The organism is Haloarcula sp. S1AR25-4 (assembly GCF_031624555.1).
Lineage (GTDB): Archaea > Halobacteriota > Halobacteria > Halobacteriales > Haloarculaceae > Haloarcula > Haloarcula pellucida.
The window spans coordinates 223,949-335,156 of sequence record NZ_JAMQOR010000003.1 but is presented as its reverse complement, the minus strand read 5'-3'; the positions used below and the strand labels follow the sequence as shown (position 1 = coordinate 335,156).

Genomic DNA, 111,208 nt, shown 5'->3' with positions numbered 1-111,208 from the left:
AAAGACGGTCGTCAGTAAGCCGCCGAGCGAGACGACCAGTACGAACGCCAGCGCGACGTACAGTACCGAGGGACGCGCGGTACCGGGCAGGACGAACACGGCGACGATGGCGGCGGTCACGAGCACCGCCAGACCGAAGCCGAGTTTGGCGTTCCGCGGGACGTTCAGCGCCGCTATCATCGCGGCGGGGCCGCTCTGTTGCTCGGACTCTGACACGGACGCACGTACGGTCTGCCCGCAAAAATCCCCGTCGGTCCGCGCTCGCCGCCCGCGAAACACCCGCCGGATGCCGGGGACCGTCCGCCGTCGGGCCTCCAGCACGGGAAATCCGAACCAGTAAAGGCGGACAAGCCGAACGTGCCGGTAATGGTAACTCTCGGCACAGCGAGTGCCGCTCCCGGTGAGATGGATACGGGGCGGTTGGAGGTCGGCGAAACCCGCGACGGTAGCCCGGTTGGACTCCCGGTGGCCGTCGTCAACGGCGCCGCCGACGGGAAGACGCTCTACATGCAGGCGGCGAGCGACGGCGACGAACTGAACGGCGTCGGGGTCATCCAGCGGGTCCTCCCGCAACTGGACCCGGCCGAACTCTCGGGGACGATTCTGGTGTGTGGCATCGTCAACTACCACGCCTTCCAGGTCGCCGAACACCGCAACCCCGTCGACGACACGAAGATGAATCGGGCCTATCCCGGCGACGCGAACGGGACCTCTAGCGAGCGTATCGCCGCCGCAACGTACGACGCGGCGGTCGGCGCCGACCTCGTCTTGGACCTCCATCAGGGCTCGACCTCGCGGATGATAGACGAAGTCCGGGTGCGCTGTGGCACCCGCCACCGTCTCCACAGCGAGTGTCTCGAACTCGCGAAGGTCTTTGGCTGTGGCTACATCCTCGACCAGAAGGGGCCCGACGGCCAACTCGCCCGGGCCGCGCCCGACGAGGGCGTCCCGACCGTCGACCCCGAACTCGGCGGCTGTGTCGGCTGGGACGAGACGTCCATCGAGAAGGGCGTCGACGGCGTGTTCAACGTCCTCACCTACTACGGCTTCCTCGATGGCCGGTACAGCCCCCGCGCCCAGACCCGCGCCACCGGGTTCGAGCAGTACGGCTCGCCCGCCGGTGGCCTCGTCGACTTCCACGTCGACCTCGGCGACCGCGTCTCCCGCGGCGAGACGCTGTTCGAAATCACCGACGTGTTCGGCCAGTCCAAAGCCGAGATTACCGCCGACTCGAACGGCGTCTTCTGGCGCTCGCGCCGCCTCCCGCAGGTCGCCACCGGCGAGTACGTCTGCTCGGTCGGGACGAATCTGGACACCTACTAGACTCCCGTTGTTTCCTGCAGGGGGTGTCCTCGGACCGATGGCCCTTCGGGTACCCCCGTCAGTCACTGACGCTCGGACGTTTCGTCGGAACCCACATGTGTCCGAGGGCGTGACGTAGTCGCCGTCGCGCTCACTGGCCGGAACGCCTAGCGCCACACGCGCAGAGAAACCGGGATGTCGGCGTCGACCGAGATCCACTGCGTCTCGACGTCGGACGGGTCCACGTCGGCGGCATAGCAGATGTACCGCTCGGTCCCGTCGGAGCGACTCCGCACGACGGCGGGGAGGACCCCCTCGTCTGGAGCGGGCGAGGGGGTCCCGCCAGTCGGGGACCAGTGGTCCGTTCCCATGCCGAGAGGCGTCGCTGAGGGACGGTATTGTTACAAGTCGGTTATACGATGGAAGGGACTACCGAACGCTGTCGAGTTCGACGAGGGCGTCGGCGGGAGCCGCCAGCCAGCGGGTCGCCACCTCGTAGCCGGGCCTGTCTTTCGGGTAGAGAAGCACGCGCTGTCCGCCGTCGGCCGCAGGTTCCAGTTCGGCCACCAGTGTCGTCTCGGCGAAATCGTCCTGTGGTAGCGGTAGTCCGTCCTTCTCGGCCAGCCGCCGCTCGATACTCATACCCGTCACTAACGGGGGTGTAATCCTTGTTATAACACGCATAACCCGAGTTTCGACCGTCCCGACCGGCGATATGCCGAGCCAACCGCCGCCCAAACGGTCGCGCACGCCCTCGCGCTGGGTCGCCCGCCGACGCTCACCGCTCGGGGTGTGTCGGCCCGTCGAACCCGCCGCGAACCAGCGGCTTCGCGATGTGGCGACGCGCCACCGGCGGCACCTCGTACCACCCCGGTTCGAGGACTCGGTCGACCGGCCGTTCGACCTTGCCGTCCGCGCTGGTGTCACAGTCCCGACAGCGGTACCCCTGATTCCGACCGGCCGAGGACATCGACCCCCCGCAGTCGGGACACGTCGGCGTCACGCGTTCGGTGGTCACCAACTCGCGGGCGGCGAACTTCTCCAGTTTCAGCGTCCCGTCGGACACCTCGCCACAGGCCGTCACGCGGTCGCCCTCCCGGAGGGCGCGCACGCGGTCACGGAAACGCTTCGTCGGTTCGAAGGCCGCACACTGGAGGCGTGCGTCGCCGTCGGCGAGCGTCAGGAAGACGTGGCCACCCCGTCGCGTCTCGGGCGGGGCGACCACCGTCCCGGTGACGCGGAAGGCGCTGTCTTCCCTGACCTCGCCGAGGGGAGCGTCCTGTAGGTGGACGTCGGTGCCCTGATTCGTGAGGAACGTCGCGCTGTCGGCGACGGGTTCGCCGTCGATGGCGTCGGCGACGGCCCGGCAGGCGTCGGCGTCGTCACCGCGGATGCCATAGAGGATGGGACACGGCGTTCGGGGGACACACACCGGATAGCCAGACTCGTGGTCGACGGTGTCCCACACCGCCGGGTAGTGTGCGTCGGCGGCGGCCCGCACGCGCTCTGCGTCTACGTCCCGCTCGGTACCCCAGCGCGACTGCTCGCGGTAGGCGATGTGTTCGTACGTCCAATCGGAGAGGGCGGCCCACGCCCCGACGGCCGCCAGCGCACCGACGAGGCCCCGGCCGTTACCGCGTTCGACGCGGGCAAACCCCGCGAAGTCGGCGAGGGTCGTCGCCGTCACGTGGTCCTGTATCTCGCGGATGGCGTCGAGTGTGAACTCGGCCACCTGCGGCGGGACGGCGTCGGGGGCGCAGTCGGCGACGATTGCACCCGGGTTCGTCTTCGGGTCGTCGGTCCGTGCGAGGGAGAGCGTCTCGCGGACGAGCGCGGTCGCTCGGTCGGCGTCGAGGTCCGTGTGGACCGCCAGTGCGGCGTTGCCGCGGGTCTTGTGCTCGACGGCGGGGTTCAAGCGGACCAACAGCACACGGTCGACGGTGCCACCAGCGTCGCGTACGGCGTCGGCTAACTGGGCCGCTGCGTAGGTCGTACACATCCCCGTCTCGCGCGAGTCCGTATCGTCTATCCCGACGACAGTCACGACCGGACGTATCCGACTGTCAGGCAAGTCTGTTTCGCAGTGTCGTGTCGGCCGAGAGACACCGCGCTGGCGGCACAACGCATATATCCGGTGACTGGCTTACCATCAATAGAGGTACCGAGTACTATGTCACGGTCGGCACTGGTCGGCAACGTCACCGCCATGCTCGAGGACGCCGGGTTCCTCGTGAGCGACCGGTGTGCGATTCGACCCAAGAGTTTCGACGTCGCGGCCCGCCGCGGCGAGGACGTGTTGCTCGTGAAGATACTCGGCAACATCGACGCCTTCGACGCCCGCACCGGCGGCGAGATGCGCCGTCTGGGCACCTACCTGAACGCGACGCCCATCGTCGTCGGCCTCCGAACCCGGGACGAGGAACTGAAACCGGGCGTCGTCTACTTCCGCCACGGCGTCCCCGTCCTCTCGCCCGATACGGCGCTCGACCTGTTCGTCGAGGAAGTCCCGCCGCTCATCTACGCCGCGCCGGGCGGCCTGTACGTCAACATCGACTCCGAAGTACTGGCGGACGCCCGCGAGGAGAGAGAGTGGTCGCTGGGCCGTCTGGCGAAGGAACTGGGCGTCTCCCGCCGCACCGTCTCGAAGTACGAGGACGGCATGGACGCCTCCGTCGACGTCGCCGCGGAACTGGAGGACCTCTTCGACGCGCCGCTGACCTCGCCGGTCAGCGTCCTCGAGGGGACCGAAGACATCCGCGACGACGAACCCACGCCCGAGGACCCGGACGTGGCCCCCGAGGACGAACCCATCGCCACCGTCTTCACCCGCATCGGCTTCGAGGTCCACCCCACGGACCGCGCGCCGTTCAAGACGGTCAACGAGAACGCTCGCCGGCGCGAGCAGGTGCTGACTGGCCACTCGACCTTCACCGAGGCCGCCGAGAAGCGGGCGCGCATCATGTCCTCCGTCGGCGAGGTCACCCGCACCCGCTCGGTGTACGTCGTCGACGAACTCACCCGCGAGTCCGTCGAGGGGACGGCGCTCATCGAAGAAGAAGAGATGGAGGAGATAGAGGACGCCGACGACCTGCGGGACCTCATCATGGAACGCGGCGAGGACCCCGAAGAAGTGGCCTGACCCGCCGCCTGCGTTTTTCCGATAACACGCAGATAGCCGGTGGTACGACGCCCGGTCGCCGATGGCGGTCGCTCACCGACCGGCTACAATGAAAAGTTCGTCCGGACTTACGCCGCGCCGCCGCCGTACGTCTCTTCTAAGTACTCCACGATGTCGTCGGACTCGGGCATCCCCTCGATGCCGTTGTTGTTGTCGACGAGGACCGGGACGCCTGTCTGGCCGGAGACGTCCTTCACTTCCGTGCGTTCGCTGTGCGAGCGCGGAACCATGTGAGACTCGTAGTCGAGTCCGAGTTCGTCGAGTTTCGTAACGACCTTCGCACAGTAGGGACAGCCTTCCAGTTCGTAGAGTTCGAGGTTTGCCATCTCGGAGGTGCATAGACGGTCGACCGGAAAAAGGGCGTCGGTGGTGTGTGTCGGTCGAACAGCGCCGTCAGAGCGCGCTGGAGAGGACGCCGCCGGTTCGGACGACGAAGTAGAGGACGAACGCGGCGGCCAGTATCCACTGGCCGACGAGGACGTCGTCGAACTCACCCTGTGCGGTCTTGACGATAGGGTAAGAGATGATTCCGGCGGCGATACCGTACGCGATGGAGTAGGTAAAGGGCATCACCATGATGGTCAGGCCGGCCGGCACGGCGTGGGCGAAGTCGTCCCACTGGATGTCGACGACGTTGCGCAGCATGAGGACGGCGACGACGACGAGCGCGATGTGAGAGGCGTACAGCGGAATCGCGCTCGCCAGCGGCACGACGGCGAGCGACGCGAGGAACAGGACAGCGACGACGAGGGCCGTCAGCCCGGTCCGGCCGCCCTCCTCGACGCCGGTCGCGGACTCGATGAACGTCGTCACCGTCGAGGTGCCGAGCATCCCGCCGACGGTGGTGCCGACGGCGTCGGCCATCAGCGGCTTGTCGATGTCGGGGAAGTCGCCGTTCTCGTCGAGGAAGCCGCCGGCCTGCCCGACGCCGACGAGCGTCCCCGCGGTGTCGAAAAAGTCCACGAAGAAGAACGTGAACACGATGAGCGCGAAGGAGAACGCCTCGACGTTGCCGAACCCGGTGAGGAACGCGCCGGCCAGCGGCGTGATGTCGTACTGTGCGGAGGCGAGGCGGGAGGCGTCGAAGCCGCCGTTCCGGACGGCGTCGGTCGCAAGCACGCCGGGTTCGACGAGGCCGGCGAACGTCGCGAGTGCGCCGACGAGCGTCGTCAGGAGGATGCCGACGATGATAGAGCCGCGCAGGCCCGCCGCGTACAGGACGAACGTGAGAAAGAGGCCGACCACCGAGAGGATGGCCACGGGGTCGCTGGCGATTTGCCCGGTGCCGACGAGCGTCGCCGGGTCGTCGACGACGATGCCCATCGCCTGCAGGCCGATGATGGCGAGAAAGAGGCCGATACCCGCGCCGACGGCGAACTTCACGGGTTCGGGGAACAGTTTGATGATGTACTCACGGGCACCGACGGCCGTGAGGATGATGAAAATGACACCTTCGACGACGATGGCCGCGAGTGCCGTCTGCCACGGCACGCCGAGGACGCCGACGACGGTGATGGCGAAGAAGGCGTTGAGGCCGAGGCCGGGCGCGAGGCCGAACGGCCGGTTGGCGTAGAACGCCATCACGAACATCGCCACCGCCGACGAGAGGATGGTCACGACGGCGAGCATCTGGAATATCTCGCCGGGGCCGTAGCCGGAGATAGCGATGCCACCCGGCGTGTTGTCGTCGGGGAACGCCGTGAGAATCGCCGGGTTCAGGACGACGATGTAGCTCATCGTCAGGAACGTCGTTATCCCGGCCAGAATCTCGGTTCGTACGTCGGTGCCGTGTTCTTCGAGACCAAACAACTCTTCGAGTGTTCCCGCCATTTATCCCACTCTCTGTACAGACCGGCTTAAGCGTGGCGAGAGTGGCTAATAATGGTCGGCTGGACGACGAGTCGACGGACGCCGGGCGTGTCCTGTCGTTTGCTCGCGGTTAGACGTCGACGTCCTCGGGCGCGTCGGCCAGCAGGTCCGACGCCGTGACCAGCGCCTCCAGTTCGAGGCCGTGGTCGGCGAGGTTCTCGCGGGCGCCCTCCTCGCGGTCGACGACGACGAGGACGCGATTGACCACCGCACCCGCGTCTCGCAACGCCTCCGCGGCGTCGATGGCGCTCTGGCCCGTCGTCGCGATGTCCTCGACGACGACGACCTCCTCGCCGTCGTCGAGGTTCCCCTCGACGAGGTTCGCCGTGCCGTACTCCTTCTGTTGTTTGCGGGCGATGACGTAGGGCAGGCCCGTCTCGACGCTGGTGACCGCCACCAGCGGCACGCCGCCGAGCGCGACGCCGGCGAGTTTCGTGTCCGCGACGCGCTCTGCGAACGCCTCGGCGATGAGTTCCAGACACCGGGGGTTCGTCTCGAAGACGTACTTGTCGACGTAGTAGTTCGAGGTCCCGCCGTGGGAGAGTTCGAACTCCCCGTACTTGACCGCGTCAGCGTCACGGAGCGCCGCGATGAGTTCGTCGTTGGCCATACTCTCTGGTTCGGGGCCGGTGGCTAATGGCTGTTGGAATCGCTCTCGCCACGGCTGTGGTCTCGGCGCGAACGAAGACGAGGGTCAGAACAGGCAGAAAGCCCCGTGGAACACCCGACCGGGACTTTCTGGCTGTCGGAAGCGGGCCGATTGCCGACGACAAACGAACCATCGCCACGAGCTAGCGGCGACATTCATAAGCCGGTCGGCGACGCAGTCCCGCGTGAATGCACGTGTTCGGGTCGAGCGGTGTCAGGGGCGTCGCGGGCGAAGAGTTGACGCCGCGGTACGTCCTGCGGGTCGCACAGGCGGCCGGGAGCGTCTGGACCGAGGAGTACGACCGCATCGCCGTCGCGCGGGACACGCGGACGACCGGTCGGACGTACGTCAACGCCGCCACCGGCGGCCTCACCGGCATCGGGTTCGACGTCGACCGACTCGGCATCGTCCCGACGCCGGGGTTACAGGCCTACTGCGAACGCGAGGCGATTCCCGGCGTGATGATTACGGCCAGTCACAACCCGCCGGCGTACAACGGCGTGAAACTCGTCGGTTCCGACGGCGTCGAGTTGACCCGAGAGACGCTGGACCGCGTCGAATCGGCGCTGTCCGGCAACATCGAACAGGCCACGTGGGACCGCGTGGGCGAGGACCGCCCCATCGAGAACGCGCGGCGGTCCTACCGCGAGGCGGTTGTGTCGGCGGTCGACCGCGAGCGCATCGCCGACGCCGACCTCACCGTCGTCGTCGACCCCGGCCACGGCGCGGGGTCGCTGATCAGTCCCGACCTGTTCCGGGAACTGGGCTGTACGGTCCACACCGTCAACGCCCAACCGGACGGCCACTTCCCCGGACGGAACCCCGAACCGGTCGCAGCGAACCTCGGGGACCTGCGGGCCTACGTCGAGGCGACGGAGGCGGATCTCGGCATCGCCCACGACGGGGACGCCGACCGGGCGATGTTCGTCGCCGGGACCGGCGAACACATCGAGGGTGACGCCGCGCTGGCGGCGCTGGCGGCCGCGGAACTCGACCCCGGCGACGGCGTCGTCTCGGCGGTCAACGCCTCCCAGCGGCTCGTCGACGTGGTGAACGCCGCCGACGCCACCCTCTCGTTGACACCGATCGGGTCGACGCACATCGTCAGCCGCATCCGCGAACTGGAATCGACGGGCACGCGCGTCAGCATCGCCGGCGAGGGCAACGGCGGCATCCTCTTCCCGGAGTACCGCATCGCCCGCGACGGGGCCTACACCGCGGCGCGCTTTTGTGAACTCGTCGCGGAGACGCCCGCCAACGAACTGATCGCCCCCTACGACGAGTACTACAACGTCCGCCGGAACCTCACCGTCGACGACGAGGACCAGCGCGAGGCGATGCTCGACGGCATCGAGGCCCGCGCCGACGACTCGGGCGCCGACCTCGATACTACCGACGGCTGGCGACTCGACTACGGCGACGGCTGGGTGTTGGCTCGCCCGTCGGGGACGGAACCGGTCGTCCGCGTCTACGCCGAGGCCCGCTCGCCCGAACGGGCCGAAGAACTCGCCGCGCAGATGGTCGACGCCGCCACGAACCAGACGGCGACGAACGACGCCTGAGCCACGTTACAGCGGGCCGTACTCGTCTAGCGCCGACTCGATAGCGTCCCGCTCCGCTCGGAGCGAGTCGAGTTCCCGGTCGACGGCGCCGTCTTCGAGTCGCTCGCGCTCGTCTGTGGACAGTTCCTCGCGAGCGAGCGCGCTCTCTCGCAGGGTCTCGTAGTCCTCGCGGTCGGCGAGCGCTCGCACGTCACGCAGGCACGCGATCACCGAGTCGTCGGCGAAGCCAGCGAGTACGGAGCGGTACTCGCGGACGAGCCACGGCAAGTGGTCGCCGGGCGGCGGCGGCCACCCGACCGTCAGCGGTTCGGCGTCGAGATTCCGGAGGTAGGTCCGGCGCGTGGCGACGGTCCGCCGGAGGGCCGCCGTATCGTCGACGTAGTGGTCCAGTTTCGACGCCGAGTAGTCGGCGTACTCCAGCAGTTTCGGAATCGGTTCGGTGCCCGCCTCGTGGTCGCGGACGTAAGCCAGCAACTCCTCGGGCGGGGACTGAAAGTCGACCAGCGGGAACGCCTCCGCTCGCTCGACCGCGGACAGCACCTCGCGAGCGGGTGCTTCGTCCCGGAACTCGCTGAAGGCCTCGCGGGCCGACGCGTCGTAGGCGTCGATCGGCGCTCGGAGGTCGTCGACCGGGGCGTCTAAATCCGCGTCGCCGAGACGCTGGAGGCGGTCCAGCTCGTCGATTCGCGCGTCGATCTCATCCAGTCGCTTCCGGGCGGCCCGCCGGGCGTCGGCGTAGTCCTCGCGGGCCTGTGCCCACTCGTCGAGACGGCCGACGAGGTCGGCGACCGGGTCGAGTCGCGACCGCGCGGACTCGAAGTCGCTCTCGGTGAGCCGGCGCTTCTGCAGGGACTCGTCGATGGCCTCGAACGTCTCGCGCTCGGGCAGGTCCTCGTCCAGCCCGTCGGTCAGCGTCGCGACGGCGCCCTGAAACTCCGTGAACGCCTTGAAGTCGCCGCTGCCCGTCGCCGTGTCCTCGTAGCGGTCAAGTAAGTCCCGTAGCTCCCGGTAGGCGCGCTGACAGGCCCGCAAGCGCTCCTCGCCGACCGCCTCGACGCGCTCTCTGGCCCGGTCGCGTTCCTCGGCAGCCGTCCGGAGGGCCGCGGCAGCATCGGTCATCAGTACACGTCGTCGGGGTCGAACACCTGTTCACCGACTTCCTCGCCGTCGACGGTGCGGTAGAAACAGGACTCGTAGCCGGTGTGACAGGCTCCGCCCGATTGCTCGACCAGATAGAGGAGCGCGTCGCCGTCGCAGTCGACCCGGACCTCCTCGATTGCCTGCGTGTGGCCGCTGGTGGCGCCCTTCTTCCAAAGTTCGTCGCGGCTCCGGGAGTAGTAGTGGGCGTAGCCCGTCTCGCGGGTCCGTTCGAGCGCTTCCTCGGTGACGTAGGCGAGCATCAGCACCTCGCCGGAGTCGGCGTCCTGTGCGACCGCCGGGATGTACTCCTGCTCGTCGAACGCGAGGGCGACGTCGGTCATACCCGAGAGGTCGCCTGTCCCGAAGATAGGTCTTTTGTCGTGGCCAGCGCGTTCGGTCCGGAGACGCCGCCGTCGTGATGGTCCGGGTCGCGTCCCGAGCGGACTCACGCCACGCCGACGAGTCCGAGCAGGGCGTACAGCACGTCGCCGTACACCAGCGAGACGACCAGACCGGCGAACATCGGGACGAGGAACGGGATGCCCGGCGATATCCACACGTCGTCCTCGCTGACGAGCACCTCCAGCCCCTCGCGTAACTGCTCGGGCGAGGTGCCGTAGGCCGATCCTTCGATGTCGTCTAGGAAGCGCTCGGCCCCCCACGGGTCGGCGGTAGCGGCGGTCCCGAACTCGGTGGCGGTGTCGGGCGAGACGCCGCCGTCGGAACGGGATTCCGACGAGGGTCGCCTCGCGTCGCTCGGCTCCCCGCCGTCGGTGACGATAGCCCCGTCGCCGGGGTCGTTGGGAACCCGCGGGAGCGAGTCGGGGTCCCGGTGCCGGTCCGGGTCGGCCCGCACCTCGGCGAGTGTTGCCCCGCGCCACTGGAGGTACATCCGGAGGGCGTCGATATCGAGACCGCTCCGGGTGAACCCGTCGGTGGTCTCAAGCAGGCGGCCGTACTCCTCGGGGACGGCGTCGACGGCGACGGGTTTGCCGATGAACATCGCCAGCGAGAAGCGGCCGCGGGCGAGGTTGCTCACGGCGACGCCGAGCGGATAGACCACCCCCGCGAGGACGGTGTTCGAGAGGATGGTCAGCGAGAACACGCCCAGTGCCGACGGCTCCAGCGGGAGCGCCGCCGTCGGGAGGTAGTAGACGGGGTAGACGGGAAAGAGGACGGCGACGAGCATGAACGCCTTCGCGTCGGCGCCGCCGAACCCGCCGACGAGCCAGAACCCGTAGGCCAGCGGTGCGACGAAGCCCAGACTGATCGCCACCCGGAGCAGGAACGCCCGGCCGGCCGTCGGCCCGGTGAGGACCGTATAGCTGTCCCACAGGAGCAAGACGACCGCGAGCGCCGCCAGCGGCACCCACGCCCGGTTCGGGACCCGGCGGGTCTTCACGTCGCGGTACGCCGCCCACCCGAACACGGGGACCGCGAGCAGTCGCAACAGGTCCGGTATCGACCCCAGCACGCCTTGTGGTCTCACGGCGACGGCCCTAATGGTTCCGGGTCGGGGAAACGCGCCACGGTACAGCAGCGGCTCCCCGGGAAGAAAGCGGAAAGAACCGCAGAACAGCGTTATATGACGCGGTTCTGCAGGTAGTCGAGGTGCTTGGCGTTGTAGACGATCTTGACCTCGTCGGCGTCGGGGCTGCCGATGCAGGTCAGGCGAACGTTCTTGTCTTCGACTTCCTCGTCGCTGAGGATCTGCTGCATGTCCATGTCGATGTCGCCTTCGATGACGATGGCAGCGCAGTTCGCACAGGCGCCAGCGCGACACGAGAAGGGCCAGTCGTAGCCCTGAGCCTCGGCGGCTTCGAGGATGTATTCGCCTTCGTTGACTTCGAGGGAACCGTAGTCCTCGTCGTCGAGGTCCATGTCGGCAGCCTCGCCGAAGACGTCGTCGTCGTACATGTCCCAGCCGTTGTCGTCCACTACTTCGTAATTAAGGTACTCTACCGTGGGCATCACCTGCGTGGTTCGGAGGCCGACTTGTTAGACTTTGCCCTTCAGGACGATCGCATGAACGATTGTGAGGGACGGCGAGGGGGTCAGGCGACAGGTGAGAACCGAAACACGAGGTACGCCGCGACGGTGGCAATCGACGGGACGACGTTCTGGAGGAAGATGACCCGTGCGGTCGTCCCGGGTTCGAACAGGTCCGACGCCGTCGGGACGTCCTCTCGGGATTCCTCGCCGATGGGTGCGGGGTCGTCGGCCGGCGGGTCCTCCGTCTGGTCGCCGACGGTCGGTGCGGCGTCCGAAGTCAACGACCCGACGGAGGCCGCCGGCACCTCGCCTTTCATCGTCTCCGAGAGCGTCGTCGTCCGGGTCGCACGGCCCCACCCGAGGCCGACGATGCTCATGGTCGCGATGATGACGAAACTCGCGGGGATGCCAAGCGCCGAGAGGAACGTGACGATGGTCGATGCGACGGTGGCGACGACGATGGCCGCGACGAGGGGCAGTTCGGTGAGGTCGTTGCCGACGGTGTCCATCGTCCGGCGGGCGATGGTGAACGCGCCGAGGCCGATGGCGCCGCCGCCGAGCAGGATGGCCGGGTAGAGGTCGAGCGACCCGTTGCCGACGAGCGGTGCGACGGCGTTGGCGACGTTCGACGCCCCCGCAGAGAACCCCATGTAACAGCCGATGCCGATGACGACGACGGTCCCGACGAACTCCCGTGGCGTCGTGTTCTCACCGAGTTCCGGGCGCGGGAGACTCCCCGAGCGGTCTACCGTGAGCAACGATCCCTCGCTCTGGGAGACGGCGAACCACTCGACGAGCGTCGGGTAGAAGTACCGGCCGATGACGCCGCTGACCCAGAAGGCGATAATCGGCGAGACGAGCCACCACGAGACGATTTCGAGCATCAGCCCCTCGTTGAGCGTCTGCTCTGCCAGTCCGAGGCCGGCGATGGCGCCGACCGCCGTCATCGACGTCGAGGCGGGCACGCCCGCGACGTTCGAGAGGAACAGCGCCGTCCCGATGAAAAAGAGGACGACGATGCTGACGAGCGGCGAGAACTGCGACGTCACGAGGTCACTCCCGAGACTCTTGACCACCGCGGGGCCGACGAGCAGCCCCCCCGCGAGCGCGAAGACGGTCATCAACGCCGCCGCAGAGAGCTTGGTGATAGTGTTCGACCCGACAGCCGGGCCGAAGGCGACGCCCGTCGAGGAACCCCCGATGTTGAAACCGACGAAAACGGCGACCACGAGTCCGAGCGCGAAGAGAACCTCGACCATACGGGATGCAAGCCCGGCGGCCGGTAAAGCCTACCGTCTCGCTACCGCGTCCCGTTCGCGTGCGATACTCTTCCCGTCGGTCAGGCTCTCGCTACAACACGTACTGGAAGACGAGGTAGGACGCCAGCGCGGAGATAGACGGCGTCAGTATCCACAGCATCACGACCCGACCGGTGGCCGAGGGGTCGAACAGGTCGGCGGCGGTCGTCACCGACTCGGGGTCCTCTTCGCCGATTTTGGCGACCGGTCTCGCTTCACCGGACCCCGATGACGTGGGGTTCTCTTCGGTGTCGACGTTGAGCGCACTGACCGAGACACCTTTCCCGCCGCTCCCGCCGGCAGCGGCACCAGTGACTGCGGCCCCCGCCGCCTCGGCCAGTCGCGTCGTCCGCGTCGCCCGACCCCACCCGAGGCCGACGACGCACATCGTCGCCGAGACGGCGAGGCTCGCCGGGATACCGGCCAGCGACAGCAGGCTGATGATGGTCGCACTCACCGTCTCGACGATGAGCGCCGCGAGAATCGGCAGTTCGGTGAGGTCGTTGCCGACGGTGTCAAGCGTCCGGCGGGCGATGGTGAACGCGCCGACACCGATGGCCGCGCCAGCGAGTGCGACGCCCGGATACAGTGCGAGTTCTCCGCTCCCGACCAGCGGTGCGACGGCGTTGGCAACGTTCGACGCCCCCGCCGAGAAGGCCATGTAACAGCCGATGGCGACCACGAGGAACTGCCCCACGCGCTCCCGCCGGGACGTCCCCGGCGTGTCGCTCTCGAAGACGATGCGGGCCGCCAGATGCGGGTAGAGGTAGCGACCGACGACCGCCGACAGCCAGAAGGCGACGATCGGGGCGACCAGCCACCACGAGACGATGCGGCCCATGACGTTCCAGTCGATGGTTCCACTGGCCACGCCGAGACCGGCGATGGCGCCGACCGCCGTCATCGACGTCGAGGCGGGCACACCAAACAGGTTGGAGACGAGCAAGGCGAGGCCGACGAAAAACAGGACCGTGACGCTCGCAAGCAGCGTGAACTCGCTGCTCGGGACGATGCGGCCCCCCATCGTCTCGATGACCTCCGTACCGACGGTGGCGCCGCCGAGCAGTGCGAAAACCGTCATCAGGCCGGCCGCCATGGTCTTCGATATCGTGTCGCTCCCGACGGCGGGGCCGAAGGCGACCCCCGTCGAGGAACCTCCGATGTTGAAGCCGACGAAGACGGCAACAGCTAATCCGAGAACAAAGAGAGCCTCGACCATACAAGACGCCAGACCGGGCGGCGGTTAAAGACTACCGACCACAGTCGCGACCGCACGGCCGGTCCGTGCAGATCACTCCGTGTCGTCCTCGCTGTCGGCGTTCGCCAACCGTTCGCGCTTCTCCGCCGCCGTCTCCTCGACGTCGCTCGCGGTCTCTTTGGCGGCCTCGACCTCTTCGGTGACCGATTCGGCGGTCTCCTTGGCGTCGCTGGTCTTGTCTTTTGCTTCCGTCGTCTTGTCTTTGGCCTCGGTCGCCTTCTCCGCGGCGTCCTCGTCGCCGGTCGCTGTCGCGGTCTGTTCGACCTCGTCAGCAGTCTGTTCGACGTCCTCGGCCGCCTCGTCGACGGTCGTTGCGGCGTCCTCGACCGAACCAGCAGTCGTCTCCAGTTCCTCTGCGGTCTGTTCTAGTTGCTCTGCGGCCTGTTCGAGTTCGGCCGCTTTGGTGGCGACGTCCTCGTTGGTCCGTTCGAGGACGTTCGCCATGACGAGAAACTGGAGGAGGCCGACGACGACGAACGCCGAGATAGCGATGCTCGCGGCGGTCGCGAGCATCAACGTCGTACCGTCCGAAAGCGGCACGAGACCGAACGCGGCCAGCCCCCACGCGAGCGACAGACCGACGGCGACGACCAGTACCGCCTGTGCGAACACCCGATACTGATCCTCGTACTGCCCGAACATGATGGCTTCGAGACGACGCGCTATCGGAGAGAGGACCGGAATCGAAGTGGTCATAGTTATCTATTCACACGGCATCGTATAAAAGTAATCCGGCGACAGACCAGCACCGCCGCCGACCCGCCACGGGGCGGACCGACACGCTTTCGCCCGCCGACGCCCGAGCCTCGGCCATGTTTCCCGAGTTCGAGGTCGTTCCGGCCGTCGACATGCAGGACGGGCAGGTCGTACAACTGGTGGGCGGCGAGCGTGGCACCGAGAAGACGTACGGCGACCCCGTCGAGGCGGCCGAGCGCTGGGTCGAGGCCGGCGCCCGAACGCTCCACCTCGTGGACCTAGACGGCGCGTTCGAGGGCGAACGCGAGAACGCCGACGCCATCGACGCGGTCCTCTCGGCCGTCGGCGACGACGTCGACGTGCAACTGGGTGGGGGCATCCGCACGGCCGAAGACGCCGTCTCGTTGCTGGACCGCGGCGTCGATCGGGTCATCCTCGGCACCGCCGCCGTCGAGAACCCGGACATCGTCGCCGAAATCAGCGAGTCCCATCCCGAAAGCGTCCTCGTCAGCCTCGACGCGAAAGACGGCGAAGTCGTCGTCTCGGGGTGGACGGAGGGGACCGGACTGGACCCCGCCGAGGCCGCACAGCGGTACGAAGAACTGGGTGCCGGCGGCGTCCTCTTCACCGACGTCGACGTCGAGGGCCAACTGGAGGGCGTACGCACGGACCCCGTCCGCCGCATCGTCGAGGCCGTCGAGATGCCCGTCGTCGCGAGCGGCGGCGTCGCCACCGTCGAGGACGTACTGGCCCTCGAAGCGGCCGGGGCGGCCGCCGTCGTCGTCGGCAGCGCGCTCTACGAGGGCGCGTTCACCCTCGAAGCGGCGATGGACGCCGTCGCCGAGCGAGCCTAACGCCGCGCTTTTCCGAGGGCCGCTCCCGTCGGTCCCATCCGCACAGCCCACACCACCCCCGCCTGCTCGCGGTTCCTACCAGTCACCGCTGCGCTTCTCCGAGGGCCGCGACCGTCGGTCCCATCCGCACAGCCCACACCATCCGCGCCTGCTCGCGGTTCCTGCCAGTCACCGCTGCGCTTCTCCGAGGGCCGCGACCGTCGGTCCCATCCGCACAGCCCACACCACCCCGCCTGCTCGCGGTTCCTGCCAGTCACCGCTGCGCTTCTCCGAGGGCCGCGACCGTCGGGCGCGGCCCTCGCTAGCCCTCATACAGCGTCACCGACCGGGCGCCGTACCCCTCGTAGAACGGCCCGATACCGCCGTCGGTGTTGCCCGCGGCGATGCGACCGTCCGAGGTCTCGAAGACGATGCTGTTCTCCATCGGGAAGTCGTTCGTCGGGTCGCCGACGAGGTTCTGGCGCACCGCGACGACCGGGACCCGCTCGTAGCGGCGTTCGGTCCCGGCCTCGACGTCTTCGAGCGTGACGTCGGCCAGCAACTCCCGGCCTGCCGCCCGGTGGAGCGCAGCGTTGGTCGCCGCCGTCCGGAGGTGACCGTAGGTGGCCGGAAGCGGGTCGGGGTCGGTGACGTAGTGGTCCTCGCCCATCGGCCAGAAGTTGGCGACGGCGTTGCCGAAGAAGCCGCTCCAGACCTCTCGCTGGGCGAACGCAAGCGCGTACTCCTCGCCGTGTCGACCCGAGAGGATGCCGTGCGCCCCGAACAGCCCCGTCGTGTCGTCGACGAGGACGTGGACCGGCGGCGCGGCGTCCCACGTCCTGACGACGTCGGTACACGCGCTCCAGTCCACGTCTAGCGTCTCAGCCGAGAGGGGCGCGACGGCGAGCAGATAGACGAAGACGCCGCGGTCCCGGGCCTCGGCGAGGGCATCGTCGAGGTGGGAAACCTCCGGGGCTGGGAGGACGAGGAACGCCTCCCGGTCGGCGGCGGCGAGGTACTGCGTGGCCCGCTTTCGGACCGTCGACCGGGAGTGGACGACTTCGAGCGCCGGGCCGTCGTCGGCCGGCGCAGTGTACAGCGTCTCGACGCTCTCGCGCACCTCGTCGAGGCGGGAGGCGAGCGAGCCCAGCGCCTCTTCGGGCGGTCGGGCCCGGAGGACCGTCGGACTGGCCGTCTCGTCGATAGTGACCAGTCCGCGCTCGGTGAGCGATCCAGCGATTTCGTAGACGTAGCCCTGGGAGACGTCCGCGGCCGCCGACACCTCGCCAGTCGTCGCCTCGCCGACCCGCAGCACCGCCAGATACGCCGCTATCTCCTTCTCCGAGAGTCCGAACGTCGCGAGATGCTCGCGCAGCGCCTCCGCAGACATGGTAGAGCGTTATTCTACTACATACAAAATATTTTTCCCATAGGGCGCTCAGACCAGAGTATGGGCGAGACGGCCACCGCCACAGCGGCCGAGACGGACCACGAGAGCGACACCGAGCGGACGAGCCGACGGTGGTGGACAGTCGTCGCGTTCGCGTACATGGCGCTAGAGGGCGCTGGCCTGCAGATGCGCGGGGCGGTCATCCCGGCCTTACAACAGCAGTTCGGCGCGCCGGAGTGGCAACTCGGACTGGTCGCGCCGGCCGGCACCGTCGGCTTTCTCGTGGTGGTGATGCTCGTCGGCGCGGTCGGCGGCCGGTTCGACACCCGACGCCTGCTCTTGCTCGCGGTCGTCGGCACCGGCGCCGGCATCCTCGTGATGGGCGTCGCTCCCTCGTTCCTGTTCTTTCTCGCGGCGCTGTTCGGTCGGGGGATGTTCACCGGCGTCGGCCGCGGGAGCGCCCGCCCGCTCTTGAGCCACCTCTACCCCAGCCAGCGGGGGCGGCTGTTCGGCTACTACGACATGATGTGGGCCGTCGGCGCGACCATCGGCCCGCTGCTCGTAGCCGGGGCGCTCCTCGCGGGCGACTGGCGCTACGCCTACTTCGCGCTCGCCGTGGCGTTCGTTCCGCTCCTCCTGCTGGTCCACTCGCTGCCGACGCCCGCGGTCGGCGGCGGCGACGACCCGATGGACCTGGCCGCGGTCCGGCGTCTCGTCCGCCGGCCCGAAGTGCTGGCGATGGCCGCCGGCGTCTTCCTCGTCTCCGGGTTCGAGGGCGGTATCTTCACGTGGCTGACCACCTACGCACAGAGTCACCTCTCCGACACGCTGGCGACGGCGTCGCTGTCGGTGCTGCTCGCCGCGTACGTCCCCGGTCGGTTCGTCTCCGGACGCCTCTCGGAGCGGTTCGGTTACCTCCGCCTGAGCGCCGGTCTCGTCGCGCTCTCGGTTCCGACGTTCTGGTATACGTTCTTCGTCGCCGATGGGTACGGCCTCCTCGCGGGCGTCTTCACCTTCGGTCTGTTGCTCTCGGGCTTGTACCCGACGCTGGTCGCCTACGGCGTCGACGGCATGCCGGAACACAGCACCCCGGTCAACTCGACGGCCGCCGTCACGTCCTCGGCGGGATTCGCCGCCGTCCCCGCCATCATGGGCTTCGTCATCAGCGGCTCGGACGTCGTCCAGGCGATGCGCCTCCTGTTGCTGCCGCTGTGTGCGCTCCTCGCCCTCCTCCTCGTGGCGTGGTACACGACCGGGCGCGTACAGGAGCCCTGACGGCGACGAACCAGCCACTGTCTGCCGGTTGGAGAACTGTCGCGTGGGACCGAACGGGGCCGGTCGCTGGGCGTTCGAAACGACGCGAGCACCGGACCGAGGCGCGAAGGACACACAGCGAGTTGCGGTAGCCCAGCGGCCGGGGGCTTTCCGGGTGTGCGCGACAGCAGTGCCGACCCCGAGCGGAGCACCAGCGACACCGAGCGGACGCAATTCCCATATAGACGGCCCGTCAGAGGCAACGTATGAGCGACCGCACCGCGGCCGTCACCCGCGAGACAGCCGAGACGGACATCGAGGTGACGCTCGATATCGACGGCGACGGCGACTCGACCGTCGACACCGGTATCGGCTTCTTCGACCACATGCTCGATTCCTTCTCGACGCACGGCCTCTTTGACCTGACCGTCGACTGCGACGGCGACCTCGACGTCGACGACCACCACACCGTCGAGGACGTGGCCATCACGCTGGGGCAGGCCTTCGAGGAAGCGCTGGGCGAGAAGCGCGGTATCACCCGCTTTGCCGACCGGAAGGTGCCGCTGGACGAGGCCGTCGCCAGCGTCGTCGTGGACGTCTCGGGACGGCCGTACTACAGTTTCGACGGCGAGTTCTCCCAGAGCGAGGTCGGTGAGATGACCAGCCACATGGCGAAACACTTCGGGCGCTCGCTTTCGACCAACGCCGGTCTCACGCTGCACTGCGGCGTCGACGGCGAGAACGCCCACCACGAGATAGAGGCGCTGTTCAAGGGACTGGCGCGGGCGCTGGACGACGCCACCCGCATCGACGAGCGACGGAGCGACGTCGCGAGTACGAAGGGCGAACTGTAGCGCCGATGTTCGACGAGATAATGGCGAAGTTCGAGGACTCGCCGGGCCAGCAGGCGGTCATCCGCCTCCTGCTGGAGCGGGGGTTCTCGGTCAACGAGGAGGGCCGGGTCGTCTCGGGGGGCATCGAGATTCCGAACACCGGCATCGCCCGCGAGGCCGGCGTCGACCGCCGGGTCGTGAACGCGACGACGGACGCCATCTTAGAGGACGAGGAGTTGCGCCGCATCTTCCGCAACATCTCTTCGGTCCCGAGTCTGCTCGATTTGGCACCGGTGCTGGACCTCACCGCCATCACCGTCTCCGTGCGGTCGGCCGAGGAGTCGGGCATCGTCTCGACGGTCACGGGCGCCATCGCCGACCGGGACATCTCCATCCGGCAGGTCCTCTCCGAGGACCCGGAGTTCACGGACGAACCGCGCCTGTACGTCATCACCGACGAGGCGTTGCCGGGGGACCTCATCAACGAGATTCGGGCGATGCCGTTCGTCCGGACCATCGAACTGGCCTGAGTCCTTTTCACTTCGCGGCCCGACCGGGCCGTATGCGCTATCCCGTCACGGTCACCGTCGAGACGCCCGACGGCGAGGTCCGCGAGGTCAGCGCCGAGACCGGGACCGTCCTCCGGGACGCCCTCCTCGACGCCGGAATCAGCCCGCACGGTCGCTACGCCCGTCGTCTCAACTGCGGCGGTCGCGGCCTCTGTGCGACCTGTGGGGTCCGACTGGCCGAGACCGCCGACCCCGACCACTGGCACGACGACCTCGCCGACCGCTTTGGCTACCCGCGACTGTCCTGTCAGCTACGAGTCCGGGACGGGATGCGGGTGCAGGTACTCGACAAGCGCGTGTGGGGCGGGCGCGAGACCGGCGGCGGGTCCGGCGAAGGATAAGGGCTATTCGCCCGCCGGGAGTACCGACCGGCGTGGCAGAGAGCTATCTGACCGTCGCGGAACGGGCGGAGGCCCGCTTCGAGGTGCAGGGCTCGGAGTTCATCGGTCACGTCGCCCCCGTCGAGACCGTCGACGAGGCGGAAGCGTTCGTCGAGGAAATCTACGAGACGTACGCCGACGCCACCCACAACGTGCCGGCCTACCGCGTTCGGGCCTCCCCGTTTCGGGAGTACGCGAGCGACGACGGCGAACCGAGCGGCAGTGCGGGCAAACCGGCGCTGAACGTCCTCCAGCAACAGGAGTTAGAGAACGTCGTCGCCGTCGTCACTCGCTACTACGGCGGGACGAATCTGGGGGTCGGTGGGTTGGCCCGGGCGTACGGTCGGGCGGTCAAAGAGGGCGTCGACGCCGCGGGCGTCGTCGAGTCGGTCCCCCACGAGCGCTTTACCGTCACCGTCGAGTACGACGACTCCGGGAGCGTCCGGGGACTGCTCGAATCCGCCGACGTGGAGTTCGAGGCCGACTACGAGGCCGAGGTGCGCTTTGCCGTCCGCGTCCCGACGGCGGAGGGGGCGGCCCTCAGAGACCGCATCCGTAGTGCGACCAGCGGCCGAGCGAGTATCGACGCGAGCGACCCCGAATGACGGTTCGACAGCCGACGACACCAGCGAGCACCTGACCCGTCATGCGTGCGTCAGACACCGTTTCGTGTGGAAGTAAATTCAATAGCTGTCTGTCGTTTTCCAACTGAAGTGAAGGGGTTCGACAGCCGACGAAAACGTCGAAGGGGCTCGGGACGTCACGGCTGTTGTGGCATCCCGCTTATACCGGTTTCGGGTCGCGCTTAGTCCGTACGGAACGCGCGGTCGCCGGCGTCGCCGAGTCCGGGGACGATGAAGCCGTCGTCGTCGAGTTCGTCGTCGATTGCGACGGTCAGGAGGTCCACGTCGGGGAACGCCTCGGCGACGCGGACGACGCCCGGCGGGGCCGACACCGCCGAGAGGACGATGAGTCGCTCCGGGTCGGGCCCGTTGCTCGTGATGTGGTCGAGGACCGTACACATCGTCGACCCGGTGGCCAGCATCGGGTCGGCGACGATGACGGTGTCGTCCTCGCTGATGTCGGGCATCTTCTCGTACTCGACGGAGATGGGGAACTCGCCGTCCTCGTTCATCCCCGCTGACTCGTCGCGACTCGCGGAGATGACGCCCTGTCGGGCACGCGGGAACGCCTTGAGCAGGCCCTCGACGAACGGCGTCGCGGCCCGGAGGACGTTGACGATGACGACGTCGTCGAGTCCTTTCACGCGTTCGCCCATCGTCGTCGTCAGCGGCGTCTGGATCTCCGTGTACTCGGTCTCCATCCGACCGTCGATGATCTCGTAGCCGCAGATGCGGCCCAGTCGGACCAGTCCTTTGCGGAACTCGACCTGTTCGGTCTCGACGTCGCGCAGTCGCGACAGTTCGTCCTTCGCGAGGGCGTGCGTGACGAGCGAGGCGTCGCCGCGCTCTTCGATAGTCATACCGGCCCGTCGGTGCGCGCCGATTAAACTGTGACGACATTCGAGTGGCCGCGTCGCGGCGGCCCACCGTCAGTTCACGCCGGTTCCGCCCCGGCGGCCGACTCCGCGACGGCCTCCCCGCGCCGGCGGTTCTCCAGCATGAGCGCGACGAACAACACGAGACCGACCGCCCGGAGGCCGATGTCGACGGCCAGTGACACCTCGCCACCGCCGACACCGACGCCGATCAGCCCCAGCAGATCGTACAGCCCGGAGACTGCCAGTCCGGGCGCCATCAGGAGGAGGGAACTGACCGCGAAGGCCCCCCGCTGGCTGCGAGAGACCGGGGCCGAGACGTAGCCGATGACCGTCGCCGCCAGCGCGACGACGCCGATGAACACCCCGGCGACGGGGATGAACACCTCGAAGATGGCGAAGCCGGGATCCAAAAAGTCCGTCAGCTGGACCACGCGGTACTGCTCGCCGAGGGGGAGTTCGTCGGCGTTGGCCTTCCGTCGCAGGAGGACGATGCCGGGTGCGAGGACGAACGCGAACGGGACGATGGCCTTGTTCAGCGACAGCGAGAACGCCTCGATTCCCGTCTGGAAGGCGTCGGATTTCGCCACCCCCGAGGCCGCGTAGGCGGCGACGGCCACCGGTGGCGTGATGTCCGCGATGACGCCGAAATAGAGGATGAACAGGTGTGCGGCCAGTTCCGGAACGCCAAACCCCACCAGCGCCGGCGCGAGCAGCGAGACGAGGATGATGTACGTCACGGTGGTCGGCATCCCCATTCCGAGGATGATGGAGGCGACGGCAGTGACCAGAAGCAGGAGGACCAGCGACCCGCCGGCGACGGCGCGGATGAGCGCCACCAGATTCGGCCCGAGACCGGAGACGCTGATGACGCCGGGGATGATGCCCGCCGCGGCGACGGCGATGACGACAGGCACCGCCGTCCGAGCGCCGCTCTCCATCGACTTCCCGAGGAAGACGGTGAGTCGGTAGACCCCGTTACTCGCCAGTTCGGACCGGCCGAGAGCGTCGGCCGTCGTCTGGGCGGCGTCGTCGACGGCGTCGTCGAACGAGAGGATGGGCGAGTCGAGAGCGGGGCGCGTCGCCAGCGTCAGGACGCCCGCGACGATCGCCATTCCGCCGAGGCCGCCGACGGTGGCCGCAAACGCCGCCTGTGCCGACTGGCCGCCGGTACCGTCACCGAGCAGCGCACCGAGGAATCCGACGCCCGCGAGCAGTTGCGCGACGAAGTTGGCGACGAACAGGGCGCCGAAGATAGCGACGAGTCGTCCCCGCGTCTCGTCGCTGTACGCCGCCACGAGGGCGACGAGCGCCCCGATGGCGATGAGCGTGAACCACGCCGACCGGGCGACCGAGAGCCGTTCGATGATGAGGTAGTACAGCAGGAGGCCGATGGGGACGAGGTAGAACCACCCGGTCGTGAGGTGCTGGCGGATGTCAACCAGTTCGGAGGGGTCCAAACCGCCGATGTTGCGCTTTGTCGCCTCGAAGTGGACCATCACCCAGATGCCGAAGAAGAAGACGATGGCCGGGATGGTGGCGGCGATGATGACGTCGCGGAACGGGGTCACCGTGTACTGGACGATGAGGAACGCGGCAGCGCCCATCACCGGCGGGAGAATCTGCCCGCCGGACGACGCCGAGGCCTCGACGCCGCCGGCGAACTCGGGGCGGTAGCCAGACCGCTTCATCAGCGGAATCGTGAACGCGCCCGTCGTGACGGTGTTGGCGATAGAGGACCCGGAGATGGTCCCCATGAACCCGCTGGCCAGAATCGAGGCCTTCGCTGGGCCGCCCCGCCGGGTCCCCGTCGCGCCGTACGCGAGGTCGATGAACCACTGGCCGGCCCCGGACATCTCCAGAAACGCCCCAAAGAGGATGAAGATGTAGATGAACTGCACCGAGACGGTCACCGGGATGCCGAACACGCCGTTTTCCGTGTTGTACCAGAGGTTCTGAATGATGGAGTCCCACGCCAGCGGCGGGATAGAGAGGACGCCCACGTACGCCGTGTTCTGCGGGATGAGAAAGCCAAAGCGGGCGTAGACGACGAACGCCGCGACGATGACCATCAGGTAGAGGCTGATGGCCCGCCGGGTGGCTTCGAGCACAAGCAAGACGCCGACGACGCCCAACACGAACGCGTAGGAGGTGTCCGCGAGCGGCCCGAGCAGTCCCGCAATCGGTTCGAGGAACGTGAACACTCCCTGAATGGGTCGGCCGGACTCCAGTCCGAGCGCGCGCATCCGCTGTATCTCCTGGAAGTCGGTGATGAAGTACGCCGCCGCCAGCACCGAGATGCCCATCAGCACCACGTCGAGCGGCGTCACGCGGTCGAAGTCGGGGTCGACGAACACCCACGCGAGCGCCCCGCCGACGGCGCGAACCGCGCGGACCACGGGGTGGTCGGCCCCGAGTCGGTCGTCCAGCCACGCCGTCAGCGTCACGCACCGGCGCGTTACCGGCCCATCTCCGGTCGACGTGGGGTACAGCAGGAAGGTGAGTACGAGTCCGAACGCGACGTGGACGGCGTTTATCTGGAGCAACTGCAGGGCCGCGAACTGAACCGTGCCGAGACCCGGCAGGTCGACGGAGAGGACGAATCCCTTCGCTGCCAGCCACATCTGAAACACCGAAAAGGTGATGCCGACGATGGCGACGACAACCGCCGCAGCGCCCTGCAACGACCGCTTGCGCTCTATCTCCTGAAGGACTTCGTCGACCTCCTCGTCGGTGACGGCGGCGTCCTCGGGCGAGTCCACTGTGTCGTCTCCGGGTGGTGTCGTGGTCATGTATCGAGTGAATCCGTAGCGGCCGCGAGCGCCGACCGCCGGGTGAGGTGGAGGGTCACGGAGCGCTCGTCGCTCAGTGCGACCAGATCGTAGGTCCGGTCGCCGACGTGGAGGCGGTGACCTGCAACGGCACCGGGTGCGACGGTGAATCGCGTGTAGGCCCCCGGTGGGTCGTAGACGAGCGTCCCGTTCTCCCGGGTGACGTTCGCGCCGCTGGGCAGCCCCCAGCCGTACGATTCGAACTCCATCCGGGTCATGACGAGTCGGTCGCCTCTGACGGTGTAGCCGTCGTAGACGCGGGTCTTCTCGACGCTGTGGGTGTATTCGAGCGCCACCGTCGTCCCGTTCTCGACGGGGGCCGTCAGGTACGGCTCTCCGTTCTCGGCGTCCTCGACGACGAGGACCCGCTGGGTCGGTACCGCCACGGCCGTCCCGAGTGCGAGCAACGCGACGAACGCGAGTGCGACGGCGACGCGCCGAGTCATGTCGTGGGCGTCCGGCGAGCGTGGGTAGCAGGCGATGCTGGCACCACGGGTCGGGTCAGGCGTCGAAGTACGCCGCCGCCCCGGGGTGGAGTTCGATTGACATGCCGTCCTGGGCCGATTCCTTGCTGATGAAGTCCGTCTTGATGGTGAGTTGGTCGACGTTGTCGAAGATAGCCGCCGTCACGGTCTCCACCGTCGATTCGGACAGTTCCCTGCGGGTGGCAATCATCGCCTGCACGGCGACCGTCTGGACGTCGTTCCCGACACCGGTGTACGTGCCACCGGGAATGGTGTCGTCGGCGAACCACGACGCCGCCTCCTTGACGGCCTGTCGGTTCTGGCCCCGGATGGGGACGATGACGAGGTCGTTCGTGTTCGCTAAGTCCTCGATGGCGCCGACGGGCCACCCGCCGACGACGAACGCCGCGTCGATGTCGCCGTTCCGTAACTGGTCGGCCGCCTGCGAGAAGGAGGCGTTCTGCTCGGTGAAGTTCGAGATACCCACGGCCTCCAGAATCTGGAGGGCGTTGACCTGCGTGCCCGACCCGAGGTCACCGGTGTTGATCGTCTTCCCGGAGAGATCCGACAGTTGCGTGATGCCGGTGTTGGCCAGCGTGACGACGGTGATGGTCTCGGGGTACAGCGTCGCGACCCCCGTCAGGTTCTGGACGGCATTGCCCTTGAACGCGTCAATGCCGGTCCCGTTCTTCGCGAAGGAGGCGATGTCGTTCTGGATGAGCGCGAAGTCGGCGTCCCCGCTGGCGAGGTTGCCGACGTTCTCGACGCTTGCGCCCGTCGACTGGACGTTCAGCGTGAACTCGGTGTTTGCCTCGACGATGGTCTTGAACTCGTTCGAGAGCGGGAAGTACGTCCCACCGGTCCCGCCGGCGTGCCAGGAAAGGCGCGTCTCCGTCTGTCCACCGCCATCGCCGCCGTCCCCGGTGGTCTCGGTCTCGCCATCACCGCCGTCGCCCATGGCGGTAGTCTCGGTTTCGGCCCCGCCATCACCGCCATCGCCGCCGTCGCCGCCGTCGCCGCCACAGCCTGCGAGGGCGACGACACCTGTCAGTCCGGCCGCTCGAACGAAGCGCCGTCGGGTGGATTTCCGCGTAGGGTCTTCTGACATACGTCCATTGAAACTCCCCTGCTACGCACTAAGATATACACAGGTTACAGCGCCCCTTCCGGAGGAAAAAGCAGGTCTCCGCGGGCGCGACGGGACGGCCGAAAACCGAGCGAGGAAATGGGTAGCGTACTCGGGTTAGGCCGGGCTTTCGACGCCCAGTTCCTCGAGTAGCGTCCGAGCGGCCGCCGCCGAGGAGGGCGGGCCACGGGCGGTGATAAGGTCGCCGTCGACGGTGACGCTCGTGTCGGCGTCGAGTTCGGCGTCCCACTCGGCGCCGACGGCTTTGACCTCGTCCTCGACCCAGTAGGGGAGTTTGCGACCGTCGGGCATCAGGTCGTCCTCGTCGACGATGCCCTCCTCCCACGCGTTCGGGAACCCGGTGACCGACCGGCCCGCCGCGAGGAATCCACCGTCGCTGTCGCGGGTGAACGCGAGGATACCGACGGCGTGGCAGACGACCAGCGCTTTCTCACTGTCGCTCTCGACGGCGTCGCGCAGGAGTCGGCGCGCGTCGCTGTCCTGATTGACGTCCCACGCGGTCCCGTGGCCGCCGGGGAAGACGACGGCGTCGTAATCGGCGGCGTCGGTCCGAGCGATGGGCGTCGGGTCGTTGAGTCGCTCGTCGGTTTCGTGGACCTCCATGACGTGCGCTGCGGTCTCCTCGCCGACCTCCTCGGGATCGACCGAGCGCTCGTCGACGACCGGTTTCTCGCCCGACGGCGTGGCAACGGTGACGTCGACGCCGGCATCTGTCAGCGTCGTCAGCGGTTCGATACACTCCTCGCCCCAGTAGCCGTGCTCGCTGACTACGAATAGTGCGGATGGCATCACGACATGGTACACGGTCAATCCTGATAAGTGGCCGCCGGCCACCGGGGCGGAAACGCTTAACCGGCCGGAGCGACAAGACGTTTCAAGCACGGTACCAGACCGTCCGCACCACGAACTCGTTCTACAATGGCAGATATCGAAGAGAGCGTCTCCGGATTCAAGACACAGGGTGGTTGGGTCGACGTGGTCGAACACGGCGAGCGAATCACGCAAGCACTGAAAGACCTCGTCGACGACGAGACCGCAGAGGTAGACGACGGCGCCCTCTCGGAGTTCGACGAGTGGCGCCCGAAGAGCCACGAGCGACTCGACGAGGACGTCAACGAGAAGACCGCAGAGCAGGCGAGCGTCGACGAAGGGAAGGGAGAGCAGGCGGGCAAGAACCCCGACGAGGACCTCCAGACGGCCGGCGAGAAGTTGAGCGAGTCCTACGAGAACTTAGACGAACCCGACGAAGCCATCGACAAGTGGGGCGAGTCCGTCGACTACGTCGCGCGTGCGGCCGACTCCGCCGGCCGGAAAGCGCTCCGGAAGGTCGAGGACGCCGTCTACCGCAACGTGATGACACAGATAGCGCCGTACTACTTCGACAACGAACTCGTCAGCGCGAACCTCCGGCGCATCGGCGACGAGGACCGCCCCGAGTACGTCTTCGAAGTCAACGTCAACGACGACGACCTGAAGATGCGCGTCTCGAACCGACTGGCCGACTACGACCAATCGGTCGACCGCTGGCACGTCGACACCGAGAAGGTGACCGAGGCCGTCGAGGCCGCCGAGGGCGTCGAGGCGACGGAACCGGGTGAAGAGACCGATGCGAAGACGAACTGAGGCGACGTTCGTGTCGCCGACCGCGTCTTCCAGCATCGCCGACGCGAAGACGAACTGAGGCGACGTTCGTGTCGCCGACTCGGCGGCGGGTGTGACACGGCCAGCGGTTGTTTCAGCGTCTGAAACAGCACCACTCCATTTATTTTTATACGGCGCATAGCGAAACAGAAGGTTCCCATGTCGTACGCTAGCCCTCACAGCGGACCAAACAGCAGTCGTGCGGTGTCCCCCGTCGTCGGCGTCATCCTCATGGCGGCCATCGTCGTCGTCCTCGCGGCGGTGGTCGCGTCGCTCGCGGTCGGGTTCGAGGGCGAACTCCAAGAACCCGCCCCCAGCGGCGGGTTCGACCGCGAGTACGCGCCCTCGGGCGAGGGGAACACGGACAACCGACCGTACGTCGTCATCACGCACGAGGTCGGCCGGACCGTCGACGCCGACAACGTGCTGATCAAGGACGACGCGGGCAACAGCATCTACTGGGACGACGTGTGGACCGGCGGGCCGAAGGTCCACGCCGGGGAGTACGTCCACATCGACGGGTTCGCGAGCGACGCCGTCCTCGAACCCATCTGTGAGGGTCGGACGTACTGGATCATTCTGCAGAACGAGGACGGCGACTCGCTGGTCGTGAACAAGTGGACGGCGTCGACGCCACCGCGGATCCCCACCTCCTCACCGCTCGACAGTAACGACAACCACGTTCCGGACCACTGTCCGAACGACTAACGTCGGCGTGCGAGAAGCGCCGCGACCACCAGTGCGAGGAGCGTGACCACTGGACCGAAACCGATACCGTTCGCACCGGTCTGCCGGTCCCCGGTCGTCACAGCCCCCGTCGAGGAGTCGGTGGTCCGTACCGCCGCAGTCGGCGTGTTTGGCGTCCGTGTCACCGCTGTCGGTGACTCGGTCACCGTGGCCGTCGACGTCGACCGCCCGTCGACCGCGCTCTCTGGCCCCGCGAACGACACGTTCGGAACCGGCGTCGAGACGCTCTCGACCGTCGCCGTCCACGCTTGTACCGGGTGTCCGCTCAGGCGGTACGCCGGGTCGGTTACCGGCCCGTCGAATCGTCCGTCGTCGTCGCCGTCGCGATGGGCGACGACGAGGACGTGATCGTCGACAGTACGCGGCAACTCGAAGTCGTCCATCTCGGTAGCCGTCCCGACGGGGTGGAACGCGTCCCGCGTCTCGTCGTACTCGTAGGCGACGAGGAACCCGCCTTTCGGGAGTGATACGTCGTCGAGGTAGACGGTGGTCGTGGTCTCGCCTCGGTAGCCGGGGTGGGCGTCCCACCATATCGACGGCGGGTCCCCCGCCCCGCTCCGGTACTGGCGGTGGAACACGGTCAGGTCGTACAGGCCGGGCGACGAGAGGGACCGCGTGTCGAGCGTCGTCTGGAACGTGCCGTTCGCGTGGACAGTCGCAGTCGCCCGCCGCGAGACGGTCGGGTCCTGTCGTGAGACGAGCGAGATCCCGAACCGCGACCCCGGCATGATTGCCGTCCGTCCGGAGATCGTGGTCCAGTTACCGGCCTGCACGTCGACTGTCTCGGCACGGACGCCGTCGACACTGAGCGACGCGTCCGCCACCTCGAACGACTGTTCGGCCTCGACGTCCCGGTTCGCTATCACCGACGTCTCCTCGATTTCGAGGTCGAGAGTCTGCTCGGCGGCGAGCACCCCTTCGAGGCGAGCGGTGTCGAGGAGGAGATAGAGGGTCCCGTTGCCGGCGTCGACGAGGGCCCGAACAGACCCCCGTTCGGTCGCACTCTCGCGGAGCAAGATGCCGCCACAGGGACCGAATATCTCTAGCTCGATGTCGTCCGCGCGGAGCGAGAGTACTCGGTCGGTCGTCGTACCGTTGGCGGCGGCTACCGCGCCGACAATGCTCGGCGCGTCGATGCGGAGCACGGCCGTCTCGCCCTCGGTGACCGTCGGAATCGAATGCGACTCGGTCCCCGACCGGAGGAGGCCAGACCGGTTGGCCGCACGAACGTCGGCGACCGTGGCCGACTCGAACACCTGCGGCGCCGCGCGTTGGACGGTGATACCGCCGATCTCCGGCGTCGTCACCCGGAGCGAGCGCTCGGCGACCGCGGTCCCCGTCTGCGTCGCACGGACGGCGTAGTCACCGGGCTGGAGCGGCGCACGTGACCAGTTTGTGACCGTCACCGTATCATTACCACGGACACGATAGGTGTCGGCGTCCGTGCCTGCGTGCGCGGCGAGGTACGTGTTCACGACGAGGACGACCTGCCCGTCGCCGTCGTCCCGAATCGCCAGTGCTGTCGAGTCGGTCCGATCCGCCCCGACCGAAACCGAGACGTTCGCGCCGGCCGGCACCGACAGCGGGACCGCGGCGACGTCACCGAGGGGGACGCGACGGTCGTCGGTCTCGTTTACGACCGGGACCGACGCGGGCGGTGTGGCGCCACGGCGAGCGGTCGGCGTCTCCATCACAGATGGCTGTACACACCGCGTGCCGTAGCGTGACGTGTCGACCGACGGTGCCGACCGCTCGTCGCTCTGTGCGTATGCTGGCCCCGCGAAGAGCGTCGTCACGAGCAGGACCGACACGCCGAGTACGAGCAGTCGCTCGGCTGTGAGAGAGGATCGCGTGGAGGGCATCGACGGGTGTTCGACCGGGTGTCAATTAACCGTTCTCACCGACACGGCACCCCATAGTATGGCGACACCGGCCTGCTCGGGAACTATCCTCTGGGGCCGGCAGCGTCGTCGCGGACCACTGCTACCGTCCCGCGACGGGAGTCGTTCGAACGGTCGCATCGTCGAGACGAGAGGGTGCGTACGCACGGAAAGCGATGCACCCGGCCCCCATGTTGTTCGTTGTCATACCCCTTCACTTCGGGTGGAGATACGCGACGGCGCGAGCGGTAGCCTCATTGGGGGCAAAGGCAAACGCGGGTGTAGATGGTAGCGACGAATGTGCTGGTGACCCTCGTGGTCGCGTCGATGGCGAGTCTGTTCATGGCGTGGGCTATCGGTGCCGGGTCCTCTGGATCGACGCCGTTCGCGCCCGCCGTCGGGGCGAACGCGATTTCGGTGATGCGGGCCGGCTTCTTCGTCGGGATTCTCGGACTGGCCGGCGCGGTGTTACAGGGTGCAAACGTCACCGAGACGGTCGGGGGCGGCCTCGTCCTCTTCCCGGACGGCGGCGGTCTCTCCGCTATCGCCGCCATCGTCGCGTTGCTCACCGCCGCCGTCCTCGTGGCAATCGGCATCTTCACCGGCTACCCCATCGCGACGGCGTTTACCGTCACGGGCGCCGTCGTCGGCGTGGGGCTGGCGATGGGCGGCCAGCCGGCGACGGCGAAGTACGTCGAAATCGTCGCGCTGTGGGTCGCCACTCCGTTCGTCGGCGGCGGCATCGCCTTCGCCACGGCGTGGCTGCTTCGCCACGAGGCCGCGCCCGAGCGACTGCTCGTGCCCGTGCTGGGCGGTCTCGTGGCCGCGTTACTGGCAAACGTCCGGTTCGTGTTGCTGGCGCCCGGCGCCCAGCAGGCGTCGGTCGCTGGCGCCGCCGCCGAGACGCTGGGGACGCCGCCGCTCCCGACCGTCGTGGGCCTGACGCTGGTCGCGGCTGCCCTCGGCGGCGGCCTGCTCTACCGAGACGTGCGTGCCGACGCCGCAGCCGGGCAACGGCACTTCCTGCTGGTGCTGGGCGGCCTCGTGGCGTTCTCGGCAGGCGGGAGTCAGGTCGGTCTGGCGCTCGGCCCCTTGCTCCCGCTGCTGGGTGAGGGGCCGACGGCGGCCATCCCGATTACGGGGGTGCTCCTGTTCGGCGGCGTCGGCCTGCTAATCGGCTCCTGGACCGGCGCACCGCGGATGATAAAGGCGCTCTCACAGGACTACTCCTCGCTCGGGCCGCGTCGCTCCATCGCGGCGCTCATCCCGAGTTTCGTCATCGCGCAGGCCGCCGTCTTCTTCGGCATCCCCGTCTCGTTCAACGAGATTATCGTCTCGGCTATCGTCGGGTCGGGCGCGGCCGCCGGCGGCGGCGAGGTGAGTCGCGAGAAGATGGCCAAGACGGTGTTGGCGTGGGTCGGGTCGCTCGTGCTGGCGTTCGGTGTGAGCTACGGCGTGTTCGTCGGCGTCACCGCGCTGTTCTGAGTTACTCCGGCTGGGCTTCCTCGGTGTTGCCGTCGACGTCTGTGTCGGCCGCCCCCTCGTCGAGGCGGACGACGCGGGCCTTCATGATGCGCGTGTTCTCGACCTGTTCGACGCGAATCTCGACGCCGTCGTAGGTGATGGTCTCGCCCTCCTCGACGAGGCGGCCGGCACGGTTGAAGATGAAGCCGGCGATGGTCTCGAACTCCTCGCCCTCCGGGAGGTCCAGTTCCAGCGCCTCGTTGACCTCCTCGATGTTGACCTCGCCTTTGACCGTCACCGTGTCGTCGTCGACGTACTCGATGGGCTCTTCTTCCTCGCCTTCGAGGATCTCGCCGACGATCTCCTCGGTGAGGTCCTCCATCGTGACCAGGCCTTCGGTGGTCCCGAACTCGTCGATGACGATGACCATGTGCATCCGTTCGGCCCGCATCTCGGTCAGCAGGTCGTCGACGTTCTTCGATTCGGGGACGTGCAGCGTCGGTTCGATGAGGTCCTCCAGGACGATGTCCTCGGGGATGGCCTCGCTGTAGTTGAGGTCACGAACGAGGTCGCGGATGTGGACGACGCCGATGACGTTGTCCAGACTCCCCTCGTAGACCGGCAGGCGTGCGTGGCCGCTCTGGATACAGGTCTCTAGCGCCTCGCGCACCGAGTCGTCTTTCGCGACGGCGGTCATGTCGAGTCGTGGCGTCATGACCTCCTTGGCGATGGTGTCGTTGAACCGGAGGGTGCGCTGGAGCATCTCTCGTTCCTCCTCGTCGAGGACGCCTTCGCGTTCGCCCGTCTCGATGATGTCCTGAATCTCCTCGCGGGTGACGTAGGAGGTCTCGATGGCCGAGCGGCCGCCGGTGATCTTGTTGACGACGCGAGTCAGGTAGTCGAACAGCAGGATGAGCGGGAGCAGCGCCTTCTCGGCAACTTTCAGCGGGCGAGCGATGGTCAGCGCCCACGATTCCGTGTTCTCGACGGCGTAGCTCTTCGGGGCGCTCTCACCGAACAGGAGGACGATGGCGGTGATACCGAAGGTGGCGACCGCGACGGCCTGCCCCTGCGTGAGATACATCGCGAGCAGCCCCGTGGCGATGGAAGACATCGCGATGTTGACCATGTTGTTGCCGACGAGGATGGTCACCAACAGTCGGTGCGGGTCGGACTTGAGGTGTTTGAGCGTCTTCGATCCGGGAACGCCGTCCTCGACGAGCGCCTCCGTCCGGTGGGCGGGCAGCGAGAACATGGCGATCTCCGAGGACGAAAAGAACGCCGAGAGCAAGATGAGGAAGAAGATCGAAACGACGCCACCGACCAATACGGCACTCTGCGGAATTCCGATGCCGGCGACCTCGTAGGTCTGGAGCATCGTATCGGACAGCGCGAACGTCACAGGTGGGTCCAGGGCCATCGACGGTCGAAATTGTCAGTCCCGGGGATTAAGGCTTGTCATGGCCCACTCGCCGAAGCCCTTACCCGACTCTCCGGCATAGCAGCGCCATATGAGCGACCCCACCATCACGCTCTACCGGTTGCAGGCGTGCCCGTTCTGTGAACGCGTCGTACGGAAACTCCACGAACACGGGCTGGAGTATCGCTCGCGGTTCATCGAGCCGATGCACTCCGAACGGGACGTGGTCAAGCGCCTCTCGGGGAAACGGACGGTCCCCGCCATCGTCGACGAGAACACGGGCGTCACGATGAGCGAGAGCGCCAACATCGTCGAGTATCTGGAGCGGACGTACGGGGAGCGGCCACAAAGCGAGCGCGGGGAGGGGGGTGTCTAGATGGACCTCGACTTCGACGTCGTCGGCCTGGGCGAAGCCGACCACCCCGCGGAAGGCGAGAAAGCGCCGGAGTTCACCCGGCCGCTGGTCAACGACGAGTTCTGGGAGGACGTCGCCCTCTCGGAGCTGTGCGCCGAAAGCGAGGGGCCCGTCGTCCTCGTGTTCCACGCGATGGACGGCGCGTTCCCGGCGACGTACGTCTGGAACGAGATTCGCGACCGCGGGTGGCACGAGCAGGCCACCGTCGTCGGCCTCTCCATCTCGACGCCCTACGCCCACAAGGACCTGCTCGAAGAGCGCGACATCGAGGGCGACCATCGGCTCTATTCGGACCCGGCCAACGGCGTCGCCGAGCAGTACGGTATCGCCATGGACTTAGACGGGATGACGGGCCTCGCCGAACCGCGCCCGGCCGTGTTCGTCCTCGACTCGGATCGGACAATCGAGTACGCGTGGGTCGGCGAGGAGTGGCCCTCCTTCCCCGACTACGACGCAGTCGAAGCCCAGTTGTAACATGTCCGAGGAACCAGACGAGGACGATTTCGAGGCCGCAGCGGCGGCTATCCGCGACGGCGACCTCGTGGTGTACCCGACGGAGACGGTGTACGGGCTAGCCGCCGACGCGAGCGACTCCGGTGCCGTCGAGCGAGTGTTCGAGGCGAAGGGGCGGGCGCGGGACAAGCCCGTCTCTATGGCGGTGCCCGACGTGGACACCGCACTCGAGTACACCCGCCCGACCGAGCGCGAGGAACGGTTCATGCGCGAGTTCCTCCCCGGCCCCGTCACCGTCGTGGTCGCGCGCCGCGAGGCGGTGCCGGACGTGCTGACCGCTGGCGAGTCGCGGGTCGGGGTGCGCGTGCCGGACCACCCGGTCGCGCTGGCGTTGCTGGAGCGAGTGGCGCCGCTGACGGCGACCAGCGCGAACGTCTCTGGCAACCCCAGCGCCCGCACCGTCGAGGAGTTGGACGCGATTCGGGACGAGGCCGCCGTCGTCCTCGACGCGGGCGAGACGCCCGGCGGTACCGGATCGACCGTCGTGGACGTGTCGGCCGGGACCATTCACCGTCGAGGCGTCCGCGCCGACGCCGTCGAGACGTGGCTGGCCGAGCACTGACCTAGAGGAGCGAGCGGAGCGAGCGCGTCCGCACCCCGCAGTCCTCGCGGTACTCGCAGGGGCCACACTTCGCGTCATTGTCGGTCCGGGCGGGTGGTCCATCGATGCTCTGGGCCGTCCGAAGCGCCCGTCGGTAGATTCCCGTTCGCCGAGCGGTCAGTTCGACGTCCCGGACGATACCGTGGGCTGGGTACTCCGCGTACGCACGCTCGACGGGCCGTTCACAGCCCCACGAGAGCGCCTTCGCCGCCGCAACCAGTCGAACCGTCTGTGGCTCCCAGACGCCCTGTTCGGGCGGCTTCCCGGCGAAGACGAGCGACGGGACCGGGCCGGCGTCCGTTCGGACGAGTTTGTGCGCGACGCCGCGAGCGTCCGTCCCCGAGAGGTAGACGTCCCGGTCGGCGGGGTCGGCGAGTGCGTCCCAGTCGTCGAGACGGTCGCGAGCGGCACGGAGACGCTCCCGGACGGTGGTCGGGTCGACCTCGATAGGCGCGGTCAGCAGTGCGGCGTCGTCGGTCAGGAGTCGGTCGTAGTCGAACGCGAGGTCACGTATCGCGCCGACGCCCTCGGGGACGTCCGGCGGACCGTCGCGGCGGCGGTAGTAGAGCTTTCGCGGGCAGTAGGCCGCGGTTTCCAACTCACGGAAGGTGTGGTCGGCCATAGCCGCCGCTGGCCCCGTGTTCGGTCAAAAAGCTTCGCCGGCCTACATCGAGATGTCGGCGTCCGAGTCCAGCGAGTCGATGTCCTCGGTCGCCTCGTCGAGGCCGCTCTCGCGGACGGCGGCGGTCATCTGTGTCGCGAGGCCGGCGTCGGTGAGGACGTCCTCGAACTCGCTCTGGAAGCGGTGACTCACCTGACGACTGGCGGCCTGTGTCTCGACGATGCGGCGGTAGTGGGCGGCAGTGTCGGCGTCGACGGCGAACGTCTCGGCCAGTTCGTCCACCGTCGCGCCGTCGACGGCCTGCCGGCGGAACGCCGCCATGTCGAACTCGAAGTCGGCGTCGTCGGCCTCGCGCAGGAGGTGGAGATCGAGACGGGCCTCGAACACCGCCGACTCGCCGACGCCGAGGTCCGCCGCGATGTCGTCGTCCCCGTCACCGTCGTAGAAACCCCGGACGATCGATACCAGCGCGTCGTCGTCGAGGTCGGTGCGGAACGCATAGCGGTCCCGCATCCGGGCGACCACGTCCGCGAGTCGGTCCTCGACCGTCGACTCGTCGACGTCGGTCAGCGACCCGTGTGTGGCCTCTTGGGACTCCGTGACCGTCCCCTCCTCGGCGACGTCCATGAAGATGTCACGGAGTTCTTCGGTCTTCTCGTCCATCGGACCGGTACCTTCCACCGCCGAGGTATATAGTTGTTTGGTGGGCGACGGGATTCTGCCAGAAACTTTCAACCGTTTATAGATTCTCGGAGACGGCGGCGGTTCGTGCCAAGTTTCAAGTGTCAGCGTGTCTCGTGGTAGGGTATGTCACTCGCGCTGCAGACGACCACGCGGCCGACGTTCTGGCGTATCGGTCCCGTGGGGAAGGTCCTCTTTTACTATCTGGCCGCGCTGTCGATTCTCGTCTTCCTGTACGGCGTCTACGGCCGCGTCTCTCGATACGCACGCGGGAGCGAGGACCCGTTCGACCGAGTGGACAACCTCCCGGACCGGGTGTTCACGGCGGCCCGGTTGGCGCTCTCGAACCGCAAGCAACTGGACCGGGACACCGTGGCGGGCGTGATGCACGCCTTCGTCGTCTGGGGCTTTCTGACGCTGCTCATCGGGACGACGATTCTCGGTATCGACATGGACCTCTACCGGCCGCTGACCGGCGACTCGTTCTTCGTCGGTCGGTTCTATCTCTCGTACTCCTTCGTGATGGACGCGATGGGACTGCTGTTCGTCGTCGGCGTCGGCGTCGCCCTCTGGCGGCGCTACGGCCGCCGGATGGAGCGACTCCACGACCGGCACACCTCCCGGGAGGACGACCTGTTTCTGGGGGCGCTGTTCGTGCTGGGCGTCGGCGGCTACCTCACCGAGGGCGTCCGAATACTGGGGACGTCGACGGTGCGTGACGTCTCCTTCGAGACGGTGAGTTTCGTCGGGTGGTTCGTCAGAGACGTGCTCTTACTGGCCGGCATGACCCCCGAGATGGCCGCCGGGGCCTACCCCTTCGTCTGGTGGAGTCACTCGCTGGTGGCGCTGTGGTTCGTCGCGTGGATTCCCTACGCCAAGCCGTTCCACATGCTCTCGTCGTTCGGGAATCTCGTGGCCCGCGACGAGAAGGCCGGCGTCCGCCTGCCGGGTGTGCCCGCCGACGCCGCCCCCGAGGACATCGGTCCCAGCGAGATAGACGACTTCTCGTGGAAGCAGTTGTTGGACCACGACGCCTGCACGAAGTGCGGCCGGTGTTCGTCGGTCTGTCCCGCGAAGGAGGCGGGACGGCCGCTGGACCCCCGAAACGTGATTCTGGACCTGAAACGGTACCGCGAGGACCGGGACGCCGGCGGCGAGGACGTCCCCATCGTCGCCGACGGCGGGACGAGCGTCATCGACGCCCACACGATGGAGTCCTGTATGTCCTGTATGGCCTGCATGGACGCCTGTCCGGTGGACATCGAACACGTCACGCAGTTCACCGAGATGAACCGACGGCTCACCGAGTCCGGTGAGATGAACGAACACGTACAGGACGCCATGATGAACGTGTTCCAGCACGGCAACACCTTCGGCGACCCCGAGCGCAAGCGCCCGGACTGGACCGAGGAACTGGACTTCGAGGTGCCCGACGCCCGTGACCAGTCGGTGGAGTACCTCTGGTACGTCGGCGACTACCCGAGTTACGACGAGCGCAACCAGCAGGTGGCGAAAGCGCTCGCCCGCGTCTTCGAGGCGGCCGGCGTCGAGTACGGCATCCTCTACGAGGCCGAACAGACCGACGGCAACGACGTGCGACGGGTCGGCGAAGAGGGTCTCTACGAGATGCTCGTCGAGGACAACGCCGCCGCCATCGGTGACTGCGAGTTCGAGTCCATCGTGACGACTGACCCGCACTCCTACAACACCTTCACGAACGAGTACCCCGAGTTCGAGGCCTGCGAGTGGGACGAGTCGGACGTGTTCCACTACACGCAGGTCGTCGCCGACCTCGCGGAATCGGGCGCGTTGGGCCTCCGCGGCGACGAACTCGACTACACCGTCACCTACCACGACCCCTGTCACCTCGGACGGTACAACGACGTGTTCGAGGCCCCGCGTGACCTCGTGGACGCCACCGGGTGCGACCGCTACGAGATGCCCCGCAACCGCGCCGATTCGTTTTGCTGTGGCGGCGGTGGCGGCGGCCTGTGGATGGACTTCGAGGAGGCGACCAAACCCAGCGAGGAACGCCTGCGCGAGGCGCTCGAAGACACGGACGCCGGCGAACGCGTCGAGCGGTTCGTCGTCGCCTGCCCGATGTGCATGACGATGTACGAGGACGGCCGCAAGACCGGCGGCTACGAAGACGACATCGAAATCGTCGGCCTCACCGAACTGCTGGCTGAGGCGGTCGACGCCGGCGCGTAGTCAGACCGTCGCGAGCCGTTCCGAAAGCGTCTCGATGGCCTCCTCGACAGTCGGACAGGTCGCATCGGCGTAGTACTGGACGAAGTGCGGGGGCGTCTCGCTGACGACGACGGTCGGCCGGTCACACCGGACCGCGTGTAGCAGTTCGGCCATCGTGCCACAGGACGGGTCGGGGAGATACGCGAGGAAGGCGTCGCTGTCGGCGACCAGCGAGAGGTCCCGTTCGACGATGTCGGTGACCACCTCGGGGGGCGTGTGTTCGGGGACGAGCGACGGGTCGGCGAGGACGTCCTCGAACGACGTGGCGGCGACAGCGTGGGAGACGGCGTCGAGGTAGGGCTCGTCGGGCAACTCGTCCAACCGCTCGCCGATCTCGGCCACGCCGTCCGTCTCGGCGACCAGTTCCAGCGCCGCGGAGTACTGGTCGACCGGTTCGAATCCCGCCTCGCGCAACCGGTCGCGGATAGTCAGGCGGTAGTCGACGATGGTCTCTACGTCCTGAAAGTCGATGGGGCCGGCGAGGAACACCTCGGTCATACCGATACCTCCGCCCGCCGTGGGACTTCGCCGACGGGGATGCCCAGCACGTCGTCGGCGCCGACGGCAGCGTCCCGAGCGATGAGCGCCGCCCCCGTCGCCGTGCCGAACCGCTCGGAGACGTGGGTCGGGGCGATGTCCTCGAAGGTGTCGGTGAGACGACCACGAACGTCTATCGGGTCCTCGATTCGGCTGAGGCGGCCGCTGAGGACGATGGCTTCGAGCGGGTCGTCGTGGACGTGGCGGGCGAACGGGAGGCAGGCGTAGACGTGGTTCAGCGTCGCCCAGTAGGCCATCTCCAGCAGTTCCGGGTCGGGCGTCCCCTTCACCGCCTCGAAGTCGTAGTCACGCTGTGCCAGCACCCCGGACTGCATGTAACAGTCGTGGTAGTCCTGATCGCCGTCGCGCAGTCGTCGCAGCATCTCCATGTCCGGGTGGGCGTGGATGAGCGCCAGCCACGTGAACGCGCCCCGAATCTCGCCGTCCTGAACCAGCGTCGCCATCGAGGAGGAACTCGTGTTGGCGGCGATGAAGTGGTCGGCGCCGCCCTCCCACTCGTCGAGACGCCGTTTCGCGTAGCGCGTCATCGCGACCTTATCGGCACCGGTCAGGTTCGAGTAGTGCCGGAAGTACGGATGGAGCGAGGGGAGGTCGTCGTGGACCCCCGGGAAACAGACCGTCGGGACGGCAGAGCGTTTCAGTTCGTCGTAGACCAGCGTCCCGGTGCCGAAACTGTGGCCCGCGCCGATGTGGTCGACCACCCCGCGGCCCTCGATGGACTCGATGTCGGTGATCGAGGAGAACCCGTCCCCGTAACTGTAGCCGATAGCCGCCATCTCGACGTCCTCGACGGCGACGTGGTCGGCGAGGATGTCGAGGAACGACCAGTCGAACGGGTCGTCCGCCGAGCGCTCTATCTTGAACGAACCTGTCCGCTCGCCGTCTTCGTCGACGACAGCGACCTTCATACCGGTCGTAGAGTGGTCTATCCCGACAAACATATATCCACGTCGTCGTGATTGTTACTTTAAACTTTTTTCTAGATAGAGTAAAGTTTTCGATCGTGAAGCCAGACGTTGTACCCCGGCAGTATCCGGTGGAATTATCTGGGAGTCACCGACTACCACGGCGTATGAAGACCGTCGCAGAGCCGGCACCGTCGATGGACAGCGTGGTCGTCAAAGACCTGGCCGACGCCGACGAGATGGCGATGACCAACGAGGCCCAGCTCAGCAACCACTTCCACCTGCTCCGGCAGACCCTCCTCGCCGACGTGCCCGGGGACGTGGTCGAACTCGGTTGCTTCCGCGGGACGAGCGCCGTCCTGTTCCAGCGAGTGCTGGCCCACTACGCGCCGGCCCGGGACCTCCACGTCTACGACTCCTTCGAGGGGCTACCGCCCAAAAGCGAGGCCGACGGCGACGCGCCGCTCGAAGAGGGGTTCTGCTATGCGACGGTCGAGGAGTTGCGCGACCGGTTCGACGCGTTCGACGCCGCCCACCCGACGGTCCACGAGGGGTGGTTCGAGGAGACGCTCCCCGAGGAACTCCCCGAAACCATCGCCTACGCCCACCTCGACGGCGACTTCTACGACTCCGTGCTGACGAGTCTGGAGGCCGTCTATCCGCGGCTGGCGGAGGGCGCCATCGTCGTCGTCGACGACTACGTCGACCCGTCGGTGCTCGACCACCACGACATCCTCCCGGGCGTCAAGGAGGCCTGTGACGAGTTCTTCGCCGACAGACCCGAGGAGGTCGCCGTCCTCGCCTGCGGCGAGAATCAGGCCCACGGGTACGTCCGGAAGCAGTGACCTACCGGGCGCGGTCGTACGCCGCGAGCGCCTGCAACGCGGCCGTCTGCGTGACCGCCGGCGCGAGATAGCGGGGCGCTCCCTTGTTGTACATCACTCGTGTCGGCTCCCACCGCCCGTCCTCGCCCTGTGCAGACAGTAGCCACTCGACGCCGGCGCGGACCGCGGAGTGGTCGGCGTCGACGCCTGCCGCGAGGAGGCCCTGTACCGCCCACGCCGTCTGTTCCGCCGTCGACGGTGCCACGCGGTAGTCGAGGGCGTCCACGTCGGCGGTCAGCGAGTAGTTCGACCGCTCGCCCCACCCGCCGTCGTCGTTCTGGGCGGCGAGGAGGGCGTCGACGGCGTCGGCGACCACGTCGCGGTCGGTCTCACCCACGGCGTCCAGTCCGACGAGGACGCGACTCGTCCCGTAGGTGTAGCCGTCGCCCCAGACGCCCATCCACATGTCGGCGTCGGTGACCGACCGCTCCAGATAGTCGAGGGCGTCGGCGACGACGGCGTCGGCGGCAGTGTAGCCGTATTCGCCGAGTGCCTCTAGCGCGTGACCGGTGACGTCTGGACAGGCCGGACTGGCAAAGAGGAGTTCGTACGTCTCCTCGCCGGCCTGCTGACGGAGCACCTTGGCGATAGCGTCGGGGAGCGGGTCGAAGTCCGTGAGGAACCCCGACCACGCGCCGTCGCTCCGCTGGGCCTCGACGAGGAACTGGACGGCCGCGTCGTCGACGGGCCGGTCGCCGCGGGCGAGGGCCGTCAGCGCCGCCGCGGTGTCGTCCCAGTCGGCGTACATCGCCGGGCGGAACCCCCACCCGGACCCGAAGTGTTCGCGGAACTGCGCCGGGTCGCGGTCGAGTACAGCCTCGTCGGTCGATGTGGCGTCTTCGAGCCAGTCCAGTGCGTCGGCCACCTCGGGGGTTTCGGGGTCGGCGCCCGCCTCGAACAACGCCTGGAGCGCCCACGCCGTGTCCCAGACGGAGAGCCGGTACTGGACGATGCATCCCTCGTCGGTGAGTCGCTGCTCTCGAAGCCAGTCAAGCGCCGGCCGGAGTTCGGGGCCGTCGGGGTCGTAGCCGGCCTCCGACAGCGCCAGCACCGCGAAGACGTTGTCCGGACTCGTCTTCCAGTTGCCCGAGCGGAGCCGTCGGTCGAGTAGCACCTCGACCGGGAGGTCGGTGTCGACGTCCTCGCCGTCGGGGCGCTGGGATTCGATGGCACCGCCGAGGACGGCCGTCACCAGCAACGCGTCGATGGCGTGAGGGTGGACGGTGTGGCGCTCGTAGTCGACGCCGCCGTCGTCGATGCCCGGCGTCTGCCAGAGGATGCGACCGATCTGGAGGTGTTCGTCGTTCGGGAACAGCGTCTCGACGGCGTACTCGTCGCTCATCAGGGCGTAGAACCGCTGCATCCGAAACAGCGGGAACGTCAGGTCGTCGGGGTCCTCGGGGACCAGCCGCATCCCTTCGCGTTCGATTTCGGCCTCGACGGCCGCGCGTTCGTCCCCGTAGTCGCCCGGTAGCACGTGCAGTAACAGCCGACCGCCGAAGTTCGCCGCCGCATCGCCCCACCCGCCGTCGTCGGCCCGTCGGGACAGGGCGTACTCGACGGCGCGGTCACGCGCCGCCGCGTCGACGCGGAGTCGCGTAAGCGTAAGCGCGTAGTGAATCGTAAAGCGGACGTCCCCGATACCGTCTGGGCCGAGCGAGCAGTCCGCTTCCCAGTGGTCGCTCCGATACGACGAGGCCTCGAACAGCGCCGTACGTGCCGCCGTGACGGCGTCCTCGACTGCCGCCGCCGACGTGTCGGACGGGATCTCAGACATCAGTTATAATTCGATAGAGTTGTATTAAACCGTACCGGTGCGTATCAATCGAGGACGTCGACGGAGAACTGGCCGGTCCAGCGGTAGCGCCGGCCGCCCCACTCGAACTCCGGTTGCACGACGCCGTAGGCGAGACAGGCGCCGAGGAGGAGAAAGCCCGGCCACGCGAGCAGGAACGTCCAGCGGTCGAACCCCGCGACCGCGTAGGCGGCCCCGACGACGGCAGTCGTGATCACACCCGTCAGGAGTGGCACGAGCACCGTGCCGACGGCGACGAGTGCTACGACCAGAAACATCGCGACGAGCGCCAGCGGATCGGTAAACAGCATGTTCCGGGTAAAGCGAACCGAGCGGTGGAGCGAACTCCGAACGGACCCCTCGACGGTTATCTCGCGGGCCAGCGAGAGGTCGCCGTGGACGGCGTCTATGTGTTCGCCCATGAGGACGTCGTCGCTGACGGTCCGGCGCAGGTCCGCGACGAGGGCCGGTACGTCCACCTCGTCGCGGTGGAAGCAGGCGGTGCCGCCCCACAGTTCCGCTCCCAGCAGGAACACCGGGAGGTGGAGGAGGTGACTCGGCCCTTCGAGGAACTGCCCGAACAACCCCTCGCTCGCGAACATTGGCACGGACGTGACCGCGCCGTGCTCCTCGACGCCCGCGACGACGTGGTCCAGCCACCCCGGCCCGTGGTCGAAGTCGTCGTCGGTACAGACGATGACGTCGTCCGTCGCGGCCGCCAATCCGGTCGCAACGGCGTTGCACTTCCCCGAGCAGCCCTCCGGGTCGCCGGCGATCAGCACGTCGGTGTTGGCGGGCGTCGACCGCTCGGCGACCGGGTCCGAAGCGTGGTCACAGACGACGAGCAGTTCGTCGTCGGGGCCGACCTGGTCGGCGAGGTCCGCACAGGCGTCGGTCCACTCTCTGGTCGGCAGGATGACGCTGACCATCTCAAGTTTGTCGTTTTCGCCCGGGGGGAAAAACTAACCGCACTCGGACAGAACACAACGCTCGACGCCGGCCGCCCGAGCCAACCCTTACTTCGCTCGCGCACCACCGACCGATATGGACGTAGCGCTGGTCACCGTCGGCGACGAACTGCTCTCGGGCGATACGGCGAACACGAACGCGACGTGGCTGGCCCGGCAGTTGAGCGACGCGGGCGCGACGGTCACGCGGGTGCTTACGGTTCCCGACGAGGAGGCTGTCATCGCGGACGCCGTCGCCCGGTATCACGACGCCTTCGACGCCGTCGTCGTCACCGGCGGCATCGGTGGGACCCCCGACGACGTGACGAAGGCGGCGGTCGCACGGGCGTTCGACCGCGAGGTGGTCGTCCCCGAGGACGTCCGCGCTCACCTCGAAGCGAAGGCCGAGCGGTTCGCCGACGAGAATCCCGAGATGGTCGACCGCTACGACATGGACCTCGATTTGGACGCGTGGGCGAGCGTCCCCGACGGGGCCGAACCGCTGTTGACCGACGAGAGCTTCGCCGCTGGCTGTGTGCTTGACGGCGTCTACGTCATGCCGGGCATCCCCGAGGAACTGAAGGCGATGTTCGCCACCGTCGCCGAGGAGTTCGGCGGCGACCGGACCACCGAGACGCTCCACACGCCCGCCCCCGAGGGCGCCGTCGTCGGCGTCGTCACAGAGGCCCGCGAGCGGTTCGGCGTCGCCGTCGGGAGCTACCCCCGGAACGACGACACGCCGGGCCGGGTGAAAGTGACCGGCGACGACCCCGAGAGCGTCGAACGGGCGGCAGCGTGGCTCTACGAACGCATCGAGACGGTCGATTAGAGCAGTTCGAGCACGCCCATCGCCGCCGCGGCGAGGAGTATCTCGAACGAGAGTGTGCCGAGCGCCGACAGCGGGACGAATCGCTTGGTCTCCATCCCGGCGACGCCGGCGGGCACCGTCAGCATCCCGCGCGTGAACAGAAGCGTGTTCGACAGCGGCACCGCAAGCAGGCCGAAGCGGTCGAACATCGCCCCGAAGCGGTCCATCTGGTCCTCGTCGACGCGGAACCACGGCCGGTCTAAGAGCCACTCGCGGCCGCCGCGCTTCGCCAACAGGAAGAGCGCGGTCTGGCCGGCCGTGGCGCCCAGAACGGCCACGAGGAGGATGGCCGCGACGGCCGGGAAGTCGTAGCCGCCAGCGGTCCGCGCAAGGACGGCGACGGCCGCCGGAACGAGCCCCTCGCTGGGGGCGAAGTAGAGCAACATCGCGCCTTCGAGGACGAAGACGAAAAACAGCGCCAGTAACCCGTAGCGCTCCAGCAATCGCTGGGCGTAGGCCGTATCGCCGAAGACGTACAGCGCGATGCCGGCGACGCCGAGGACGGCAAAGAGGCCTGCGACAACGAGCAGGCCGTAGTCCTCCGCGAAGGTCCGGACCGGGCCGCGAACGTCGGTGGCGTCTGTCGCCATCTATCTCTCAAGGCGGCCAACGCCGACATATGTTTTCTGCATCACCCGTCGGCCCGGTCGGACGTGGGCACCACTGACCGCGGTCGTGGCCAGCAAATGCACGTATCGCGCACGGAACCGACCCGAAGGAGAAACCGCACGAGACGAGCCGCACAGAACTGTTTAGTGTTCTGAGTGTGTTGTTGACATTTGCCATGGCAACGGAACGACTCACCCGTCGAACCGCAGACACCGTCGAGGAAAACCCGGTCCGCCTCGATACCGATAAGGCCGAACAGATCGTCGGCGCGCTGAATCGGGACCTCGCGGACGCGTACGTCCTCTACCACCAGCTGCACAAGCATCACTGGAACGTCGAGGGTGCCGAACACCACGACATCCACGTCTGGCTACAGGAGGCCTACGAGGACGTCGAGGAGGCCGCCGACGACGTGGCCGAACGGATTCAGGCGCTCGGCGGCGTCCCACACGCCGGCATGCCGGCCCTCGCGGAGGCCGCGACCGTCGAGGCCGAAGACGAAGACGTCTACGACATCCGGACGTCGCTGGCGAACGATCTGGAGATGTACGGCGACATCATCGAGAGCTACCGCGACCACATCGGACTGGCCGAGAACCTCGGCGACCACGCCACGGGGGAGATGCTCCGGCAGCAACTCCTCGACTTAGAGGAACACGCTCACGTCATCGACCACTACCTCGAAGACGACACGCTCGTCCTCGAATCCGCGACGCGATAGCGGCCGAAAAGACGACCGGTCGTTAGCTGACGTCGGGCGCGGTCTCGTCGGTGCTGCCGGGGAGTTCGATCTCGATTTCGAGTTCCGGGTCGTCGACGCCCTCGAAGTCGATTTCGACGGTCACCGGTTCGCCGAAGGCGAAGGGCAGTTCCCACTCGTCGCCCTCGATGGTGAGTTCGTCGTTCTCCTGGAGTTGCTCGCCGAGATCGACGAGGAACTCGCCTGCGTCGGCCGCGCGCAGTCGGTACTCCTCTTCGAAGTTCCGTCCGGTCGTAATCGTGGTCTTCTCCGTGTCGGTCGTCGTATCGTCTGTCGTCTCTGTCATGGGTAGTCGTTCGCTTTCGGATGGTCGAGCGCCTGTCGAACTGTTCGAGTCAGCGGGCGTCCGCGGGATCGACCGTCAGGTCGGTCGCGATCCACCCGTCCGTGTTGTCGGTCGCCGTAAACACTACTTGCCCCGGAACGGTCTCCTGCGCCGTGACCTGCGGCGACGAGTCGGCGTCACGCTCCGGCGTGTCGGCAGCGACAGTCGTGGCCTGCGGTTCCATCTTCGACAGTTCGTTTAGGTTTGCCTAAACACTATAACCTTTCTCGTTTGGCCCGCGCCGCGGGGCGGCGTCGACGAAGAGAGCGAGCGACGCGGGGTTTTTTCTCGTCGGCGTCGAATGAGCCGACAGATGGAACTCGAATCGGTGCCGGGCGTCGGGGCCAAGACGGCCACGGCGCTGCGGGAACTCGACGACCCCAAACGAGCCCTGCGCGATGGCGACGTCGCTACCCTCTCGCAGGCACCGGGCATCAGCGAGGGGCGGGCCGCCCGCATCGCTCGGGGCGCCATCCGGGCCGACCACGACGACCCCGGCGGGTTCGCCGCGACGCCGCGGGCCCGCGAGATCTTCCGCGAGGCGCTCGGCCTCCTCCAGTCCCGGACCGTCACCGACTACGCCGCGAAGCGACTGGAGACGCTGTACCCCAGCGGGGTCCGAAGCCGCATCGAGGAGGTCCGGGCGTTCACCGAGCGAGCGATGGACCGAGAACCGGACCCCGACGTTCGAGCGGCACTCTCCGGCGTCGAACCGCTCGCCGACCCCGGCGACGTGCGGGTCCGTGACCGCTGTCTGGCGACCAGCGACGCCGAACGCTACGCCGAGGCCCAAGAGGCCGTCCCCGAGGTCAGCGTCGAAGTCGTCGACGACGCCCGCCAACTCGCCGAACTGGCGCGCTCGTACTCGACGGTGGTCGCGCTGGACGAGGCCTTCGCCGGCGTCGACGTCGAGGGCGACGTACGCGTCGAACCGAACGCGCTGGAAGAGCCCGCGTCGGTCGTCCCCGAGCGCGTCCTCACCTTCTTCGCGCGCAATCGCGACCGGGTGGCCGCCGCCGCGGCGGTCCACCGCGTCGCCGGCCTCGACGCCCCCTGTGACCTCGACGCGCTCGCCGACGCACTCGACAGACTGGAGGAAGACGGGAGCGTGCGCGGCGACGACGAACTCGACCGACTGGCGACGGCCGTCGACGACTTAGACGCGGCCGTCTCCACGGCCGAGAGCGTCGCCAACGACCACCTCCGGGAGGCCATCGAGGAGCGGGACGTGACCATCGAGGGGACGGACCTCCTCTCGCTGGTCGAACGCGGCGCGGGCGTCGACTCGCTGCTGGGTCGGGAACTGGCCGACGAGTACGCCGCCGCCGTCGAACAGGCCCGCGACCACCTCGTCGACGCGCTGGACCTGCGAGACACCGAGACGATGGCTCGCCGGGCGTTCCCCGACGAACCGACCTACCCCGTCGAGCGACAGGAGGACGTGGTGAGTCGCCTGCGCGAGGAACTGACCGCCGCCCGGGACCGGCGAGCGACCCGACAGAAGCGCGAGTTGGCCGACGACTTAGCCGACGTGCGGGGCGACGCCGAGCGACTGGTCGCCAACGCGCTGGAACTGGACGTGGAACTGGCCGTCGCCCGCTTTGCCGCCGACTTCGACTGTACGCTGCCCGAGATCACCGAGGACCGCGGGTTCGACATCGAGGGCGGACGCTCGCCCCTACTCGACGTCCCCTTCGAGGCCGTCGAACCGGTCGACTACGGCGTCGACGGCGTCACCGTCCTCTCGGGGGTCAACAGCGGCGGAAAGACCTCCACGCTCGATTTGGTGGCGCTGGTGACGACGCTGGCACACATGGGGCTGCCGGTACCCGCCGAGTCCGCTCGCATCGGCCGCGTCGCCGAACTGCACTACCACGCGAAAACGCAGGGAACACTCGACGCTGGCGCCTTCGAGTCGACCCTGCGGGAGTTCGGGGCGTTGGTCACCGACATCACGGCCGACCGGCCGGTGATGGTGCTGGTCGACGAACTCGAATCCATCACGGAACCCGGCGCGGCGGCGACCATCATCGCCGGCATCCTCGAATCGCTGACCGAGCGCGAGGCGACCGGCGTCTTCGTCTCGCACCTCGCCGAGGACATCCTGGAAGCGTCGGACGCCGACCTCGCTATCGACGGCATCCAGGCGGCGGGGCTGGTCGACGGCGAACTGCGGGTGAACCGCTCGCCCGTGAAGGGGCAACTCGCCCGCTCGACGCCGGAACTCATCGTCGAGAAACTGGCCGACGACGACGGCGAGGACGGCTTCTACGCGGGGCTGTTGGAGAAGTTCTAATGCCCGGTAGACAGCAGACTGCCTATCCGGCCTCAACGTGATAATCGTACAATCATAGCACAAACCCCATATTTAAATCTATGCCAGTACCGTGCATTTTTCTGTTTTGTGGATAGATTTATTGTTTTTCTCTATCGAATTGGAAGTGGGATGAAGGAGTTCTCTCGGAGACCATATGTCACTCAGGAACCTGATTCGTGAACGAATCTGGTGCCGAGAAAGTACAGTCGGTCTGCTAATTACCTCGTCCACTGTGAGTGGGTTCGCTATCGCCTTCTATTGGTTTGGAATAGCCACAGAAGAACCGACGCTAACGACGCTATCGATGGAACAGTATCTCAGTGGTATCGTACTCGGATTGGTGTTCAGTTTAGCTCTCCTATCACTTCTAATGCGTCCCGGATTGCGAGAGCGCTGGCCAGAGAGTAAATGGATTCGAGCCAGTATAACGCTCCCAGTTGGTATTGGATTGGGGCTTCTTGTTTCGTTCGCACCAACAGCCCTTTCCGTAGGCTATATCGTTCTCGCTGTCAGTTTCACGCTCGTCCGCACGGTCATCTATCTTACCGCGTAACCCGCTCTGGTGGATTACGTCGCTGAGTGCCAACGTCCTTCGATCGCTGTTTTCCGTATCCTGAGTCGTCCGGCGTTTGAGCAGATCAGACGTGCTCGCAGCCAGTTCCACTTTCACTATCGGTGGCAAATGGTTAAGTGGTCCGGGAAGCTCGGTGAAAGTGATGAGCGACGACCCCGAGGAGGGGATGCTCGGCTGGGACGAGTCCGTGTTCCGGGACGAGCACGTCTTCGAGATAGACTGGCTCCCGGAGACGTTCAAACACCGGTCGAGTCAGATGGAGACGCTGAAGTACTCGCTCCGCCCCGCCGTCCGGGGGTCGCGCCCGCTCAACGTCATCGCTCGCGGCCCGCCCGGCACCGGCAAGACGACGGCGACCCAGATTCTGTTCGACGAACTGTCCGCCCAGACGGACGTGCGCGCCGTGCGGGTCAACTGTCAGGTCGATTCGACGCGCTACGCCGTCTTCTCGCGGCTGTTCGCCGAGATATTCGACTACGAACCTCCCTCCTCGGGTATCTCCTTCAAGAAGCTGTTCTCACAGATAACCGACAAACTCGTCGAGGAAGACGAGGTGCTGGCGGTGGCGCTGGACGACGTGAACTACCTCTTCTACGAGTCCGAGGCCAGCGACACGCTGTACTCCCTTCTCAGAGCGCACGAGGCCCATTCGGGCGCGAAAATCGGCGTCATCTGTGTCTCCTCGGACCTCGAACTCGACGTCATCGAGGCGCTCGATACGCGTGTGCAGTCGGTGTTTCGCCCCGAGGAAGTGTACTTCAACAAGTACGACCAGACCGAAATCGTCGACATCCTCGACGAACGGGTCGAACGCGGGTTCAACGAGGGGGTCGTCGGCCCGGCGGTACTGGACCGCGTCGCCGAACTCACCGAGGAACAGGGCGGTGACCTGCGAGTGGGCATCGACCTCCTGCGACGGGCCGGGATGAACGCCGAGATGCGAGCGTCCCGGTCGGTCGAACTGGAGGACGTCGAGTCGGCCTACGACAAGTCCAAATACGTCCACCTCTCGCGGCGGTTGCAGGAACTCTCCGACTCTGAGACGGCGCTCGTCGAGGTCATCGCCGAACACGACGGCAAACGCGCCGGCGACATCTTCGACGCCTTCAACGACGCGAGCGGACTGGGGTACACTCGCTACTCCGAGATTATCAACAAACTCGACCAGTTAGGTATCATCGACGCCGACTACACCGACGTCGAGGGCCGCGGTCGGTCCCGCGAGTTGACGCTCAACTACGACGCCGACGCCGTGCTGGACCGGGTGTAATACGCTGTCGGTCGGCGTACACGCACCGCGGCGAGTGCCGCCGAACGGCCTCAGGCGCGGCCGTTCAGCGGGCAGATGAAGTAGTTCGGCGGGCCGAAGCCGGGGTTTCCGAGACTCGTCTCGATGTAGTCGGCAGCGAGGATGTCCTCGTCGTTCGAGAGCGGCGCGTCGTCGTTGAACGCGTCGACGTCCGTCACCGTCGCGCTGTAGGTGGTCCACATACCGCCGTTCCAGTCCTGGTCACCGGGGCCAGATTCGGAGACGAAGGGGGACAACTGGTCCTCGCTCACGTCCTCGTTAGCGACGATGGGGTCGCCGCCGTCGTGGAGGAAGTAGAGTTTGTCCTCGGGGTCGGGTCGCTCGTCGAGTTCCCGCACTACGTTCGTCCGCCACAGCACGTCGTTGGCGTAGACGCGACCGAACTGTCTACCGTGGTCGGTACCGCTACCGGCGGCCGCGGCGTCGGTAGCGCCCACGCCCACCGCGGCCATCGCGAGGGCCCCGGTCGTGCGGAGGAGTCGTCGTCGGGTCGGTGTTGGCTCGTCCATGGAGTCACGGGAGGCGGGTACCTCCCGACTGGGACGACGAGCGAGGAGTAAAAGGCCGTTTTTCGAAGTTCGGGCCGACTCTGTGCCGAGTTCGGGTAGCATCTGTATCGACTCTCTTCCAACTCCGAACCGACGCTGTCAGTCGAGTTTCTCGAAGGTCGTCTCGACCCACTGAATCGCGTAGTCCGCGCCGTACTCGCGGTAGGCCTCCGTATCGAGTGCAGCGAACGGGGCGGGCAGGTCGAGACCGTGTTTGACGCCGCTGCAAGCCAGTTCCGCGGCCGCGGCGAACCCGGTCTGGCCGCGGGCAATCTCGCCCGCGAGGTCCGAGAGGCGGGGTTCGAGGCGCTCGCCGGCGTCGGCCCACGCGTCGTACAGGTCGGGGTAATCCTCGGCCCACCCGCTGAACTCGGCGCGGGTCTGGATACCGAGGTAGGCGTCGTACAGCGCCGTGGCGAGTTGATAGGTGTCGGCGGGGCCGAGTCGCGGGTCGGTGACGCGGGCGAACTCGGGATAGCGCTCGCCGAAGAAGCCGAGGAAGTGTTCGGGTTCGTCCAGCCCCACTTCGACGAGCGCCTCGGCGACGAGGAAGTCGACGAACGCCGACGGCGAGGTTTCGAGGCGCGGTTTGACGAACACGCAGGGTGGCCCGGTCTGGTGAGTCCAGGCGACGCCGCCGTCGCCGGGCATCCCGATAGTGAGGTCGCTCCCGGCGAAGCGACGGAGCGGGTCCGGGGCGTTCTCGGGGACCCACGACGAGTCGTACGAGAGCGGGTCGACCGAGTCGGTGACGAGCAAGAGTTCCTCGGCGACGGCCGAGTCCAGCGTCTCGAAGTCCCGCTGGCAGTTCAACACGAGCGCGTCGGGGGCGTACTCGGCCCGAACGTCGGGTAGCTCCCCCTCTAGCGTGCGCTCGGTGAACATCAGGCCGAGAACAGAATCAGGTTGGCGACGATGGCGAGTGACAGCAGTGCCGATGCGGCGATAGTTCCGAGGACGAGTTTCGTTGCCGTACTCATGTGAGACTCTATCGCAGGCCCCGCATTAAACCTTGAGAAACGACTATCGGCTTGCCGGACCTCACGGCCGGTATGGATAGACAGCGCGTCTCGACCGGGACCGAATGGGAATCGCAGGTCGGCTACTCGCGGGCGATACGGGCCGGCGACACCGTCCGGGTCGCCGGAACCATCGCTACGGACGACGACGGGGCAGTGGTCGCGCCCGACCAGCCCTACGAGCAGACGCGGTACGCGCTGGGCATCGTCACGGACGCGCTGGACGATCTCGGTGCGAGCGCCGACGACGTGGTCGCCACCCGGATGTACGTCACCGAGATGGACCACCAGACGGAAGTGGGCCGCGCTCACGAGGAAGTGTTCGGCGACGTTCGGCCGGCGGCGACGATGGTCGAGGTGTCGGGGCTGGCGGCCGAGGGAGCCGTCGTCGAGGTGGAAGCGGAAGCGGTGCTGGAGTAGTCAATCGTCGGCCACGCCGACGCCGGACCGCCGGGCCACGTCGCGCCACTTGCCCGTCCAGAATCGGCCGGTGTTGACCGCCGCCTTGAGGTAGAAGTCACCGACGAGGGCGACGAAGATTGCGGGCAGACCGAGGCCGAGACCGGGCGAGACGGTCACCCCGACGAGCGGAACCGTCGCCACGAACGACGACGGGAGCGCGAGCGCCGCGACCGGGAGCCGGAAACAGTAGCCGCCCAGAATCGCACCGTACAGCGGCCAGCGGGTGTCGCCGGCCCCGCGGAGACTCCCCCGCATCGTCCGCGAGACGGAGAAGCCGGCGACGATGAGGCCGAACACCCGGACGAACTGCGCCGCGAGTGCCGGGTATTCGGTGCCGAACAGCGAGACGACGGGTCGGGCGAAGACGACGAGGACGGCGCCGATGGCGAGTTGGACGGCGAGTGCCACCCGGAGAGTCTGCCAGCCGTACTCGGCCGCCGAGGACTCGTCGCCCGACCCGAGGTGCTGGCCCACGAGCGTCGACGCCGCCGTCGCGTACCCCCACGCGGGCATCAGCGCCAGCAACATCACCCGGCGGCCGATGGCGTAGGCCGCGAGCGTCGGCGTCCCCAGCACCCCGAGGACGAACAGGAACGGGAACCGCGCGAACGTCTGGAGCAGGCGCATCCCCGACAGCGGCAGCGCCACACGGACGATTTCGGTCAACAGACTGAGATCGAACTGCGGGCCTCGCAGGGGCAACCGCACCGCGTACCGCCCGGAGGCCAACAGTCCGAAGAAAATGGCCGCCGCCAGCGTGTTGGCGACGGCCGTCCCGATGGCCGCCCCGGCGATGTCAAGCCGCGGGAACGGGCCGAGTCCGAAGATGAGGACGGCGTTGAGGACGACGTTGGTCGGCAGCGTCAGGAGGCGGACGTACATCGGGGTCCGGGTGTCGGCACTCCCCGCGAGCGCCCGCGAGGCGACCATGCTCCAGAACCGTGGGGCCATCGACAGCATCACGATAGAGAGGTACGCCGCCCCGAAGTCGATAGTGGCGGCGTCGTCGGCGAGGACACCGACGAGCACGTCCGGATAGAGCCACGAGACGGCCGTCAGCGGCGCCGACAGGAGGAGGGCGATCCACAGCGACTGCTTGACCGCGAGGTTCGCACGGGCCGGTTGGTCGCTCCCCTGCAACCGGGAGACGACGCTGATGGTGCCCGAGGACACCGCCAGCGAGAGGCCGAAGCCGACGAAGTAGTACTGAAAGCCCAGTTCGAGGCCGGCGATGGCGGCGTCGCCGAGTGCGATGCCGACCATCAGGAAGTCCGCCAGTCGCAGGAGGATGCGGAGGCCGCCCGTGACCATCACCGGCGCGGCGAGGTCGGTCGCCTCGGTGGCCATCCGGCGGTCGACCAGTCCGGCGCGGGCAAGCACGGCCGGCACCCCCTGTACGAGTCGGCTGAAGAGACGGCGGACCATCTACCGGGACTGAGGGCGGCAGGCCCCTGTCAGTTTCGTCGTCAGGGAACCAACTGCTCGCCGTCGTCGTCGTAGACGGTGATGGCCTCGACGGGGCAGGCACGGGCCGCGAACTTCGCGTCGAACTCCGCGTCTTCGGGTATCTCGCGCACGAACAGGTCCGCAGATTCTTCCTCGCTGTCCGCCAGCACCGCTTTTCCGGCGTCCTCGTCTCGCTCGAAGGCGTCCCACTCCGCGACACACTGGAACATCCCGATACAGGTGTCACGGTCGTATTCGACGTACATACACGTGCGTTGACCCGTGACGGCCAAAGGCGTTCCCCTCGCGCGGTCACTCTTCGGCGAGGCGGTCCAGCGCGACGGTGACGGACTGACCGAGAATCTCCAACAGGTCGCGGTCGCTCTGGTCGAAAGTGTTCGCCTCCACCGACGCGACCGAGAGCAGGCCGTGTTCGTTCAGCGGGTACAGAAAGACCGTCTCGAAGGCGTCCGTGAGCGTGTCCTCGCGCGACCCGTAGTCCTCGACGACGCGCGGTGTCCCCTCGTGGAACGCGGCCAGTTCGACCGTCCCATCGGCGAGGCGGAGGCGGTCGAATTCGTCCCGGGAGACCGCCGTCCGGTCGGTGGCGGCATCGGTCGCAGCGAGCGGAACGAGCGTCTCGTCGGCGTACTCGAAGATACCGGCGAATGGTTCGTCGAGGACCACCGAGACGACGTCGGCGGCGGTCTGTGCGACGGCTTCCGGCGAGTCCGCCGTCAAGAGGTCCCGCGTCGCGTCGTTGAGGGCTTCGAGGTGGCGTTCGTGGCGGTGCTGTTCGGTCACGTCGCGGATGACGACCTGTACCGCCGGCTTCCCGTCGTAGACGACCGGCGTCCCTCGGCTCTCGACGTGTCGCACCGTCCCATCGTCACGCTGGAGGCGCCACGGGAGCCAGTCGGTGTTCTCTCGGCTGCCGTCGAGGACCGTTCGCATCCGTTCGCGGACCCGCGTGCGGTCCTCGGGGTGGACGTACGCCAGTGGCGAGGCGGCGTATATCTCGGTCCGGTCGTCGAAGTCGAGCAGTCGGGCCATGGTGTCGTTGGCGTACACCACGCGCTCCCCGAAGTGGACCAGAATCGCGTGCGGGGAGGCCTCGACGAGCGTCCGATACCGGAATTCTGTCTCCTTGCGCGCTTCCTCGGAGCGGCGACGCGCGACGGCGTTCTCGATGCGGTTGGCAAGCACGTCGTACTGGTCGCTGGTCACTCGCTTCTGTAGGTAGTCGGTGACGCCGGCGGAGATCGCCTCGCTCGCTATCTCTTCGCTGCCCCGCCCGGTGTAGAGGATGAACGGAATCGAGGGCGCTCGCTCCTGTACCGCTCGCAGGAGCGCCAACCCGTCCATCTCGGGCATCTCGTAATCGCTGACGAGACAGTCGACGTCACCGCGTTCGACGGCCTCGAGGGCGCCCTGTCCGCTGGTTACGATAGTTACGTCGAACGCGTCGCGGCGACGGTCGAGGTGGAGTGCGGTTACCTCCGCCAGGTCCGGTTCGTCGTCGACGAGTACCACCCGGATGGTTTCGGGGACACCGGTCTCGACGCCAGTGCCCGGCCCCTTACCCACGTCACCCATACCCCCACACATAGACCGCGCGCCTGAAAGCAGTTGGGGCCATGACGACAGTTTAAATCGGAACGGGGCCCAACGGGGGTGTAATGGACGTTGCGGACCTGCCGGGAGTCCCCGACTGGCTCCCCGACCACCTGCGCGACGACGGCATCGAGGAACTGTACCCCCCACAGGCCGAGGCCGTCGACGCGGGGGTCACTCAGGGACAGAACATCGTGGCGGCGATACCCACCGCCAGCGGCAAGACCCTCGTGGCGGAGCTAGCGATGCTCTCGGCCGTCGCCCGCGGCGGCAAGGCCCTCTACATCGTCCCCCTGCGGGCGCTCGCCAGCGAGAAGCAGGCCGAGTTCGAACAGTTCGAGCAGTACGGCCTCGAAATCGGTGTCTCGACGGGCAACTACGAGTCCGACGGCGGGTGGCTGGGCGACAAAGACATCGTCGTCGCTACCAGCGAGAAGGTAGATTCCCTCGTGCGAAACGACGCGCCGTGGCTCGAAGAACTGACCTGCGTCGTCAGCGACGAGGTCCACCTCGTCGACGATGGCCAGCGCGGCCCGACGCTTGAAGTGACGCTCGCGAAACTCCGCCGCCTGAACCCCGACTTACAGACGGTGGCGCTGTCGGCGACCATCGGCAACGCCGACGAACTGGCGACGTGGCTGGACGCCGAACTCGTCGACTCGGACTGGCGCCCCATCGAGCTACAGAAGGGCGTCCACTACGGGCAGGCCTTGCACGTAGAAGACGGGAGTCAGCGACGGCTGGCGGTCCAGAACAACGAGAAACCGACCGCCGCCGTCGTCCGAGATACCCTGCAAGACGACTACGACGAGGACGGTAACCTCGTGGAAGCGGGCGGATCCTCGCTCGTGTTCGTCAACTCCCGGCGCAACGCCGAGGCGGCCGCCGGGCGACTGGGGAGTACGGTCCGACCACACCTCACGAGCGAGGAGGAAGCCGAACTCGCCGACGTCGCCGCCGAAATTCGGGGCGTGAGCGATACGGAGACGAGCGACGACCTCGCCGACGCCGTCGAACAGGGTGCGGCGTTCCACCACGCCGGCCTCGCCCGGGGCCACCGCGAACTCGTCGAGGACGCGTTTCGCGACCGACTCGTCAAGGTGGTCTGTGCGACGCCGACCCTCGCGGCCGGGGTCAACACGCCCTCACGCCGGGTCGTCGTCCGGGACTGGCGACGCTACGACGGGACTGCGGGCGGGATGCAACCCCTGTCGGTTCTCGAAGTCCACCAGATGATGGGCCGGGCCGGACGGCCGGGGATGGACCCCTACGGTGAGGCCGTCCTCGTCGCCAGCAGCCACGACGAACTGGACGAACTGTTCGAGCGCTACGTCTGGGCCGACCCGGAGCCGGTGCGGTCGAAACTCGCGGCCGAGCCGGCGATGCGGACCCACATCCTCGCCACCGTCGCCTCCGGGTTCGCTCGCTCCCGGTCGGGCCTACTTGAGTTCCTCGAAGAGACGCTCTATGCCAGTCAGACCGACGAGACGGGACGGCTGGAGCGGGTCGTCGACGACATGCTGACCTACCTCGAACGGAACGAGTTCCTCGAAATCGACGGCGGGGATGGCGAGGCGCGGAGCGCCTCGAAGTCGAGCGGCGATGAGCCGCGAGACGAACTGGATGCGACGTCGCTGGGCCACACCGTCTCCAGCCTCTATCTGGACCCGATGAGCGCCGCCGAAATCATCGACGGCCTCCGGGACTGGCAGCGGTCGGCCGCCGAGTCGACGACCGCGGGAGCGGCCGAGGGCGGGTTCACCACCGCGAGCGAACTCGCCGACGAACAGGCCGCCGCGGGCGAGGCCGACCCCGACGACATCTCCGCACTGGGCCTGTACCACCTCGTCTCACGGACGCCGGACATGTACCAGCTCTACCTCCGGTCGGGCGACCGCGAGGAGTACGAGATGGAACTGTACGAACGGGAGGACGAACTGCTCGGGCCGACGCCCTCGGAGTTCGAGGACGACCGCTTCGAGGACTGGCTGTCGGCGCTGAAGACCGCCCGCCTGCTGGAGGACTGGGCCGACGAGGTCGAGGAGGACACCATCACCGAGCGCTACGGCGTCGGCCCGGGCGACATCCGCGGGAAGGTCGAGACGGCCGAGTGGTTGCTGGGGGCCGCCGAGTCGCTGGCCAGCGAAATCGACACGGACGCCGCCCGCGCGGTCAGCGAGGCCCGCATCCGCGTCGAACACGGGGTGCGCGAGGAACTGGTCGACCTCGCGGGCGTGCGCGGCGTCGGACGGAAGCGCGCTCGCCGCCTGTTCGAAGCCGGTATCGGCGACCGCGCCGAACTGCGCGACGCCGCCAAGCCAGTCGTGCTGGCGGCGCTCCGCGGCCGTCGGAAGACCGCCGAGAACGTGCTGGAGAACGCGGGCCACCGCGACCCGTCGATGGAGGGCGTCGAACCGGATTCGGACGTCGACGTCCTCGACGACGACCCGCGGGACCGCGACGAGGACGGCGTCGAGACGGGCGAAGACCAGTCCAGTCTGGGTGATTTCTGATGGAGGTCGTAGACGGCATCGCGACCATCGAGGACGTGGCCGAGTTCGTCACGGAACTGGACGCTATCGGCGAGCGATACGACGCGACCGTACAGGCGTTCGACGCGCGCTACGTCGTCGACCGTTCCCACCTCGAACGGGCCGTGGCGCTGGCCGAACGGGCCCGAGAGCGTGGCGACACCATCGCCGACGACTTCGGCGTCGAGATACTGCTGTACGCGGCCGGCCGCCGGCAGATAAACCGCGCGCTGGCGATGGGCGTCAGCGAGGGCGAGTGCCCGGTCGTCGCCGTCGTCGTCGGCGGCGACGAGGCCGGGGCGGCCGAGGCGCTACAGGCCCTCCTCGAATCCGGCGAGACGCTCGACGAGTACGACCCCGAGCGGGTGCGGTCGTTCTTCGACGTGAGCGACGCCGAACTCGCGGCGACCGACGGGACGCTCGCCGACGCCGTCCGTGAACGGGTGGCGCTGTTGCCCGTCGAGAAGTAGCGAGGACCTGACCGCCGGTCGGTTCTCCGAATTGCGAGCGGCGAGGGCCTGAGCCACGAAGCGGGCCGTCGCGCCCGAGCGCCAGCGTTTTGCCGAGTCGTGTGCTACTCCAACGCATGGAGCTCCAGCAGGGCAGACGGGGACGGTCGTGAGCGACCTCACCGACCCCGTGACCGTCGGCGGTCTCACGCTGCCGAACCGCCTGTACCGCGCCCCAGTACTGGAGTGTGCGGGGAACGGCGACGGTGCGGTCGACACCCTCGTCGACGAACTCGAACCGACCGCCGCCTCCGGCGTCGGCCTCGTCTTTCAGGGTGCGAGCATCGTCACGGCGGAGGGCGGGTGTGCGGCGCCGAACATGACGCGCGTCCACGATCCAGCCTTCGTCGAGCGACTCGAACGGCTGACCGACGCGATTCATGCACACGAGGGCAAGATATTCCTGCAACTCGCTCACGGCGGGCTTCGGAGCATGGCGACGTGGCACGCCGGCTACCGGGAGCGCCACCCCGAGGAGCGACAACTGGCCGTCTCCCGGCCGCCGTGGCAGTTGCGTGCGCTCGACCGACTGGGACTGGTTTCGCTCGACCCGGCCGTGCTCTCGACGGAGGAGGTGTACGACCTCGCAGCGCAGTTCGGGCGGTGTGCGGGCTACGCCGTCGACGCCGGCTACGACGGCATCCACCTCTCGGCGGCGAACATGAGCCTGATTCAGCAGTTCCTCTCGCCGTTTTACAACCACCGGACCGACGAGTTCGCCGACGGCGTGCGCTTTCTCGAAGCGATTCACGACGCGGTCCGGGACCACGCCGGGGACGTACCGCTGGTGACGAAGGTCCCCGCAGAGACCGTCGCCCCGAATTTCGTTCGTAGGCATTTGACGCTGTCGGACGGTATCGACGTCGCCGAACGACTGGCCGCCATCGGCTACGACGCGCTAGTGCCCGTCGAGGTGTCGACGTTCTGGGACATGAGCATCGTCCGCGGCGCGTTCCCGGACCGGGCGTGGGCCGCCAGCGACCTACAGGACGACTACGCGGCGGCGTTCGGTGGTCCGGTTCGCGCGCGGGCGGTAGAACTCCTGAACCGACTGCAAGCGCGCCGCTTCGACCACGAACCGGGCTGGAACGCTGACTTCTGCCGTCGGGTCCGAGAACGCGTCGACGTGCCAGTGTTGCTGGAAGGCGGTCTGCGGACGCGGGCAGCCTGTGACGCGTATCTGGGTGCTGGCGGAGGCAAACCGGCGGCCGACATGGTCGGAATGGCTCGCCCGTTCTACGCCGAACCGCGCCTCGGCGCCCGGTTGTTAGACGGCCACGACGCCCTGTGTGCGAGTTGCAACAACTGCACTATCCCGCAGGTGACAGGCGAACCGGGTCGGTGTCGTACCCCATCGGTCGTACGGGCACAAGCACGGCTCTCGAAGGAAGGCGCCTACGAGGGAAACGGCCGGGATACGTGAGTCGCTAGCTGTCGACTCGTACTCGTCGTCGCGTCCCGCCCGCCCGAAGCGTCACTCAGTCTATAATTTGTTCTGTGGCCGGGCGTCCTGAGAGAAAGTCTCATCCCCATCGAACACTGACTGGCGCGCGATGACGGCAGAGATTACGTCGGAGCGCCTCGACCTCACCGTCGACGGCGACGACATCGACTTGCACTACCGCACCGGCGGCGAGGGACCGCCGATGGTGTTCTTACACGGCATCGGACTGGACGCCGCCACCGTCTCGTGGCGACACGCGCTCCCGGAACTGGCCGAGGAGCGGACCGTCTACGCGCCCGACCTGCCGGGCCACGGCGAGAGCGACAAGCCCGACCGCGCGTACACGACGGCGTACTATCTGGAGACCGTCGAGGCGTTCATCGACGCACTCGACATCGACGCGCCGGCGATGGCCGGCCTCTCGATGGGTGGTGCGCTGGCGCTGGGCCACGCACTCGGCGGTGGCGACGTCGAACGTCTCGCCCTCGTAGATAGCTACGGACTGGGCGCCGACGCCTACTGGCGGACGGCCGCCAGCGGCGTGTTGCAGACGCCGGTACTCGGAAATATGCTCTGGCAGGGCGTCAGTGCCTCGAAACCCGCCATCAGGACGGGACTGCGGAGCATGGGTGCGACCGAACCCCCTCAGGACCTCGTCGACGACGTGGACTCGGTCGTCGACCGACGGACGGTCCGGGCGATGCGGCGCTGGCAGCGCAGCGAGTTCCGACGGAACGGATTCCGGACGGACTACTCCGACCGACTCGAGGAAGTGTCGGCGCCGACGCTACTCGTCCACGGCGAGGCCGACCCGCTCCTCCCCCAGTCGTGGTCGAAGCGGGCGGCCGCGACGCTTGCAGATAGCGAATTAGAGATAGTAGAAAACTGCGGACACTGCCCTCCCCGTGAGCGACCGGAACGGTTCAACCGGGTGCTGCGCTCGTTCTGTTAGTTCGGCAGGTCGTCGATGAGGACGACGGCCTCGCCGTCGATGACGACGTCCTCCTCGCTCTTGACCCGTGTCGTCAGCCGGTACTGGTCGTCGCCGAGGTCCTCGACGATCTCGCATTCGGCCGTGAGGCGGTCGTCGATGCGTACGGGATTGTGGAACTCGAGGTCCTGCGAGAGGTAGATCGTCAGTCCGGGCAAGCGGGCCAACGCCGCGCTGATGAGGCTACCGACGAGCGTCCCGTGGGCGATGCGGCCGCGGAACCGTGTCTTCTCGGCGAACTCCTCGTCTAGGTGCAGCGGGTTCGTATCCCCGCTCGCGGCGGCGAACTGCTTGACGTCACCATCGGAGATCGTCTTCGTGAACTCGATTCGGTCACCGACGCCGAGGTTGTCCGGATGGTCCTCGGAGATCGTTACGTGCCACTCCGGGAGGTCCTCGTTCGGTTCGATACGCTCGGCAGGAGGGGCGGCGGCGTCCTCGTCTTGTTGGACGCCGAAAGCCGCAAATGCTGCCCGATTGGCTGCAACGACGCTGTTGAACATGTGGGAGGAGGTTTCGGTCCACGTATCGAGCAGCGGATTCCGATGTGATTCAGAACTCATCGATGGGTCGTATTTAGAGGTCCGACTATTAAATCTTGGTGTTATTTTGTACTCTATGGCCACGAGACGGCTTCTACCGACCGACAGCGGCGTTATAGCATCTCGATGACGACTCCAGCGGCGGCGAGCGCCTCGCTCACCATCTCTCAGCACCTCGAACCATTCAATGGTATCAGATGGTAGCAGATGGTAAATCGGGGGAAGTTTTAAGTCATTGAACAGTGTACGTGAGAGTACAGATGGCCGATGAGGACGATGGTCTGATGTGGCCCCCGATGTTCAAGGGGATGCAGCAGGCGAGCGAGAACGCGATGGAACAGCAGCAGCAGCTCATGAAGCAGTTGTTCGCGAGCGGTGGTATGCCGAGCTTCGATATGAATCAGCTCGGTGCGATGAGCCAGATGGCGACGTTCAAGACCCGCGTCCAGAGTGGCGGACGAATCAGCATCCCCGACGCCGAGCGCGAGGCGCTCGGAATCGAAGAAGGCGATATCGTCCAGACAGTCGTCCTCCCGGTCAGCAACAACAGCGAGTAATACAACAATGGTAGACTACACAACCCCCGTCACGACCGCTTTCGAAATGCAGCGCGCGTCCATCGAACAGAGCCAGAAGGCCCTCGAACAGACCGTCTCGTTCCAGCAGAACATCAACGAGGCAGTCATCGGCAGTCTCGACACGCAGGAGTCGGCCCAGCGCCGCGGTGTCGAGCTCTCGAAGACCGTCTTCCACAGCTACCTCGACGCCGTCGAGAGTACGGTCCCCGGCGCCGCCGGCACCGTGGACGAGGTCCGGCAGGCCGTCGACGAGCAGTACGACTTCCTGCTCGAGAATCACGCCGAAGTCTTCGACAACATCGAGAGCGAGATGGTCGAAGGCGTCGAGTCCTACGACGATCTGACCGCCGACTACGTCGACGCCGTCGACGAGCAGGTCAAGCTACTCGTCGAGGCCCACGAGGAACTCGAATCGCAGTCGGTTCAGGTCGCAGAGCAGTTCGGTGACCAGCTCGAAGAGGTCCAAGAGCAGGTCGAGGAGATGCAGGCACAGGTCGAAGAAGTGCAGGCACAGGCTACTGACGCCGTCGAAGCGTAACGAACCAGCCGTTTTTTGTGCGCGACAGCGCGAGTTACTAGAGATACTATGAGCGATACAAACCAGATGCAAGACGAGTGGGCGGAGATGGTCGAACAGATGAACGACGCCGTCGCCGATTCGATGGAACAGAACATGAAAGCCCAGGCGGCCTTCGTCGAGTCGTGGGCCGACGCCGTCGAGGACTCCATCCCGGAGGAAGACGAACTCTCCGAGGGACTACAGGGCTACAACGCGGCCTACGAGGAGTGGATCGACGCGGCCGAGCAGATGGTCGAGCGCTCGACCGACGCCGCACAGGGCGAGGACGTCGACCCCGCCGAGTTCCGCGACATCTGGCTCCAGTCGGCCAACGAAGCGTTCAAGCACGTGATGGGCACCTCGGCGTTTGCGGCCGCCAACGGTCAACTCGTCGAGTCCATGATGGAGATGCAACAGGAGGCCGACGAACTCAATCAGGACGCCATCGCCCAGATGGGCTTTCCGACCCGCGACGACATAGACGAAGTCGCAGAGCGCCTCGTCGAAGTCGAGCGCCGGCAACACGCTGTCGAGGAGAAGCTCGACCGGGTCCTCGAACACCTCGAGGAGTAAGCCATGTCCAGTAATCCCTTCAACCCCTTCGCGGCCGCGCTCGACTGGCAGGCCAAGACGCTCGAGGCCATGTCCGAAACCGCCGAGACGAGTCAGGTCGCCGACGAGCGGCTCGAACTGATGGAGTCCGTCGAAGTGGGTCAGACGCCCTCGGAGGTCGTCTACGAGGAGAACAAGCTCGAACTCCTCCACTACGACGCCGAGGCCGCCGGCATCGAGGTCGACGAGGAGGACAAGGAAGCGGTCCCCATCCTCATCGTTTACGCGCTCATCAACCGACCGTACATCCTCGACTTACAGGAGGAGCGGTCCGTGGTGCGTCGCCTGCTCGAAGCGGGTCACGACGTCTACCTCATCGACTGGAACGAGCCCTCGCGGCTCGACCAGCACCTGACGCTCGACGACTACGTCAACCGCTACATGGACAACTGCGTGGACGTCGTCCGCGAGCGCTCCGGGCAGGACGCCATCAACATCCTCGGCTACTGCATGGGTGGCACCATGTCGGTGATGTACACCGCCCTCCACAAGGAGAAAGTCAACACGCTCGGCCTGATGGCCGCCGGCCTCTGTTTCGACCAGACCGGCGGTGTCCTCGAAGAGTGGGGTTCAGACGAGTACTACTCCCCACGAGACGTGACCGAGACGTTCGGCAACGTCCCGGCGGAGATGCTCGACATCGGCTTCGCGCTGATGGACCCCGTCGACAACTACGTCTCGAAGTATATCCGCCTCGCCGAGAACCTAGAGAACGAGTCCTTCGTCGAGAACTTCGGCCGGATGGAGAAGTGGCTCGGCGACGGCATCGACGTCGCCGGCGACACCTACGTCCAGTTCCTCGAGGACGTCTATCAGGACAACAAGCTCTACAAGAACGAACTGGAGATCGGCGGCGAACACGTCGACCTGGAGAACATCGACATGCCCGTCATCCAGTTGATGGGCGAGTACGACCACCTCATCCCACCGGAGGCCTCCAAGCCGTTCAACGAGGTCATCCCGAGCGAGGACACGAAGACCATCGAGTTCTCGACCGGCCACATCGGCCTGTCGGTGTCCTCGTCGACCCACGCGGACCTCTGGCCCGAAGTCGCCGAGTGGTACAGCGAGCGCAACCCGTCCGAGGAAGTCGACATCGAGGTCGAGTCCCCCGAGGAAGCCGTCGAAGACGTCGCCGACGATGTCGTCGATGCGACCGAGGCCGACGACGACACAGCCGAGGCGGCCGTCGAAACCGAGGCGTTCGGCTCCGAGGCGGGCGCCGACGTCGAGACCGTCTCCGGCATCGGCCCGACCTACGCAGACCGGCTGCGTGCCGCCGGCGTCGAGACCGTCGGCGACCTCGCCGAGTACGACGCCACAGAGCTCGCCGAACTCGCAGAGACGACCGAGTCCCGCGCACAAGACTGGCTCGACCAGCTATAGACCGGCGATACCTTTTCTCACTGCCCGTCGAAGGCGTACGTATGCGCGTCTCAGTCATCGGCGGGTCCAGCGTGACAGACGAGCAGTACCGACAGGCACGGACGGTCGGCCGGTTGCTCGGCGAGCAGGGGCACGACGTCGTCTGTGGCGGCCTGACCGGCGTCATGGAAGCCGTCTGTAAGGGTGCCGGCGAGACCGGCGGCCACACTATCGGTATCCTCCCGGGCGAACATCGGGCGGCGGCAAACGACTACGTCGATACGGTCATCGCGACCGGGATGGGGAACGCCCGCAACGTCCTCGTCGTGCTGAACGGCGCGGCGGTCGTCGCCGTCGACGGTGGGGCCGGGACGCTCTCCGAGATAGGCCACGCGCTCGACATGGGCCGACCGGTCGCAGGACTGAGAACGCACGCGGTCGAGGGCGTCGACGGCATCGAACACGTCGAGACGGCCGCCGAAGCCGTCGAGTACGTCGAGAAGGCGGTGTAGCCGGCTGCCCCGTCACTCGAACCAGTCGACGAAGCTCCCGTCGAGCAGCGTCGCCTTCTGCCGCCTGATGTAGGTAGACTGCATCCCCCAGATGGCCTCGGGGAGCGGGACGTGTTCCTCGATGCGACGGCGGACAGAGTCGTGTTTCCAGCGGGCCGGGGTGAGCCGACGGTCCACTCGCTCGCGCAGCGGCCGGATGTACTCGTGGGCCTCCTCGGCCGAGAGACCGCGCTGTTCGAGTCCTTCGCGGGCGTGTTCGAACAGTTCGCCGTACAGTTCGTCCGTCGAGGTGGTCGTCGCGCCGTCGGCCGTTATCCACTCGATGTCGGCCCGCAGTCCCTCGCGCGTGGCCGCATAGAAGTTCTCTTTGGCCGTCTCCCAGTCCAGCGACTGGATGGGGTGTTCGAGTCGCGGCAGACTCTCCATCAGGCCCGCGAACAGCGCTTCGAAGGCGATTGCGTCGTCGACGGTCGGTTGGGCCGGCAACGGGCGGAACTCGATGCGGGCGTTGGCCGCAGAGCGGGTCGCCCCCTCGAACACCGGGCGGATCCACCGCCAGTACGAGCCGTGTTTGTGCCGGAGATGGACGAACGCGTCGTCGAAGCGGGTACCCGATTGGACGTCCATCGGGACGATGGTGTCGTCGGCGACGATGTCGTCGATGGCGTCCTCGACGGTGTCGAAGTCGGGCGGGAAACACACCTTCGGCGGCGTCGGATCGTCCTCGGGCGGGTTGAGGACGGACTCGAAGACGCCGATGCGGTGCTCCATGTGTGCGTCTTCGAGTATCTCCTCGGCCGGCGCGTCGTCGTAGAGGTCCGGCGGGAAGAAGGGTGCGTTGACGCCGAGTGCGAGGAGTGGCGCGGCGACGCGGAGGGCGTAGCTGAAGTACTCGGGGAGGTCCGGCGCGTGGGGAATCTGGTAGTGCGGTTGGATGGAGGTGATGAGCGCCTCGGGCATCACCGTCTTCGCTTGCAGGGAAACGTGTGGCGCGTCGAGTTCGAACGCCGACGGGTAGTCGGTGTTGGCCATCGTGTGGTACCGCACCGCGTCGGACATGTTGGTCCCGATGCGAATCCCGTCCTCGGAGACGGCATCACAGAGGTAGCTCTCGGCCGTCTCGCCGTTCGGCGGCACCGTCCACATGCCGTCGGAGACGAGTCGAATCCCCTCGGTACCGAGTCGCTGCTGGGCTGGCATCAGCGACGCCTTCAGTTCGTTTCGCTGGGCCGCCAGTCCGTGGGAGTTCAGTGGCTGGGGGCTGGTCTGCATCTCCGCGTTGTGGAGGCCCAGTTCCTTCTCGAAGCCGATGAGTTCGAGCAACTGTCGGGGGACCCGCCGCAGGGCGTCGGTCTGGTCGTCGACGGCGTACAGTTCCAGTTCCATCCCGACGATGGCCTCGGTGTTGTCGAACGTCCCCGACCTGACCTCCGTTTTGAGCTGTTCGGCCTCCTCGCGTGCGTTCGTGTGGAACTCCTCGGGGTCTACGTCCAGCGCCCGTGTGACCGCCGCAGCCAGTTCCGATGCCGACATGGACGCGGGTTCACGTCGGGGCGTGTTAAGTGTGGTCCAGTCGCGACGAGAGCGCTGTGTCTCGCGGTTCGGCCCACGTCACAGCAGGTCCTCGACGTCGCTGTGGGTCTCCGCCAGCGGGTCCGCGTCGGACGTCGACAGCGCCCCCTCGACGGCATCTCTCGCCCCGGGGAGCGGGTCGTGACTCTCGACGTAGGCCGCCAGTGCGAACGTCCGTTCGCCGACACCGGCAAGCGTCCGCGCGTCGCCGCGTGAGAGCGTTCCCGAGAGCCAGTCCCGGACGATATCGCGGCCGCGCGGTCCGAGCGGCGAGACCTGCTCGCCGAGGCGGTGGAGCGTCTTCGCCGCGGTCACCGGCGGTATCCCCGCGGCGTGCCCGCAGTCGTCGACGGCGTTACCGGCGGCGTACGAATCGACGACCGTCGCCGCCGCCCCGGCCGAACACGGCAGGTCCTCGGCGAACGGTTCGAGTCGCTCAGCCAGCGTCGCGTCGGTGTCGTCGACGGCGGCCACCCCACACTCGCGCTGTCGCTCGGTCACCTCGATGCCGGCAGCGATGTCTGCCAACCCCATTGGTACCACAATAACAGTCGCGTAATTTAACAGTGGTGGCTCCGCGCTCGGTCGGTACCAGCGCCAGACGGTATACCTACCGGTGACCGGTTGGTGGTTTCGCTCGAAACCGCCCGCAGATGGGCTCTTCCATCGGTTTTTTAACCCACCACCCGGCCGTAGCTCGAAGTACGATGAGTACGACAACGACGGGGTGTCCCGAGTGTGACGGGGCACTCCAGCAGGACGGCACAGAGACGGTGTGTAACCACTGCGGCCTCGTCGTCGGCGAGGACGCCATCGATCGGGGGCCGGAGTGGCGGAGTTTCGAGGACGACGACACCCGTCGGGCCCGGACCGGCGCGCCGCTGACGCGATCACGCCACGACCGCGGCCTCTCGACCGACATCGGCCGCTCGACGCGGCTCAAGGGCCGGAAGCGTCGCCAGATGGCACGCCTCCGCCGAGAACACCGCCGCGCGCAGGTCAGTTCCAAACGCGAGCGCAACCAGATTTACGCGTTCACCGAGATTCGGCGCATCGTCGGGTCGCTCGGCCTCTCGAACGCCATCCGGGACCGAGCCTGCGTGCTGTTCGAGTCGGCACAGAACGAATCCCTCCTTCAAGGGCGGTCGCTGGAAGGGTTCGCGGCGGCGGCGGTGTACGCTACCTGCCGGACGGAGGGCGTCGCCCGGACCGTCGAAGAGTTGTGCCGGGCGGCCCGTGCCGACCCGGACGAACTCCGGGCGGCCTACGATGCCCTCAACCGGGACCTCGGCCTACCGACGGGACCCATCGACCCCCGCGAGTACGTCCCGCGGTTCGCGACGGAACTGGGCCTCTCGGAGAGCGTTCGTAACCGCGCGGAGCAGTTGGTCGACGAGGCACGCGATAGCGGTATCGTCGGCGGGCGCAACCCCGCTGGCGTCGCCACAGCGTGTCTCTACACCGCGGCACAGGAGCACGGTATCGGGCTCACACAGGCCGAAGCGGCCGAGGTCGGTGACGTGACCCCGGTGACGCTCCGGGGGACTTACACCGAACTGCAAGAGTAGACGGCGGCGGCGAGTTTCTCGAAGGCGTCGCTCGCAGGCGAGTCGGGCGCGGTCTGGCGGACCGGCGTCCCGTGACGCTGGGCCGTCGCCAGCGCGTCGCTGTCTGGCACCGTGACGACCGGCGCGCCAAAGCGATCCGCGGTCGGCCTCGTCACCGGGTCCGACCCGGTTCGGTTGAGAACGACACGACAGAGACCGGCGTCCAGTTCGCGGGCGAGTTCTCGCACCCGAAGTGCGTCGGCGATGGCCGCCGTCGCCGGCGTCGTCACCAGTACCGTCGCGTCGGCGACGGCGAGGGGGAGTCCAACGTCGGCGCGCAGCCCCGCCGGAGAGTCCACGACGACCCAGCGATACGTCCGGTCCAGCGTCTCTAAGGCGTCGGTCAGCGCCGTCGGGTCGGCCGCTCGTGCCCCGGCAAGCGTCCGTCCGCAGGGGACCGTCGTCACTGGGCCGTCGACGCGAACCGCCTCGTGGACGGTCGCTCGGCCCGCGAGAACGTCGTGGAGGTCCGGACCGTGGCCGGCGGGTAGGTCTGCCATCGCGAGGTCACCGTCGACGACGACGCCGTCTAGTTCGGCCGCGAGATTGTACGCGACCGTCGACTTGCCGACCCCGCCCTTGCCGCCGGTGACGGCCAGAATCATGCGATGCGGGCCAGCGTCTCGACCGGGACGGTGGCGGCGCCACGGCGGTCGGCGAGCGCCGCCGCACGTAGAGCGAGTCGCCTGAGTCGTCGTTCGTCGGTCGCTCTCGACTCGGCGATCGTGCGTACCTCGGCCAGTCCGCCGGCCTCGCGGACCGCCGCGGTCGCCGCCGGGAGCGTCTCGGCGTCGGCCAGCGTCTCGGCCGCTTCGACCCGGGCGGCCATCGTCTCTAGCCACGGTTCGACTGCCGCCGGTACCCGACCGTCCGTCTGTGGTCGCGTCGCCGTGGTAGACCGCGCTGCCAGTCCGGCGTCTGGCTCGGTGACGCCATCACACGAGTCCGCGTCAGTCGTCGCTGCAACGCCGGCCGGGACGGCGTCGGCGGGCGGCGACGGATCACCGAGTTCACGGACGACGTCGGCGGCGCTCTCGGGAGACACACCGGTCCCGTCGGTGTTCGGTGCCGGCGTCGCGTCGTCGAGAACCGCAGGCGGGTCGGCCGGTGGCGCCGGCGTGGCGTAGCCGAGCGCGTGGTCTCCGGGGCCGACGACGCCCTCGAAGCCCGTCTCGGTCCAGCCAGTGACCGGGAGCCCCTCACAACGTGGCGGCCACACGGGGCCGTCGAGGCGGTTGCGGACGGTCACCCGAGTCGATTCGTCGAGGTCCCGCAGGGAAAGCGCGACCAGCGTCACCCCGTCGTGGTGACTGGTTGTGCAGTCGAGCGTAACCATGGCCCGAGGTGGCCGCCCGTTCGGATTTAAACCTCAGCACCGGATAATCGGCGCGTCGAGGACGTCTGCGGCCGCCGTCGGGTCGGCAAAGCAGTCGGTTCCGACGACGACCGGAGCCTCGGTCCGGGCGATGCGGAGGACGGCCAGAGCGGCCGTCACCGGTGACGCCTCGAACGGGTCGGTCGGTCGCGATCCCGGGACTGCCTCTAGCGCCGCGACGTACCGATCGTGGAGGCGGTCTACGAGACACTCGCGGGCGTCGCGCTGCCGGTTCGCGAGGGCATCGGCGAGTTGACGCCGCTCGGCCAGCCGGTCTCGGTAGGCCCGTGCCAGTTCGCGCCGACGCCGCCGACTCTCCTCGGCGGCGACTCGCTCGGTCTCGCGCTCGCTGAGCGTCCGGGTGGCCTCGCGGACCGCCTGCTCGGCGGCATCGGTGTCGACACCGAGTGTCCGTCGGGCCTCTAACCGACCGCGCTGGGTGGCCGCCGCCTCCCGCTGGTCCGCGAGCGTCGACCGGGAGACGTCGTCACGGACCGAGGGCAACGACGGCGCGTCGGGGTCCGACGACGCCAGTTGCTCGCGCAACTCGTCGATCGCGTCGTCGTGTGGGGTCTCGTAGCCACGGGAGCGGCCGGCGGCGGCGAGAGCCGTCCGCGTTCGGAGACCCATCGCAGCGTGGACGTGGCCACAGTAGTCGTACACCGGCGGCGGGTCGGCGGAAGCGACAGCGGGGAGGCAGCGGTCGCCGCGAACGGCCGCCGCGAGTGTCGCGCCATCGACCGCCCGCCCCCGGAGGTCGACGACACGGCCTTCGTACGTCGTGCCGCCGACGGTGAGCCTCACAGGTCGGCCCCCCGCATCTCGTCGGGGGCCGGCAGGTCCCGCCCCGACGCGAACCGCGCGTACGGCGTCGACGGATGGTCGCGGTCCTCGTAGGTGTCGGCCGCTTCCTGTACGTGGTCGGGCGCGTCGGCGGGTTCGAACGGGACCACACGCTCTAGCTGGACGTCGAGTCCGTGTTTCTCGTGGAGGCGGAGGGCCTGAAACGCGGCGAACTCCGTCCACGACAGCAGCGCCGCCCGTCCGAACCGCCTGACGACGCAGTCATCGTGCGCTCGGCAGACGTTGCGCAGGTCACGGCGGGCGGGACGCGAATGGGCCACGACCAACAGCACTGCCGAACGGTCCTTCCCCCGAGTATAAAAATTTACGTTGTCTCTCTCGAAAATTGTCTCGTCCGAACCGTCCGCTCGCCGTCGTCCACCTCGACGACGGTGTCGAACAGCGGCGCCAGCGTGTCGACCGTCTGTCGGTCGTGAGCGGTCGGGTCGAGGTGGACGTGTGCGCTAGCGTCGGCCGCGTCGAGTTGCCCGACGACGGCGTGGAGGAACTCGTACACCGTCTCTACGGGGACGTTCTGGAGCAGTGCGGTCAGCGAGTCGAAACAGAGGACGACGTCGTCGGCCGCCGATAATTCCTGACTCAGCGTGATACCGAGACAGGTCAGGTCGCTCGGCGTCGAGACGGTGTCGACGTCGACGTCCGCAATCGAGGGGTCGGCCGCCGTCGACGCGTCACCGACGGCGACGACGGTCAGCGAGGGGGCGTCGTCGGTCCCGACAGCACGCGGATACGCCTCGAGACACGCCGCCGGCGGGCACGTAAACGTCACCAACACGACCGTGGCGTCCAGCCCCGCCGACGACAACAGGCCCAGACAGGTCTCGCTCCCAGCGTACCCACTCTCTCCGGGCATCGGCGAGTGACACAGCAGGGTAGTACTGGCGTTCGCGATGGTGTCGGGTATTTCACACATAGTGTTCCGCTGGTCGTCCACAGACCGCTCAGTCGACGGCCGATACTGAAAACGTCACGGAGTCAGCGACGAGTTCGGCGACCCGCTCTCGCGCTTCGGGTTCCGACGCGGCGAGGACGACGAGACCGTCCGCCGGCCCGTCACCGCTGGCCCGGTACGCCTGTAGATCGCCCTCGAAGTCGGCAGCGTAGGTCCGTAACACGCCGCGGACATCCGATTCGAGGTCCGAGAGCGAGCACTCGCCGGCCTCGAAGGCGGCGAGCGCTTCCTCGACGTTCCGGAGGGCTGAGATGCGGTCCATCTACGTCGTCCGAAGGTGGTCGGTACGAGGTTCGTACACCTCGCCTTTCTGTTTGAGTTTCTCTATCTCGTGTTCGGCCTTCGACTCGTCGATGCCGACCTCCTCGGCGCGTTCGACGACGACGTCGATCGGCGCGCCTTCGTCGTACTCGTCCTCGATGTCGGCGATGATGCCCCGGATGTTCTGGATGCGGTCGCGCTGGCTCTTCGAGGTGCCGGTCTCGACCACGTCGGCGTCGAACTCGCCGGTCTCGGGGTCGACACCGATCTCTTTCAGGCAGTAGTGGGCGATGTCGACCGCCCGGTCGGCGTCCGCCTCCTCGACGGTATCCGAGAGGCGGATGCGCGCCGACGCCTCGGCCAGCCGGACCAGCGCTTCGAGTTTCCGGGCGGTCACCGGCACCGGCGCGTCGTCGTCCTGCCCTTTCAGTCGCAGGTCGACGTAGAAGTCCTCGATGACCGTCTTCGCCTCCTCGGTCATCGTCGGGAAGCAGTTCCGTTTCGCGTAGGCGACGTACTTCCGGAGGAGGTCCGGTTCGATGGTCGGCGCCACCTCGTCGGTGACGGTGTCGACTTCTTCCTCGGAGAAGTTCGAGGTCGGGTTCTGCGTGCGGTGGGTGTGCAGTTCGCCCGCGTAGTTCGTCTGGATGATGTGTTCCGCGAGGTTGCGGTCGGCCTCCTCGTCGGGCTTGTCGGTGACGGTGAAGATGAGGTCGAATCGGGAGATGAGCGCGGGTTCTAAGTCGATCTGCTCGCCGATGGGTTCGTACTGGTCGAAGCGGCCGTACTTCGGGTTCGCGGCACCTAGCAACGAACACCGCGATTTGAGCGTCGCGTTGATACCGGCCTTCGAGACGCTGATACGCTGCTGTTCGAGCGCCTCGTGCATCGCCGAGCGGTCCTCGGGGCTCATCTTGTCGAGTTCGTCCACCGCGGCGATGCCCTGGTCCGCGAGGACGAGCGCCCCCGCTTCGAGCGTCCACTGCTGGCCGTCGCCGAAGTCGTCGCGGACGGCTGCTGCGGTCAGCCCTGCTGAACTGGACCCCTTGCCGGAGGTGTAGACGGACCGCGGCGCAATCTCTCGGATATATGATAACATCTGGGATTTCCCGGTCCCAGGGTCTCCTATCAGCAACATATGGAGGTCGCCACGTATACGCGAACCGTCAGGAAGGTCCTTCGTCACCCCAGAGAACAACTGGAGCATCATCGCGAGTTTCTCCTTCTCGTAGCCGTAGATGGAGGGGGCGATGGCGCCGACCATCTGGTCGTAGATGTCGGGTTCGTTCGAGAGTTCGACGATCTCCGTCTTGTCGGCGTCGGTAATCTCCATGTCCTCGAACTGCTCGTCCTCGATGACGATGCTGACACCGTCCATGTAGATGTCGAACATCGGGGACTTGTCCTGATCGGACCCCTGCTGGTCGAGTTTGAGGATACCCGTCGCGCGGACGTGGTCGCCGGCAGTGACCTTCCCCGTGATGTCGTCCTCGATGTTGATGTCGATGGACTGGGGCGTCTCCCCGCCGCGAAGGCCCTCCGGGGACTCCTGGACGCGGATCTTCTGGGCGTCGATGAACTCGGACTGGTCGGTGTTCAGGCGGAACGGGCCCTGTCGTTCACAGCCCTGACACTCGTGGGGTTCCTGAAAGTCGCCGGCGGCCTGTGGGATACGGGTGAGGGTGCCACAGCGCTGGCACTCGAAGGCGGCAGTGAGGACCTTCGGCCGAACGTCCGTCGCCTTGCGGACGATGCCCTGTACGGCGATGAGGTTGCCGTGGTGTTCGTGGCGTATCTCCCTGATGTCCTCGGACTCCGGGAGGTTCTGGACGCGGACGTGGGCCTGCCCGAGCGAGACATCCACCGGGAGGTCATAGAGGCGCAAGGCTTCCTCGGCGTACTCTTGCAGTTGCTCCGGTTTCGTGCGGTAGTCGTCGGCGAGGTCGGGGTCGAACCGGTAGAGGTCCTGCCAGTCGACGTACAGCGACTTCTGGTCGTTCGGGTATTTCTGGGCGAGCTCACCGATTTCGTTTCGGTAGTAGTTGCGGTAGAACTCCTCGAAGCGGTCGATGAGTTCGGTGTTCTCGGCGGTCGCCATCTGAGTGCACAGAGGTTACGCCCACTCGCCTAAGAAGGTTCGCAAACCTGAGTGGAAGTGATCGATGGCGGCTACGATGTGCGTGACTGCGATAGGTTCGTCCCCGAAACGAAGGGGTGGGTCGGTCACTCGCCGAGACTCCGCAGACTCTCGTAACACGCGCCGACGGGATGGTAGCCGGGTTCGACCGCGGGACCGTCGCCGGCCGGGTACGCCTCGTTGTCGGCGTCGGCCCGCTCGTGCCACCCACCCGTGGGCGCGACCATGGTGTCGAGCGCGTACTCCCAGAACCGCTCGTACCACTCCCGGTACCAGTCGTCGTCCGTGCGTTCTGCGAGCGCCGCTGCGGCGCCGATAGCCTCGGCGACTTCCCAGCTATACTTGTCGTCGACGACCGGGTCGTCGTCCTCGTCCAGCGTGTAGTAGAAGCCGCCACGTTCGTCGTCCCACCCGTCGAGCGCCGTCTCGAACAGGTCGGGCGCGCGCTGGCCGGGCCACTGGACGTCGAGGTGCCGGTCGAGAATCGAGAGGAGTTTCGCCCACTCGATGTGGTGGCCCGGTTGGTACCCCCACGGCCGGAACTGGTGGGCCGGGTCGTCCCGGTTGTAGTCGAAGTCGGGCGTCCAATCCGTCTCGAAGTGCTCCCAGAGACGGCCGTCGTCGGTCGAGAGGTCGACACAGAGCCGCTTGGCGACGGTCGCCGCTCTGTCGAGGTAGTGTTGCTCGCCGGTGACTTCGTAGGCGACCAGCGCCGCCTCGCAGGCGTGCATGTTCGCGTTCTGGCCCCGGTAGGGGTCGGCCTCGCTCCAGTCGGCGTCCCACCCGCTACGATAGAGGCCGTGCTCCGCTTCGAAGAAGCGCTCGTCCAGCAGGTCCCACGTCTGGGCCAGATACTTCCCGGCGTTCTGGACGCCCGCGTCGGCCGCCCGAGCGTACGCGAGGACGACGAAGGCGTGGCCGTAGCAGACCCGGCGGGAGTCCGTCGGCGTCGTGCCGTCGAGTACCCAGTGATAGCCGCCGCGGTCGGCATCCCGGAAGTGGTCCTGTAGGAACTCGACGCCGCGTTCGGCCGCCTCGCGCCACCACACGTCGCCGAACACCTCGCTCGCCAGCGCGAAGTTCCGGGTGAACCGCGCCGCCGCGACGAGGTGCTTGCTGTCCGGGTCATACACCTCGCCTGTGTCGGCGTCTAGTTGCGCGACGAACCCGCCGTGTCGCTCGTCGACGCACGTCGGATAGTAGAACTCCAGCACCGCCCGCATCCGGTCCCGAAGCCAGCCGGGGTCGGTGTAGTCCGTCATCTAGAGACGATGACGGTTCTACGGGGCAAGAAGGTTCGGGCGGAGACGTAACTCGGGGAGATAAAGGAGTTGGATGGGATCGCCCAGATTTGAACTAGGGGCACGGGCACCCAAGGCCCGAAGGTTACCAAGCTACCCCACGATCCCGTACCACCACTTCTGCCCGTCACCGAGTAAAGGGTTTCGTTGGGCGGCGGGCCGTGTCACGCAGGCGCGAGGCCCCAGAAGAAGGCGATGCCGAGCGTGGTCACGACGGCGAAGACGGCCTGTAACGGTGCACCGACCTTCAGGTAGTCCGTAAAGCGGTAGCCACCGGGGCCGTACACGAGCAGGTTGGTCTGGTAGCCCACCGGCGTCATGAACGCGGTCGACGCGGCGAAGGTCACCGCGAGGACGAACGCGAAGGCGTTGGCGTTCAGTTGCTGGGCCGCCTCGACGGCGACGGGAATCATCAGCACGACGGAGGCGTTGTTCGAGATGACGTTGGTCAACACGGCGGTGACGACGTACATCAGGCCCAGCACGACGATGCTGGAGAGGTTCGGGGCCGCGAGGACGAACAGGTCCGCGAGCAGGTCCGCGCCGCCGGTCGCCTGTAAAGCGATACCCAGCGGGATGACACCGGCGAGCAGGAAGATGACGTCCCACTGGACGGCGTCGTACAGTTCCTGCGGGCGCAGACACCCGGTCAGGACCATCGCCACCGCACCGGCCAGCGCCGAGACGACGATGTGAATCGGAGTGAGGGCGGCGATGCCGACGACGGCGGCGACGATGCCGACGGCGACGGGGATCTTCGATCGGCGGAAGTCCGGGCGTTCGACCTCCTGTGCGACGATGAAGTCCCGGTTGACGTTGAGGCGGTCGATGCTGTCGGCGGTGGCCTGGACGAGCAGGGTGTCGCCGACTTTCAGGGTGATGCGGTCCATCCGCTGGCGGAACAGTTCGCGACCGCGGCGCAGGGCCAGCACCGTCGCGTCGTAGCGCTGTCGGAAGTTCGCCGAGGTCAGCGTCTCGCCGACGAGCGACGAGCCCGGGGCGACGACGAGTTCGACGAGGTTCTGGTGTTCGCTCGCACTCTCCAGTTCCGCGTCGTCGACCTCCACTTCGGGGATGAGGTCCAGCCCCTCGGCGTCAAGGAGGTCGACCAGCGTGTCCCGGTCGGTCCGAAGTGCGAAGACGTCGCCGGGCCGGATCGTCTTCGGGTCCAGCGGTTCGAGGAAGACTCGGTCGCCACGGACCAACTGGACGACGTCGACGTCGAACTCCGTCTCCGAGAGGGCCCCACGGACCGTCTGGCCGACGATGGGAGAGTCCTCGCGGACGACGACTTCGGTGAGGTACTCGCCCATCTCGAACTCGTCGGTCAGGTCCTCTCGGGCCTCGATGCGGCCGGGGACGAGCCAGCGACCCACCGTCATGAGATAGACGGTGCCGACGACGGTGACGACGATGCCTAGCTGGGTGAACTCGAACATCCCGAAGGGGTGGCCGAGCAACTCGGCGGAGAGTTGCGAGGCGAGGATGTTCGTCGAGGTGCCGATGAGCGTGAGCATCCCACCGAACATCGAGGCATAGGAGAGCGGGAGGAGAAGTTTCGACGGCGAAGTCTTGCCCTTGTGGGCGATTTCTGTCACCATCGGCAGGAGGATGGCGACCGCGGCGGTGTTGTTGATAAAGCCGGAGATAGGGCCGACGAGGCCGACGGTGGCACCCAGTTGCCGCGTCTCGCTGTCGCCAGTCAGCGAAGCGAGTCGTGACCCGAGCATCTGGACGATACCCGTCCGCTGGACGCCGTCCGAGAGGATGAACATCGCGAGGACGGTGATAGTCGCCGTCGAGGCGAACCCCGAGAGTCCCTGTGTCAGCGGCGAGACGCCGTCGCCGGGCTGGTGGAGGACGTACAGCGGTTCAGCCAGCAGACCGGCGTCGACGAGCGTCGTGGTGACCGGTTCGACCAGCATCAGCGCGACCATCAGGGTGATTGCGGTCACGTCGACCGGCAGAGCCTCCGTCGCGAACAGGACGAGCGCGACGAGTATCAGCGCGAAGACGAACGCCATGGCGGGCGTGACCGGAGGCAAGGACACACCGGTGAGTAGACCGGGTCCGGCAAAAGATTGCGGATTGCATCAGGCGTCTCGCCCGAGGTCGGCGAGCAGGGCCTCGTAGCTCCGGGCGAACACCGGCACCGTCCGGAGGGAGTTGGCCGCGACCTGAAACACCGGGACTGCGAGGGGGCCGTCGGTGCCGCTGACCACGACGACGGCCTCGTGGTCGGCGTCCGCGGACCACTCGCCGTCTAGCTCCCGGACCAGTACCTCGCCGAAGTAGCTCCCGAGTTCCGTGGTGACGCTCGTAAAGGCCCGGTCGTCGAACGTGGCCTCGCTCCCGAAGGTGGCGTCCTCGAACCGGTCGTCGTCCCACTCGGCGCCGACGAGGTCGTCGAGGCGGGCGAGCGACGCCGGGGTGAAATCGAGGTCGCGTTCGGCCCAGAAGTCGGTGAACTCCGCCGCCGTCGCGGCGTACTCGGCCCGGAGGCCGTCGCCGGTCGTGGGGTCCGTCTCCGTGACCGGGCCCATCTCGACCTCGCCGTCGGTCGCCGCGTCGTCGGGGGCAGTGCCGTCCTCGGGGGCAGCCACCGTGTCACCCTCACTGGACTGGTCGGCGGCGGACTCGGCCGCGTCCGAACCGAGCAGGTCGACGTCGGATTGCTCGGCCTCGGCCGCGTTGGTCGCTCGCGCCGTATCTGCGGTGGGGTCGCTGTCGGCCGGCGGGTCGGGTGGCGTCTCCGCGTCGCGCTCTCTTTTGATGTCCGACGAGACTGCCTCGGCGGTCGTCGCCGCGTCGTCGGCCACCGCTGCCCGTTCGGCCCCGTCCTTGGCCGTGGGGGTCGTCTCGTCGCCGTCGGGTCCGTCACCGTCGTCGGGTTCGACGGCGTCCATCGTCGGGTACACCTCGTCGGCCACAGTCCCAGCGGCACCCTCTGACGCCGTCGGGTCCGCGGTCACAGTGTCGTCGTTCGCCTCGCCCACGTCCTCACTCGGCGCGTCCGTTGTCCCGTCACCCTCGTCCGTCTCGGCCGAGTCCTGTGTCGTGTCGGCGTCGTCGACTGTCTCCGCCGAGTCAGTCGCATCGGGTCGGCGTTCGTCGGCTACCCGCTCCGCGACGACCGCGAACGCCGGGTCACCGGCGACCGACTGTGCCGCCACCTCGAAGACGTCGACGGTCACCTCGTCGTCCGGGCCGGCGACCGCCCAGCCGTCCTCGGCCGTCCACTCGCCGTCGTAGGTACGGACCAGCACCTCGCCGAAGTAGCTCCCGAACTGGACGGCCTTCGGGGAGTAGGCCGTCCCGTCGGACGGCGTGTCCTCCGTCCAGTCGTCACGGCCGGCGATGGCCTCGTCGAGCCGTTCGAGTGAGGTCATCGAAAAATCGAGCGGATCGCCGTCGCTGGCGGCGTTCTCGGCCCGGTCGCGGAACTCGTCGGGACCGAGTGCGGTGACGTCGACCATGTCCGGTCGCGACTCGGTGTCGTCCGACCCGTCGTCGCCCCGGCCGACCGCACGGCGGATGCTGTCGAACAGCCCCATGGCCACCGCAAGACGGTCGGGCTACAAGAAGGTACGCCCCTACTGCTCTTCACGCAGTTCCATCTCGGCGACGATGTCGTAGGGGTCGAGCCCCTTCCGGATGCCATCGAGCAACTGGAACGACTCGTCGGGCGAGAGGAAGTGTCGAGTGACGGCCCGGCCGAGCGGCGTCGGCGAGAGGCCGTCGATGAACTCGTACTCGAGCAGTTTGCCGAGGGCGTGTTTCGTCGGTACCTCGCCGACCATCCGGTCGTTGAGGCGTTTGGCCTGCGTGCCCGCGACGGTGACGTTCGCCAGCGTCTCCTCGACGGCCGCGCCCTCGTCGTACCGGGTGATGACCGGTTCCATCTCCCCCTTCAGTAACTTGAACGCCACCTCGTCTTCGGTCATCTCCATGCTGTTGTGGTACGAGCAGTCGGGTTCGACCAGCAGGTACACCGTCCCCTTGTCGTGGTAGTCGGGCCGACCCGCCCGGCCGAGCATCTGCTCGAACTCCTGGACGGTGAGCCACTCGATGCCCATCGCCAGCGAGTCGAAGACGACCTGCGAGGCCGGAAAGTCCACCCCGGCGGCCAGCGCGGCCGTCGTCACGACGGCCGCCAGGTCCTGGTCGGCGAACTGCTTCTCGACGCGCTGGCGCTTGCGGTTGTCCAGCCCGGCGTGGTAGGGGGCGGAACTGTACTCCAGTTTCCGGGATATCTGGTGACAGCGCCGCCGCGAGTTGGTGAAGATGATGGTCTGGCCGCGGTACCCCTTGCTCGATTTCGTATCGAACGCCCGCTTGACCAGTTTGTTCTCCGTGTCTATCTTCTCGCGGCCGTCGGCGAAGGTGACGTGGCGTTCGATGGGCACCGGGCGCTCCTCGAACTCGATGAGTTTGGCCTGCAGTTTCTCGGCCAGTTGGCCGGGGTTGCCCACCGTCGCCGAGAGGTATATCCACTGGGTGTCCCCGTCGGCTTGCTCGCCGCCGCCGCGGTCGTGTCGGGCGGCCTCGGTCGTCCCGCGCTCACAGTAGTACTTCAACCGCGAGATGAGGCCGTCGAGGCGGTGGCCGCGTTCGTCCTCGCCGAGCGTGTGCACCTCGTCGATGACGACGGTGCCCACGGAGCCGAGGTCCTTGCCCGTCCGGATCGCGTGATCGATACCCTCGTAGGTACCGACGATGACGTCGGCCTCGGGGTCGAACCGGCCGCCCTCGTCGGCGATGCGACTCGCACCCACGCGCAGGGAGACGTCGACCATGTCCCCGTAGCGCTCCTTGAACGACTCGTACTTCTGGTTGGCCAGCGCGACCAGCGGGACCAGAAACAGCATCGTCCCCTTGCCGTTGAGGACGCGGTCCAGTCCAGCGAGTTCGCCGACCAGCGTCTTCCCCGTCGCCGTCGCGGAGACGACCAGTTGGTCCTGTCCGTCCATCGCGCCGTGGTCGACGGCCAGACTCTGGACCGGGAGCAGCGTGTCGAACCGGGACTCGACGTGCTGTTGGATGCCGGGATGGAGGTTCAGCGTCTCCGTCGAGACGAGGTCGATGTCGTCGACGGTGGCCGAGATCTCGTCGAACTTCGTCAGATCGGGGTCCAGTTGGCCCGACAGGAGGTTCGTGATGCGGTCTAGATCCTGTACCTCCAACAGGAGTTCTTCGAGGCGCTTGCGGGCGTCGCCGGTGATGTCTCCCTCGAAGGCGAGTTCCCGGTCGAGTTCCTCGCGGGCGCAGTCGGGACAGATACTCTCCCCGTCGGCCTCGATGGCCGTCTCGCTCGTGATGGGCGAGTACCGGCCCGCCGAGGAGCAGTACCGACAGGTCCGGACGACCTTCGCCTCTAGCTGGTAGCCGGCGAGCATCTCGCGGATGCGCTCGCGGGCCAGCGGCGACGTCTGCTCGGAGATGCGGATACGCGTGGCTCGGCGCGCCAGTTCGACGAACTGGTCGGGGGCGCGCAGGTCCTCGCCGGAGCCGTCCTTGATGCGGAGGCGTCGGGGTCGCGGCCCCGCGTCCGTCTCCTTCAGTTCGAGGACGCCGTGGAACAGGCGTCCGCCGTCTCGCTGGGCGACCACCCGGACGTCCTCGCCGTGCTCGTGGAGGAACAGCGTATCCACCTTCGCGGCCTGCTGCGACACACCTGTACGTACGACGCGGCACCTACTTCAGTCACTCGACACAGAACCGAACACGGAATGCCCGATAGACGTGCCAGCGAGGACGATCCAGAACAGCCAGAAAGCCCCCGACCGCTCGACGGCTGCAACTCGCTGCGGTCCTCGGCCTCCGGCCTGTGGTCCTTGCGTCGTTTCGCTCGCCGAGCGGTCGGCCCTTTTCAGTCCCGCCCCCTGGAACAGCCGACCGGGTGGGACTGAAAGGGGCGGCCGTCTGCAGGAACCCCGACGACGAAAGCACTGCACCGAGCGAACGTAGTGAGCGAGGGAAGCGCGCGACGAGTCGCGGGACTGCAGACGGCCGGGGCTTTCTGGCTCTCTGCAGTGGTTGCGCCGAGAGAGTACCCCCAGAAGCACCAGCCCCACCGATTGCTAGCCACAGCGCGTTTAAGTCGGTCGACCGACAACAGTATCACATGCGTCGGTTCCGCATCGGGAGCGCCTTCGGCATCCCCATCCAGCTCGACCTGACGTTCCTGCTGGTCTTGCCCCTGTTCGCGTGGATCATCGGGACGCAGGTCGAACAGACGACGGAGCTGTTGAACGACTCGCTCGGTGCGGGGCTGGACCCCGCCGTGCTGACCGACGGGAGTCTCGTCTGGGTGCTCGGCGTCGTCGCCGCCGTCGGCCTCTTCACCGGCGTCGTCCTGCACGAACTGGGCCACTCGCTGGTCGCCATCCGCTATGGCTACCCCATCGACTCCATCACGCTGTGGCTGTTCGGCGGCATCGCCCAGTTGACCGAGACGCCCGAGGACTGGAAGCAGGAACTCGCCATCGCCGTCGCCGGCCCCCTCGTCAGCGTCGCGCTGGGGGTACTCTCCTACCTCGCCTTCTTCGTACTCCCGGGCACGCAGTCGACCATCGTGGAAGCGGCCCGGTTCGTGCTTGCCTACCTCGCCGTGATGAACCTCGCGCTGGCGGTGTTCAACATGCTGCCGGGGTTCCCGATGGACGGCGGACGGGTCCTCCGGGCGTTACTGGCCCGCACCCGCCCGTACGCCCGAGCGACGAAGATAGCCGCCGAGGTGGGGAAGATATTCGCCATCATGCTCGGCCTCTTCGGCCTGTTCGTCGCCGGCAACATCTTTCTGGCCGGGCTGGCCTTTTTCATCTACATCGGTGCCGAGGGCGAGTCCCGCCAGACGGCGATGGCCGCCGCCTTCGAAGGCGTGACGGTGCAGGACGTGATGACCCCCGCAGACCACGTCACGTCCGTGACGCCGCGGATGTCCGTTCGAGAGCTCATCCAGACGATGTTCGAGGAACGACACACCGGCTACCCCGTCGAGACGGACGGCGAAGTCGTCGGCCTCGTCACCTTAGAGGACGCCCGCGCCGTACGGGAGGTCGAACGCGAAGCGTACACCGTCGGCGACGTGATGAGCACCGACCTCTACACCGTCTCGCCTGACGCCGACGTGATGGACGCCCTCACGCAGCTCCAGCAGAACTCCGTCGGCCGACTGGTCGTCACCGACGAGGACGGCGAGTTCCTCGGGCTACTCACCCGCTCGGACATCATGACCGCGCTCTCCATCATCAAGTCCAGCAGTGAGTACGGCTCCGTCGGCGAGTCCGAGTCGCGGACGCTGCGGCCGGAACCCTGAGGCCGGCGGCGCACTGGAACACAGCGACTCGACTGGCCGACTGGACCGCATCGAAGAAAGGGAGGTCCGGGCGCGGGAATTGAACCCGCCTCTTAGCCACCACAAGGCTAAAGGATGCCACTACCCCAGCCCGGACGCGCGTGCTGAAGCAATCCAAGGTAATCCGGAAGTACAGAAATACGTTACGACTCTGGGGTGGCTTCGAGACGCTTTTACACGGTCGGTGACTATACGCCCCCAAGCGTGGCCATCACGGACAAGATATACGTCAAGAACCACCAGCAACTCGCCTCGCAGTTAGAGACGAGTTTCCCGAAGGGCGCGTTCAAGGGAGCGACGCTCGACATCCTCTTTCAGGGAGAGGGGCTGGCCAAACTCGACGACGCCTCGCGCGAGCGAGTACTCGACTTCGCGGAGGACTTCATGGACTGTGACTGTCAGGCCGCGCCCCACTGTGGCTGTCCCGAGCGGAAGTTCGTCGCCTACCTGCTGGAACTACGCGAACAGGGGCTCGGCCCCGACGCCATCGTCGACGTGATGAGCGACGACTACATGCTGTATGCCTATCCCGGCGACGTGCTCTCCTTTCTCGACGACGCGGTCCGAACTCTCGAAGCGGTGGAGACGCTGGCGGACGTAGACGGGGAGCGAGAGGTCGCCGAAGAAGTACAACGACGGCGCAACCGGCTGGTGTAGCGAGTCGGCCGCCGCCCCGTCCGAAGTGAGACACTGAGCGACGGCTACGGTCAGTGTCGAGCGGTGTCCGCGCCACTGGCGAGCCAGTTGTACGTCTGACTGTTCCGAACAGTGACGTTCGAAGATTTTAGGTACGCCTAAATACTTGGGGCGGTGCCTTTTAGGCCACCCTAAACACAATCGCTGCGTGTTGCTTTAGGCCGGCCTAAAGTCTAGTGGTTTTATGTTCTTTTAGGCTGACCTAAAACTGTATGCAACAGTCGAAGACACGACGAGAGCGGTATCAGAGGGTCGTACCGAGCGGTTTCGGAGGGAGTATGCTATGAGTTACATGGACGGCGGCAACGACGCCATCCTCTCGCAGCAAGCCAGCCGGGAGTCCAGCGCGCGGACCTACCCCCGACACCTGCCGCTGGCGATACGCGACGCGCAGGGGTGTACCGTGACCGACATGGACGGCAACGAGTACTACGACTGCCTCGCGGGGGCCGGGACGCTCGCGCTCGGTCACAACCACCCACGCGTCGTCGAGGCGATGGAACAGGCACTGGCGGCCGAGAACCCGATTCACACGCTCGACATCTCCACGCCCGCGAAAGAGCGGTTCGTCGACTCGCTGTTCGAGAGCCTCCCAGAGGAGTTCAGCGAGCGAGCGAAGGTGCAGTTCTGTAGCCCGGCCGGGACCGACGCCGTCGAGGCGGCGCTGAAACTCGTCAAGACGGCCACCGGAAACCGAAGCGTCCTCGGGTTTCAGGGCGCCTATCACGGGATGACCAGCGGTGCGCTCTCGCTGATGGGCGACACTGACGCCAAGGAGCCGATACCGGGGCTGATGAACGACGTCCACCATTTGCCGTTCCCCTACGACTACCGGTGTCCGTTCGGCGTCGGCGGCGAGGAGGGCGCTCGCATCGCCAGCGAGTACGTCGAGAACCTGCTGGACGACGGCGAGAGCGGCATCACCGACCCGGCGGGCATGATTCTCGAACCAGTGCAGGGCGAAGGCGGGGCGATTCCCGCGCCCGACACGTGGCTTCGAGAGATACGGCGCATCACGCGCGAGCGTGACGTCCCGCTGATTCTGGACGAGATTCAGGCAGGGATGGGTCGGACCGGCGAGACGTACGCCTTCGAACACGCCGACATCGTCCCGGACGTGCTCACCCTCTCGAAGGCCATCGGCGGCGGCCTCCCGCTCGCCGTCGTCGTCTACGACGAGTCGCTGGACGTCTGGGACCCGGGCGCCCACGCCGGCACCTTCCGCGGCAATCAACTGGCGATGGCGGCCGGCGAGGCGACCATCGACTACGTCCTCGAAAACGACCTCGACGACCACGCCGCCGAGATGGGCGCCCGGTTGCGCGACCACCTCGAAACCACGGCCGAGGGCGTCGACGCCGTCGGCGACGTTCGCGGCCGCGGCCTGATGCTCGGCGTCGAGTTCGTCGACCCGGGCGCCGACTGGCAGGGTGCCGGCCCGCACGCGCCGGACAGCGACTTCGCAGCGGCCGTCCAGGCCGAGTGTTTCGACCGTGGCCTCGTCGTCGAACTCGGCGGTCGCGACAGCGCCACCGCGCGCTTCCTCCCGCCCCTCGTCGTCTCGCGCGAGCAGATAGACGACGTGGCAGCCATCTTCGACGAGGCAGTCACCGCCGTTCTGAACGAGGAGTCCCGTGCGGAGGTGGCGGCGTGAGCGCTTCCGACCTGTTCCTCGGGTCCGAGGCGGGCGATGCGGCCTACCGCGAGGCGATGGCCCGGGCGACCGACGCCGTCGTCGAGACGGTCGCAGACCGCGACGAGCCGTACACGGGTCACTCGCCGCAGGCACTCGCCGAACAGTTCGGCGCGCCGGTCGTCCCCGAGGACGGCGTCGGCCCCGACGCCGCGATAGACGAGGTCGCCGAGACGGTGCTTGCACGCTCGGTCGCCACGTCGAACTCGCGGTGTAGCGCCCACCTCCAGTGCCCGCCGATGGTGCCGGGACTGGCCGCCGAGGCGATGCTCACCGCGGCGAATCAGTCGCTCGACTCCTTCGATCAGGCGCCGGCCGCGACGGTCCTCGAACAGCGAGTCGTCGACGCGCTCTGTGACCTGTTCGACCTCCCGAACGGCGCGGACGGCGTCTTCACCAGCGGCGGAACGCAGTCGAACTTTCAGGCGCTCCTGCTCGCCCGCGACCGGTACTGCCACCGGGCGTTCGGTCGGGACGTACAGGCCGACGGACTCCCGAGCGAGGCCGATTCGCTCCGCATCGTCTGTTCGGAGACGGCCCACTTCACCGGGAAGCAGGCGGCCCACCACCTCGGTCTCGGCGAGGACGCCGTCGTCACGGTGCCGACCGACGAGGAGCGCCGGATGGACGTGGACGCTCTCGATAGGACGCTCGCCGACCTCACAGACCGAGGCCGGCGGCCCTTCGCTCTCGTCGGGACGGCCGGCACGACCGACTTCGGCGCCGTCGACCCCCTCGCCGACCTCGCCGACCGGGCCATAGAGCACGACCTCTGGTTCCACGTCGACGCGGCCTACGGCGGCGCGCTGGCGCTGACCGACGACCACGCCGGCATGCTCTCGGGCATCGAACGCGCGGACTCGCTGGCCGTGGACTTCCACAAACTGTTCTACCAGCCCATCAGTTGCGGGGCGTTCCTGGTCCGGGACGGCGAGGACTTCCGATGGATGGCGCGCAACGCCGCCTACCTCAACCCGGAGACCCACGACGAGGGCGGGGTCCCGAACCTCGTCGCGAAGTCGGTCCAGACGACGCGCCGCTTCGACGCGCTGAAGCCGTACGTCGCGTTTCGCGCCGTCGGCCGCGAGCGGTTCGGAGCGCTCGTCGAGTCGACGCTCGAACTGGCGGACGACGCGGCGGCGCTTCTCGACGACGCCGAGGACTTCGAACTGCTCTCGGACCCGACGCTGAGCACCGTCGTCTTCCGCTACCGGCCACGTGACGGAATGACCGACGAGGCGGTGAGTCGGCTGAACGCAGACCTCAGGCGGCGACTGCTGGCGGACGGGCGAGCGATCGTCGCCCGAACCGACGTCGACGACGTCACGAGCCTGAAGGTCACGCTGCTGAACCCGACGGCCACGCTCGACGACGTCGCCGCGATGCTGGACGTACTCCGGGACTGTGGACGGGGTACGCTCACGGAGCAGGGGGCGAGCGCATGAGCCTCGGCGTCGAACGGGACGAGGCGGCCGCCGTCGACCCGGAACAGCGGGCCGACGCGGCCACCGTCGACGCGTTCCTCAACTGCTATCTGCGGGAAACCGGCGACTACGAGGTACACGAAGACCCCGTGGCCGGCATCGACCCGGGTCCCGACGGCCTCCTCCGGAAACGCCTGCCGGAACAGGGCGTCCAACTGCTCGCGCCGCTCGTCCACCGCTCACCGACCGAACGCCACCTGTTCGAGACGCCGGTCCGGTACCGCCTCCCCGACGGAACGACCCAGCCGGTGGACGCGGCGACGCTCGCCTCGCTCGTGGTGAAAGACCTCTCGCTCGAACGGGACGGCGAGGCCGTGCCGGACGCGTTACTGGAGCGCGTCCTCCGGAGCAAGCGAAACGTCGAGACGTTCGTCACTGCACGGACGGACGACCCGCACGCCGCCATCGACCAGACGTTCCGGGAGGCCGAGCAGTCGCTGGTGTTCGGCCACCACCGACACCCGACGCCGAAGAGTCGGCAGGGCATCGCCGAGCGGAACCGCGAGACGTACGCGCCGGAACTGGCGGGGTCGTTCCCGCTGCACTACTTCCGAGCGTCGCCCGACATCGTCGCGGCCGAGTCGGCCCTCGATACGGACGCGGCGACGTGGGTGGACGACGCGCTCCGGGCGGACCCAGCGGTGTCCGATTCGTTCGTCGAGAACCACGTCGAGAGCGAAGACGTGCTGCTGCCGGTCCACCCGTGGCAGGCGGACTTCCTGCTCGACCAACCCCACGTCCGGCGACACCTCGGCGACGGCCTCTCCCACCTCGGACCGGTCGGTCGTGAGTTCTACCCGACCACGTCGGTCCGGACGCTGTACGCCCCGGACGCACCGTTCATGGTGAAGTCCTCGCTCTCCGTCCAGATAACCAACTCCGTCCGGACGAACAAGCGACCCGAACTCGAACGGGGCGTGGCCCTCGCGGAACTGTTCGATACCGCCTTCGGCGACGAACTCGACGCGGCTTTCCCGAATTTCGACGTAGTTCGGGACCCCGCGTATCTCGCGCTGGATGTCGGAAAGAGGCGGGAGTCCGGACTGGAAACCGTCCTCCGGGCGAACCCCTTCCGCGGCGAACTCGCCGAGCGGTCGACCCCGCTCGTGGCGCTCTGTCAGGACGCCGTCGTGGGGCAGTCGCGTCTCGGTCGCCTCGTCACCGACATCGCCGACCGCGAGGACCGCGCCGCGGCGGCCGTCAGCGAGGAGTGGTTCCGTCGGTATCTCGAAACCGCGATTCGGCCGGTGCTGTGGCTCTACCTCGAACAGGGCGTCGGCGTCGAGGCCCACCAGCAGAACTCGGTACTCACGCTGGACGCCGAGGGCTACCCCAGCGAGTTCCGCTACCGTGACAATCAGGGCTTTTACTTCCCCGAATCGCAGTACGACCGGGTCGAGGACTATCTGCCGGGCGTCGGCGAGCGAGCGGACACCGTCTGTGCGGACGCCGTCGCCGACGAACGCCTGCGGTACTACGTCGTTCTGAACAACGCCTTCGACGTCATCAACGCGTTCGGGAGCGCCGGCCTCGTCGACGAACGGCGTCTGCTGTCGTCTCTCCGCGATGAACTCGAACGCGCTCGCGACCGGTACGACCGCCCCACCTCCGAGTTTCTCGACCCACTGCTGGAATCGCCCACGGTTCCCTGTAAGGCCAACCTGCTGACGCGCTTCCGGGGGCTGGACGAACTGGAGAACGACATCGAGAACCAGTCCGTCTACACGGACGTCACGAACCCGCTCGTCACCGAACTCGACGCATGACAGGACCAGACGCGACTATCGCGACGGCGTACGACTACCAGACCTACGACCCGAGCATCGACCGCACGATATCGGTCCGGCAGGCGACGATGGAGCGTGACCTCGGTCGACTCCACGCGTGGCTCTCCAACGACCACGTGAAGCCGTACTGGCAACTCGACCTGCCCCTGCCGGCGTTCCGCGACCGTCTCGCGGCGAAACTCGACGACGACCACCTCACGCCATACGTCGGCTGTCTCGACCACGTCCCGATGAGCTACTGGGAGTGTTACTGGGCCGCCGAGGACGACGTCGCGGCCCACTACGACGCCGACCCGGCCGACCAGGGCGTCCACCTGCTCGTCGGCCCCGAGGAGTATCTCGGGAACGGCTACGCGCGCTCGCTCTTGCGGGCCGTCGTCGCCATGCAGTTCCGCCACTCCGAGACCGAACGCGTCGTCGCGGAACCGGACGTGCGCAACGACCGCGTCGTCCACGTCTTCGAGCAGTGCGGGTTCGAGCCACGCGGGGAGTTCCACTTCGAGGACGCCGAGAAGGACGCCCTGTTGCTGGTCTGTGAGCGCGACCACTTCGAGTCGGAGGTTCTCGCAGACGCCACGGCCGTCCCGACCACGGGGGGGTGGGGATGAGCGGGACGGTCCACGACGTCGTCGGCGTCGGCGTCGGCCCGTTCAACCTCGGCCTCGCGGCCATGCTCGACGGCGTCGAGGAAGCCGTCGACGCCGCGTTCCTCGAACGCGACCCAGAGTTCCACTGGCACGAGGGGATGTTGCTGGAGGGGGCGACGCTTGAAGTGCCGTTCCTCGCCGACCTCGTGAGCCTCGCGGACCCCACCAACCCCCACAGCTACCTCAACTACCTGCGGGAGACGGGCCGCATCTACGAGTTCTACTTCTACGAGACGTTCCAGATTCCCCGCCGGGAGTACGACGACTACCTCCGCTGGGTCGCCGACCGTCTCGACTCGTGTCGGTTCAGCCGCGAGGTGACCGACGTTCGCTGGGACGACCGCGACGAGTGCTACGTCGTCACCGCACGCCACCCCGAGACCGACGAGCGCTTCGAGTATCGCGGCGAACACCTCGCGCTCGGCGTCGGCAGTCGGCCACAGGTTCCCGAGCAACTGCAGGGCCACCCCGAGGAGGACGTCTTCCACACGGCGACGTACCGCTTCAACCGCGACCGTGTACTGGACGCGGATTCCGTCACGGTCGTCGGATCGGGCCAGAGCGCCGCCGAGGTGTTTCGGGACCTGCTCGAACGCCAGTCGGCCCACGACTACCGGCTGGACTGGCTCACCCGCTCTGATGGATTCTTCCCGATGGAGTACTCGAAACTCGGCCTCCAGCACTTCACGCCCGAGTACGAGCGGTACGTCTACGACCTCCCGCAGGAGACCAAAGACGACCTCGTCCCGAATCAGGACTTGCTGTACAAGGGCGTCGACCCCGGGACGAGCGCCGAGATATACGACCTGCTCTACCGTCGGTCCATCGGCGACCGCGACCCCGACGTCGGCCTGTTCGCGATGACGGAGGTGCGGGACATCGCGTCGACCGGCGACGCTTACGCGCTGGACTGTCACCAGTGGCAGGCCGAGACGTCGTTCGTCCACGAGAGCGAGGTCGTCGTCCTCGGGACCGGCTACGAGCGCCCCATGCCGGGGTTCCTCGAACCGCTCGAAGACGCCATCTCGTGGGACGAGCAGGGCCGGTTCGAGGTGGCCGAGGACCATCGCCTCGAAATCGACCTCTCCGGCGACGTCTTCCTCCAGAACGCCGACCTGCACACCCACGGCGTCGGCGTCCCCGACCTCGGCCTCGGCTGTCACCGCAACGCGCGGTTCGTCAACCGACTCCTCGGCCGCGAGGCCTACCCCGAGGACGCGGACACCGTCTATCAGGACTTCTCCGTCGAACAGTTCGTCGAACACGCCCCCGACACCACCCGACAGCGTGGCCCGGAACCGACCCCCACGCAGGACGACTAACTCAGGAACCCCAACGACACGACGTCCGAGACGCACTGAGTACAGACGTATGACAGCCGCCGACGAAGAAGCGCGGAGAAACAGCGGTCGGTGGCGGCCCCAAACCGCGTCTCAGACGTCCTCGAAACTGCCGATGCGGTAGGAGGCGTCTTCCTCGTCGCCCTCGTCTAAGTCTTCTAAGTGGATGACCTCGTCCTGGTCCATCTCGTCGAGTTGCTGGCGGAGTTTCGTCACGTAGCGTTTGTGCTCTTCGAGTTGCTCGCGCAGGTGTTCGGCCTCCAGTTCGAGGCGTTCGTGTTCGCGGACGAAGCTCTTTGGCACCTCGACTTTCGGCGGGAAGCTCTCGGTACTGCTCTCCTCGGCTGCGTCTTCCAGTTCGTGTTCCGGCGCGACCTTCACCTGCCCGTCGTGGGCCACCAGCGTGTCGACGTAGTCTCGAAAGACCGCAGAGAGAGAGATGTCTCGCTCCTCCGCGATTTCGCGGAGCGTCTCGAACTTGTCCTCGCTCACGCGAAAGGAGATGGTCTTGTTCTTGTTCCCCATCGTTGTGTCCTACTCGTCACTCATCGTATTTAATCGTTTGTCAGACGCTGGCACGCAGCGGCGACGGGCGGAATAAACTCGCCCGAAGAGCGAAGCAATTTAGCCCGGCCCGCTCCCCGCCTCGCACATGGACGCGACCGCACACCACTACGCCGTCACCGTCAGCGACCTCGAACGCGCCGTCGAGTTCTACCGCGACGTCCTCGGGTTGGAGGTCGTCTCACGGTTCTCCGTCGGCGGCGAGGCGTTCGCGACCGGCGTCGGCGTCGATGGCGCCAGCGCCGACTTCGCCCATCTGGACGCCGGCGGCGCCCGCGTCGAACTCGTCCAGTACACGCCTGCAGGTGAGCCCCGCTCCGACGGCGACCTCAACCGACCCGGCGCGACCCACCTGGGCCTCGAAGTCGAGGACCTCGATGCGGTCTACGACGGCCTGCCCGACGGCGTGGAGACGCTCTCGGAACCACAGACGACCGAGAGCGGGACGCGCATCTGCTTTTTGCGGGACCCGGAGGGCACGCTGGTCGAACTGCTTGAGACCTGAGACGAGCAGACCGAACCGCGGGCGCCGGCTTCAGTCGGCGCTCGCTTCCGCTTGCTCGTCCTGCATGCTCTCTAGAGCGCCGACGACGGACTGTCGGTACCGCTCGACGTCGTCGCCGTACTCCTCGTGGGCCATCTGGATGTACTCGTCGACGTCGGGGGCCTCGGGGTCGGCGTCGCCGAACCGACGGATACGCTCAAGCGTTCGCTCGGCCGTCTCGACGACCCAGCGGTCGCGCGTGGCCTCGTCGACCTGCGAGATGGACTCGGGGCGGACCGAGACGTTCACGTCGCCCTCGTCGGTCTCGTAGGTCCGTGGCTTGCCGACCACGGCGACGTACGCCGGCGGTTCCAGTTCCCGCAGCATCGAGGCGGCGTCTGGCTGGTACTGCCCGGCGTACATGAAGAACGTGTCGCCGTTGGGGTCGACGACACGACCCTGCCAGTACTCGCTGTCCTCGCCGACGTCTTCCGTCTCGGTGAGGGTTCCGACGAGGAACACGCGGTTGGCGCGCTGGCCCGTCGGGAGGAGGACGTACACCGGGGCGCGGTCGTCGTCGGACTCCTTGAACGTGTAACTCGCGTCGTTGAACTCGCGGGCGAAGACGCGTCGGGCGACTTCGCGGGTTGGTGTGCTCGCCATTTAGATCGACCTCGCTTTGATCAGCACTTCGTCTGCATCCACTGGTCCGGCCAGTCGCTCCTGGTCGTCCGCGAGGACGTACCGGCCGAACGTCGGTCCGGTGACCCGGTAGTAGCGCCCGAGGATGTCCTCGCGCATCTCGTCTGCGACGACGGTGGTGTCGAGTGCGTCCATCGCCATCTCCTTGGCTTCTTCGAGGGTGATGCCGGTGAGCTTCTCCGTGGCCTCCTCGTCGAAGATGACCTCGGTGACGTCCTCGCCGTCGTCTAAGACGCCCTTGATGCGGAGGTCGAACTCGCCTTCGACCTCGCCGTGTTCGCTACAGCGACCGTTCTGGAGGACGCGGGTGCAGTCCTCCTCGGGGCAGCGCTTGATCAGCCCCGACCCCGACTGGATGTCGACGAGTGCGCCCTCGACTTCGACGCTGTCGTCGCCGACTTCGATGGTCTCGTCGAGTTCCTCGATGGTGGTCGTCCGGTTGAGTTTCACCGAGAAGCGGCCCTGGTACTCGTCGGTGACGACGTTCCGGAGGCTGTAGGACTTCCCTTCCTCCAGTTCTGGAAGGTCGGATTTCGACCACTTGGTGAACTTGATAGTGCCCGTCTCGTCGCCGAGCAAGCCGACCTGTGCGACGGCGTCGGCGCGCGGGTCCCACAGTTCCACGACGGTGACGCGCATGTCGACCCACTCCTCGGGCGAGTCGACGTCGGCCACCTCGACCTGTTCGTTGCCGCCGCCACCGCCGCCGAGCTGGTCGCGGTCCATCCCGGCCTCGTCGAGGTACGTGTTGGTGACGCTCCGGCGTGCCTCGTTGAGGGGGACCTTGTACTCGTTGACCAGCGTGTCGAGACGTTCCTCGACGTCGTCGACGTCTATGTCTAGCTGGTCGGTAAACTGCTCGTGTATCTCTTCCGCTTGGGTACGCAAATCTGATTCGGTCATGTGCTGTCACTGTCTCCGCCTTGTTTTCGATGGGAGACATTCGACGGTTGGTCGGCTTCATGTATAAACCCTCCCCCGGCACGGTGAAAGTGAAACCGGTCGACAGCGGCTCTATCGTGAGCCACATCGGGACGCGAGTCGAGAACGCCCGCTACCGGCACTCGCTGTCGCTGTCAGCGGAGCGCCCGGAAAACTGCAACGAAGGTCTCCGACCGTCGGCGCAAAACGCGAGCGTTACTGGTCGCTGCCGGCGTCCGCAGTCGCATTCACGCTGGCGTTCGCCTCGGCGCTGGCGTCGGCGTCCACCTCGCCGTCGGGGTTGGCGTTCGTGTCGACGTTCTCGCCGACGTCAGTGGGCGCGTTGCCCGCCGCTCCATCGTCGGGCGTCACGTCGCTAATCTGCTCGCCGAGGGTCCCGCCGAGGTCACCGGCGACGTGCTGTTGAATCAGCGCGTGAATCTCGGCCACGAAGTCCGGCACCTGTTCGGGCAGGTCCGCGGGCGGGCCGCGCTCGCCGTCGGGGCCGACGTCATTCGGCTGGCCCTGCCGCTCCTGCTCGGCGGCCTCGCTCCCGTTCGCCGAGTTCGACTCGTTGGTCTCCTCGGCGTCGGCCGCCGCTGCGGCGCTCGCGTTCGCCGTCGCGTTCACACTGGTGTTCGCGTTCGCGTCAACGGTGGTGTTCGCGTCGGCGCTGGCGTTCACGTCGCTATCGGCGCTGGCGTCCACCTCGACGGTGCCGTCGGCCGCCGCGTCGGTGGTGTCGTCGGTCTGTACCCCTGTGGCCGCGGGCAGCGCCGCCGCCGAGCCCGTGACCACGAGCACGGCCAGCAGCGCGCCGGCAATCTTCGTGAGCTTCATCGTGTCTTGCCTCCGCTCGGCCCTCTGGACCGGCCACACTTCAAGGGGGCAAGCGGAGAAGCCGGATTAACGATATTTAGCCCGTTTTGGCCGCTCTACACGCCCGTTTAATCCGAGTTAACGCGGATTATCGGTCCGTTCGTGTGGTCCCCTCGGGCGACTGTCGGCGACGGCCCGCGAGGCGACTCGCGCGGCCCCCGGCACGCGAGAAGATTGATTTGCCGCCGGTCGGTACGTGGCGGTATGGGCGACGGCGACGAACGAGACGAGGCCCGACTCGGGCGGTTCATCCAGGGGACGCTCCGGTCGGTCGGGGACCAACTTTCCGAGGCGAAGCGCGCGTACAGCGACGGAAAACGCGCCGCGCTGGCCGGCCTCCCCCGCGACGAGGACGGGCGGGCGCGAATCGTCTGTCGACGTCACGCCGAGCGCCGCGCCGTCTCGCTGGACCCCGTCTCTCGCCCCGACTGTTTCGACGCCGACCACCCCGACTGTCAGGGCTGTGTCGAAGACATCCGCGACGGCACCGTCGAGACGTGGTGACTGCCCTCGGCCCGCGCCGAGGTGGCGAGGAACGGTCCCGGAAGTAACAGTTGGTCGAACGATTCCGGTCGCGCCGGTCCGCAGTGGAAACGGGGGGGTTTGCACGTCGGTCACACAGACCAGTTGTCGGCGAGAGGCCCCGTTCCCAGCAGGTGTGTCACCCATATTTCGCCATTCATCGAGATCCCGTTCGAGCGAGACGCCCCGAGGACCGACGGAAAGGTGTGTTTCAACTGGACGAGGTTTCGGGATCGTCGGCGGCCAGCGCGGACCCACTGTCGGGGAAAGTGTCATTACCGTCGCCGGTGACGCAGGCAGTATGGACGGGATGGCGCGGCGCTTCTGGCTCACGGTCCTTCCCTTGCTGACCGGCTTCTCGGCCGTCGGGCTGTTGGTACTGGCCGCTCTCTTTCCAGCACACCTGTACGAGGTGGGAGGAACCGGCTACATCGCGACGGCGGCCGTCGCACTCCTCTCGCTGGGGCTGTTGGTCTGGCAACTCGCGGCCGGGGGCGGGTCCAGCAGGGACCGGTTCGAGCGGCCCGGTCGCTAGCTCCGCATCGACCCGCCGTCGACCGGGAGGGCGGTCCCGGTGACGTACGAGGACCGGGGCGAGGAGAGAAACGCCACCACGTCGCCGAGTTCTTCGGGTTGGCCGACCCGTTCCAGCGGGGCGTCCGACCACGACTCGATGCCGGCCTCGTAGGAGTCGTACTCCCCGCGTTCGACGGCGTCTTCGACGAGTTCCTCGATGCGTGGCGTCTCGTGGGCGCCGGGGAGGACGGCGTTGACCCGCACCTCGGGCGCGAACTCGCGAGACTGGGTCTTCATCAGCCCGATGACCGCTCGCCGGACCGAGTTCGAGAGGACGAGGTCGTCGATGACCTCACGCACCGACCGGGAGGTGATGTTGACGACGGTGCCGGCCTCGGAGTCGCGCAGGTACGGGTAGGCGAACCGCGTGGTCCAGACGACGCTCATCACTAGTACGTCGTAGGCACCGTACCACTCCCGTTCGGTCGTGTCGAGGAACGACCCCGGCGCGGGACCGCCGGCGCTCGTGACGACGTGGTCGAGGCCGCCGAACGTCTCGACAGTCTCCTCTACGAGTGCTTCGATCTCGTCGCGGTCGGTGATGTCGGCCTGTACGGCCAGTACGTCGCCGTCACCGGCCGCCGTCAGCCGCTCGCGCGCCCGGTCGACGTGTTCGGGCGTCGTGCCACAGACGGCGACGTCGGCCCCTTCGCTCGCGAGTCGCTCCGCGCTCGCGAGGCCGAGTCCACTCGTCGCGGCGGTACACAGTGCGGCGTTGCCGTCGAGTTCGAGGTCCATAGCCGACCCGACGGTCGAGTGACCCAAAAAGTTCCGTGGTGACTGTCCCTAGCTGCCCCAGAAGTTGTCGCGGCTGCCGAGCCGTTCGTCCGCCTCGTCGTCATCGTCGCCCTGATAGCCCCGTTCATCGTCGTCCTCGCTGTCTTCCTCGTCGAGTTCGAGGCGTTCGAGTTCCTCCGCTCGTGCGTGGTTCGAGCGGACCTTGGTTATCTGGACTTTGGACTTCGCCGGCGGCAGGACGCCGTCGACCATGACGATGAACCCGTCTTCGGTCCGGCCGACGCCGGCACCGCTCTCGTGGATGTCGTCGACGGTGACGACGACTTCCTGTCCGGGCTTGACGGGTTGACTCTTCAGGTCCGAGATGGGCTGATTGTAGTGATTACACCACTCGGCGCCACCTCGGTCGCCGTAGTGCGTACAGCCCATGCCCTCGATACGTTCGGTAAAACTGGGGCATTCGTCTGCGAGCGGACAGTCGGGCATAGCATCGCGTAGATGGGCCGCGGGCAAAACGCTTGCGACCTGCCAGAGGGCGGCAGTTCACCGGCGGGAACGCGCGTTCACCCGGGGAACGCTTTTTCATTCTGGAGCGACAATTTGTCACACGATAGCGAGGAGCAAACACACATGCGGTCCCACGCCGTGGCAGTCCTGCTGTGTCTCTCGATTCTGGTCAGCGCTCCGTCCGTGTTGGCCACCGAGTCGCAGGCGAACGCCGCCGACGACGTCCAGTCGATGGACGTCCGTTACGTCGTCGACCGCCTCCCGGAGCAGGTCGGCCGCGTGCAGGTCACCGCCGTCGTCGACGTGCCGGACCGTGTAAGCGACCTCTCGGTCCGCACACCGACGAACACGACGGTTCTGAGCGCCGACGGCCTCGCGTCGACCGGCAGTCGCTGGCGCTGGGACGGCAGCAGCAACACCGTCTCCGTGACCTACACCGTGCCGGTCGGCCTGCGGACGGCGTACGGCCAGCGAACCGCGGACACCGCCGAGTGGGCGCTGGTCGTCCGCCGTGAGGTCGCGCTCCACGCTCGCTGGCGCTGGCAGGCCGGCCCCGACCCCGGCTGGAACGAGACGATGGCGGTCGCGGCCGGCCAGCGCGGCGTCGGCGGGGAGACGGCCGTCTTCGTCGGCCCCCACGAGACGATAACCCGGACGACGCCGGACGGCACCGTGCGATTGGTCGTCCCCGACGCGGCGACACTCGAACCCGACCCGGTCGCCGTCCTCGATACCATCGGGGACGCACAGCGCTCGACCACCATCGGGGACGCCCACGACGCAGTGACGATACTCGTCACGCCCAACAGTCTCGCCGTCGGCGGGTACACCCCCTCCAACGGCGCGCCCGTCGCCCTCGTCAACGCCGGCGAACGCGTCGGGGTGCCGACCAACGTCTGGGTCCACGAGTACCGTCACACGCGCCAGACCTACCGCACCAGCGCCGGGATGGCGTGGCTCGAGGAGGGGAGCGCCGACTACTACGCCGCCCGGATGACGTATCAGCAGGGCCGCATCGACTACGACCGCTACCGACGGCGTGTGACGACCGACCGGTACCGCGACGCCGACCTCACCCGTCCGTCGACGTGGTCCTCGCCCGACGTCCAGTACGACAAGGGAACCCGCGTCGTCGCCGCCCTCGACGTCCACATCCGACAGGCGACGGACGGCGAACGCACCTTCGCGACCGTCCTCCGACGGCTCTCCCGGTCCGACGAGCGACTCACTCTCTCGGTGTTCGCCGAGACGGTCTCCGCCGTCGCGGGCCAAGACCTCGACGCGTTCGTGCGGCAGGCCGTCACCGGCCCCGCACCGTCCGTCCCGGCGGACCCCGACGGTGACGGCGTCTCGACGCACGCGGAGCGACAGCGCGGGACCGACCCCTACCGGGCGACGATGGGCGACGGGAGCGACGACCGAACAGCGGCCCGGATCGACGGCACAGCGTGGCCACAGAGCGAGGAACAGCTATCGGACGATCGGACGGCGACCGACCGACTCGGCGTCGCCAACGGTTCGAGGGACGGTGCCGACCGGGGTACCCCCGAGCGCCCACACGCGCCGCTGCCGCTCTGGCTCGCCGTCCTCGCCGTCTGGCTCGTCCTGACCGGCCTCCTCTGGCGTGACCGTCCCGGTAGGCTGCCCGGACGACGGCATCGATAACCACGTGCCGGCGTCAGTACGGACCACTGCACCAATATCGTCAGTGAAACTCGCGCGCGAAGAGATAAGTGGTGCAGTAATTTCTGATCCGACATGGCAGACTACGCATCGATGTTTGGTCAGGGAGGGCTCAACGATCAAATCGACGCGGACAGGCTGGTGACAGATATCGGCCTCGACTCGGCCGAAATCGACCGGCGCAAGGAATTCCTCGGGTTCGACGACGACGACGTGGCTCGGCTGGCCGACCTCGGGCCGCTGTTCGAGGCCCACGCCCCCGAGATCGGCGAACGGTTCTACGACAACCTCACCCAGTACGAGGACACCGTCGACGTTATCGGTCGCTCACCGAAGGGTATCGACGCCCTGAGACAGACACAGGAGGCGTACTTCGCGACGCTGGCCGATGGCGAGTACGGCCGCGAGTACTTCCGGAACCGCGCCCGCATCGGCAAACTCCACGACATGCTGGATATGCCGATGAAACACTACATCGGCCAGTACGGCGTGTACTACGATCTCATCCTCCCGCTGCTGACCGAACGGACGACCGACCGCATCCACGACGAACTGACGTCGGTGGTCGGTGATACGGCGACCGACGGGGGAGTGAGCGCCGACAGCTCGTCCGAGACTGACGACACCCTCGCCCGCGTCGACGCAGTCGTCGAGAACGCGATAGCCGACCTCCGGGCCGATATCAGCGCCGTCCTGCGAATCATCAACCTCGACATGCAGGTCGTGGCCGACACCTACATCCACTCCTACAGTTCGCGACTCTCCGAGGAGGTCGAGCGGCGCGAACAGTTGGCCGCCGAGGTCGAACGCGACCTCGAAGCGCCGATAGACGACCTCCAGCGCTCGGCCGACAACGTCGCCGACTCCTCCCAGCAGATATCGGCCGTGACCACAGAACAGTCCGAGCGCGTCCAGTCTATCGCGACCGAGGTGTCGAACATGAGCGCCACCGTCGAGGAAGTCGCTGCGAGCGCCTCGGAGGCCGAGACCAGCAGCGAACAGGCTCGCCAACTGGCCGACGACGGGCAGGACGCCGCCGACGACGCCATGAGCGTGATGGACGACGTGGGCGACGCCGTCGACGACGTGGCCGACGACCTCGACGACCTCCAGCACCGCGTCAGCGAGATCGACGCCGTCGTCGAGGTCATCAACGACATCGCCGACCAGACGAACATGCTGGCGCTGAACGCCTCGATCGAGGCCGCTCGCGCCGGCGAGGCCGGGTCCGGGTTCGCCGTCGTCGCCGACGAGGTGAAGTCACTGGCCGGCGAGTCCCAGGAGCGCGCCAGCGAAATCGAGGCGCTCGTCGCCGCCATCGAGGACGACACCGACGACACCGTCGACAGCCTCGACGAGACGACGGCCCAGATAGAACGCGGGTTCGAGCGCGTCTCCGAAGCCATGGAACTGCTCGACGACATCGCCAACGCCGTCCAGGAGACCGCAAGCGGCATCCGAGAGGTCTCCGACGCCACGGACGAACAGGCCGCCACTACCGAGGAGGTCGCCAGCATGCTCGACGACCTCGTCGACCGGGCCGACACCGTCGCCGCCGAAGCCCAGCAGATCGCCGCCGCCAACGAACAACAGGCCGCGACCATCGAAAACGTGAGCCAGACCGTGAGTCGGTTAACGGAGTAGCGGAGACTCGGGCCGAAAGACCACCGGTTCGAGGGCTGAGCATCCGCGGCGCGACGCGCCGCGGTTCACCGGAATCGCCGACGGCGATTCCGGCCTTTTTCATCGACGTTTTTCGAGGAGCGGTGCGCGACGCGCACCCGACGATGTAAAAGGTCGACGGGCACGGTGGGATTCGAACCCACGACCGTCGGATTAGAAGTCCGACGCTCTATCCGGACTGAGCTACGTGCCCTCACCCGGAGGTAGTAGGCGAGTCTCAAAAGCCGTGTGGATTAGCCGTCGAACTCCACGTCCTCGTCGGTGGCGTCGGTCGTCGTGATGGCGATGGCGTCGGTCGTCTCGACGGCGGCGAGGCCGTCGATGTCACAGATAGCGTCGACGCGGTCGTGAGGGACCGACACCGCGAGGTCGTCGAACTGGAGGTGGCGTTCGACCGTGCCGCCGCGGTCCTCGACGGCGGCGGCGACGGTTTCGGGGTCGGCGTCGTCGGTCGTCGTCAGCGCCAGTGCGACCGACTCTCCCTCGATGGGGTCAGCACGGATACTCTCGACGGCGCGGGAGACGTACATCACTCGGAGGATGGGCCGCCGGGGCCTTGGTTGTGCCGTTCGGCCGTTTCGAGTCGGGACTCCGCGACGGCGAATGCGAGCGTGCTCGCCAGTCCCAGCAAGGTGCCGCCGGTGAGGACGACGGCGAGGTATTCGAGGTCCTGAATCCCGAGGAAGAAGGCGCTCAGGCCGTGGAGGACCGCGCCGATGGCAAGCACGTAGAAGGGTGCGTTGAGGTAGCGCCACTTGAACGAGTCGTGGAGGTACTCGTCGGTGACGCGACCGAGGCTGGAGGTGATGCCGGCGGCGGCGAACCACCGGACGGCACCGTTGACCAGTGCGGCCAGTACCTCGACCGGCGAGAGCGGGTCGGGTTGGGCTTCGAGCGTGTTGACGCCGCTGACGCCGCCGATGGTCAGCAGCGCGGCGGCGACGACGTACGTGATGATGGTTATTCGGCCGGCGTAGAACCCGGAGGTGGCGCGGTCGACGGCCTCGTCGAGCAGTCGCTCGGCGCCCAGTCCGCGGGCGAGGACGTACAGACCCAGCAATCCGGAGATGATGCCGAGTGCGGACCCGGGAAGGCCAAGCGAGTCGACGGCAATCGTCAGCGGATAGATGAGCAACAGGATGCCGAGCGGTACCAGAATCGTGCCCCGGGTCTCCGGGTCGTCGAGCACCTGCTTGATAGTGTAGTACATCGATTCGAGGTCTTGGGCCTGCCGGACGACGACGCGGCGGACCCCGTCGATGCGGATGCGTGAACGGATGACGGGGACGACGGACTCGTCCTGTGCGCCGTCGGTGACGACGAGGGCGCGGACGTCTTCGCTGGCGGCCAGCGACGCGAGGACGGTGTCGACCTCCTCGCCGACGGCGCGGTTGGCGGCCACGTCGCCGGCGTCGACGCCGGTCACCGCGGCTACCTCGACGGGTTCGTCGTCGATACCGTCCGCGATGTGGACCCCCTCGAAGAGGACGTTCACGTCCGAGTCTTCGGGGTCGGCCTGCGCGAGGGCGACGGCGGCGTCGACGACGTTGTCCCGCCCGACGACCGGCGTCTCGACGTCCGTCTTGCGGCCGAGGTCGTCGTCTAAGTCCACACACAACACCAGCAGCATCGTGAGAGGGTACGCCAGCCGCGTTTATCTGTCTTCGGGCCTGTGGTTAGATGGCGTCTGTGGCCGCCTCGCGAGTGCGTCGCTCGACGACGAGCAGTGCCGCCAGTCCGAGGATGATGAGGGTGTACGCCGCCGCCGCGAACAACGCGGACCGCTCGCTGGCGTACTCGCCGGTTCGGAAGATGATCGCTTTCCGGACCATCGCGATGACGCCGGTGTAGATGACCAGTCGGACGATACGCCGGGTCTCGCTCTCCTGTGTGTACGCGACGACAGTCTGGTACACCTCGACGATGATGAACAGCAAGAGCGCCGTGTCGATGAATCCGACGACGACCAGCGGGTCCGTGATGTCGCCGCTGAGCGCGCGTTGGACGATCTGGAGACCGAGGTCGAAGACGCCGATGGCAAAGAGGACGACGAGGACGAGTGCCGCGACCACCTCGACGTAGCGCATCAGGTCCTCGCTGCGGGCCAGCACCCGTTCGTCGAGCGTGTCCGCCGGCGTGAGTGAGCCACCGACCGGGTCGTCGCCGTCCTCGGCCATGCGTGAAACTGTACCTCGAGTTACATCAAACTCGGCCCTATCTGACGTGACCGGGGTCTGCGGGCCGTGGTTCGGGTGACTCCTCCGGCGTGCCGAGTTTGGCCACGAGCAGCCCCACCGGGAGTAAGAGGAGGCTACCGACGACGAACGGCGACCAGAAGCCGACGGCGGCATAGAGACCACCCATCACCGGCGGGCCGACGGTGCGCGCGAGGCTGCCCGCGCCCTGCGTGACGCCGAAGGCGCTGCCCTGGACGTCCGCGCTGGCCCGCTGTGAGACCAGCGCCGTCAGCGTCACCGAGAGGATGCCGTTGCCGACGGGCAACAGCGTCAGGACGGCCAGCAGACCGAGCAGTTCGGCGGTGAGAAACGGAGCCAGCGCGGTAAGGTCCGGGAAGACGACGCCGAGCGACCGGGAGAAGGGGAGCGCCCCCACGCTGACGACGAGCAGTCCCGTCCCGGCCAGCGAGAGGGTGATCGGGCTGTATCGAGCCGTGAGTCGACCGACGAGGACGCCCTGCGTCACGACGGCGAGCAGGCCGATGTAGGTCAGCAAGAGAGCGCTCTGGGCCGCCGTGTAGCCGTATATGTCCGCGACGTAGGGGATGAACATTATCTGGACCCCGGAAAAGGCAAAGGAGACGAGGAAGAACGCGCTCAGCAGTTCCCGCAGTCCCGGCGTGGCGACGGCGGCGCGCAGTTGGGCAAGCGAGGAGGTGCGTTCGGTCGCGTCGTCGCCAGCGTTCGGCGTCCGTGACTCCGGGAGGAACAGGAGGGCGACGACGACGCCACAGAGACTGGCGAACGCGGCGGCGAAACTGGGCAGGGAGAAGCGGTTGATGGGGACCGCTGCCGGCAACGCCGCGTCGACGGCGGCGACGGTGGCGTCGAAAGAGAGGACGGCGCCGATACCCGGCCCGAAGATGAACCCCAGCCCGAACGCCGCGCCGATGAACCCCAGCGCGGCGGCCCGGCGCTCCGGCGGCGTCACGTCCGCGACGTAGGCCTGTGCCGTCGAGATGTTCCCACCCATCGCGCCGGCGAGCATCCGCGAGGCAAAGAGCAGCCACAGCGCGTCCGCGAGGCCGAACACCGTCCACGCCAGTACGGAGCCACACAGCGAGAGGACGAGGACCGGCCGACGGCCGACTCGGTCCGAGAGCGACCCGAGCAACGGCGCGAACCCGAACTGCATCGCCGAGTACGACGCGGCCAGCAGGCCGATGACGAATTCGGTGCCGCCGGGGAACGACCGGGTGTAAAAAGGGAGGATGGGGATGACGATGCCAAAGCCCAGCAAGTCGAGGAAGACGACGGCGAAGACGATTGCGAGGCCGCGGCGGCGGCCGGCGTCCGACATGACGTGGAGTGGGTCGGGCGAGGGGATAAGCCCGGGGGCGGTGTCGACGCCAGCCGGCCCATGCCGACCCACACCACGCCGACGACGATGCGCACGCTTTTTCCCGCTGGGCGCGGTGCTAGCCGTACACGATGATCTCCGAGGGCTGCGAGCAGTGCGCCAAAGGCGGGAAGATGGTGCTGTTCGTCTACGGCTACTGCGACCAGCGAGACTGCTTCTACTGTCCCCTCGGGGAGAACCGCAAGAACGTCACCCAGATGTACGCCAACGAGCGTCCCGTCGAGGACGACGAAGACGTCATCGAGGAGGCAAAGCGCATGAGCGCGCTGGGTACCTCCATCACGGGCGGCGAACCGCAGGAGGCCCTCGACCGGACCTGTCACTATCTCTCGCTGCTGAAAGACGAGTTCGGCGAGGACCACCACACGCACCTCTACACCGGTATCACGGGCGGCCGCGAGAACATGCGCCGGCTGGCCGAAGCGGGCTTAGACGAGATTCGCTTCCACCCGCCGCTGGAGCTGTGGGGCGACCTCCACGGCACCGAGTGGGAGGAGATTCTGTACATCGCCCGCGAGGAAGGTCTCACCCCTGCGTTCGAGATCCCGGGCATCCGTGCCGAAGAGGAGTTCCTCGAATTCTTAGACGAGGGCGCCGCCGACTTCTGTAACATCAACGAGTTCGAGATGTCCGACGGGAACTACCGCCGGATGCAGGAGGAGGGCTTCGAACTCAAAGAGGACCACATGAGCGCCGTCGAGGGGAGCCACGACATCTTAGAGACGATGGGCGACCACGAGAAGGTGTACTTCTGTACGAGCGTCTTCAAGGACGCCGCCCAGCACCGCTCCCGGCTCAAGCGGATGGCCCGCAACATCCGCCGTGAGTTCGACGACGTCACCGAGGACGGCACCCTCGTCTACGGGAAGGCGTGGGTCAGCGAGGCCCGACTGGAGGAACTGGGCGTCCCCGAGGAGTTCTACGCCGTCAAGTCCGAACACGTCGAGCTGGCGTGGTGGCTCTTAGAAGAGATGGTCGAGGAGGGCGACGTCCCGAAGGGCGAACTCGTCGAACAGTACCCGACCTACGACGGGACGGTCGTCGAGCGGACGCCGCTGTCGGGCGGGTCGAGCGGCGAACGAGCCACTGCAGACGACTGAGCGGACGACGACCGGTCGGGTTGCGGTCGTCTGACGAAGCGAGAGGCGTCCGGACAGCACGGCACCCCGAGCGGGTAACCGACCGAATAGTGAATGGAGCGTATAGCAATCGGGGGGCCGGTCGACCGGGGCGGTATGAGTAACCAGTATCCAGCGGTTACGCGCCGGGAGATGGTAGCGCTCGCGGTTGGTACGTCGCTCGCCGGCTGTTCCGGCTTGCTACCGGCCGGTCAGGAGGGCACCGCGCAACCGGTGAATCGACAGGGGACGGCGACCAGTACGGACGGCGCGCAGCAGGAACGCACGGGCGAGACGGTCCGGGCCTTCGTCGGGTCGTACCACTGGGGGTACTTCCTGCTGGACGCCGACGGCACGGAGCGGGACCGGCTAACGCTATCGCCCGGCGACGAACTCCGCCTGACGCTGTTCAACGTCGAAGCCGACAGCGCCATCGAACGCCTGCCACAGGCAGTCCGAGCGGGTATCCCCGAGGCCGAGGACCGCGCCCGGCGGAACGAACAGACCATCCCCATTCCGCGAGGAACCTCACTCGACGCGCTGCACGAGGCCGCCGAAGCGGCGTATCCCGACCACAGCCTCGCGCTCGTCGGTGACGCGTTCCTCCGGCCCAGCGGCCGGGGACAGGGAGAACCGCCACAGGGCCCGGGTGGCGGTCCGTACGGCCCCGGCGACGGTCCGTGGGGCGGCCATCACGGGCCACACGGCCCCGGTGGTGGGCAAGGCCCGGGTGGCGGATACGGTCCCGGCGGTGGGCAAGATCCGGGCGGTGGATACGGTCCCGGCGGTGGACAGGGCCCGATGGGGCCGGGCGGGTGTTGGGGGCCGGCGTTCGGCGGGACGCTCGCCCCGACGACGTACCTCTGGCACCACTCGACGGTGCCCGCGGAGTTGGGCTTCGTCGTCGACACGACCGGGTCGTTCGGCTTCGCGTGTACGGTCTATTGCGGGTACGGCCACCCGTACATGGCCGAACCCGGTCGGGTCGTCGTCGGCGAGGAGTGAAACTGCGTGTAAGCGGTGCCGACGTCCGCACAGGGGGTGGTTATCGACTCCGAACAAGATTCATATCGGAGAGTCGAGTGTGTCTCCCTGTTGCCCTCCATGAACTTCGACATCGACAGCGGCAAACTGCTGTACGCGCTCGGCGTCGTGTTCGCCGCGGCGGCGTTCGTGTACTTCGTCCGAGACGTGGTGTTCGGCCTCTCGATTACGGTGAAAGCCGCCCTGCTGTTCGCTGCGTTCGTCGCCTTCTTCGTCGCCGGCGTCACCGTCCAGCGCGACGTCCTCGACGTCGTGGCGTTTGCCCTCTCGGGGCTCTCGTACGTCGTCTTCGTGGGCTACGTCGCCCTGCGGTACGACCCCGGCGAGACCGGGATATTCCTGTTGCTCGCGCTCTCGGCGGCCCTGTTCGTCGCGCTCGGATACGCGCTCCGAGAGAGAGGGCTGGGGCTCCCGGTCCGGACCGCCGCCGGCGTCGTGGTCGCACTGGTTCTCGTGAGTACCGTCCTCGTGGGCGTCGACGCCGTCGGCGGCGGCGTCACCTACGAGTTACAGACGAATCAGTCGGTCACCGTCGACACGCCGCCGGCCCGTCACGATGCGCGGTACGTCGAAACCCGAGAGCGAATCGGGACGATGACCGTCACCAACGAGTTCGTGTTCACCCGGGCGATGTCGCTTCCGCGGCTACAGGGGTGTCTGGCCGGCGTCGAGGACGTGCCGCGTCGAGACGTGTGGGTATCGTATCAGGGCAGCGACTACAACCGCGACGACACCATCGCGGGCGGGGTCACGCGGCAGTTCAGCGTCGAGGCCGACATCCCGGTCGACGTGAACCAGACCGAGTCGACGACCTACACCATCGAACGAGGGAGCGACTGTACCGTCGACCGCTCGTCGCCGACGCTCGTCGTGAACGTCGGCGAGGAAGACCTGCGGTGGGACTGATACTGGTGGCTGTAAGTTCGTAAAGATATTCGCCACCCCGGGGTGGCGAATTACTTCAGTTTGGTACAGCCACCAGTATGAGTCAGACGGACTGTCGTGTCAGCACGACCGCGTGCCGAGACGCGGTCGTCCCGGTGCCCAGTTACGACGACCCGTATCAATCGTCGAGTTCGCACAGACACTGCCGGCAGTAGGTCACGCCCGCTCGGTTCTCCCTCCCGCAACTGGGACAGGCGACCATCTCGTCGGGCACCGGGTCGCCGCCGGTCACCGTCGCCGCGACTGCCGCAGCGTCGAAACTCCACTCCGACCCCGACTGTTCCATCGCCTCGGCGCGCTGCTGTGCGCGTTCGATGAGTTCGTCGTCCCGCATCGCCTCCAGCCCGCGCCACAGGGCCAGGAACATCACCGTCGGGGCGAGGATGACGAACAGCCCCGAGACCACCCGGAGCGCCAGCTCTAGCTGGCCGATTGCCATACACCCACATGGTGCTGGAGCGACGAGAAGCCTTCGGCGCTCAGTAGTCGTACAGCGAGACGACGTAGGGGAGTTGGTTGTACATCCAGACGGCGAGCGGGATGCCCACGATGGTCAGCGTCAGCGTGTAGGCGACGCCCGTCCAGATGCCGCTGGCCCACCACCCGACCAGCAGGAACCACACCGCTCGCACCAGCAGGGAGTGTTGGCTGCCGCCGTCGCGCTCCTCGACCAGCGTCTCCCGCCGTTTCAGCGAGAGTACCAGCGGCACCCTGTTTATCATCTTGATGCCAAGCGGGATGCCGATTATCGTGACGTTGAGCAGCCACGCTATCGAGAGCCACACGCCGGTCAGCCACCACCCGACCAGCACGAACCACACCGCTCGCACCGGCAGGGAGCGTTGGTCACTCATAGCCGGCACTAGCCCGCCGCGGGACATAAGTTTCCTGTCCGAGTACCGAGGACAGAATTCGAGACGGCACGGGACGCTCACACACCCCTGAGCAACGCTTTTCTACGGGCCGAGTGAGCCGGGAATCATGGCAGTCCTCCCAGAGTCCGACGCGTTCGGTGCGATGTGTCGTGACTACCACGAACACGGCGAGGCGTTCGAAGTGGTCGAGCGCGACGACGGGTTTCTGAACCTCCCCGGCGGCCCGGAGGTGTACTTCACCACGCCCGAGGAGTGGGGCGACCTCGACCACACCGCCGTGGAGTGGGCCGAGGGGCACGTCCTCGACGTCGGGTGTGGCCCCGGCCGGCACGCACTGGAACTCCAGCAGCGCGGCCACGACGTGACGGGCATCGACCTGTCTCCGGGCGCGATGGCGGTCGCACGCGACCGGGGGGTCGAGGACGTCCGCGAGTGCGACGTCGTCGACGCCGGCGGCCTCGACGAGCAGTTCGACACCGCCCTCATGCTGGGCAATAACTTCGGGCTAGTCGGGAGTGCCGAGCGAGCGCCCGAGATACTCGGTGCGCTGGCCGACGCGACGACGAGCGACGCCGCGCTCGTCGCATCGAGCATGGACCCGACGATGACCGACGAACAGGTCCATCTGGACTACCACGAGCGCAACCGCGCGAACGGTCGGCTCCCGGGTCGGGTCCGCATCCGCACCCGCTACCGTCGCTATGTCGGCGAGTGGCACGATTACCTCCACGTCGCCCCCGATACGATGCGCGAACTGGTCGACGACACGCCGTGGACCGTCGTCGACGTCGAACAGCAGGGACCGCACTACGTGGCGAAGCTCCGGCCGGCGTGAGTTGATACCATTACAATTTCTGATATTTGTGGTGAAAATAAAACCAGGAGTACATTTCAGCAAGTACGCTATATATCTTACAGCTTTTTGTGTGGTACCCGGGGACGACCACACGAATGGCCAGTCGAGATACACGTCTGGAAGCCGTCAGGTCGTCGCGGCTGGTTCCAGACCTCGTCAGAAGACGGTTCGTCCGAAAGTTCGCCGCCGCCCTGCTGGTGGCTATGCTGGTCGCTGGTGGTATCGGGGCGTTCCTGTACGCCGACGCCACACAGACCCTCGACCAGCGCGTCGAGTCCCGCGTCGTATCGACGGCCGAGTTACAGGCCGACGGCCTCGATAGCTGGGTGAACGGGTTCCGCCGACAGACACGTACCCTCTCGTCCGTACGTGAGTTCCAGAACGGACAACCCGAGGTCATCAAGGACTACCTCCTCCTTGAGGCCACGGACCTGACCGACGCCTTCGTCGCTGTCCACTACGTACAGGCCTCCGACGGGACAATCGAGGCCAGCACCGCCCACGGCCTCAGCGGGAAGACGCTCGGCGAGTTGGGCGTCCCGTGGGGCGAGAACATGGCCCCCATCGACAATCAGACGGACCAATCGGGCACCGTCCTCGTCCCGGAACAGCCCTACGAGTCGTCGGTGACCAACGACACCGTCCTCGCGTTTGTCAGTTCCGCGCCACAGAACACCGAACACGTCGTCGTCGTCGAGGCGAATCTGGCGGCGCGTGCGGACCGGTTCTATCAGGGAACGTCCGGCGGCGAGACGGCCGTCGTCGACACCGAGGGGCGAACCGTGCTGGGGACGGCACTCACGGCAGAGAGCGCCGCCGTCACCGGCACGGGTGCGAACGCGAGCGGGTTCGCCCGGGACGGGGACACCGTCGCCGGGTACGCGGCGCTCTCGACGCTGGACTGGACCGTCGTGACGCAGGTGCCGGCCGCCAGCGCGTACGGCCTGCGCAACCAGATCGGATCGAGCCTCCTGTTGACGCTGTTCTCCGCACTCCTCGTCCTCGGCGGCGTCACCCTCGTCGTCAGCAAGCGGTCAGCGAGCGCTTTGAGCGAACTCACCGAGAAAGCCACGGCGATGAAACGTGGTGACCTCGACGTCTCGCTGGACTCCGACCGGCGGGACGAAATCGGCCAGTTGTACGGCGCGTTCGGCGAGATGCGCGACTCCCTGCGCGAGCAGATTTCCGAGGCCGAGGCCGCAAAGGAACGGGCCGAATCCGCCCGGGAAGAGGCCGATAGGACCCGGGAGCGGGCGGTCGAACTAAACGAGCAACTCGAAGCGCACGCCGCGGCTTACGGTGCGGTGATGGACGCCTGTGCCGAGGGCGACCTGAGCCAGCGGATGTCGACCGACGCCGAGAACGACGCGATGCGGGCGATTGCGACCGCCTACAACGACGTCATGGACGAGTGGGAGGCGACGATTCGGGAAGTACGCGCCTTCAGCGACGCGGTGGAGGCTGCGAGCGCGGACGTCTCCGAGAACGTCGCCGCCGTCCGCGACCACAGCGACGACGTGCGCGAGGCCGTCGTCGAGATGGCCGACGGCGCCGAACGGCAGTCCGACGAACTCCAGACCGTCTGGGAGGAACTGGACGACCTCTCGGCCACCGTCGAGGAGATGTCCGCCGCCGCAGACTCGGTCCGAGAGCGCGCCGACGACGCACTCGACCGGAGTCGAGACGGTCGGGCCGCCGCCACCGGCGCGGCCGACGCCCTCGAGGAGATAGCAACATCCACCGACCGGGCCGTCGCGGAGGTCGAGGAACTGGAGTCGCTGATGACCGACGTCGAGACCGTCACCGACCTCATCGCCGACATCGCCGACCAGACGACGATGCTCGCGCTCAACGCCAACATCGAGGCGGCGCGGGCCGACGTCGACGGCGACGGGTTCGCCGTCGTCGCCGACGAGGTCAAGACGCTCGCCGACCGTACCGTCGACGCGACGGCCGACATCGAGTCGTCCATCCAGCGCATGCGCGGACAGGTCGAGCGGACCGTCGAGGAGATTCACGCGACCCAGTCGAAAGTCGACACCGGAACCGAGACGGTCGAAGACGCACTGGTCGCGTTCGACGGCATCGTCGACGACGTCGAGGCCGCCACCAGCGGGATGCGTGAGATAGACCGTGCGACCGGCGAACAGGCCGAGTCCGCACAGGAAGTCGTGGCGATGGTCGAGACGGTCGGCGACATCAGCGACCGGACCGCCGAGGAGGCCGCGACCGTCGCCGACGCGACGGGCGAACAGGTCGATGCCGTCGGAGACGTCGAGGCCGACGTGATTCACCTCTCTGAACGGGCGAGCGAACTCCGAGACCTGCTCGCGACGTTCGACGTGGACAGCGTCGGCGAGACGGACGTGTTCGACCCGACCGTCGCAGCGACCGTCCCCGAGGACGCCGAGACGGCGGCGGACGAACCGCATCTCGGTACCGACGACGACTCCCGGGATCTCCCCCTCGCTAGCGACGGGGCCGGGGAGTGAGACGCTGATCGGCCGGTTTACGCTTCGAAGCCGTCCTCGAACCGGAACGTTCCGTCCCGCTGGACGACGTCCCCGTCCACCTCGATGTAGGAGTCCTCGCTCATGTCGACGATCATGTCGACGTGGACGGCCGAGTCGTTCTGCTCGTTGCCCTCACCGACCGTCTCGTCGTAGGCGCGGCCGACGGCCATGTGGACGGTGTCGCCCATCTTCTCGTCGAACAGCATGTTGTAGGTGAACTGGTCGATGTCGCGGTTCATGCCGATGCCGAGTTCGCCGAGGCGACTCGCGCCCGCGTCGGTCTCTAGCACCTCCGTCAGCAGGTCTTCGTTCTTCTCGGCGCTGTGGTCGACCACCTCGCCGTTCTCGAACCGGAGGAAGACGCCGGTGACCTCCCGACCTTGGTGGTACAGCGGCTTGTCGAACAGTACCTCGCCCTCGACGCTGTCGGGGACGGGCGCGGTGAACACCTCGCCACCCGGGAGGTTCTTCTCGCCGTAGTCGTTGAGCGTCACGTTACCGGCGATAGACATCGTGAGGTCGGTGGTGTCGCCGGAGACGATGCGCACCTCGTCGGCCGGGTCGAGGACGTCGACCATCTGGGACTGGTGTTCTCGCACGGCGTCCCAGTCCTTGTTCACGGCGTCCCAGACGAAGTTCTCGTAGCCCTCGGTGGACATCTGGGCCAGTTGGGCGTTGGCCGAGGCGGGGTACTGGGTGAGACACCACGTCTTCGAGAGGCGCTCTTCGAGGAGGGGTTGCTGGGCCTGTTGGTAGGCGGCGGTGGTCTCCGGGTCGACGTCGCTGGCTTCGGTGACGTTTTCGTTCCCGCGGATGGCGATGTAGGCGTCCATCGCCTCGTAGAGGGCTTCGAGGTGGCCCGGCGTCTCGAACTCGTCGCGATTGCGGAGGAACGCGCGCTGGAACCGTTCGCCGAGGCGCTCCTGTACGACAAGCGGGTTCGCGCCGCGGTCGGCGGCCAGTTCGTG

The 111,208-nt window shown here is 67.2% G+C and carries 112 protein-coding genes and 2 tRNA genes (2 of these 114 cut by a window edge); 49 read left to right on the top strand and 65 right to left on the bottom strand.

From position 1 onward, the window contains the following. Positions 1 to 180: the 5' portion of a hypothetical protein gene (locus NDI85_RS14985; RefSeq protein ID WP_166972886.1), read on the bottom strand. Its footprint begins 36 nt before the window's first position; only the first 180 of its 216 coding nucleotides appear in the window; it begins with the start codon at positions 178 to 180; its stop codon lies off the left edge, out of view. A 186-nt stretch (positions 181 to 366) separates the two neighbouring features. On the opposite strand from NDI85_RS14985, the gene NDI85_RS14980 reads away from it, so the two are divergent. Further along, positions 367 to 1,323 carry a succinylglutamate desuccinylase/aspartoacylase family protein gene (locus NDI85_RS14980; RefSeq protein WP_166967565.1) on the top strand — a complete coding sequence of 319 codons (957 nt, stop codon included), beginning with the start codon at positions 367 to 369 and terminating at the stop codon, positions 1,321 to 1,323. Positions 1,324 to 1,469: 146 nt separating this feature from the next. Here the strand turns inward: NDI85_RS14980 and NDI85_RS14975 are convergent, their stop codons facing one another. From NDI85_RS14975 to NDI85_RS14965, 3 genes are all read right to left on the bottom strand, one after another. After that, the gene (locus NDI85_RS14975) at positions 1,470 to 1,673 is read right to left on the bottom strand and encodes a hypothetical protein (protein WP_166967563.1); all 204 of its coding nucleotides are present in this window, start codon (positions 1,671 to 1,673) and stop codon (positions 1,470 to 1,472) included. Between the two features lie 58 nt (positions 1,674 to 1,731). Further along, on the bottom strand, positions 1,732 to 1,944 hold the full coding sequence (locus NDI85_RS14970; RefSeq protein WP_310916241.1) for a hypothetical protein: 213 nt from the start codon (positions 1,942 to 1,944) through the stop codon (positions 1,732 to 1,734). Between the two features lie 136 nt (positions 1,945 to 2,080). Next, positions 2,081 to 3,346 (bottom strand): tRNA(Ile)(2)-agmatinylcytidine synthase, encoded by a 1,266-nt coding sequence (locus NDI85_RS14965; protein ID WP_310916240.1) that lies wholly within the window; start codon positions 3,344 to 3,346, stop codon positions 2,081 to 2,083. A gap of 126 nt (positions 3,347 to 3,472) precedes the next feature. Between NDI85_RS14965 and NDI85_RS14960 the strand changes: the two genes are divergently transcribed. Further along, positions 3,473 to 4,441 carry a transcriptional regulator gene (locus NDI85_RS14960; RefSeq protein WP_189000371.1) on the top strand — a complete coding sequence of 323 codons (969 nt, stop codon included), beginning with the start codon at positions 3,473 to 3,475 and terminating at the stop codon, positions 4,439 to 4,441. 107 nt (positions 4,442 to 4,548) lie between these two features. Here the strand turns inward: NDI85_RS14960 and NDI85_RS14955 are convergent, their stop codons facing one another. From NDI85_RS14955 to pyrE, 3 genes are all read right to left on the bottom strand, one after another. Then, positions 4,549 to 4,806 (bottom strand): glutathione S-transferase N-terminal domain-containing protein, encoded by a 258-nt coding sequence (locus NDI85_RS14955; RefSeq protein WP_310916239.1) that lies wholly within the window; start codon positions 4,804 to 4,806, stop codon positions 4,549 to 4,551. A gap of 67 nt (positions 4,807 to 4,873) precedes the next feature. Beyond that, complete coding sequence (locus NDI85_RS14950; protein ID WP_310916238.1) at positions 4,874 to 6,310, bottom strand: NCS2 family permease; 1,437 nt, start codon at positions 6,308 to 6,310, stop codon at positions 4,874 to 4,876. A 109-nt stretch (positions 6,311 to 6,419) separates the two neighbouring features. Continuing rightward, positions 6,420 to 6,959, bottom strand: a complete 540-nt coding sequence (gene pyrE / locus NDI85_RS14945; RefSeq protein ID WP_310916237.1) for an orotate phosphoribosyltransferase — start codon at positions 6,957 to 6,959, stop codon at positions 6,420 to 6,422. A gap of 227 nt (positions 6,960 to 7,186) precedes the next feature. Between pyrE and glmM the strand changes: the two genes are divergently transcribed. Further along, positions 7,187 to 8,560, top strand: coding sequence for a phosphoglucosamine mutase (gene glmM / locus NDI85_RS14940; protein ID WP_189000383.1), 1,374 nt, complete (start codon positions 7,187 to 7,189; stop codon positions 8,558 to 8,560). 6 nt (positions 8,561 to 8,566) lie between these two features. On the opposite strand, the gene NDI85_RS14935 is transcribed toward glmM, so the two are convergent. The 7 genes from NDI85_RS14935 to NDI85_RS14905 form a co-directional block, all read right to left on the bottom strand. Further along, entirely contained in the window at positions 8,567 to 9,679 is a 1,113-nt protein-coding gene (locus NDI85_RS14935; RefSeq protein WP_189000386.1) for a hypothetical protein, read from the bottom strand. Then, positions 9,679 to 10,041 carry a phosphoribosyl-AMP cyclohydrolase gene (gene hisI, locus NDI85_RS14930; protein WP_166967544.1) on the bottom strand — a complete coding sequence of 121 codons (363 nt, stop codon included), beginning with the start codon at positions 10,039 to 10,041 and terminating at the stop codon, positions 9,679 to 9,681. The genes NDI85_RS14935 and hisI overlap by 1 nt, the downstream gene beginning before the upstream one ends. 104 nt (positions 10,042 to 10,145) lie before the next feature. Beyond that, positions 10,146 to 11,174, bottom strand: a complete 1,029-nt coding sequence (locus NDI85_RS14925) for an A24 family peptidase C-terminal domain-containing protein (protein WP_310916236.1) — start codon at positions 11,172 to 11,174, stop codon at positions 10,146 to 10,148. Between the two features lie 107 nt (positions 11,175 to 11,281). Next, a complete protein-coding gene (fer1, locus tag NDI85_RS14920) occupies positions 11,282 to 11,671 on the bottom strand; it encodes a ferredoxin Fer1 (protein ID WP_166967542.1) in 390 nt (129 codons plus the stop codon). Between the two features lie 83 nt (positions 11,672 to 11,754). After that, on the bottom strand, positions 11,755 to 12,951 hold the full coding sequence (locus NDI85_RS14915; protein ID WP_189000392.1) for an inorganic phosphate transporter: 1,197 nt from the start codon (positions 12,949 to 12,951) through the stop codon (positions 11,755 to 11,757). Positions 12,952 to 13,042: 91 nt separating this feature from the next. Further along, the gene (locus NDI85_RS14910) at positions 13,043 to 14,209 is read right to left on the bottom strand and encodes an inorganic phosphate transporter (RefSeq protein WP_189000395.1); all 1,167 of its coding nucleotides are present in this window, start codon (positions 14,207 to 14,209) and stop codon (positions 13,043 to 13,045) included. A gap of 72 nt (positions 14,210 to 14,281) precedes the next feature. Next, positions 14,282 to 14,944: a hypothetical protein gene (locus tag NDI85_RS14905; RefSeq protein ID WP_310916235.1), complete on the bottom strand. Its 663-nt coding sequence runs from the start codon at positions 14,942 to 14,944 to the stop codon at positions 14,282 to 14,284. Positions 14,945 to 15,060: 116 nt separating this feature from the next. Here NDI85_RS14905 and hisA point away from each other — a divergent pair, with 116 nt between their 5' ends. Beyond that, positions 15,061 to 15,798, top strand: coding sequence for a 1-(5-phosphoribosyl)-5-[(5-phosphoribosylamino)methylideneamino]imidazole-4-carboxamide isomerase (hisA, locus tag NDI85_RS14900; RefSeq protein WP_310916234.1), 738 nt, complete (start codon positions 15,061 to 15,063; stop codon positions 15,796 to 15,798). Between the two features lie 301 nt (positions 15,799 to 16,099). On the opposite strand, the gene NDI85_RS14895 is transcribed toward hisA, so the two are convergent. Then, a complete protein-coding gene (locus NDI85_RS14895) occupies positions 16,100 to 17,167 on the bottom strand; it encodes a TrmB family transcriptional regulator sugar-binding domain-containing protein (protein ID WP_310916233.1) in 1,068 nt (355 codons plus the stop codon). A 60-nt stretch (positions 17,168 to 17,227) separates the two neighbouring features. Here NDI85_RS14895 and NDI85_RS14890 point away from each other — a divergent pair, with 60 nt between their 5' ends. From NDI85_RS14890 to NDI85_RS14870, 5 genes are all read left to right on the top strand, one after another. Next, complete coding sequence (locus NDI85_RS14890) at positions 17,228 to 18,442, top strand: MFS transporter (protein ID WP_310916232.1); 1,215 nt, start codon at positions 17,228 to 17,230, stop codon at positions 18,440 to 18,442. A gap of 245 nt (positions 18,443 to 18,687) precedes the next feature. Further along, on the top strand, positions 18,688 to 19,275 hold the full coding sequence (gene hisB / locus NDI85_RS14885) for an imidazoleglycerol-phosphate dehydratase HisB (protein WP_310916231.1): 588 nt from the start codon (positions 18,688 to 18,690) through the stop codon (positions 19,273 to 19,275). Between the two features lie 5 nt (positions 19,276 to 19,280). Further along, positions 19,281 to 19,784 (top strand): amino acid-binding protein, encoded by a 504-nt coding sequence (locus NDI85_RS14880; protein WP_189001967.1) that lies wholly within the window; start codon positions 19,281 to 19,283, stop codon positions 19,782 to 19,784. Between the two features lie 32 nt (positions 19,785 to 19,816). Beyond that, the gene (locus NDI85_RS14875; RefSeq protein ID WP_310916230.1) at positions 19,817 to 20,164 is read left to right on the top strand and encodes a 2Fe-2S iron-sulfur cluster-binding protein; all 348 of its coding nucleotides are present in this window, start codon (positions 19,817 to 19,819) and stop codon (positions 20,162 to 20,164) included. 32 nt (positions 20,165 to 20,196) lie between these two features. Continuing rightward, complete coding sequence (locus tag NDI85_RS14870; RefSeq protein ID WP_189001963.1) at positions 20,197 to 20,808, top strand: YigZ family protein; 612 nt, start codon at positions 20,197 to 20,199, stop codon at positions 20,806 to 20,808. 200 nt (positions 20,809 to 21,008) lie between these two features. Here NDI85_RS14870 and upp read toward each other — a convergent pair whose 3' ends face one another. The 5 genes from upp to NDI85_RS14845 form a co-directional block, all read right to left on the bottom strand. Next, a complete protein-coding gene (upp, locus tag NDI85_RS14865) occupies positions 21,009 to 21,686 on the bottom strand; it encodes a uracil phosphoribosyltransferase (protein ID WP_166967530.1) in 678 nt (225 codons plus the stop codon). 74 nt (positions 21,687 to 21,760) lie between these two features. Continuing rightward, positions 21,761 to 24,493: a TRAP transporter fused permease subunit gene (locus NDI85_RS14860; protein ID WP_310916229.1), complete on the bottom strand. Its 2,733-nt coding sequence runs from the start codon at positions 24,491 to 24,493 to the stop codon at positions 21,761 to 21,763. After that, complete coding sequence (locus NDI85_RS14855; protein ID WP_310916228.1) at positions 24,490 to 24,978, bottom strand: DUF1850 domain-containing protein; 489 nt, start codon at positions 24,976 to 24,978, stop codon at positions 24,490 to 24,492. Before NDI85_RS14855 ends, NDI85_RS14860 begins: the two co-directional genes overlap by 4 nt. Before the next feature lie 55 nt (positions 24,979 to 25,033). After that, positions 25,034 to 26,104 (bottom strand): TAXI family TRAP transporter solute-binding subunit, encoded by a 1,071-nt coding sequence (locus NDI85_RS14850; RefSeq protein ID WP_189001957.1) that lies wholly within the window; start codon positions 26,102 to 26,104, stop codon positions 25,034 to 25,036. A 135-nt stretch (positions 26,105 to 26,239) separates the two neighbouring features. Then, the gene (locus tag NDI85_RS14845; RefSeq protein WP_310916227.1) at positions 26,240 to 26,932 is read right to left on the bottom strand and encodes a type 1 glutamine amidotransferase domain-containing protein; all 693 of its coding nucleotides are present in this window, start codon (positions 26,930 to 26,932) and stop codon (positions 26,240 to 26,242) included. Between the two features lie 129 nt (positions 26,933 to 27,061). On the opposite strand from NDI85_RS14845, the gene NDI85_RS14840 reads away from it, so the two are divergent. Next, entirely contained in the window at positions 27,062 to 27,766 is a 705-nt protein-coding gene (locus tag NDI85_RS14840) for a DUF5828 family protein (RefSeq protein WP_189001953.1), read from the top strand. A 177-nt stretch (positions 27,767 to 27,943) separates the two neighbouring features. Next, positions 27,944 to 28,492: a type IV pilin gene (locus NDI85_RS14835; protein ID WP_189001951.1), complete on the top strand. Its 549-nt coding sequence runs from the start codon at positions 27,944 to 27,946 to the stop codon at positions 28,490 to 28,492. Here NDI85_RS14835 and NDI85_RS14830 read toward each other — a convergent pair. After that, positions 28,489 to 30,393 carry a PGF-CTERM sorting domain-containing protein gene (locus NDI85_RS14830; RefSeq protein WP_310916226.1) on the bottom strand — a complete coding sequence of 635 codons (1,905 nt, stop codon included), beginning with the start codon at positions 30,391 to 30,393 and terminating at the stop codon, positions 28,489 to 28,491. The two genes, NDI85_RS14835 and NDI85_RS14830, sit on opposite strands and share 4 nt — an antisense overlap. A gap of 303 nt (positions 30,394 to 30,696) precedes the next feature. Between NDI85_RS14830 and NDI85_RS14825 the strand changes: the two genes are divergently transcribed. After that, positions 30,697 to 31,896 (top strand): inorganic phosphate transporter, encoded by a 1,200-nt coding sequence (locus tag NDI85_RS14825; RefSeq protein ID WP_189001950.1) that lies wholly within the window; start codon positions 30,697 to 30,699, stop codon positions 31,894 to 31,896. Between the two features lies 1 nt (position 31,897). On the opposite strand, the gene NDI85_RS14820 is transcribed toward NDI85_RS14825, so the two are convergent. After that, positions 31,898 to 33,295 carry a hemolysin family protein gene (locus NDI85_RS14820; RefSeq protein WP_310916225.1) on the bottom strand — a complete coding sequence of 466 codons (1,398 nt, stop codon included), beginning with the start codon at positions 33,293 to 33,295 and terminating at the stop codon, positions 31,898 to 31,900. Positions 33,296 to 33,386: 91 nt separating this feature from the next. Between NDI85_RS14820 and NDI85_RS14815 the strand changes: the two genes are divergently transcribed. From NDI85_RS14815 to NDI85_RS14805, 3 genes are read left to right on the top strand one after another with little or no spacing between them, the layout of a single operon-like run. Next, entirely contained in the window at positions 33,387 to 33,671 is a 285-nt protein-coding gene (locus tag NDI85_RS14815; RefSeq protein ID WP_189001946.1) for a glutathione S-transferase N-terminal domain-containing protein, read from the top strand. Next, positions 33,672 to 34,184, top strand: a complete 513-nt coding sequence (locus tag NDI85_RS14810) for a redoxin domain-containing protein (RefSeq protein WP_189001944.1) — start codon at positions 33,672 to 33,674, stop codon at positions 34,182 to 34,184. Between the two features lies 1 nt (position 34,185). Then, positions 34,186 to 34,785 (top strand): L-threonylcarbamoyladenylate synthase, encoded by a 600-nt coding sequence (locus NDI85_RS14805; protein WP_310916224.1) that lies wholly within the window; start codon positions 34,186 to 34,188, stop codon positions 34,783 to 34,785. Position 34,786: 1 nt separating this feature from the next. On the opposite strand, the gene NDI85_RS14800 is transcribed toward NDI85_RS14805, so the two are convergent. After that, the gene (locus NDI85_RS14800) at positions 34,787 to 35,446 is read right to left on the bottom strand and encodes a hypothetical protein (protein ID WP_189001934.1); all 660 of its coding nucleotides are present in this window, start codon (positions 35,444 to 35,446) and stop codon (positions 34,787 to 34,789) included. 42 nt (positions 35,447 to 35,488) lie between these two features. Further along, positions 35,489 to 36,109: a conditioned medium-induced protein 4 gene (locus NDI85_RS14795; protein ID WP_310916223.1), complete on the bottom strand. Its 621-nt coding sequence runs from the start codon at positions 36,107 to 36,109 to the stop codon at positions 35,489 to 35,491. 144 nt (positions 36,110 to 36,253) lie between these two features. Between NDI85_RS14795 and NDI85_RS14790 the strand changes: the two genes are divergently transcribed. Further along, positions 36,254 to 38,338 (top strand): (Fe-S)-binding protein, encoded by a 2,085-nt coding sequence (locus NDI85_RS14790; protein ID WP_310916222.1) that lies wholly within the window; start codon positions 36,254 to 36,256, stop codon positions 38,336 to 38,338. Here NDI85_RS14790 and NDI85_RS14785 read toward each other — a convergent pair whose 3' ends face one another. Together NDI85_RS14785 and NDI85_RS14780 are read right to left on the bottom strand one after the other, a co-directional pair. Continuing rightward, complete coding sequence (locus tag NDI85_RS14785) at positions 38,339 to 38,875, bottom strand: hypothetical protein (RefSeq protein WP_310916221.1); 537 nt, start codon at positions 38,873 to 38,875, stop codon at positions 38,339 to 38,341. It abuts the gene before it with no gap. Then, positions 38,872 to 39,876: a methanogenesis marker 12 protein gene (locus tag NDI85_RS14780; protein ID WP_310916220.1), complete on the bottom strand. Its 1,005-nt coding sequence runs from the start codon at positions 39,874 to 39,876 to the stop codon at positions 38,872 to 38,874. Before NDI85_RS14780 ends, NDI85_RS14785 begins: the two co-directional genes overlap by 4 nt. A gap of 131 nt (positions 39,877 to 40,007) precedes the next feature. On the opposite strand from NDI85_RS14780, the gene NDI85_RS14775 reads away from it, so the two are divergent. Then, positions 40,008 to 40,685: a TylF/MycF/NovP-related O-methyltransferase gene (locus NDI85_RS14775; protein ID WP_310916219.1), complete on the top strand. Its 678-nt coding sequence runs from the start codon at positions 40,008 to 40,010 to the stop codon at positions 40,683 to 40,685. 1 nt (position 40,686) lies between these two features. On the opposite strand, the gene NDI85_RS14770 is transcribed toward NDI85_RS14775, so the two are convergent. Together NDI85_RS14770 and NDI85_RS14765 are read right to left on the bottom strand one after the other, a co-directional pair. Then, on the bottom strand, positions 40,687 to 42,501 hold the full coding sequence (locus tag NDI85_RS14770) for a prenyltransferase/squalene oxidase repeat-containing protein (RefSeq protein ID WP_310916218.1): 1,815 nt from the start codon (positions 42,499 to 42,501) through the stop codon (positions 40,687 to 40,689). 44 nt (positions 42,502 to 42,545) lie between these two features. Beyond that, a complete protein-coding gene (locus tag NDI85_RS14765) occupies positions 42,546 to 43,448 on the bottom strand; it encodes a glycosyltransferase family 2 protein (RefSeq protein WP_189001915.1) in 903 nt (300 codons plus the stop codon). Between the two features lie 115 nt (positions 43,449 to 43,563). On the opposite strand from NDI85_RS14765, the gene NDI85_RS14760 reads away from it, so the two are divergent. Beyond that, positions 43,564 to 44,295, top strand: coding sequence for a molybdopterin-binding protein (locus NDI85_RS14760; RefSeq protein ID WP_189001913.1), 732 nt, complete (start codon positions 43,564 to 43,566; stop codon positions 44,293 to 44,295). Here the strand turns inward: NDI85_RS14760 and NDI85_RS14755 are convergent. Continuing rightward, positions 44,292 to 44,924 carry a VTT domain-containing protein gene (locus NDI85_RS14755; RefSeq protein WP_310916217.1) on the bottom strand — a complete coding sequence of 211 codons (633 nt, stop codon included), beginning with the start codon at positions 44,922 to 44,924 and terminating at the stop codon, positions 44,292 to 44,294. The genes NDI85_RS14760 and NDI85_RS14755 overlap by 4 nt on opposite strands. A gap of 194 nt (positions 44,925 to 45,118) precedes the next feature. Between NDI85_RS14755 and dpsA the strand changes: the two genes are divergently transcribed. Beyond that, positions 45,119 to 45,664 (top strand): DNA starvation/stationary phase protection protein DpsA, encoded by a 546-nt coding sequence (gene dpsA, locus NDI85_RS14750; protein WP_166967492.1) that lies wholly within the window; start codon positions 45,119 to 45,121, stop codon positions 45,662 to 45,664. 22 nt (positions 45,665 to 45,686) lie between these two features. Here dpsA and NDI85_RS14745 read toward each other — a convergent pair whose 3' ends face one another. Further along, complete coding sequence (locus NDI85_RS14745) at positions 45,687 to 45,989, bottom strand: amphi-Trp domain-containing protein (protein WP_189001909.1); 303 nt, start codon at positions 45,987 to 45,989, stop codon at positions 45,687 to 45,689. A gap of 49 nt (positions 45,990 to 46,038) precedes the next feature. Further along, positions 46,039 to 46,212 (bottom strand): hypothetical protein, encoded by a 174-nt coding sequence (locus tag NDI85_RS14740; protein WP_166967489.1) that lies wholly within the window; start codon positions 46,210 to 46,212, stop codon positions 46,039 to 46,041. 129 nt (positions 46,213 to 46,341) lie between these two features. Here NDI85_RS14740 and NDI85_RS14735 point away from each other — a divergent pair, with 129 nt between their 5' ends. Continuing rightward, on the top strand, positions 46,342 to 48,324 hold the full coding sequence (locus NDI85_RS14735; protein WP_310916216.1) for a MutS-related protein: 1,983 nt from the start codon (positions 46,342 to 46,344) through the stop codon (positions 48,322 to 48,324). Positions 48,325 to 49,061: 737 nt separating this feature from the next. Continuing rightward, positions 49,062 to 50,189: an ORC1-type DNA replication protein gene (locus NDI85_RS14730; RefSeq protein ID WP_166967488.1), complete on the top strand. Its 1,128-nt coding sequence runs from the start codon at positions 49,062 to 49,064 to the stop codon at positions 50,187 to 50,189. 50 nt (positions 50,190 to 50,239) lie between these two features. Here the strand turns inward: NDI85_RS14730 and NDI85_RS14725 are convergent, their stop codons facing one another. Together NDI85_RS14725 and NDI85_RS14720 are read right to left on the bottom strand one after the other, a co-directional pair. After that, the gene (locus NDI85_RS14725; RefSeq protein ID WP_310916215.1) at positions 50,240 to 50,737 is read right to left on the bottom strand and encodes a hypothetical protein; all 498 of its coding nucleotides are present in this window, start codon (positions 50,735 to 50,737) and stop codon (positions 50,240 to 50,242) included. A 138-nt stretch (positions 50,738 to 50,875) separates the two neighbouring features. Beyond that, positions 50,876 to 51,661 carry a hypothetical protein gene (locus tag NDI85_RS14720; RefSeq protein WP_189001905.1) on the bottom strand — a complete coding sequence of 262 codons (786 nt, stop codon included), beginning with the start codon at positions 51,659 to 51,661 and terminating at the stop codon, positions 50,876 to 50,878. A 167-nt stretch (positions 51,662 to 51,828) separates the two neighbouring features. Here NDI85_RS14720 and NDI85_RS14715 point away from each other — a divergent pair, with 167 nt between their 5' ends. Next, positions 51,829 to 52,215 (top strand): RidA family protein, encoded by a 387-nt coding sequence (locus tag NDI85_RS14715; protein ID WP_189001903.1) that lies wholly within the window; start codon positions 51,829 to 51,831, stop codon positions 52,213 to 52,215. Here NDI85_RS14715 and NDI85_RS14710 read toward each other — a convergent pair whose 3' ends face one another. The 3 genes from NDI85_RS14710 to NDI85_RS14700 are packed head-to-tail and all read right to left on the bottom strand — an operon-like array spanning position 52,216 to position 55,299. Next, a complete protein-coding gene (locus tag NDI85_RS14710) occupies positions 52,216 to 53,682 on the bottom strand; it encodes an MATE family efflux transporter (RefSeq protein ID WP_310916214.1) in 1,467 nt (488 codons plus the stop codon). 41 nt (positions 53,683 to 53,723) lie between these two features. Then, a complete protein-coding gene (locus NDI85_RS14705; RefSeq protein ID WP_189001899.1) occupies positions 53,724 to 53,969 on the bottom strand; it encodes a ferredoxin in 246 nt (81 codons plus the stop codon). A gap of 46 nt (positions 53,970 to 54,015) precedes the next feature. Continuing rightward, a complete protein-coding gene (locus NDI85_RS14700) occupies positions 54,016 to 55,299 on the bottom strand; it encodes a response regulator (protein WP_189001897.1) in 1,284 nt (427 codons plus the stop codon). Positions 55,300 to 55,382: 83 nt separating this feature from the next. Here NDI85_RS14700 and NDI85_RS14695 point away from each other — a divergent pair, with 83 nt between their 5' ends. From NDI85_RS14695 to NDI85_RS14680, 4 genes are all read left to right on the top strand, one after another. After that, positions 55,383 to 57,830, top strand: a complete 2,448-nt coding sequence (locus tag NDI85_RS14695; RefSeq protein ID WP_310916213.1) for an ATP-dependent DNA helicase — start codon at positions 55,383 to 55,385, stop codon at positions 57,828 to 57,830. Beyond that, the gene (cgi121, locus tag NDI85_RS14690) at positions 57,830 to 58,318 is read left to right on the top strand and encodes a KEOPS complex subunit Cgi121 (RefSeq protein ID WP_189001893.1); all 489 of its coding nucleotides are present in this window, start codon (positions 57,830 to 57,832) and stop codon (positions 58,316 to 58,318) included. Before NDI85_RS14695 ends, cgi121 begins: the two co-directional genes overlap by 1 nt. Before the next feature lie 148 nt (positions 58,319 to 58,466). Then, the gene (locus NDI85_RS14685) at positions 58,467 to 59,780 is read left to right on the top strand and encodes an NADH:flavin oxidoreductase (RefSeq protein WP_310916212.1); all 1,314 of its coding nucleotides are present in this window, start codon (positions 58,467 to 58,469) and stop codon (positions 59,778 to 59,780) included. A 130-nt stretch (positions 59,781 to 59,910) separates the two neighbouring features. Next, the gene (locus tag NDI85_RS14680; protein WP_189001889.1) at positions 59,911 to 60,753 is read left to right on the top strand and encodes an alpha/beta fold hydrolase; all 843 of its coding nucleotides are present in this window, start codon (positions 59,911 to 59,913) and stop codon (positions 60,751 to 60,753) included. On the opposite strand, the gene NDI85_RS14675 is transcribed toward NDI85_RS14680, so the two are convergent. After that, positions 60,750 to 61,295, bottom strand: coding sequence for a MaoC family dehydratase (locus NDI85_RS14675; RefSeq protein WP_189001988.1), 546 nt, complete (start codon positions 61,293 to 61,295; stop codon positions 60,750 to 60,752). The genes NDI85_RS14680 and NDI85_RS14675 overlap by 4 nt on opposite strands. 299 nt (positions 61,296 to 61,594) lie before the next feature. On the opposite strand from NDI85_RS14675, the gene NDI85_RS14670 reads away from it, so the two are divergent. The 5 genes from NDI85_RS14670 to NDI85_RS14650 are packed head-to-tail and all read left to right on the top strand — an operon-like array spanning position 61,595 to position 64,960. After that, positions 61,595 to 61,891, top strand: coding sequence for an AbrB/MazE/SpoVT family DNA-binding domain-containing protein (locus NDI85_RS14670; RefSeq protein WP_189001887.1), 297 nt, complete (start codon positions 61,595 to 61,597; stop codon positions 61,889 to 61,891). 7 nt (positions 61,892 to 61,898) lie between these two features. Beyond that, the gene (locus NDI85_RS14665) at positions 61,899 to 62,450 is read left to right on the top strand and encodes a hypothetical protein (RefSeq protein ID WP_189001885.1); all 552 of its coding nucleotides are present in this window, start codon (positions 61,899 to 61,901) and stop codon (positions 62,448 to 62,450) included. A 48-nt stretch (positions 62,451 to 62,498) separates the two neighbouring features. After that, positions 62,499 to 63,044: a poly(R)-hydroxyalkanoic acid synthase subunit PhaE gene (locus NDI85_RS14660; protein WP_189001883.1), complete on the top strand. Its 546-nt coding sequence runs from the start codon at positions 62,499 to 62,501 to the stop codon at positions 63,042 to 63,044. Between the two features lie 3 nt (positions 63,045 to 63,047). After that, on the top strand, positions 63,048 to 64,469 hold the full coding sequence (phaC, locus tag NDI85_RS14655; protein ID WP_310916211.1) for a poly(3-hydroxyalkanoate) polymerase subunit PhaC: 1,422 nt from the start codon (positions 63,048 to 63,050) through the stop codon (positions 64,467 to 64,469). 41 nt (positions 64,470 to 64,510) lie between these two features. After that, the gene (locus NDI85_RS14650) at positions 64,511 to 64,960 is read left to right on the top strand and encodes a TIGR00725 family protein (protein ID WP_310916210.1); all 450 of its coding nucleotides are present in this window, start codon (positions 64,511 to 64,513) and stop codon (positions 64,958 to 64,960) included. Between the two features lie 12 nt (positions 64,961 to 64,972). On the opposite strand, the gene NDI85_RS14645 is transcribed toward NDI85_RS14650, so the two are convergent. Together NDI85_RS14645 and NDI85_RS14640 are read right to left on the bottom strand one after the other, a co-directional pair. After that, on the bottom strand, positions 64,973 to 66,493 hold the full coding sequence (locus tag NDI85_RS14645) for a hypothetical protein (protein WP_310916209.1): 1,521 nt from the start codon (positions 66,491 to 66,493) through the stop codon (positions 64,973 to 64,975). Positions 66,494 to 66,571: 78 nt separating this feature from the next. After that, entirely contained in the window at positions 66,572 to 67,066 is a 495-nt protein-coding gene (locus NDI85_RS14640; RefSeq protein WP_189001874.1) for a hypothetical protein, read from the bottom strand. A gap of 173 nt (positions 67,067 to 67,239) precedes the next feature. Between NDI85_RS14640 and NDI85_RS14635 the strand changes: the two genes are divergently transcribed. Next, the gene (locus NDI85_RS14635; RefSeq protein WP_189001872.1) at positions 67,240 to 68,100 is read left to right on the top strand and encodes a transcription initiation factor IIB family protein; all 861 of its coding nucleotides are present in this window, start codon (positions 67,240 to 67,242) and stop codon (positions 68,098 to 68,100) included. Here NDI85_RS14635 and NDI85_RS14630 read toward each other — a convergent pair. The 12 genes from NDI85_RS14630 to NDI85_RS14575 all read right to left on the bottom strand — a co-directional run bounded on the left by NDI85_RS14630 (position 68,079) and on the right by NDI85_RS14575 (position 80,701). Beyond that, entirely contained in the window at positions 68,079 to 68,744 is a 666-nt protein-coding gene (locus tag NDI85_RS14630) for a P-loop NTPase (protein WP_189001870.1), read from the bottom strand. The genes NDI85_RS14635 and NDI85_RS14630 overlap by 22 nt on opposite strands. Then, positions 68,741 to 69,475 carry a hypothetical protein gene (locus NDI85_RS14625; RefSeq protein ID WP_310916208.1) on the bottom strand — a complete coding sequence of 245 codons (735 nt, stop codon included), beginning with the start codon at positions 69,473 to 69,475 and terminating at the stop codon, positions 68,741 to 68,743. Before NDI85_RS14625 ends, NDI85_RS14630 begins: the two co-directional genes overlap by 4 nt. A 33-nt stretch (positions 69,476 to 69,508) precedes the next feature. Beyond that, the gene (locus tag NDI85_RS14620) at positions 69,509 to 70,318 is read right to left on the bottom strand and encodes a hypothetical protein (RefSeq protein ID WP_310916207.1); all 810 of its coding nucleotides are present in this window, start codon (positions 70,316 to 70,318) and stop codon (positions 69,509 to 69,511) included. Continuing rightward, entirely contained in the window at positions 70,315 to 70,650 is a 336-nt protein-coding gene (locus NDI85_RS14615) for a hypothetical protein (protein ID WP_310916206.1), read from the bottom strand. Before NDI85_RS14615 ends, NDI85_RS14620 begins: the two co-directional genes overlap by 4 nt. A 32-nt stretch (positions 70,651 to 70,682) precedes the next feature. Further along, positions 70,683 to 71,291 (bottom strand): hypothetical protein, encoded by a 609-nt coding sequence (locus NDI85_RS14610; RefSeq protein WP_310916205.1) that lies wholly within the window; start codon positions 71,289 to 71,291, stop codon positions 70,683 to 70,685. Between the two features lie 28 nt (positions 71,292 to 71,319). Then, positions 71,320 to 71,592, bottom strand: a complete 273-nt coding sequence (locus tag NDI85_RS14605; protein WP_166967426.1) for a hypothetical protein — start codon at positions 71,590 to 71,592, stop codon at positions 71,320 to 71,322. Next, entirely contained in the window at positions 71,593 to 73,689 is a 2,097-nt protein-coding gene (locus NDI85_RS14600; protein ID WP_310916204.1) for a minichromosome maintenance protein MCM, read from the bottom strand. Positions 73,690 to 73,814: 125 nt separating this feature from the next. After that, positions 73,815 to 74,990 carry an AGE family epimerase/isomerase gene (locus NDI85_RS14595; protein ID WP_189001857.1) on the bottom strand — a complete coding sequence of 392 codons (1,176 nt, stop codon included), beginning with the start codon at positions 74,988 to 74,990 and terminating at the stop codon, positions 73,815 to 73,817. 74 nt (positions 74,991 to 75,064) lie between these two features. Then, a tRNA-Pro gene (locus NDI85_RS14590) sits at positions 75,065 to 75,137 on the bottom strand. A 56-nt stretch (positions 75,138 to 75,193) separates the two neighbouring features. Next, positions 75,194 to 77,053, bottom strand: a complete 1,860-nt coding sequence (locus NDI85_RS14585) for an SLC13 family permease (RefSeq protein WP_189001986.1) — start codon at positions 77,051 to 77,053, stop codon at positions 75,194 to 75,196. A gap of 69 nt (positions 77,054 to 77,122) precedes the next feature. Then, a complete protein-coding gene (locus NDI85_RS14580; RefSeq protein WP_310916203.1) occupies positions 77,123 to 78,583 on the bottom strand; it encodes a hypothetical protein in 1,461 nt (486 codons plus the stop codon). A 39-nt stretch (positions 78,584 to 78,622) separates the two neighbouring features. Further along, the gene (locus NDI85_RS14575) at positions 78,623 to 80,701 is read right to left on the bottom strand and encodes a DEAD/DEAH box helicase (protein WP_189001854.1); all 2,079 of its coding nucleotides are present in this window, start codon (positions 80,699 to 80,701) and stop codon (positions 78,623 to 78,625) included. A 452-nt stretch (positions 80,702 to 81,153) separates the two neighbouring features. Between NDI85_RS14575 and NDI85_RS14570 the strand changes: the two genes are divergently transcribed. The 7 genes from NDI85_RS14570 (at position 81,154) to NDI85_RS14540 (ending at position 90,015) form a co-directional block, all read left to right on the top strand. Next, the gene (locus tag NDI85_RS14570; RefSeq protein ID WP_189001852.1) at positions 81,154 to 82,347 is read left to right on the top strand and encodes a CBS domain-containing protein; all 1,194 of its coding nucleotides are present in this window, start codon (positions 81,154 to 81,156) and stop codon (positions 82,345 to 82,347) included. A 243-nt stretch (positions 82,348 to 82,590) separates the two neighbouring features. Beyond that, positions 82,591 to 83,043, top strand: coding sequence for a DUF5814 domain-containing protein (locus tag NDI85_RS14565; RefSeq protein ID WP_310916202.1), 453 nt, complete (start codon positions 82,591 to 82,593; stop codon positions 83,041 to 83,043). Between the two features lie 247 nt (positions 83,044 to 83,290). After that, positions 83,291 to 84,736 (top strand): diaminobutyrate--2-oxoglutarate transaminase, encoded by a 1,446-nt coding sequence (locus NDI85_RS14560; protein ID WP_396275541.1) that lies wholly within the window; start codon positions 83,291 to 83,293, stop codon positions 84,734 to 84,736. Then, positions 84,733 to 86,220: an aspartate aminotransferase family protein gene (locus NDI85_RS14555; RefSeq protein ID WP_310916201.1), complete on the top strand. Its 1,488-nt coding sequence runs from the start codon at positions 84,733 to 84,735 to the stop codon at positions 86,218 to 86,220. Before NDI85_RS14560 ends, NDI85_RS14555 begins: the two co-directional genes overlap by 4 nt. Beyond that, complete coding sequence (locus tag NDI85_RS14550) at positions 86,217 to 88,025, top strand: IucA/IucC family protein (RefSeq protein WP_310916200.1); 1,809 nt, start codon at positions 86,217 to 86,219, stop codon at positions 88,023 to 88,025. Before NDI85_RS14555 ends, NDI85_RS14550 begins: the two co-directional genes overlap by 4 nt. After that, on the top strand, positions 88,022 to 88,654 hold the full coding sequence (locus NDI85_RS14545) for a GNAT family N-acetyltransferase (RefSeq protein WP_310916199.1): 633 nt from the start codon (positions 88,022 to 88,024) through the stop codon (positions 88,652 to 88,654). Before NDI85_RS14550 ends, NDI85_RS14545 begins: the two co-directional genes overlap by 4 nt. Further along, entirely contained in the window at positions 88,651 to 90,015 is a 1,365-nt protein-coding gene (locus tag NDI85_RS14540) for a SidA/IucD/PvdA family monooxygenase (RefSeq protein WP_310916198.1), read from the top strand. The genes NDI85_RS14545 and NDI85_RS14540 overlap by 4 nt, the downstream gene beginning before the upstream one ends. Positions 90,016 to 90,126: 111 nt before the next feature. Here NDI85_RS14540 and NDI85_RS14535 read toward each other — a convergent pair whose 3' ends face one another. Next, positions 90,127 to 90,558: a CopG family transcriptional regulator gene (locus NDI85_RS14535; protein ID WP_166967380.1), complete on the bottom strand. Its 432-nt coding sequence runs from the start codon at positions 90,556 to 90,558 to the stop codon at positions 90,127 to 90,129. 127 nt (positions 90,559 to 90,685) lie between these two features. Between NDI85_RS14535 and NDI85_RS14530 the strand changes: the two genes are divergently transcribed. Continuing rightward, positions 90,686 to 91,102 (top strand): VOC family protein, encoded by a 417-nt coding sequence (locus NDI85_RS14530; protein ID WP_310916197.1) that lies wholly within the window; start codon positions 90,686 to 90,688, stop codon positions 91,100 to 91,102. 30 nt (positions 91,103 to 91,132) lie between these two features. On the opposite strand, the gene NDI85_RS14525 is transcribed toward NDI85_RS14530, so the two are convergent. The 3 genes from NDI85_RS14525 to NDI85_RS14515 all read right to left on the bottom strand — a co-directional run bounded on the left by NDI85_RS14525 (position 91,133) and on the right by NDI85_RS14515 (position 93,544). After that, positions 91,133 to 91,744 (bottom strand): RPA family protein, encoded by a 612-nt coding sequence (locus NDI85_RS14525; protein WP_166967376.1) that lies wholly within the window; start codon positions 91,742 to 91,744, stop codon positions 91,133 to 91,135. Then, entirely contained in the window at positions 91,745 to 92,686 is a 942-nt protein-coding gene (locus NDI85_RS14520) for a replication factor A (protein ID WP_189001833.1), read from the bottom strand. 234 nt (positions 92,687 to 92,920) lie between these two features. Then, the gene (locus NDI85_RS14515; RefSeq protein ID WP_189001826.1) at positions 92,921 to 93,544 is read right to left on the bottom strand and encodes a hypothetical protein; all 624 of its coding nucleotides are present in this window, start codon (positions 93,542 to 93,544) and stop codon (positions 92,921 to 92,923) included. A 243-nt stretch (positions 93,545 to 93,787) separates the two neighbouring features. Here NDI85_RS14515 and NDI85_RS14510 point away from each other — a divergent pair, with 243 nt between their 5' ends. Together NDI85_RS14510 and NDI85_RS14505 are read left to right on the top strand one after the other, a co-directional pair. Further along, positions 93,788 to 94,087 carry a hypothetical protein gene (locus NDI85_RS14510; RefSeq protein WP_189001824.1) on the top strand — a complete coding sequence of 100 codons (300 nt, stop codon included), beginning with the start codon at positions 93,788 to 93,790 and terminating at the stop codon, positions 94,085 to 94,087. Positions 94,088 to 94,406: 319 nt separating this feature from the next. Further along, positions 94,407 to 94,640 carry a hypothetical protein gene (locus NDI85_RS14505; protein ID WP_189001822.1) on the top strand — a complete coding sequence of 78 codons (234 nt, stop codon included), beginning with the start codon at positions 94,407 to 94,409 and terminating at the stop codon, positions 94,638 to 94,640. Here NDI85_RS14505 and NDI85_RS14500 read toward each other — a convergent pair. Further along, complete coding sequence (locus tag NDI85_RS14500) at positions 94,637 to 95,419, bottom strand: SDR family oxidoreductase (protein ID WP_189001820.1); 783 nt, start codon at positions 95,417 to 95,419, stop codon at positions 94,637 to 94,639. The genes NDI85_RS14505 and NDI85_RS14500 overlap by 4 nt on opposite strands. A 48-nt stretch (positions 95,420 to 95,467) precedes the next feature. Next, positions 95,468 to 95,905 carry a TRAM domain-containing protein gene (locus NDI85_RS14495; protein ID WP_166967364.1) on the bottom strand — a complete coding sequence of 146 codons (438 nt, stop codon included), beginning with the start codon at positions 95,903 to 95,905 and terminating at the stop codon, positions 95,468 to 95,470. A gap of 144 nt (positions 95,906 to 96,049) precedes the next feature. Here NDI85_RS14495 and NDI85_RS14490 point away from each other — a divergent pair, with 144 nt between their 5' ends. Together NDI85_RS14490 and NDI85_RS14485 are read left to right on the top strand one after the other, a co-directional pair. Next, positions 96,050 to 97,591 carry a hypothetical protein gene (locus NDI85_RS14490; RefSeq protein WP_310916196.1) on the top strand — a complete coding sequence of 514 codons (1,542 nt, stop codon included), beginning with the start codon at positions 96,050 to 96,052 and terminating at the stop codon, positions 97,589 to 97,591. A gap of 93 nt (positions 97,592 to 97,684) precedes the next feature. Continuing rightward, positions 97,685 to 99,253, top strand: a complete 1,569-nt coding sequence (locus NDI85_RS14485) for a globin-coupled sensor protein (protein WP_310916195.1) — start codon at positions 97,685 to 97,687, stop codon at positions 99,251 to 99,253. A 157-nt stretch (positions 99,254 to 99,410) separates the two neighbouring features. Here NDI85_RS14485 and NDI85_RS14480 read toward each other — a convergent pair. The 5 genes from NDI85_RS14480 to NDI85_RS14460 all read right to left on the bottom strand — a co-directional run bounded on the left by NDI85_RS14480 (position 99,411) and on the right by NDI85_RS14460 (position 102,829). Beyond that, a tRNA-Arg gene (locus NDI85_RS14480) sits at positions 99,411 to 99,485 on the bottom strand. A gap of 40 nt (positions 99,486 to 99,525) precedes the next feature. Beyond that, positions 99,526 to 99,822 (bottom strand): hypothetical protein, encoded by a 297-nt coding sequence (locus NDI85_RS14475; RefSeq protein ID WP_310916194.1) that lies wholly within the window; start codon positions 99,820 to 99,822, stop codon positions 99,526 to 99,528. After that, the gene (locus NDI85_RS14470) at positions 99,822 to 100,922 is read right to left on the bottom strand and encodes a DUF373 family protein (protein WP_189001806.1); all 1,101 of its coding nucleotides are present in this window, start codon (positions 100,920 to 100,922) and stop codon (positions 99,822 to 99,824) included. The genes NDI85_RS14475 and NDI85_RS14470 overlap by 1 nt, the downstream gene beginning before the upstream one ends. Positions 100,923 to 100,968: 46 nt before the next feature. Next, positions 100,969 to 101,469 (bottom strand): phosphate-starvation-inducible PsiE family protein, encoded by a 501-nt coding sequence (locus NDI85_RS14465; RefSeq protein WP_310916193.1) that lies wholly within the window; start codon positions 101,467 to 101,469, stop codon positions 100,969 to 100,971. Between the two features lie 37 nt (positions 101,470 to 101,506). Continuing rightward, a complete protein-coding gene (locus NDI85_RS14460; protein WP_310916192.1) occupies positions 101,507 to 102,829 on the bottom strand; it encodes an MFS transporter in 1,323 nt (440 codons plus the stop codon). A 131-nt stretch (positions 102,830 to 102,960) separates the two neighbouring features. Here NDI85_RS14460 and NDI85_RS14455 point away from each other — a divergent pair, with 131 nt between their 5' ends. The 3 genes from NDI85_RS14455 to NDI85_RS14445 all read left to right on the top strand — a co-directional run bounded on the left by NDI85_RS14455 (position 102,961) and on the right by NDI85_RS14445 (position 105,957). Then, the gene (locus NDI85_RS14455) at positions 102,961 to 103,989 is read left to right on the top strand and encodes a radical SAM protein (RefSeq protein WP_189001802.1); all 1,029 of its coding nucleotides are present in this window, start codon (positions 102,961 to 102,963) and stop codon (positions 103,987 to 103,989) included. Between the two features lie 135 nt (positions 103,990 to 104,124). Next, entirely contained in the window at positions 104,125 to 105,012 is an 888-nt protein-coding gene (locus NDI85_RS14450) for a hypothetical protein (protein ID WP_310916191.1), read from the top strand. A 99-nt stretch (positions 105,013 to 105,111) separates the two neighbouring features. Further along, positions 105,112 to 105,957, top strand: coding sequence for a DUF1109 domain-containing protein (locus NDI85_RS14445; protein ID WP_310916428.1), 846 nt, complete (start codon positions 105,112 to 105,114; stop codon positions 105,955 to 105,957). Between the two features lie 157 nt (positions 105,958 to 106,114). Here the strand turns inward: NDI85_RS14445 and NDI85_RS14440 are convergent, their stop codons facing one another. Further along, entirely contained in the window at positions 106,115 to 106,435 is a 321-nt protein-coding gene (locus NDI85_RS14440) for a zinc ribbon domain-containing protein (RefSeq protein ID WP_310916190.1), read from the bottom strand. Positions 106,436 to 106,475: 40 nt separating this feature from the next. Further along, entirely contained in the window at positions 106,476 to 106,850 is a 375-nt protein-coding gene (locus NDI85_RS14435; protein WP_189001796.1) for a YccF domain-containing protein, read from the bottom strand. A 127-nt stretch (positions 106,851 to 106,977) separates the two neighbouring features. Between NDI85_RS14435 and NDI85_RS14430 the strand changes: the two genes are divergently transcribed. Together NDI85_RS14430 and NDI85_RS14425 are read left to right on the top strand one after the other, a co-directional pair. After that, the gene (locus NDI85_RS14430; RefSeq protein ID WP_310916189.1) at positions 106,978 to 107,706 is read left to right on the top strand and encodes a class I SAM-dependent methyltransferase; all 729 of its coding nucleotides are present in this window, start codon (positions 106,978 to 106,980) and stop codon (positions 107,704 to 107,706) included. Positions 107,707 to 107,822: 116 nt separating this feature from the next. After that, on the top strand, positions 107,823 to 110,219 hold the full coding sequence (locus tag NDI85_RS14425) for a methyl-accepting chemotaxis protein (RefSeq protein ID WP_310916188.1): 2,397 nt from the start codon (positions 107,823 to 107,825) through the stop codon (positions 110,217 to 110,219). Positions 110,220 to 110,236: 17 nt separating this feature from the next. On the opposite strand, the gene NDI85_RS14420 is transcribed toward NDI85_RS14425, so the two are convergent. Continuing rightward, positions 110,237 to 111,208, bottom strand: the 3' portion of a protein-coding gene (locus tag NDI85_RS14420) for an aminopeptidase (protein WP_189001791.1). 120 nt of this gene lie beyond the right edge of the window; 972 of the gene's 1,092 nt are visible here — the last part of the coding sequence; its start codon lies off the right edge, out of view; the stop codon is at positions 110,237 to 110,239.

Coding starts and splice junctions, on each gene's coding strand:
- NDI85_RS14875 (WP_310916230.1), top strand. CDS start 19,817: ATGCGCTATCCCGTCACGGTCACCGTCGAGACGCCCGACGGCGAGGTC.
- NDI85_RS14715 (WP_189001903.1), top strand. CDS start 51,829: ATGGATAGACAGCGCGTCTCGACCGGGACCGAATGGGAATCGCAGGTC.
- NDI85_RS14880 (WP_189001967.1), top strand. CDS start 19,281: ATGTTCGACGAGATAATGGCGAAGTTCGAGGACTCGCCGGGCCAGCAG.
- NDI85_RS14530 (WP_310916197.1), top strand. CDS start 90,686: ATGGACGCGACCGCACACCACTACGCCGTCACCGTCAGCGACCTCGAA.
- hisA (WP_310916234.1), top strand. CDS start 15,061: ATGTTTCCCGAGTTCGAGGTCGTTCCGGCCGTCGACATGCAGGACGGG.
- hisI (WP_166967544.1), bottom strand. CDS start 10,041: ATGACCGACGTCGCCCTCGCGTTCGACGAGCAGGAGTACATCCCGGCG.
- NDI85_RS14960 (WP_189000371.1), top strand. CDS start 3,473: ATGTCACGGTCGGCACTGGTCGGCAACGTCACCGCCATGCTCGAGGAC.
- NDI85_RS14675 (WP_189001988.1), bottom strand. CDS start 61,295: ATGTTCAACAGCGTCGTTGCAGCCAATCGGGCAGCATTTGCGGCTTTC.
- NDI85_RS14460 (WP_310916192.1), bottom strand. CDS start 102,829: ATGTCGGACGCCGGCCGCCGCCGCGGCCTCGCAATCGTCTTCGCCGTC.
- NDI85_RS14890 (WP_310916232.1), top strand. CDS start 17,228: ATGGGCGAGACGGCCACCGCCACAGCGGCCGAGACGGACCACGAGAGC.
- NDI85_RS14485 (WP_310916195.1), top strand. CDS start 97,685: ATGGCAGACTACGCATCGATGTTTGGTCAGGGAGGGCTCAACGATCAA.
- NDI85_RS14830 (WP_310916226.1), bottom strand. CDS start 30,393: ATGCCCTCCACGCGATCCTCTCTCACAGCCGAGCGACTGCTCGTACTC.
- NDI85_RS14820 (WP_310916225.1), bottom strand. CDS start 33,295: ATGGCCCTGGACCCACCTGTGACGTTCGCGCTGTCCGATACGATGCTC.
- NDI85_RS14860 (WP_310916229.1), bottom strand. CDS start 24,493: ATGACCACGACACCACCCGGAGACGACACAGTGGACTCGCCCGAGGAC.
- NDI85_RS14970 (WP_310916241.1), bottom strand. CDS start 1,944: ATGAGTATCGAGCGGCGGCTGGCCGAGAAGGACGGACTACCGCTACCA.
- NDI85_RS14610 (WP_310916205.1), bottom strand. CDS start 71,291: ATGTGTGAAATACCCGACACCATCGCGAACGCCAGTACTACCCTGCTG.
- NDI85_RS14815 (WP_189001946.1), top strand. CDS start 33,387: ATGAGCGACCCCACCATCACGCTCTACCGGTTGCAGGCGTGCCCGTTC.
- NDI85_RS14515 (WP_189001826.1), bottom strand. CDS start 93,544: ATGAAGCTCACGAAGATTGCCGGCGCGCTGCTGGCCGTGCTCGTGGTC.
- NDI85_RS14755 (WP_310916217.1), bottom strand. CDS start 44,924: ATGGCGACAGACGCCACCGACGTTCGCGGCCCGGTCCGGACCTTCGCG.
- NDI85_RS14500 (WP_189001820.1), bottom strand. CDS start 95,419: ATGGACCTCGAACTCGACGGCAACGCCGCACTGTGTACCGCCGCGACG.
- glmM (WP_189000383.1), top strand. CDS start 7,187: ATGCACGTGTTCGGGTCGAGCGGTGTCAGGGGCGTCGCGGGCGAAGAG.
- NDI85_RS14725 (WP_310916215.1), bottom strand. CDS start 50,737: ATGGACGAGCCAACACCGACCCGACGACGACTCCTCCGCACGACCGGG.
- NDI85_RS14490 (WP_310916196.1), top strand. CDS start 96,050: ATGCGGTCCCACGCCGTGGCAGTCCTGCTGTGTCTCTCGATTCTGGTC.
- NDI85_RS14580 (WP_310916203.1), bottom strand. CDS start 78,583: ATGGGGCTGTTCGACAGCATCCGCCGTGCGGTCGGCCGGGGCGACGAC.
- NDI85_RS14785 (WP_310916221.1), bottom strand. CDS start 38,875: ATGACCGAGGTGTTCCTCGCCGGCCCCATCGACTTTCAGGACGTAGAG.
- NDI85_RS14955 (WP_310916239.1), bottom strand. CDS start 4,806: ATGGCAAACCTCGAACTCTACGAACTGGAAGGCTGTCCCTACTGTGCG.
- upp (WP_166967530.1), bottom strand. CDS start 21,686: ATGACTATCGAAGAGCGCGGCGACGCCTCGCTCGTCACGCACGCCCTC.
- NDI85_RS14605 (WP_166967426.1), bottom strand. CDS start 71,592: ATGGACCGCATCTCAGCCCTCCGGAACGTCGAGGAAGCGCTCGCCGCC.
- NDI85_RS14445 (WP_310916428.1), top strand. CDS start 105,112: ATGAACTTCGACATCGACAGCGGCAAACTGCTGTACGCGCTCGGCGTC.
- NDI85_RS14475 (WP_310916194.1), bottom strand. CDS start 99,822: ATGTACGTCTCCCGCGCCGTCGAGAGTATCCGTGCTGACCCCATCGAG.
- NDI85_RS14425 (WP_310916188.1), top strand. CDS start 107,823: ATGGCCAGTCGAGATACACGTCTGGAAGCCGTCAGGTCGTCGCGGCTG.
- NDI85_RS14665 (WP_189001885.1), top strand. CDS start 61,899: ATGGTAGACTACACAACCCCCGTCACGACCGCTTTCGAAATGCAGCGC.
- NDI85_RS14760 (WP_189001913.1), top strand. CDS start 43,564: ATGGACGTAGCGCTGGTCACCGTCGGCGACGAACTGCTCTCGGGCGAT.
- NDI85_RS14770 (WP_310916218.1), bottom strand. CDS start 42,501: ATGTCTGAGATCCCGTCCGACACGTCGGCGGCGGCAGTCGAGGACGCC.
- NDI85_RS14535 (WP_166967380.1), bottom strand. CDS start 90,558: ATGGGGAACAAGAACAAGACCATCTCCTTTCGCGTGAGCGAGGACAAG.
- NDI85_RS14585 (WP_189001986.1), bottom strand. CDS start 77,053: ATGGCGTTCGTCTTCGCGCTGATACTCGTCGCGCTCGTCCTGTTCGCG.
- NDI85_RS14540 (WP_310916198.1), top strand. CDS start 88,651: ATGAGCGGGACGGTCCACGACGTCGTCGGCGTCGGCGTCGGCCCGTTC.
- NDI85_RS14950 (WP_310916238.1), bottom strand. CDS start 6,310: ATGGCGGGAACACTCGAAGAGTTGTTTGGTCTCGAAGAACACGGCACC.
- NDI85_RS14440 (WP_310916190.1), bottom strand. CDS start 106,435: ATGGCAATCGGCCAGCTAGAGCTGGCGCTCCGGGTGGTCTCGGGGCTG.
- NDI85_RS14855 (WP_310916228.1), bottom strand. CDS start 24,978: ATGACTCGGCGCGTCGCCGTCGCACTCGCGTTCGTCGCGTTGCTCGCA.
- NDI85_RS14935 (WP_189000386.1), bottom strand. CDS start 9,679: ATGACCGATGCTGCCGCGGCCCTCCGGACGGCTGCCGAGGAACGCGAC.
- NDI85_RS14700 (WP_189001897.1), bottom strand. CDS start 55,299: ATGGGTGACGTGGGTAAGGGGCCGGGCACTGGCGTCGAGACCGGTGTC.
- NDI85_RS14505 (WP_189001822.1), top strand. CDS start 94,407: ATGGACGGGATGGCGCGGCGCTTCTGGCTCACGGTCCTTCCCTTGCTG.
- NDI85_RS14825 (WP_189001950.1), top strand. CDS start 30,697: ATGGTAGCGACGAATGTGCTGGTGACCCTCGTGGTCGCGTCGATGGCG.
- NDI85_RS14805 (WP_310916224.1), top strand. CDS start 34,186: ATGTCCGAGGAACCAGACGAGGACGATTTCGAGGCCGCAGCGGCGGCT.
- NDI85_RS14845 (WP_310916227.1), bottom strand. CDS start 26,932: ATGCCATCCGCACTATTCGTAGTCAGCGAGCACGGCTACTGGGGCGAG.
- NDI85_RS14520 (WP_189001833.1), bottom strand. CDS start 92,686: ATGACCGAATCAGATTTGCGTACCCAAGCGGAAGAGATACACGAGCAG.
- NDI85_RS14810 (WP_189001944.1), top strand. CDS start 33,672: ATGGACCTCGACTTCGACGTCGTCGGCCTGGGCGAAGCCGACCACCCC.
- NDI85_RS14840 (WP_189001953.1), top strand. CDS start 27,062: ATGGCAGATATCGAAGAGAGCGTCTCCGGATTCAAGACACAGGGTGGT.
- cgi121 (WP_189001893.1), top strand. CDS start 57,830: ATGGAGGTCGTAGACGGCATCGCGACCATCGAGGACGTGGCCGAGTTC.
- fer1 (WP_166967542.1), bottom strand. CDS start 11,671: ATGCCCACGGTAGAGTACCTTAATTACGAAGTAGTGGACGACAACGGC.
- NDI85_RS14905 (WP_310916235.1), bottom strand. CDS start 14,944: ATGACCACTTCGATTCCGGTCCTCTCTCCGATAGCGCGTCGTCTCGAA.
- NDI85_RS14635 (WP_189001872.1), top strand. CDS start 67,240: ATGAGTACGACAACGACGGGGTGTCCCGAGTGTGACGGGGCACTCCAG.
- NDI85_RS14435 (WP_189001796.1), bottom strand. CDS start 106,850: ATGAGTGACCAACGCTCCCTGCCGGTGCGAGCGGTGTGGTTCGTGCTG.
- NDI85_RS14670 (WP_189001887.1), top strand. CDS start 61,595: ATGGCCGATGAGGACGATGGTCTGATGTGGCCCCCGATGTTCAAGGGG.
- NDI85_RS14980 (WP_166967565.1), top strand. CDS start 367: ATGGTAACTCTCGGCACAGCGAGTGCCGCTCCCGGTGAGATGGATACG.
- NDI85_RS14895 (WP_310916233.1), bottom strand. CDS start 17,167: ATGTCTGCGGAGGCGCTGCGCGAGCATCTCGCGACGTTCGGACTCTCG.
- NDI85_RS14660 (WP_189001883.1), top strand. CDS start 62,499: ATGAGCGATACAAACCAGATGCAAGACGAGTGGGCGGAGATGGTCGAA.
- NDI85_RS14745 (WP_189001909.1), bottom strand. CDS start 45,989: ATGACAGAGACGACAGACGATACGACGACCGACACGGAGAAGACCACG.
- NDI85_RS14710 (WP_310916214.1), bottom strand. CDS start 53,682: ATGGTCCGCCGTCTCTTCAGCCGACTCGTACAGGGGGTGCCGGCCGTG.
- NDI85_RS14650 (WP_310916210.1), top strand. CDS start 64,511: ATGCGCGTCTCAGTCATCGGCGGGTCCAGCGTGACAGACGAGCAGTAC.
- phaC (WP_310916211.1), top strand. CDS start 63,048: ATGTCCAGTAATCCCTTCAACCCCTTCGCGGCCGCGCTCGACTGGCAG.
- NDI85_RS14735 (WP_310916216.1), top strand. CDS start 46,342: ATGGAACTCGAATCGGTGCCGGGCGTCGGGGCCAAGACGGCCACGGCG.
- NDI85_RS14730 (WP_166967488.1), top strand. CDS start 49,062: ATGAGCGACGACCCCGAGGAGGGGATGCTCGGCTGGGACGAGTCCGTG.
- NDI85_RS14705 (WP_189001899.1), bottom strand. CDS start 53,969: ATGTACGTCGAATACGACCGTGACACCTGTATCGGGATGTTCCAGTGT.
- NDI85_RS14430 (WP_310916189.1), top strand. CDS start 106,978: ATGGCAGTCCTCCCAGAGTCCGACGCGTTCGGTGCGATGTGTCGTGAC.
- NDI85_RS14545 (WP_310916199.1), top strand. CDS start 88,022: ATGACAGGACCAGACGCGACTATCGCGACGGCGTACGACTACCAGACC.
- NDI85_RS14835 (WP_189001951.1), top strand. CDS start 27,944: ATGTCGTACGCTAGCCCTCACAGCGGACCAAACAGCAGTCGTGCGGTG.
- NDI85_RS14510 (WP_189001824.1), top strand. CDS start 93,788: ATGGGCGACGGCGACGAACGAGACGAGGCCCGACTCGGGCGGTTCATC.
- NDI85_RS14800 (WP_189001934.1), bottom strand. CDS start 35,446: ATGGCCGACCACACCTTCCGTGAGTTGGAAACCGCGGCCTACTGCCCG.
- NDI85_RS14525 (WP_166967376.1), bottom strand. CDS start 91,744: ATGGCGAGCACACCAACCCGCGAAGTCGCCCGACGCGTCTTCGCCCGC.
- NDI85_RS14720 (WP_189001905.1), bottom strand. CDS start 51,661: ATGTTCACCGAGCGCACGCTAGAGGGGGAGCTACCCGACGTTCGGGCC.
- NDI85_RS14915 (WP_189000392.1), bottom strand. CDS start 12,951: ATGGTCGAGGTTCTCTTCGCGCTCGGACTCGTGGTCGCCGTTTTCGTC.
- dpsA (WP_166967492.1), top strand. CDS start 45,119: ATGGCAACGGAACGACTCACCCGTCGAACCGCAGACACCGTCGAGGAA.
- NDI85_RS14455 (WP_189001802.1), top strand. CDS start 102,961: ATGATCTCCGAGGGCTGCGAGCAGTGCGCCAAAGGCGGGAAGATGGTG.
- hisB (WP_310916231.1), top strand. CDS start 18,688: ATGAGCGACCGCACCGCGGCCGTCACCCGCGAGACAGCCGAGACGGAC.
- pyrE (WP_310916237.1), bottom strand. CDS start 6,959: ATGGCCAACGACGAACTCATCGCGGCGCTCCGTGACGCTGACGCGGTC.
- NDI85_RS14680 (WP_189001889.1), top strand. CDS start 59,911: ATGACGGCAGAGATTACGTCGGAGCGCCTCGACCTCACCGTCGACGGC.
- NDI85_RS14640 (WP_189001874.1), bottom strand. CDS start 67,066: ATGGGGTTGGCAGACATCGCTGCCGGCATCGAGGTGACCGAGCGACAG.
- NDI85_RS14910 (WP_189000395.1), bottom strand. CDS start 14,209: ATGGTCGAGGCTCTCTTTGTTCTCGGATTAGCTGTTGCCGTCTTCGTC.
- NDI85_RS14550 (WP_310916200.1), top strand. CDS start 86,217: ATGAGCCTCGGCGTCGAACGGGACGAGGCGGCCGCCGTCGACCCGGAA.
- NDI85_RS14740 (WP_166967489.1), bottom strand. CDS start 46,212: ATGGAACCGCAGGCCACGACTGTCGCTGCCGACACGCCGGAGCGTGAC.
- NDI85_RS14625 (WP_310916208.1), bottom strand. CDS start 69,475: ATGGTTACGCTCGACTGCACAACCAGTCACCACGACGGGGTGACGCTG.
- NDI85_RS14465 (WP_310916193.1), bottom strand. CDS start 101,469: ATGGCCGAGGACGGCGACGACCCGGTCGGTGGCTCACTCACGCCGGCG.
- NDI85_RS14695 (WP_310916213.1), top strand. CDS start 55,383: ATGGACGTTGCGGACCTGCCGGGAGTCCCCGACTGGCTCCCCGACCAC.
- NDI85_RS14450 (WP_310916191.1), top strand. CDS start 104,125: ATGAGTAACCAGTATCCAGCGGTTACGCGCCGGGAGATGGTAGCGCTC.
- NDI85_RS14495 (WP_166967364.1), bottom strand. CDS start 95,905: ATGCCCGACTGTCCGCTCGCAGACGAATGCCCCAGTTTTACCGAACGT.
- NDI85_RS14790 (WP_310916222.1), top strand. CDS start 36,254: ATGTCACTCGCGCTGCAGACGACCACGCGGCCGACGTTCTGGCGTATC.
- NDI85_RS14645 (WP_310916209.1), bottom strand. CDS start 66,493: ATGTCGGCATCGGAACTGGCTGCGGCGGTCACACGGGCGCTGGACGTA.
- NDI85_RS14775 (WP_310916219.1), top strand. CDS start 40,008: ATGAAGACCGTCGCAGAGCCGGCACCGTCGATGGACAGCGTGGTCGTC.
- NDI85_RS14630 (WP_189001870.1), bottom strand. CDS start 68,744: ATGATTCTGGCCGTCACCGGCGGCAAGGGCGGGGTCGGCAAGTCGACG.
- NDI85_RS14600 (WP_310916204.1), bottom strand. CDS start 73,689: ATGGCGACCGCCGAGAACACCGAACTCATCGACCGCTTCGAGGAGTTC.
- NDI85_RS14765 (WP_189001915.1), bottom strand. CDS start 43,448: ATGGTCAGCGTCATCCTGCCGACCAGAGAGTGGACCGACGCCTGTGCG.
- NDI85_RS14795 (WP_310916223.1), bottom strand. CDS start 36,109: ATGGACGAGAAGACCGAAGAACTCCGTGACATCTTCATGGACGTCGCC.
- NDI85_RS14975 (WP_166967563.1), bottom strand. CDS start 1,673: ATGGGAACGGACCACTGGTCCCCGACTGGCGGGACCCCCTCGCCCGCT.
- NDI85_RS14570 (WP_189001852.1), top strand. CDS start 81,154: ATGCGTCGGTTCCGCATCGGGAGCGCCTTCGGCATCCCCATCCAGCTC.
- NDI85_RS14470 (WP_189001806.1), bottom strand. CDS start 100,922: ATGCTGCTGGTGTTGTGTGTGGACTTAGACGACGACCTCGGCCGCAAG.
- NDI85_RS14780 (WP_310916220.1), bottom strand. CDS start 39,876: ATGTTTGTCGGGATAGACCACTCTACGACCGGTATGAAGGTCGCTGTC.
- NDI85_RS14850 (WP_189001957.1), bottom strand. CDS start 26,104: ATGTCAGAAGACCCTACGCGGAAATCCACCCGACGGCGCTTCGTTCGA.
- NDI85_RS14595 (WP_189001857.1), bottom strand. CDS start 74,990: ATGACGGACTACACCGACCCCGGCTGGCTTCGGGACCGGATGCGGGCG.